This is a genomic window from Chryseobacterium culicis (genome assembly GCF_002979755.1).
In the GTDB taxonomy this organism is placed as follows: Bacteria; Bacteroidota; Bacteroidia; order Flavobacteriales; family Weeksellaceae; genus Chryseobacterium; species Chryseobacterium culicis_A.
In genome coordinates this window covers 1,021,737-1,137,079 of sequence record NZ_PCPP01000001.1, presented here as the reverse complement: position 1 = coordinate 1,137,079, position 115,343 = coordinate 1,021,737, and the positions used below count along the sequence as shown (strand labels likewise).

At 36.2% G+C, this 115,343-nt stretch carries 113 protein-coding genes and 1 tRNA gene (2 of these 114 cut by a window edge); 50 read left to right on the top strand and 64 right to left on the bottom strand.

Annotated features, from left to right (window positions below):
- The 4 genes from typA to ychF all read left to right on the top strand — a co-directional run.
- Window positions 1–180 carry the 3' portion of a translational GTPase TypA gene (gene typA / locus CQ022_RS05340; protein ID WP_105682010.1) on the top strand. Its footprint begins 1,626 nt before the window's first position, so the window shows 180 of its 1,806 coding nt (coding positions 1,627–1,806); its start codon lies off the left edge, out of view; it ends in the stop codon at window positions 178–180.
- 129 nt (window positions 181–309) lie between these two features.
- Window positions 310–1,926, top strand: a complete 1,617-nt coding sequence (locus CQ022_RS05335) for a glycoside hydrolase family 10 protein (RefSeq protein ID WP_105682011.1) — start codon at window positions 310–312, stop codon at window positions 1,924–1,926.
- Window positions 1,927–2,162: 236 nt separating this feature from the next.
- Window positions 2,163–2,714, top strand: coding sequence for a ferritin (locus CQ022_RS05330; RefSeq protein WP_105682012.1), 552 nt, complete (start codon window positions 2,163–2,165; stop codon window positions 2,712–2,714).
- Between the two features lie 179 nt (window positions 2,715–2,893).
- Window positions 2,894–3,985, top strand: coding sequence for a redox-regulated ATPase YchF (gene ychF, locus CQ022_RS05325; RefSeq protein ID WP_105682013.1), 1,092 nt, complete (start codon window positions 2,894–2,896; stop codon window positions 3,983–3,985).
- Between the two features lie 161 nt (window positions 3,986–4,146).
- On the opposite strand, the gene CQ022_RS05320 is transcribed toward ychF, so the two are convergent.
- Genes CQ022_RS05320 through CQ022_RS05310 form a run of 4 tightly spaced genes read right to left on the bottom strand, consistent with a single transcriptional unit; the run spans window position 4,147 to window position 5,058 of the window.
- Window positions 4,147–4,392: a bacteriocin gene (locus CQ022_RS05320; RefSeq protein WP_105682014.1), complete on the bottom strand. Its 246-nt coding sequence runs from the start codon at window positions 4,390–4,392 to the stop codon at window positions 4,147–4,149.
- A gap of 37 nt (window positions 4,393–4,429) precedes the next feature.
- Window positions 4,430–4,588, bottom strand: coding sequence for a hypothetical protein (locus CQ022_RS22895; protein WP_165791640.1), 159 nt, complete (start codon window positions 4,586–4,588; stop codon window positions 4,430–4,432).
- 55 nt (window positions 4,589–4,643) lie between these two features.
- Complete coding sequence (locus tag CQ022_RS05315; protein ID WP_165791641.1) at window positions 4,644–4,826, bottom strand: bacteriocin; 183 nt, start codon at window positions 4,824–4,826, stop codon at window positions 4,644–4,646.
- Between the two features lie 40 nt (window positions 4,827–4,866).
- A complete protein-coding gene (locus CQ022_RS05310) occupies window positions 4,867–5,058 on the bottom strand; it encodes a hypothetical protein (RefSeq protein WP_105682016.1) in 192 nt (63 codons plus the stop codon).
- A gap of 282 nt (window positions 5,059–5,340) precedes the next feature.
- Here CQ022_RS05310 and CQ022_RS05305 point away from each other — a divergent pair, with 282 nt between their 5' ends.
- Window positions 5,341–6,279, top strand: coding sequence for a helix-turn-helix domain-containing protein (locus CQ022_RS05305; RefSeq protein WP_105682017.1), 939 nt, complete (start codon window positions 5,341–5,343; stop codon window positions 6,277–6,279).
- 89 nt (window positions 6,280–6,368) lie between these two features.
- Window positions 6,369–7,133: an SDR family NAD(P)-dependent oxidoreductase gene (locus CQ022_RS05300; protein ID WP_105682018.1), complete on the top strand. Its 765-nt coding sequence runs from the start codon at window positions 6,369–6,371 to the stop codon at window positions 7,131–7,133.
- Window positions 7,134–7,221: 88 nt separating this feature from the next.
- Here CQ022_RS05300 and CQ022_RS22890 read toward each other — a convergent pair whose 3' ends face one another.
- From CQ022_RS22890 to CQ022_RS05295, 3 genes are all read right to left on the bottom strand, one after another.
- Entirely contained in the window at window positions 7,222–7,398 is a 177-nt protein-coding gene (locus CQ022_RS22890; protein ID WP_165791642.1) for a hypothetical protein, read from the bottom strand.
- A gap of 25 nt (window positions 7,399–7,423) precedes the next feature.
- Window positions 7,424–7,582: a hypothetical protein gene (locus CQ022_RS22885; RefSeq protein WP_165791643.1), complete on the bottom strand. Its 159-nt coding sequence runs from the start codon at window positions 7,580–7,582 to the stop codon at window positions 7,424–7,426.
- Window positions 7,583–7,782: 200 nt separating this feature from the next.
- Window positions 7,783–8,931 (bottom strand): methionine aminotransferase, encoded by a 1,149-nt coding sequence (locus CQ022_RS05295; protein ID WP_105682019.1) that lies wholly within the window; start codon window positions 8,929–8,931, stop codon window positions 7,783–7,785.
- Window positions 8,932–9,158: 227 nt separating this feature from the next.
- Between CQ022_RS05295 and CQ022_RS05290 the strand changes: the two genes are divergently transcribed.
- Entirely contained in the window at window positions 9,159–9,719 is a 561-nt protein-coding gene (locus CQ022_RS05290) for a DUF2867 domain-containing protein (RefSeq protein ID WP_228421596.1), read from the top strand.
- A gap of 43 nt (window positions 9,720–9,762) precedes the next feature.
- On the opposite strand, the gene CQ022_RS05285 is transcribed toward CQ022_RS05290, so the two are convergent.
- The 4 genes from CQ022_RS05285 to CQ022_RS05270 all read right to left on the bottom strand — a co-directional run bounded on the left by CQ022_RS05285 (window position 9,763) and on the right by CQ022_RS05270 (window position 15,526).
- Window positions 9,763–11,478: a hypothetical protein gene (locus tag CQ022_RS05285; protein WP_123864384.1), complete on the bottom strand. Its 1,716-nt coding sequence runs from the start codon at window positions 11,476–11,478 to the stop codon at window positions 9,763–9,765.
- Window positions 11,479–11,592: 114 nt separating this feature from the next.
- Window positions 11,593–11,790 carry a hypothetical protein gene (locus CQ022_RS05280; RefSeq protein ID WP_105682021.1) on the bottom strand — a complete coding sequence of 66 codons (198 nt, stop codon included), beginning with the start codon at window positions 11,788–11,790 and terminating at the stop codon, window positions 11,593–11,595.
- 108 nt (window positions 11,791–11,898) lie between these two features.
- Complete coding sequence (locus tag CQ022_RS05275) at window positions 11,899–12,630, bottom strand: LytR/AlgR family response regulator transcription factor (RefSeq protein WP_105682022.1); 732 nt, start codon at window positions 12,628–12,630, stop codon at window positions 11,899–11,901.
- Complete coding sequence (locus CQ022_RS05270) at window positions 12,620–15,526, bottom strand: histidine kinase (RefSeq protein ID WP_123864383.1); 2,907 nt, start codon at window positions 15,524–15,526, stop codon at window positions 12,620–12,622. The genes CQ022_RS05275 and CQ022_RS05270 overlap by 11 nt, the downstream gene beginning before the upstream one ends.
- Window positions 15,527–15,667: 141 nt before the next feature.
- Here CQ022_RS05270 and CQ022_RS05265 point away from each other — a divergent pair, with 141 nt between their 5' ends.
- The 7 genes from CQ022_RS05265 to CQ022_RS05235 all read left to right on the top strand — a co-directional run bounded on the left by CQ022_RS05265 (window position 15,668) and on the right by CQ022_RS05235 (window position 24,472).
- A complete protein-coding gene (locus CQ022_RS05265; protein ID WP_105682024.1) occupies window positions 15,668–17,554 on the top strand; it encodes a DNA topoisomerase IV subunit B in 1,887 nt (628 codons plus the stop codon).
- Window positions 17,555–17,664: 110 nt separating this feature from the next.
- A complete protein-coding gene (locus tag CQ022_RS05260; RefSeq protein ID WP_228421598.1) occupies window positions 17,665–18,171 on the top strand; it encodes a hypothetical protein in 507 nt (168 codons plus the stop codon).
- A complete protein-coding gene (locus CQ022_RS05255) occupies window positions 18,146–20,737 on the top strand; it encodes a DNA gyrase/topoisomerase IV subunit A (RefSeq protein ID WP_105682026.1) in 2,592 nt (863 codons plus the stop codon). The genes CQ022_RS05260 and CQ022_RS05255 overlap by 26 nt, the downstream gene beginning before the upstream one ends.
- 40 nt (window positions 20,738–20,777) lie before the next feature.
- Complete coding sequence (locus CQ022_RS05250) at window positions 20,778–21,419, top strand: rhomboid family intramembrane serine protease (RefSeq protein WP_105682027.1); 642 nt, start codon at window positions 20,778–20,780, stop codon at window positions 21,417–21,419.
- 31 nt (window positions 21,420–21,450) lie between these two features.
- Entirely contained in the window at window positions 21,451–22,539 is a 1,089-nt protein-coding gene (locus tag CQ022_RS05245; protein WP_105682028.1) for a helix-turn-helix domain-containing protein, read from the top strand.
- A gap of 158 nt (window positions 22,540–22,697) precedes the next feature.
- Entirely contained in the window at window positions 22,698–23,483 is a 786-nt protein-coding gene (locus CQ022_RS05240) for an SDR family NAD(P)-dependent oxidoreductase (RefSeq protein ID WP_105682029.1), read from the top strand.
- On the top strand, window positions 23,480–24,472 hold the full coding sequence (locus CQ022_RS05235; protein WP_105682030.1) for an NAD-dependent epimerase/dehydratase family protein: 993 nt from the start codon (window positions 23,480–23,482) through the stop codon (window positions 24,470–24,472). Before CQ022_RS05240 ends, CQ022_RS05235 begins: the two co-directional genes overlap by 4 nt.
- A 14-nt stretch (window positions 24,473–24,486) precedes the next feature.
- Here CQ022_RS05235 and CQ022_RS05230 read toward each other — a convergent pair whose 3' ends face one another.
- The 8 genes from CQ022_RS05230 to CQ022_RS05195 form a co-directional block, all read right to left on the bottom strand.
- Window positions 24,487–26,028 carry a lectin-like domain-containing protein gene (locus CQ022_RS05230; protein WP_228421600.1) on the bottom strand — a complete coding sequence of 514 codons (1,542 nt, stop codon included), beginning with the start codon at window positions 26,026–26,028 and terminating at the stop codon, window positions 24,487–24,489.
- 7 nt (window positions 26,029–26,035) lie between these two features.
- Window positions 26,036–26,608, bottom strand: coding sequence for a hypothetical protein (locus CQ022_RS05225; RefSeq protein ID WP_105682031.1), 573 nt, complete (start codon window positions 26,606–26,608; stop codon window positions 26,036–26,038).
- A 541-nt stretch (window positions 26,609–27,149) separates the two neighbouring features.
- Window positions 27,150–27,509, bottom strand: a complete 360-nt coding sequence (locus CQ022_RS05220) for a DUF4180 domain-containing protein (RefSeq protein WP_105682032.1) — start codon at window positions 27,507–27,509, stop codon at window positions 27,150–27,152.
- 2 nt (window positions 27,510–27,511) lie between these two features.
- Window positions 27,512–28,534, bottom strand: coding sequence for a serine hydrolase domain-containing protein (locus CQ022_RS05215; RefSeq protein WP_105682033.1), 1,023 nt, complete (start codon window positions 28,532–28,534; stop codon window positions 27,512–27,514).
- 27 nt (window positions 28,535–28,561) lie between these two features.
- Window positions 28,562–29,410 (bottom strand): peptide chain release factor N(5)-glutamine methyltransferase, encoded by an 849-nt coding sequence (prmC, locus tag CQ022_RS05210; RefSeq protein ID WP_105682034.1) that lies wholly within the window; start codon window positions 29,408–29,410, stop codon window positions 28,562–28,564.
- Complete coding sequence (gene yaaA / locus CQ022_RS05205; protein ID WP_105682035.1) at window positions 29,411–30,169, bottom strand: peroxide stress protein YaaA; 759 nt, start codon at window positions 30,167–30,169, stop codon at window positions 29,411–29,413.
- 4 nt (window positions 30,170–30,173) lie between these two features.
- Window positions 30,174–30,890, bottom strand: coding sequence for a CPBP family intramembrane glutamic endopeptidase (locus CQ022_RS05200; protein WP_123864382.1), 717 nt, complete (start codon window positions 30,888–30,890; stop codon window positions 30,174–30,176).
- A gap of 26 nt (window positions 30,891–30,916) precedes the next feature.
- On the bottom strand, window positions 30,917–31,528 hold the full coding sequence (locus CQ022_RS05195) for an L-threonylcarbamoyladenylate synthase (protein WP_047385367.1): 612 nt from the start codon (window positions 31,526–31,528) through the stop codon (window positions 30,917–30,919).
- Between the two features lie 101 nt (window positions 31,529–31,629).
- Between CQ022_RS05195 and CQ022_RS05190 the strand changes: the two genes are divergently transcribed.
- Window positions 31,630–31,702 (top strand) — tRNA-Met (locus CQ022_RS05190).
- 135 nt (window positions 31,703–31,837) lie between these two features.
- On the opposite strand, the gene CQ022_RS05185 is transcribed toward CQ022_RS05190, so the two are convergent.
- Both CQ022_RS05185 and CQ022_RS05180 read right to left on the bottom strand, forming a co-directional pair.
- Window positions 31,838–32,089: an Ada metal-binding domain-containing protein gene (locus tag CQ022_RS05185; RefSeq protein ID WP_105682037.1), complete on the bottom strand. Its 252-nt coding sequence runs from the start codon at window positions 32,087–32,089 to the stop codon at window positions 31,838–31,840.
- A gap of 29 nt (window positions 32,090–32,118) precedes the next feature.
- Complete coding sequence (locus CQ022_RS05180; RefSeq protein WP_105682038.1) at window positions 32,119–32,832, bottom strand: 2OG-Fe(II) oxygenase; 714 nt, start codon at window positions 32,830–32,832, stop codon at window positions 32,119–32,121.
- A gap of 193 nt (window positions 32,833–33,025) precedes the next feature.
- Between CQ022_RS05180 and CQ022_RS05175 the strand changes: the two genes are divergently transcribed.
- Window positions 33,026–33,472 carry a GNAT family N-acetyltransferase gene (locus CQ022_RS05175; RefSeq protein ID WP_105682039.1) on the top strand — a complete coding sequence of 149 codons (447 nt, stop codon included), beginning with the start codon at window positions 33,026–33,028 and terminating at the stop codon, window positions 33,470–33,472.
- Window positions 33,473–33,763: 291 nt separating this feature from the next.
- Here CQ022_RS05175 and CQ022_RS05170 read toward each other — a convergent pair whose 3' ends face one another.
- From CQ022_RS05170 to CQ022_RS05140, 7 genes are all read right to left on the bottom strand, one after another.
- Window positions 33,764–34,345, bottom strand: a complete 582-nt coding sequence (locus tag CQ022_RS05170) for a hypothetical protein (RefSeq protein WP_105682040.1) — start codon at window positions 34,343–34,345, stop codon at window positions 33,764–33,766.
- A 297-nt stretch (window positions 34,346–34,642) separates the two neighbouring features.
- A complete protein-coding gene (locus CQ022_RS05165) occupies window positions 34,643–35,209 on the bottom strand; it encodes a glutathione peroxidase (RefSeq protein WP_105682041.1) in 567 nt (188 codons plus the stop codon).
- 79 nt (window positions 35,210–35,288) lie between these two features.
- Complete coding sequence (locus tag CQ022_RS05160; RefSeq protein WP_105682042.1) at window positions 35,289–36,056, bottom strand: LytR/AlgR family response regulator transcription factor; 768 nt, start codon at window positions 36,054–36,056, stop codon at window positions 35,289–35,291.
- On the bottom strand, window positions 36,031–37,083 hold the full coding sequence (locus tag CQ022_RS05155) for a sensor histidine kinase (RefSeq protein ID WP_105682043.1): 1,053 nt from the start codon (window positions 37,081–37,083) through the stop codon (window positions 36,031–36,033). Before CQ022_RS05155 ends, CQ022_RS05160 begins: the two co-directional genes overlap by 26 nt.
- Before the next feature lie 104 nt (window positions 37,084–37,187).
- Window positions 37,188–38,081 (bottom strand): hypothetical protein, encoded by an 894-nt coding sequence (locus CQ022_RS05150; protein ID WP_105682044.1) that lies wholly within the window; start codon window positions 38,079–38,081, stop codon window positions 37,188–37,190.
- A gap of 56 nt (window positions 38,082–38,137) precedes the next feature.
- Window positions 38,138–38,611, bottom strand: a complete 474-nt coding sequence (locus CQ022_RS05145) for a hypothetical protein (protein WP_105682045.1) — start codon at window positions 38,609–38,611, stop codon at window positions 38,138–38,140.
- 3 nt (window positions 38,612–38,614) lie between these two features.
- Window positions 38,615–39,592 (bottom strand): heme-binding domain-containing protein, encoded by a 978-nt coding sequence (locus CQ022_RS05140; protein ID WP_228421602.1) that lies wholly within the window; start codon window positions 39,590–39,592, stop codon window positions 38,615–38,617.
- Window positions 39,593–40,076: 484 nt separating this feature from the next.
- On the opposite strand from CQ022_RS05140, the gene CQ022_RS05135 reads away from it, so the two are divergent.
- From CQ022_RS05135 to CQ022_RS05115, 5 genes are all read left to right on the top strand, one after another.
- Window positions 40,077–40,442 carry a BlaI/MecI/CopY family transcriptional regulator gene (locus CQ022_RS05135; protein ID WP_041461463.1) on the top strand — a complete coding sequence of 122 codons (366 nt, stop codon included), beginning with the start codon at window positions 40,077–40,079 and terminating at the stop codon, window positions 40,440–40,442.
- Between the two features lie 5 nt (window positions 40,443–40,447).
- Window positions 40,448–42,334, top strand: coding sequence for a M56 family metallopeptidase (locus tag CQ022_RS05130; RefSeq protein ID WP_105682047.1), 1,887 nt, complete (start codon window positions 40,448–40,450; stop codon window positions 42,332–42,334).
- Between the two features lie 56 nt (window positions 42,335–42,390).
- A complete protein-coding gene (locus CQ022_RS05125) occupies window positions 42,391–43,290 on the top strand; it encodes a GLPGLI family protein (protein ID WP_105682048.1) in 900 nt (299 codons plus the stop codon).
- Window positions 43,291–43,454: 164 nt separating this feature from the next.
- A complete protein-coding gene (locus tag CQ022_RS05120) occupies window positions 43,455–44,021 on the top strand; it encodes a sugar O-acetyltransferase (protein WP_105682049.1) in 567 nt (188 codons plus the stop codon).
- Between the two features lie 19 nt (window positions 44,022–44,040).
- Window positions 44,041–44,901, top strand: coding sequence for a GLPGLI family protein (locus CQ022_RS05115; protein WP_105682050.1), 861 nt, complete (start codon window positions 44,041–44,043; stop codon window positions 44,899–44,901).
- Window positions 44,902–44,973: 72 nt separating this feature from the next.
- Here the strand turns inward: CQ022_RS05115 and fsa are convergent, their stop codons facing one another.
- A complete protein-coding gene (gene fsa / locus CQ022_RS05110) occupies window positions 44,974–45,627 on the bottom strand; it encodes a fructose-6-phosphate aldolase (RefSeq protein WP_076597548.1) in 654 nt (217 codons plus the stop codon).
- Window positions 45,628–45,866: 239 nt separating this feature from the next.
- On the opposite strand from fsa, the gene CQ022_RS05105 reads away from it, so the two are divergent.
- A complete protein-coding gene (locus tag CQ022_RS05105; RefSeq protein WP_105682051.1) occupies window positions 45,867–46,355 on the top strand; it encodes a YdeI/OmpD-associated family protein in 489 nt (162 codons plus the stop codon).
- A gap of 169 nt (window positions 46,356–46,524) precedes the next feature.
- Here CQ022_RS05105 and CQ022_RS05100 read toward each other — a convergent pair whose 3' ends face one another.
- Window positions 46,525–47,061 carry a tetratricopeptide repeat protein gene (locus CQ022_RS05100; RefSeq protein WP_228421604.1) on the bottom strand — a complete coding sequence of 179 codons (537 nt, stop codon included), beginning with the start codon at window positions 47,059–47,061 and terminating at the stop codon, window positions 46,525–46,527.
- Between the two features lie 195 nt (window positions 47,062–47,256).
- On the opposite strand from CQ022_RS05100, the gene pepE reads away from it, so the two are divergent.
- The 4 genes from pepE to CQ022_RS05080 all read left to right on the top strand — a co-directional run bounded on the left by pepE (window position 47,257) and on the right by CQ022_RS05080 (window position 51,477).
- Complete coding sequence (gene pepE, locus CQ022_RS05095) at window positions 47,257–47,949, top strand: dipeptidase PepE (RefSeq protein WP_105682053.1); 693 nt, start codon at window positions 47,257–47,259, stop codon at window positions 47,947–47,949.
- Window positions 47,949–48,812 carry a hypothetical protein gene (locus CQ022_RS05090; protein WP_105682054.1) on the top strand — a complete coding sequence of 288 codons (864 nt, stop codon included), beginning with the start codon at window positions 47,949–47,951 and terminating at the stop codon, window positions 48,810–48,812. The genes pepE and CQ022_RS05090 overlap by 1 nt, the downstream gene beginning before the upstream one ends.
- Before the next feature lie 109 nt (window positions 48,813–48,921).
- Complete coding sequence (gene dacB / locus CQ022_RS05085) at window positions 48,922–50,295, top strand: D-alanyl-D-alanine carboxypeptidase/D-alanyl-D-alanine-endopeptidase (RefSeq protein ID WP_105682055.1); 1,374 nt, start codon at window positions 48,922–48,924, stop codon at window positions 50,293–50,295.
- A 6-nt stretch (window positions 50,296–50,301) separates the two neighbouring features.
- A complete protein-coding gene (locus CQ022_RS05080; protein WP_105682056.1) occupies window positions 50,302–51,477 on the top strand; it encodes a sensor histidine kinase in 1,176 nt (391 codons plus the stop codon).
- A 124-nt stretch (window positions 51,478–51,601) separates the two neighbouring features.
- Here the strand turns inward: CQ022_RS05080 and CQ022_RS05075 are convergent, their stop codons facing one another.
- The 5 genes from CQ022_RS05075 to CQ022_RS05055 form a co-directional block, all read right to left on the bottom strand.
- Entirely contained in the window at window positions 51,602–53,458 is a 1,857-nt protein-coding gene (locus CQ022_RS05075; RefSeq protein WP_105682057.1) for a PDZ domain-containing protein, read from the bottom strand.
- Window positions 53,459–53,591: 133 nt separating this feature from the next.
- The gene (locus CQ022_RS05070) at window positions 53,592–55,223 is read right to left on the bottom strand and encodes a M1 family metallopeptidase (RefSeq protein WP_105682058.1); all 1,632 of its coding nucleotides are present in this window, start codon (window positions 55,221–55,223) and stop codon (window positions 53,592–53,594) included.
- Between the two features lie 139 nt (window positions 55,224–55,362).
- The gene (locus CQ022_RS05065) at window positions 55,363–58,323 is read right to left on the bottom strand and encodes a reprolysin-like metallopeptidase (protein ID WP_105682059.1); all 2,961 of its coding nucleotides are present in this window, start codon (window positions 58,321–58,323) and stop codon (window positions 55,363–55,365) included.
- 228 nt (window positions 58,324–58,551) lie between these two features.
- Window positions 58,552–59,379 carry a twin-arginine translocase subunit TatC gene (gene tatC, locus CQ022_RS05060; protein WP_185126812.1) on the bottom strand — a complete coding sequence of 276 codons (828 nt, stop codon included), beginning with the start codon at window positions 59,377–59,379 and terminating at the stop codon, window positions 58,552–58,554.
- A 135-nt stretch (window positions 59,380–59,514) separates the two neighbouring features.
- Window positions 59,515–60,474 carry an SIS domain-containing protein gene (locus CQ022_RS05055; protein WP_105682061.1) on the bottom strand — a complete coding sequence of 320 codons (960 nt, stop codon included), beginning with the start codon at window positions 60,472–60,474 and terminating at the stop codon, window positions 59,515–59,517.
- A 158-nt stretch (window positions 60,475–60,632) separates the two neighbouring features.
- Between CQ022_RS05055 and recQ the strand changes: the two genes are divergently transcribed.
- The 7 genes from recQ to CQ022_RS05020 all read left to right on the top strand — a co-directional run bounded on the left by recQ (window position 60,633) and on the right by CQ022_RS05020 (window position 67,816).
- Window positions 60,633–62,837, top strand: a complete 2,205-nt coding sequence (recQ, locus tag CQ022_RS05050) for a DNA helicase RecQ (protein ID WP_105682062.1) — start codon at window positions 60,633–60,635, stop codon at window positions 62,835–62,837.
- A 1-nt stretch (window position 62,838) separates the two neighbouring features.
- Window positions 62,839–63,393 (top strand): hypothetical protein, encoded by a 555-nt coding sequence (locus CQ022_RS05045; protein ID WP_105682063.1) that lies wholly within the window; start codon window positions 62,839–62,841, stop codon window positions 63,391–63,393.
- 10 nt (window positions 63,394–63,403) lie between these two features.
- The gene (locus CQ022_RS05040) at window positions 63,404–64,483 is read left to right on the top strand and encodes a glycosyltransferase (protein ID WP_105682759.1); all 1,080 of its coding nucleotides are present in this window, start codon (window positions 63,404–63,406) and stop codon (window positions 64,481–64,483) included.
- 68 nt (window positions 64,484–64,551) lie between these two features.
- A complete protein-coding gene (locus CQ022_RS05035; RefSeq protein ID WP_079241930.1) occupies window positions 64,552–64,896 on the top strand; it encodes a hypothetical protein in 345 nt (114 codons plus the stop codon).
- 24 nt (window positions 64,897–64,920) lie between these two features.
- Window positions 64,921–65,307, top strand: a complete 387-nt coding sequence (locus CQ022_RS05030) for a cupin domain-containing protein (RefSeq protein WP_105682064.1) — start codon at window positions 64,921–64,923, stop codon at window positions 65,305–65,307.
- 130 nt (window positions 65,308–65,437) lie between these two features.
- A complete protein-coding gene (gene lpdA, locus CQ022_RS05025; RefSeq protein ID WP_105682065.1) occupies window positions 65,438–66,841 on the top strand; it encodes a dihydrolipoyl dehydrogenase in 1,404 nt (467 codons plus the stop codon).
- Between the two features lie 120 nt (window positions 66,842–66,961).
- The gene (locus CQ022_RS05020; RefSeq protein WP_105682066.1) at window positions 66,962–67,816 is read left to right on the top strand and encodes a DUF4476 domain-containing protein; all 855 of its coding nucleotides are present in this window, start codon (window positions 66,962–66,964) and stop codon (window positions 67,814–67,816) included.
- 66 nt (window positions 67,817–67,882) lie between these two features.
- Here the strand turns inward: CQ022_RS05020 and CQ022_RS05015 are convergent, their stop codons facing one another.
- The gene (locus tag CQ022_RS05015) at window positions 67,883–68,329 is read right to left on the bottom strand and encodes a hypothetical protein (RefSeq protein WP_105682067.1); all 447 of its coding nucleotides are present in this window, start codon (window positions 68,327–68,329) and stop codon (window positions 67,883–67,885) included.
- 136 nt (window positions 68,330–68,465) lie between these two features.
- Between CQ022_RS05015 and CQ022_RS05010 the strand changes: the two genes are divergently transcribed.
- A complete protein-coding gene (locus CQ022_RS05010; RefSeq protein WP_105682068.1) occupies window positions 68,466–69,290 on the top strand; it encodes a S1 RNA-binding domain-containing protein in 825 nt (274 codons plus the stop codon).
- A 37-nt stretch (window positions 69,291–69,327) separates the two neighbouring features.
- Here CQ022_RS05010 and CQ022_RS05005 read toward each other — a convergent pair whose 3' ends face one another.
- A complete protein-coding gene (locus tag CQ022_RS05005; RefSeq protein ID WP_105682069.1) occupies window positions 69,328–73,236 on the bottom strand; it encodes a gliding motility-associated C-terminal domain-containing protein in 3,909 nt (1,302 codons plus the stop codon).
- A 178-nt stretch (window positions 73,237–73,414) separates the two neighbouring features.
- Between CQ022_RS05005 and CQ022_RS05000 the strand changes: the two genes are divergently transcribed.
- The 4 genes from CQ022_RS05000 to CQ022_RS04985 all read left to right on the top strand — a co-directional run bounded on the left by CQ022_RS05000 (window position 73,415) and on the right by CQ022_RS04985 (window position 79,717).
- The gene (locus tag CQ022_RS05000; protein WP_034695556.1) at window positions 73,415–74,008 is read left to right on the top strand and encodes a TetR/AcrR family transcriptional regulator; all 594 of its coding nucleotides are present in this window, start codon (window positions 73,415–73,417) and stop codon (window positions 74,006–74,008) included.
- Window positions 74,009–74,097: 89 nt separating this feature from the next.
- Complete coding sequence (locus CQ022_RS04995; RefSeq protein WP_105682070.1) at window positions 74,098–75,450, top strand: TolC family protein; 1,353 nt, start codon at window positions 74,098–74,100, stop codon at window positions 75,448–75,450.
- A 9-nt stretch (window positions 75,451–75,459) separates the two neighbouring features.
- The gene (locus CQ022_RS04990; RefSeq protein WP_105682071.1) at window positions 75,460–76,521 is read left to right on the top strand and encodes an efflux RND transporter periplasmic adaptor subunit; all 1,062 of its coding nucleotides are present in this window, start codon (window positions 75,460–75,462) and stop codon (window positions 76,519–76,521) included.
- Window positions 76,522–76,528: 7 nt separating this feature from the next.
- Window positions 76,529–79,717, top strand: a complete 3,189-nt coding sequence (locus CQ022_RS04985) for an efflux RND transporter permease subunit (RefSeq protein WP_105682072.1) — start codon at window positions 76,529–76,531, stop codon at window positions 79,715–79,717.
- 315 nt (window positions 79,718–80,032) lie between these two features.
- On the opposite strand, the gene CQ022_RS04980 is transcribed toward CQ022_RS04985, so the two are convergent.
- From CQ022_RS04980 to CQ022_RS04930, 11 genes are all read right to left on the bottom strand, one after another.
- Complete coding sequence (locus CQ022_RS04980) at window positions 80,033–80,479, bottom strand: KTSC domain-containing protein (RefSeq protein WP_076597776.1); 447 nt, start codon at window positions 80,477–80,479, stop codon at window positions 80,033–80,035.
- Window positions 80,480–80,739: 260 nt separating this feature from the next.
- On the bottom strand, window positions 80,740–81,504 hold the full coding sequence (locus tag CQ022_RS04975) for a hypothetical protein (protein ID WP_105682074.1): 765 nt from the start codon (window positions 81,502–81,504) through the stop codon (window positions 80,740–80,742).
- Between the two features lie 209 nt (window positions 81,505–81,713).
- The gene (locus tag CQ022_RS04970; protein ID WP_105682075.1) at window positions 81,714–82,094 is read right to left on the bottom strand and encodes a VOC family protein; all 381 of its coding nucleotides are present in this window, start codon (window positions 82,092–82,094) and stop codon (window positions 81,714–81,716) included.
- A 253-nt stretch (window positions 82,095–82,347) separates the two neighbouring features.
- Window positions 82,348–83,031: a DUF2306 domain-containing protein gene (locus CQ022_RS04965; protein ID WP_165791644.1), complete on the bottom strand. Its 684-nt coding sequence runs from the start codon at window positions 83,029–83,031 to the stop codon at window positions 82,348–82,350.
- Window positions 83,032–83,053: 22 nt separating this feature from the next.
- On the bottom strand, window positions 83,054–83,512 hold the full coding sequence (locus CQ022_RS04960) for a DUF2750 domain-containing protein (RefSeq protein WP_105682077.1): 459 nt from the start codon (window positions 83,510–83,512) through the stop codon (window positions 83,054–83,056).
- A gap of 47 nt (window positions 83,513–83,559) precedes the next feature.
- Window positions 83,560–83,934 (bottom strand): hypothetical protein, encoded by a 375-nt coding sequence (locus tag CQ022_RS04955; RefSeq protein WP_228421606.1) that lies wholly within the window; start codon window positions 83,932–83,934, stop codon window positions 83,560–83,562.
- An 81-nt stretch (window positions 83,935–84,015) separates the two neighbouring features.
- Window positions 84,016–84,597, bottom strand: a complete 582-nt coding sequence (nudK, locus tag CQ022_RS04950; RefSeq protein ID WP_105682078.1) for a GDP-mannose pyrophosphatase NudK — start codon at window positions 84,595–84,597, stop codon at window positions 84,016–84,018.
- Between the two features lie 59 nt (window positions 84,598–84,656).
- On the bottom strand, window positions 84,657–85,577 hold the full coding sequence (locus CQ022_RS04945) for a TIGR01777 family oxidoreductase (protein WP_105682079.1): 921 nt from the start codon (window positions 85,575–85,577) through the stop codon (window positions 84,657–84,659).
- A gap of 24 nt (window positions 85,578–85,601) precedes the next feature.
- Window positions 85,602–85,946, bottom strand: coding sequence for a DUF2116 family Zn-ribbon domain-containing protein (locus CQ022_RS04940; RefSeq protein WP_105682080.1), 345 nt, complete (start codon window positions 85,944–85,946; stop codon window positions 85,602–85,604).
- A gap of 5 nt (window positions 85,947–85,951) precedes the next feature.
- On the bottom strand, window positions 85,952–86,545 hold the full coding sequence (locus CQ022_RS04935; protein ID WP_105682081.1) for an HPP family protein: 594 nt from the start codon (window positions 86,543–86,545) through the stop codon (window positions 85,952–85,954).
- Entirely contained in the window at window positions 86,546–87,451 is a 906-nt protein-coding gene (locus CQ022_RS04930) for an arginase family protein (protein ID WP_105682082.1), read from the bottom strand.
- Between the two features lie 423 nt (window positions 87,452–87,874).
- On the opposite strand from CQ022_RS04930, the gene CQ022_RS04925 reads away from it, so the two are divergent.
- From CQ022_RS04925 to CQ022_RS04885, 9 genes are all read left to right on the top strand, one after another.
- On the top strand, window positions 87,875–88,666 hold the full coding sequence (locus tag CQ022_RS04925) for a hypothetical protein (protein ID WP_105682083.1): 792 nt from the start codon (window positions 87,875–87,877) through the stop codon (window positions 88,664–88,666).
- Between the two features lie 142 nt (window positions 88,667–88,808).
- On the top strand, window positions 88,809–89,834 hold the full coding sequence (locus CQ022_RS04920) for a methyltransferase (RefSeq protein WP_165791645.1): 1,026 nt from the start codon (window positions 88,809–88,811) through the stop codon (window positions 89,832–89,834).
- Window positions 89,835–90,119: 285 nt separating this feature from the next.
- Window positions 90,120–90,452: a single-stranded DNA-binding protein gene (locus tag CQ022_RS04915; protein WP_105682085.1), complete on the top strand. Its 333-nt coding sequence runs from the start codon at window positions 90,120–90,122 to the stop codon at window positions 90,450–90,452.
- A gap of 14 nt (window positions 90,453–90,466) precedes the next feature.
- Window positions 90,467–90,922 (top strand): HRDC domain-containing protein, encoded by a 456-nt coding sequence (locus CQ022_RS04910; RefSeq protein WP_228421608.1) that lies wholly within the window; start codon window positions 90,467–90,469, stop codon window positions 90,920–90,922.
- A gap of 120 nt (window positions 90,923–91,042) precedes the next feature.
- Window positions 91,043–92,413 carry a histidine--tRNA ligase gene (hisS, locus tag CQ022_RS04905; RefSeq protein ID WP_105682087.1) on the top strand — a complete coding sequence of 457 codons (1,371 nt, stop codon included), beginning with the start codon at window positions 91,043–91,045 and terminating at the stop codon, window positions 92,411–92,413.
- Window positions 92,414–92,528: 115 nt separating this feature from the next.
- On the top strand, window positions 92,529–93,377 hold the full coding sequence (locus tag CQ022_RS23095) for a PH domain-containing protein (protein WP_105682088.1): 849 nt from the start codon (window positions 92,529–92,531) through the stop codon (window positions 93,375–93,377).
- A gap of 18 nt (window positions 93,378–93,395) precedes the next feature.
- Complete coding sequence (locus tag CQ022_RS04895) at window positions 93,396–94,043, top strand: GNAT family N-acetyltransferase (protein ID WP_105682089.1); 648 nt, start codon at window positions 93,396–93,398, stop codon at window positions 94,041–94,043.
- A gap of 53 nt (window positions 94,044–94,096) precedes the next feature.
- A complete protein-coding gene (locus CQ022_RS04890) occupies window positions 94,097–94,633 on the top strand; it encodes a PH domain-containing protein (RefSeq protein WP_105682090.1) in 537 nt (178 codons plus the stop codon).
- A 62-nt stretch (window positions 94,634–94,695) separates the two neighbouring features.
- On the top strand, window positions 94,696–95,487 hold the full coding sequence (locus CQ022_RS04885; protein ID WP_105682091.1) for a class I SAM-dependent methyltransferase: 792 nt from the start codon (window positions 94,696–94,698) through the stop codon (window positions 95,485–95,487).
- A 97-nt stretch (window positions 95,488–95,584) separates the two neighbouring features.
- Here the strand turns inward: CQ022_RS04885 and CQ022_RS04880 are convergent, their stop codons facing one another.
- From CQ022_RS04880 to CQ022_RS04870, 3 genes are all read right to left on the bottom strand, one after another.
- The gene (locus CQ022_RS04880; RefSeq protein ID WP_105682092.1) at window positions 95,585–95,821 is read right to left on the bottom strand and encodes a YtxH domain-containing protein; all 237 of its coding nucleotides are present in this window, start codon (window positions 95,819–95,821) and stop codon (window positions 95,585–95,587) included.
- 99 nt (window positions 95,822–95,920) lie between these two features.
- On the bottom strand, window positions 95,921–96,763 hold the full coding sequence (locus CQ022_RS04875; protein WP_105682093.1) for an isoaspartyl peptidase/L-asparaginase: 843 nt from the start codon (window positions 96,761–96,763) through the stop codon (window positions 95,921–95,923).
- 152 nt (window positions 96,764–96,915) lie between these two features.
- On the bottom strand, window positions 96,916–97,803 hold the full coding sequence (locus CQ022_RS04870) for a cyanophycinase (RefSeq protein ID WP_105682760.1): 888 nt from the start codon (window positions 97,801–97,803) through the stop codon (window positions 96,916–96,918).
- Between the two features lie 201 nt (window positions 97,804–98,004).
- Here CQ022_RS04870 and cphA point away from each other — a divergent pair, with 201 nt between their 5' ends.
- Window positions 98,005–100,635: a cyanophycin synthetase gene (cphA, locus tag CQ022_RS04865; RefSeq protein ID WP_105682094.1), complete on the top strand. Its 2,631-nt coding sequence runs from the start codon at window positions 98,005–98,007 to the stop codon at window positions 100,633–100,635.
- A gap of 67 nt (window positions 100,636–100,702) precedes the next feature.
- Here the strand turns inward: cphA and CQ022_RS04860 are convergent, their stop codons facing one another.
- The 13 genes from CQ022_RS04860 to CQ022_RS04795 form a co-directional block, all read right to left on the bottom strand.
- Window positions 100,703–101,155 carry a hypothetical protein gene (locus CQ022_RS04860; RefSeq protein WP_123864381.1) on the bottom strand — a complete coding sequence of 151 codons (453 nt, stop codon included), beginning with the start codon at window positions 101,153–101,155 and terminating at the stop codon, window positions 100,703–100,705.
- 3 nt (window positions 101,156–101,158) lie between these two features.
- On the bottom strand, window positions 101,159–102,097 hold the full coding sequence (locus CQ022_RS04855; RefSeq protein WP_105682096.1) for a 4Fe-4S dicluster domain-containing protein: 939 nt from the start codon (window positions 102,095–102,097) through the stop codon (window positions 101,159–101,161).
- Window positions 102,098–102,424: 327 nt separating this feature from the next.
- Window positions 102,425–102,880, bottom strand: coding sequence for a hypothetical protein (locus tag CQ022_RS04845; protein WP_105682098.1), 456 nt, complete (start codon window positions 102,878–102,880; stop codon window positions 102,425–102,427).
- 376 nt (window positions 102,881–103,256) lie between these two features.
- The gene (locus tag CQ022_RS04840) at window positions 103,257–103,715 is read right to left on the bottom strand and encodes a hypothetical protein (RefSeq protein ID WP_105682099.1); all 459 of its coding nucleotides are present in this window, start codon (window positions 103,713–103,715) and stop codon (window positions 103,257–103,259) included.
- Window positions 103,716–103,737: 22 nt separating this feature from the next.
- The gene (locus tag CQ022_RS04835; RefSeq protein WP_105682100.1) at window positions 103,738–104,916 is read right to left on the bottom strand and encodes a hypothetical protein; all 1,179 of its coding nucleotides are present in this window, start codon (window positions 104,914–104,916) and stop codon (window positions 103,738–103,740) included.
- A 179-nt stretch (window positions 104,917–105,095) separates the two neighbouring features.
- Window positions 105,096–105,929 (bottom strand): type 1 glutamine amidotransferase, encoded by an 834-nt coding sequence (locus tag CQ022_RS04830; RefSeq protein WP_105682101.1) that lies wholly within the window; start codon window positions 105,927–105,929, stop codon window positions 105,096–105,098.
- 32 nt (window positions 105,930–105,961) lie between these two features.
- The gene (locus CQ022_RS04825) at window positions 105,962–107,080 is read right to left on the bottom strand and encodes a carboxylate-amine ligase (protein ID WP_047374342.1); all 1,119 of its coding nucleotides are present in this window, start codon (window positions 107,078–107,080) and stop codon (window positions 105,962–105,964) included.
- Window positions 107,081–107,110: 30 nt separating this feature from the next.
- Window positions 107,111–108,064 (bottom strand): RimK family alpha-L-glutamate ligase, encoded by a 954-nt coding sequence (locus CQ022_RS04820; RefSeq protein ID WP_105682102.1) that lies wholly within the window; start codon window positions 108,062–108,064, stop codon window positions 107,111–107,113.
- A 54-nt stretch (window positions 108,065–108,118) separates the two neighbouring features.
- Window positions 108,119–108,832: an alpha/beta hydrolase-fold protein gene (locus tag CQ022_RS04815; protein ID WP_105682103.1), complete on the bottom strand. Its 714-nt coding sequence runs from the start codon at window positions 108,830–108,832 to the stop codon at window positions 108,119–108,121.
- Window positions 108,833–108,861: 29 nt separating this feature from the next.
- Window positions 108,862–109,140, bottom strand: a complete 279-nt coding sequence (locus tag CQ022_RS04810) for a hypothetical protein (protein WP_105682104.1) — start codon at window positions 109,138–109,140, stop codon at window positions 108,862–108,864.
- A 3-nt stretch (window positions 109,141–109,143) separates the two neighbouring features.
- Complete coding sequence (locus tag CQ022_RS04805) at window positions 109,144–110,358, bottom strand: acetyl-CoA carboxylase biotin carboxylase subunit family protein (RefSeq protein ID WP_105682105.1); 1,215 nt, start codon at window positions 110,356–110,358, stop codon at window positions 109,144–109,146.
- 141 nt (window positions 110,359–110,499) lie between these two features.
- Window positions 110,500–111,915: a leucyl aminopeptidase family protein gene (locus CQ022_RS04800; protein WP_105682106.1), complete on the bottom strand. Its 1,416-nt coding sequence runs from the start codon at window positions 111,913–111,915 to the stop codon at window positions 110,500–110,502.
- A 92-nt stretch (window positions 111,916–112,007) separates the two neighbouring features.
- Complete coding sequence (locus CQ022_RS04795) at window positions 112,008–113,129, bottom strand: alpha/beta hydrolase (RefSeq protein WP_105682107.1); 1,122 nt, start codon at window positions 113,127–113,129, stop codon at window positions 112,008–112,010.
- Window positions 113,130–113,328: 199 nt separating this feature from the next.
- On the opposite strand from CQ022_RS04795, the gene glgB reads away from it, so the two are divergent.
- Entirely contained in the window at window positions 113,329–115,275 is a 1,947-nt protein-coding gene (gene glgB, locus CQ022_RS04790) for a 1,4-alpha-glucan branching protein GlgB (RefSeq protein WP_185126804.1), read from the top strand.
- A 3-nt stretch (window positions 115,276–115,278) separates the two neighbouring features.
- On the top strand, window positions 115,279–115,343 hold the 5' portion of the coding sequence (locus CQ022_RS04785; RefSeq protein ID WP_105682109.1) for a glycogen synthase. The gene runs 1,342 nt beyond the window's last position; the window shows 65 of its 1,407 coding nt (coding positions 1–65); its start codon is at window positions 115,279–115,281; its stop codon lies beyond the right edge, outside the window.

Sequence of the window (115,343 nt, the reverse complement as noted above, 5' to 3'; positions counted from 1 at the left end):
GCTTCAGGAAAAGATAAAGATACTGGTGTTGCTCCGAAAATCTTATTCTCTCTGGAAGAATGTATGGAATACATCCAAGGTGATGAAGCGATTGAGGTAACTCCAAACTTCATCAGAATGAGAAAGAAAATCCTTTCTGAAGAAGAAAGAAAAAGATTAGAAAGATCTGCAAAAGCATAATAAAAATCTTATACATAAAATCAAAGCCTCGATTTTCGAGGCTTTTTTTCTATGCCAACCCATTAAAATGCTTATTTTGGCATAATAATCTCTGAAAATAAAAATAAAATTTAATGTAGTTTTGTGACTATGAGAATGAATAAATTAAAACTTATCGTTTTATTGGGCGTTTTTGCATCTTACACTACCTCATGTTCTGTTCAGAACAATGTTGTAAAAACACCTTCCACAAAGAATCCGACAAAACCAACCAACAATACAAACCCTCCAAAAGTAAATCCGGTAGCTACAAAACCTACAACAGGAACGGCAGCTTCAACGGAAGAAAATTTCAGAACCAACCTTCCGGAAATTAAAAGAGAATTCCGCGGAGCATGGATAGCCAGTGTAGCCAATATCAACTGGCCTTCAAGAACTGATCTTACGGTGGAACAACAGAAAGCAGAAGCGATCAGTATGCTTGATATGCTGAAAGATAATAATTTTAACGCTGCTATTTTCCAGATCAGACCTTCTGCTGACGCACTTTATACAAGTAATATCGAGCCATGGTCTTACTTTCTTACCGGAGAAACAGGAACGGCTCCTTCACCCAACTATGATCCGCTTCAGTTCTGGATTGAAGAAGCTCATAAAAGAGGATTGGAGTTGCATGTCTGGCTAAATCCTTATCGTGCCCATCATACCAATGGTGGTGCCGTGAATAAGCTGTCAATGGTCAATAAACTTTCCGATATTGTTGTAAGACTAAAGAATGGAATGTACTGGTTTGATCCTGCCAATCCCAAAACACAAGGGCACGTATCAAATGTTGTAAAAGATATTGTAAAAAGATATGATATTGATGCTGTTCATTTTGACGATTATTTCTATCCTTATGCAACTTATAATAAAGGTGCGGATTTCCCCGATAATGCAACCTGGAATACCTATGTAAGCAATGGTGGTACATTATCCAGAGCAGATTGGAGAAGAGATAACGTTAATAAATTTGTAGAACGTATCTATAAAGAAATTCACGCAGAAAAAAATAATGTAAGATTTGGGATCAGCCCGTTCGGAATATGGAAGCCTGGATATCCTGCGGGAATTGTAGGATCTTCACAGTATGACGAGCTGTATGCAGATGCTAAATTATGGCTAAATAAAGGTTGGGTAGATTACTTTTCACCACAGCTTTACTGGCCTATTGATTCCAAAGGACAAAGCTTTGAAGCCCTGTTGAGCTGGTGGCAGTCTGAAAATACAATGAATCGTCACTTATGGCCGGGATTGAATACTGTTGAGATTAAAGTGTCTGACCGCCCTACGGAAATCAAAAATCAAATTGCAATTTCGAGAAATATTTTGAAAAATGATGCCGGAGAAATTCACTGGAGTATTGCCGGACTTACCAAAAATCCAAATATGCTTCCAACGCTGAAAAACGGACCCTACAATGAAAAAGCATTAGTTCCGAAGTCTCCATGGATAAAAACTGCTCCGCTTCAGACGCCTACATTATTTATTGCTGATAACGGAAGCTTTGTGCAGACAAGCTGGAGTACAAAAAATGTAGCAGACGTTTTTCTATGGGTACTTTTCACGCAATATAACGGGGTCTGGCAGACAGAAATTTTGACATTGGATACCCTTTCAAAAGATATTCCTAAATCTAAAGACGGTAAAAAACTGAATGCTGTTGCTATTAAAGCGATTGACAGATTAGGAAATGAAAGTGATTATACCGCCAGAAAAATTAAATAATACTGATCTATTATTAATCTTTGCGAACCGTAAGGTGAAGCAATCTCAATGATAACTTTTAAAACCAGTTCTTGAAAAAGAGCTGGTTTTGTATTTTAGAATAGCTATAAATTAATAATTTAAAATACTGAAAATCAGATATTTATTTTCGTGTGTTGTCTTGTTGTATATAATGTAATCACCTTATCGGAACTGTTTTTGCATGATTTATTCCATAATCACCAAAATATAACATTATGAATACTAAAAGACTTTCCACCAACATGGAAAAAGCACTTAGTGACCAGATGAACAAGGAAATTCATGCATCACACGTTTTTTTATCTTATGGAATCTGGGCTGATGACAAAGGCTATCAGGGGATTGCTAACTTTCTTTACCGCCACGCCCAGGAAGAGAGAAATCATTCAATCAAATTCATGGAATATATCTTAAACAGGGGTGGGAAACCAAAGGTAACAGCGATTCCGGCTCCTCCAGCTGATCCTAAAACGCTTACAGCTTGTTTTGACGGGGTTTTCAAACATGAAGTCGATAATACCACCGCCATTTACAAAATTGTAGATCTTTCTATGGAAGAAAAAGACTGGGCAACCTGGAATTTTATGCAATGGTTTGTACAGGAGCAGATTGAAGAGGAAACATTAGCTCAGAATTTAATTGACAAATTGAAAATTGCAGGCGGAGACAGAGCTACTGATGAATCTTTATTTACTTTAGATAAAACTTTACAGGAAGCACCGAATGATGTTCCACTGGCTCAGAATGCTACGGGAGCTAACCCATAAAATATCCGGTGAATCCAAACCTTTTGAAAATCTGTCAGAACACTGGCAGATTTTTTTATTATGAAACTCCCTCAAAAATCACTATCTTTGCACACTCGTAATTCAAGGTTCTGAGTTCAATGTTTAAAGTTGAAGCGTCTTTGAATTACCCCTAAACCTTAAACTTTGAATTTTACAATATGAAATGTGGAATCGTAGGCCTGCCGAATGTAGGTAAATCAACTCTTTTTAACTGCTTGAGTAACGCAAAAGCTCAATCAGCAAACTATCCTTTCTGTACAATTGAACCTAACTTAGGAACGGTTTCTGTACCGGATCAAAGATTGTTTGAGCTAGAGAAAATCGTAAAACCTGAGAGAGTTTTACCTGCTGTAGTGGAGATTGTTGATATTGCGGGTCTTGTAAAAGGAGCCAGCAAAGGAGAAGGATTGGGGAACCAGTTCTTAGCAAATATCCGCGAGTGTGAGGCAATCATTCACGTTTTAAGATGTTTTGATAACGGAAATATTGTTCACGTAGAAGGTTCAGTAGATCCATTAAGAGATAAAGAAATTATTGATATCGAACTTCAGTTGAAAGACCTTGAAACAGTAGGGAAAGCAGTTGAGAAAGCTAAGAAATTCATCAAGTCAGGGAAGAAAGAAGATATTCTTACCTACGAAACCCTTCAGAATTTACAAAAATTCCTTGAAGATGGTAAAAATGCAAGAGAATTTGCAACTGATGATTTCACAAAATCAGTTATTGCAGAGGTTCAGTTGCTAACCAACAAACCGGTACTTTACGTTTGTAATGTAGATGAAAATTCTATTAAAAACGGAAATGACTGGATCGGTAAGATTGAAGAAATGGCTAAGAATGAGGGAGCTGAAGTAGTAGTACTAGCTGCACAGATCGAAGCTGACATCAATGAGCTTGAAACTTTTGAAGAAAGAGAAATATTCCTAGATGAACTAGGTCTTACAGAGCCAGGTGTGAATCGTCTGATCAGAAAGGCGTATGACCTTCTGAAACTTCAGACCTATTTTACTGCGGGTGTGAAAGAAGTAAGAGCCTGGACTATCGGACAGGGATGGACAGCTCCACAGGCTGCAGGTGTAATCCACACAGACTTCGAGAAAGGATTTATCCGTGCGGAAGTAATCAAATATAACGATTACATCACTTACGGTTCTGAAGTAAAGATAAAAGAAGCAGGAAAGCTTTCTGTAGAAGGTAAAGAATATATTGTACAGGATGGTGACATCATGCACTTTAGATTCAACGTATAAAGAAAAGTATTAAAGTTAGTTATAATAAAAAGCGCTTCCATGTATTTGGGAGCGCTTTTTGCTGCAAGTGGATTTATATTTCTTAGCTGAAGTTCAAAACGAAGGCTTCTGTTAAAAAAAACGGCTCCCTGAAATCAGAGAGCAGTTCTGTTATTTTATCCTTAAAGTGGAATACCTGTTTCGAATCGACATTTTGGCTCCATACAACTTAGGGAGATCATAACGCAGTTGCCAACTATATCTGTACATCTTAATTCTGCCTCACCTGTTCGACACTTGGGCTCATAACATGATGGATGAATTTGTGCACAAACACCTTGATGGCTACATATCATTACACCTCCTTGAATAGTTTTCAACTCTTTTTTATTGAGTTTTTTACCATTGTTTAAATGTTGTTTTTTCATTCGTTAAAGTTTTTATGGTTTAGTTTTTTTAGGTTTATTACAATTCAATACCAGGCTGGCACTGTAATTCTGCACAGGCAAGCGAATATTTCTTACAAGTAAGGTCTGGTAGCAGACACATTTCCTTTCCGCCAGTAATGACTCTTAATTGTTTTTTGTTTAGTTTTTTTCCGTGATTTAAATCTTGATTTTTCATAATGTTTGGTTTTAGTGATTATTGATATAATTATAATTCAATAGATAGGAGATCTTTAAGGTCTGCAAATTTTTTGAGCGCAGCTTGGAGATATTGTGGTACAGTTTCTAATATCCCCAGGAGGATAGGCTTCGCAAGGAAACTCTGTACATGGGATGGCTTCCATACAGTTAAGCATTCCTCCTTGAATAGATTTTAGTTCTTTTTTGTTGAGTTTTTTACCTTTATTAAGTTCCATTTTTTTCATAGTCTTTTTTCGTTTATGAAATTATTGGGTCTTATAATTGAGGTCTGCACTCTTTTTGTGCACACTTTGGAGAAATAATCGTGCATCCATTCGGATCAGAAGAAGGCTCACAAGGAAGACTAGGGCATAGAACTGGTTCCATACAGTTGATAAGACCTCCCTTAATTGTTCTTAATTGTTTTTTGTCTAATTTTTTTCCAATTTGATTGATTTGATTTTTCATTGGTTTGATTTTTAAAGGGTTAGTTTTGACGAAAGTAAGTAAAATAAATGAGTTATATCACTGTGTTTAGAAAAAAAAATAAGAATTTTTTAAATGATATGTCTTGATGTTGGTTATTGATTTCATGTTATATAAAAAATCTATGGAATTTTTTAATATACTAATAAGGTGTTTTATACTGAAAATGCCTATAGGAATTTGGAGTTCAGAGAATAATTTTTTATCCGTTTGAAATAGACTGTTTTATAAGTTCGTATATTTGAATTTTACAAATCATCTGCGATGGAAAAAGTAGCACATACTTCACTGGAAGATTTTTATAAAGAGATGGCTGCCAAACTAGGGAAAGATCTTGAAAGTATTTTTCCAAAGGGTCTTCATAAAGACATTGGTCATTTTAATGTTTTTGATATCGCCCAGACCATAGAAAGGGCAAAAACTACTTCTGAAATGCCTTATAACAGAAGGAAGTACTATAAAATAAGCTTTATTAAGGGACGGAACAGAGCAGAATATGCAGATAAAGTAATTTCAATACAACAGAATGCTCTGCTATTTGCAACGCCTAAGGTTCCGTATCATTGGGTACCCGAAGATCCTGATCAGTCGGGAAGTTTCTGTGTTTTTACTGAAGACTTTTTCATTAAAGATAAATCTTACTACAATCTCGAGGATCTCCCTATTTTTCAGCCGGGAGGAGTGCCTGTCTTTGAAATTGATAATGAACTTGCAGAAGAGATTGAAAGTCTTTTTAAAAAGATTAAAAAGGAAATCGACTCAGATTATGTATTTAAATATGATCTGATCAGAAACTATGTTCTGGAGCTGATCCATTACGGACAGAAATTACAGCCGGCATCCAAAATATCGGCTTCAAACGATGCTTCCATGAGAGTGGTTTCTTTGTTTATAGAGCTGTTGGAAAGACAGTTTCCTATTGAATCCTGGGAACAGAGACTGCAATTGAAGACTGCGAAAGATTATGCAGACAGGCTGGCAGTTCATGTTAACTATTTAAATAAAAGATTAAAAGAAAGTACCGGAAAGACCACTACAGAATTTATTTCTGACCGTATTACTCAGGAAGCCAAAATACTCTTAAAACAGACGAAATGGAATGTTTCAGAAATATCATATGCGCTGGGATTTGAGGAGATTGCCCATTTTTCTAATTTCTTTAAAAGGAAAACAACCTTTACTCCATTAGAATTTCGTTCCTGATTTGAATTTTGCAAATTTCAGATTGATTCAAGCAACTCCTTCTGTCTGAAAATATCCCAACTTTGTACCATCAAAATAATCAAAATACAATGAACACAAAAACAAATATCGCACTGGTAACCGGAGGAAGCCGTGGATTGGGGAAAAACTCAGCACTTAAAATTGCTCAAAAAGGATTAGACGTTATTATTACTTACAGAAGCAACAAAGAAGAAGCAGAAGCTGTTGTGAATGAGATAAAATCAATGGGAAGGAATGCTGTGGCATTTCAACTGGATACAAAAGACCTGAAAAGTTTTGATGCCTTTGTAAAAAATGTAACAGATCATTTGCAGGAAAGCACAGGAAGTCCTCATATTGATTTTCTTATCAATAATGCAGGAACGGCCCTATATTCACCAATTACGGAAGTAACGGAAGAACAGCTGGACGATGTGGTGGATATTCACTTTAAAGGAGTATTTTTCCTGACTCAAAAATTATTACCATTTATGAATGATGGAGGAGGGATTATCAATGTCTCTTCAGGACTGGCCAGATTTGCAACACCAGGTTCTTCCATTTATGGGTCAATTAAAGCTGGAGTAGAAATGTTGACAAAATACATGGCTAAAGAGTTAGGTTCAAGGAAAATCAAAGCCAATGTGGTAGCTCCGGGAGCTATTGAAACAGATTTCGGAGGAGGAAGAGTGAGAGATAATGAAGAGATTAATGCTATGGTAGCTGGAGCTACAGCCCTTGGAAGAGTAGGTCTTCCCGATGATATTGGCGGAGTGGTAGCCTTCCTGTGTACAGAAGATGCAAGATGGATCAATGGACAAAGAATTGAAGTTTCAGGAGGAATGTTTTTATAACGTTTTTATTACCCAAACGAAACAGTATCGTTTCAGAATCGGCCGGCTCATTTTGAGCCGGCCGATTCTGAATATGGAATAATGTATTTTATTCTACAGCTTCAAGAGGTTCCGGAAGCTGGCATTTCTGCTCCATACATCCAGGCCCGATGTATACACAATATCCTGAAGAATTGGTACATCTTATGTTGCCCAGACCTCCATTGACTGCATGCAGCTCTTTTCGGGTTAATTTTTTTCCTTTGTTTACATTCTTGATTTTCATGGGATCGTTTTAATGGTTATTGTTTTTAGTTAATAGGCACCTGGCATTGAGGTTCTCCGCAATATCTTGCATACTCAGAACATTCTGTAGTTCCGGGAAGAATACAGATCTTCAGACCTCCTTTGATCATATTTAATTCTTTTTTGTTTAATTTTTTTCCTTGCAGCAAAACTACTTTTTTCATGATTCCGATATTTAAATGGTTGATTAGTATAAAAATAAGAAAACAAATTAAATAAATCACTTATGAATGATAAAAATAAGTAATCCTACCAGATAATAATCATATCATAATAAAAATTCTCACTGATTAAAAGGTAGAACAGATACTTTTGGTCTGCGATATCTGCAGAGATATAGATTTCTTGAAAGTACAGATTCCTATTACAACTTTGATAAATTTTCAAGAGCTTTTTCCAGGGTTTCCTGTTTCTTGGCAAAGCATAACCTGATCACATTCTCATTCAGTTTATTTTTATAAAATGAGGAGAAAGGAACACTGGCTACCTTATGACGGATGGTAAGCTCAGAAGCGAAATCAAAGTCATTTTTATCAGAAATCTTATCATACTTTACCGCCTGGAAATAAGTTCCTTCACAATCCAATAGTTCAAATGAAGTGCCTGCTAGACCTTTTCTCAAAAAGTCCCGTTTTTCCTGGAAAAATTGATTAAGGTAAGTATAATGTTCATCGTTTTTCATGTATTCTGCCAGTGCAAGCTGAATAGGTGTATTTACACAAAATACATTGAACTGATGAACCTTTCTGAATTCGTCTGTCAAACTTTTAGGTGCAGCACAATAACCCACTTTCCAACCTGTAACATGGAAAAGCTTTCCAAATGAGGCAACAAGAAGGCTTCTTTCTTTCAACTCAGGATATTTACAAATGCTTAAGTGTTCTTTTCCGTCGAAAATAATATTCTCGTACACTTCATCGCTCAGAATCAGAATGGAAGTTCCCTTTACGAGTTCAATAAGTTCTTGTATATCATTCTCTTTCAGTATTTTCCCTGAAGGATTGTTAGGATTATTAAGAATAATCATTCTGGTTTTTTCGCTGACAAGATTTTTTACTACAGCCCAGTCGATTTCATAATCCGGAGCTTTCATTTCAAAACGTTTTACAATCCCTCCGAAAAGCTCTACGGTAGGCTCATAACAGTCATAAGCAGGTTCGAAAATAATCACTTCATCCTCTTTTTTAATAAAAGAAGCAATTGCCGTGAAAATAGCCTGAGTTCCGCCTGCTGTAACTGTTATTTCAGAATCCGGATGATAAATGGCCTGATGGCTGTTTTCTATTTTTCGTGCAATTTCTTCCTTTAGGCCAATCATTCCGCCAAGAGGAGCATATTGGTTGAAGCCTTTTTTAATAAAGTGATCCACATGATCTAATAATTCTGAATCGGGCATAAAATCCGGGAATCCCTGAGACAGATTGATCGCTTCATTTTCATTGGCAAGTTGAGTCATTTGACTGAAAATAGTAGTTCCTACATTGGAAAGTTTTGACAAAGGAAGTTGTATCATAAAAACAGTTTTGTTGATCGAAATTACTGAAATATTTACAACGGTTTGAAATTGACAGGATAAAAATTATATAAAGTGCAAGTTTACCTCTCATGTTGAGTATTTCTAAGAATAAGCAGCCTTTTTTTCAGATAGAATATGATTTTAAACATGTGTTTGATTTTTTCTTTTGAATCCACAGAAAGATAGCTACATTTGCTAGAGAAACAACCATTAAAACAATGACAATGAAGATTAAAAAGACTGAGTTTCCTGAAAAATCCATTTTATCTCCGGGAAAAAAAGATTTCGATTATATGGATAGCTTTGAAGGTGAACTGATGAATAAAGAACTTGATATCACGACAGTTGGAAAAGCTTTCTTTACGAGCAGCCCGAAATGGGGAAAGAAAATGTTTGCTTTCAGAAATAAGTTAGTGGGATTGTTCGGGTTGAAGACCGGAACTGAAACAGAAAATAATCTGACGGAAAAAGGTTTTACATGTGAAGTGGGAGAGCGCCTTGGACTTTTTCAGGTGCTGGATAAAACGCATAATGAAATTGTCCTGGGTGAAGATGACAGACATTTGAATTTCAGAATTTCTCTTTTAATTGACAAAACTAGTAAAGAGGGCAATCAAAACTCGTTTACGATATCCACTACAGTAAAATTTCATAACTGGTGGGGTGTTTTGTACTTTTTACCCGTTCGTCCCTTTCATAAGCTGATGGTACCGGCTATGCTGAAAAATATGATCGGGCAGCTGGAAAAGAAGAAATTGTATACAGTAAAAATTGATATAAAATGACCATCCTCATAAAAAGATGGTCATTATTTTAAAAGGAATAAATTTAATAGGAACTTAATAGTAAATCAATCTGTGCATTGCTTACTCCAGCGGGCCTGTTTGCTTTAAGCTGAACACTTAAACTGCTTAATCCATAACAATATTTTAGGAAATTATTTTCAATATTTGCTAAGGTATAGCCGGTAACCTGATCATTTACCGTTCCCATAGGTTGAGGGCTGAATGACTGTCCCAATTCGTTAAAGTTATCAACTAAATTAATGAATAAACTTGTATAGTCAGAACTTGTATTCAAACTCCAGAACTGATACCCGAAACGGTTAGGAAATACAGGAGGATTAGATGGATTATAATTAGGAGTTCCATAATTAGTAATTCCTCTTTCTCTGTATTCTATTCCTGTTACAAACCATTCTACAGCACATGGCCAGCTTTCCTGCAGCATAGAGCTAACCTGTGAATACTGAACTACTCCGGTGTTCATTTTGATAACATGAGACGTATGGGCGAGTTCATGTACAGTGGTTGAGAAATAGTCATCAGAGTTATATTCTGTAGTTGAACCAGGTCGGAATCTTGCTATTTTCAGGTATGGAAAAGCAACATAATTGATTCCCTGCCAATCTTTAGCTGTATTCTTAGCTATAATGTGTGAACGGTTTCCACTTGGTCTGACGGGTCTTTGTAAACCTCCAATGTCTTTATAAAAATAGCGATAGGCTGCTCTGAACATATGACCTTGCATATTTTCATATCCAGGCATGATGTCATGGCTCCAATGGTTGCTTTTAATATTATTTCGTACAACATTGGAAGGACTCACCATATTATCCTTTATGACAAAGTGCTTTCTATCCATATGCAGTTTAAAATCTACATTTCTGTTGTTGGGAAAAGGAGTGCCGCTCAGTCCGTACTGACCGTTTGCATTGGTGATGCCTTCTCTTGTTCTCAAGCTCCTTTTGGCAGTAACTTTGGCGCCTTCAAAAGGGATGAGTGTATTTAATCTTGTATCGAAGATTCGGATAGTACCATATATTGGGGCACCACCTCCGCCTCCTCCGGGATTCGGGTTTGGATTGGGATACCATTGCCCTGGTTCTCCCAGGTTATCCCATGGTTTATAGTCACTTGGTTCCCAAGGTGTGAACCCGGATAGATTTTCTGCTCTGTGGACCAGGCTATAGACAAATTTATAATTCATATTACCCGTGCCTAAAAGTTCGATATCTTCCTCGGGAAGATACACTTCCTGAAGAACTTCATAGCTAACTCCTGCAGGTAAGGGGGTTTCGTTTCTTACAGTTGCATATTGAGGTGTAGGCTGATCAGCGGGAACATCAGGATCATGATAGAATTTACCGACTACCAATATTTCTCTGTCAAGCGGATAATCATAAAGAATAAGATCGGATTGCTGAAGTGCTTCCAGTTCATCTTCTGTTGTGGGATTAAATTTAATGTACTTGTGTGTAGGACGAATGTTCACAGCAGTCAGTGATCTGTTGCCTTCTGCTTTTGGTTCAGCCAGTAATGATTTGTAAGCAGCCATCATGCTTTCAATCGTGTAAGGAACAGGAAGCTGTTCTCCTAATACTGTAGGTTCTCCTTCTTCAGCATATTTTGTTTCATCTTCTGAAGTGAGATTCCTGTTCATGAGTTCAGAATGGGAAGCTTCAGTGTTGTATTGTTCCATCGTATCGGAGCAGGATGCCGTTAAAAGACAAGCCATGGCAATATAGAGGGTTATTTTTCTCATGTTTTTGATTTTTCAGTTTTTTGTATTGTTTTCCGATCCGGTAATTGAACTACCGGATGTTTTTGTTTAAAAAATAACATTCCAATCTGCAGATTGGAATGTATCTTTAACCGGTTATTTAGGTTCAATCCATGGCAATCCATTCCATGGCATTGTGTAGATAAAAGGAATTCCTCCAATGGGCTGTGGATTCGGAGCAACGGGAGGCTGGGGCTGAGGAATCGCTCCAGGACCGCTTGGTGTAATAAACGCTGTTCCTCCAATAATGGAGTTCATTTGATTTCTCTTGAGTACTTTTCTAGTGATTTTCATGATGATTTTTTTTGTTTAACATGACGAAAATAGAAAAGAGGCTTAATACAGAACAGGAACAATTAATAAGTGTGGAGGATGAGCAAGCAAGTGCGCAGGAAAATGCTTTTATTCCGTTTTTCCTATTGTAGAGAGAAAATCATTTTTTTTCCGGTAAGATACATCCAGAACAGATTCATCACTCATTACTACCTGTCCGCCTCTCCCTTTAATGTATTCCTGCAGATGATCAATATTAATAAGATGCTTATGATGTATCCTGAAAAAGTTCTGCTCAAGAAGTATAGGTTCAAATTCATGAAGGGTTTTGGATACCATGATTTTAGTTTTATTGGTAAGATAAAAAGTGGTGTAGCTCGAATCTGCTTCGCATCGGATAATAGAGGCTATATCTACGATCTTGAATCCCTGAAGAGTAGAAAGAATGATTCTGTTATCTTTTAAAAGAGTAGATTGTGAAGGCTGCATTTTTTTGATATGATCCAACGCTTTATTGACGGCAATAATGAAATCCATTTTTTTTATAGGCTTTAAAAGATAATCTGTAGCCCCATTTTTAATCGCCTGAATAGCAAAATTTTCGTAAGCAGTGATGAAAATAATCTGAGAATGAACGTCATTCAACTTTGATAGTAAATCGAAAGTGGTTCCATCACCTAACTGAACATCCAGAAACAGAATGTCAGGAGAACTTTTGATAAGGTAAATATACGCTTCTTCAACGGAGGAAGCCTGGAATTCTATGTTGATCTCAGGAAATTCATTTTCCATAAGTAATGCAATATAATCTCTTCCATCTTTTTCATCATCAACAATGCATGCCTGTATTTTATTTCTCATAAGGTTGTATATAAAGTTTGATTTGTGTTCCCTGCCCACTATTTTCAGTAAGTGTATTGATTTCTAAAAATATATTGGTATCAAAAAGCTGTTTAAAAGTCTCAATCCTCTTATGTGAAAGTTTTACCCCAAAAGAGTTGTCTTTTTTCAAAGATTCCTTATTGGAGATTCCTATACCATTATCTTCAATGGTAATACATAAAGAGACATTCGTATAATCAAAGCTGATGATAATTTGTCCTTTTCTGTCTTTTAATCCTGAAATACCATGCTTTATCGCATTTTCTACAAAAGGCTGTATCAGTAAAGAAGGAATCGTCCAGTTTTGATTTACCTGTTCAGAAATGATGATTTTGTAATCAAAAAGATCTTTTACACGAAGTTTTTCCATATCAAGATACAATGTGAGGTATTCCACTTCATCTTTAATAGACATAAAGGTCTTTTCTGAATAGTAAAGTGTTTTTCGTATCATTTTGGCGAAAATATCCAGGTAGTTTTCTGTTTCGCGGTAATCTTTTTTATACAGGAGAAATTGAATGGAATTCAGGCAGTTATAAATGAAATGAGGATTAATCTGAGCTTTAATAGCCTGGAGTTCAAGTTCAGCAATTTTCTTTTCATACTCCATTTTTTCTAGCTTCTTATTCCGTTTTTTATGAAGATAAGAAAAGGTAATCATCAACAGCGCTCCGATGATGACGATAGCTAATATCAGCCTGAACCACCAGGTCTGCCAGAACAGAGGTTTTATATCAAAGGTGATGTCGGAAGAGGTGTAGGATTGTTTTCCGTTATATCCTAAACCGTAAACCCGGAAGGTATATTTACCTGGGGGAATAGAGCTGAAGATGATTTTAGAAGAATTATTGATCTGCCAAGAATTATTAAGACCTTCCAGCTTATATTTATAGCTTATTTTTCCCAATGAGGGATAATCAAGAAAGCTCAGATTGAAAATAACCGTATTATGGGTGTAGGCAGCCAGGCTTTTCTGTAGGTCATAATGCTCATTATTTTCAATGGATACTGAGTTAATGACTACCTTTTTATGAATGAATTTTTCCTGAGTCAGTAGTTTTTTGATGGAAAATATTCCAAGTCCTTTAGAGGTTCCAATGAAGATGGTGTCATTTTTTATCACACAACCGGCTACTGCATCAGAGGGAAGTCCGTCTGTCTGGGTGAAATTATTGATGTGTTGATCTTTTGCTGCCAGTTCGATTCTGGATATCCCTGAATTGGTGCTTGCCCAGAACGTATTTTTATTTTCTACCTCTATTTTTTTTACCTGGTCATTGATTAATCCATCATTCTTTCCGATCTTCCTGATAATTCCTTTAGTATTAAAAATAATGATCCCATAGAGGTTAGTAGATCCCAAATACGTATGATCGTCTAATTTTTTAATATCCGTAAAATAGTATCCCTTTAAAAATAAAGTCTTCTGCCGGGTTCTGATATTATATTTGTACAGATCACTGAAGCTGCCGATAAACAGATTCTCCCTGTCATAAGGGAAAACCGTGTATACGCGTTCCTGAAAAAGAGTGTTTATTTTTTTACTTTTTAAACTGTAGGTCAGTAAACCGCCTGAAGTACAGAAAAACAGGGAATCCGGTGTGTAAGAGACAATATTTTTGAGGGAACAGTATATTTTTTCAGAAGTATTATTAGCCATATCATGAACAATAACCTTACCTGATAAACCGAAAATAGCAATGTTACCTTTTAAATAAACAGCAATATTTTCATCTTTATCTCCTTTATCAAGAATTATATTTTGTATTTTATTGTATTTGCTGATAAGTGCGCCGGCAGAATGATTGTAGCCGACAAGAATATTCCCGTTATCTTTTGCAATGGCTTTTATATATTCAGAATTACTTTTTAAAGGCAAATTGATATGATTGGCGAAAAGAGACTTTGAAATGAAAAATACCCCATTGTTCCGCGAATTGAACCATACATTGTCATCCTTGTCTACCAGAACATTATTGATCACATACCGATCCAGTATTTTGATAGGAGCAGCAAGGGTTTTCTTCTTTTCAGTCAGGGATTGATTGAAATATAAAACCCCTCCATTGCTTAAATTCAGCCACAGTTTGTTGTTTCTATCAATAAGTCCGTAGAAAACATTTTCTTGTGTACCACAATTATAAGACAGGATCTTTTTTATGCCTGAGAAAGCAGAGAGTTGATAAATTTCAATCGTATTTTTATATAAGAACACAAATAGATCATCCTTTTCACAGATCATATTTCCAATACTCCCTCTCAAATATTGTTTTTTTCCGGTAATGATATTGTAGACAAGTATTTTTCCCTGATGGGGATCATGTAAGTAGAGATTGGAAGTGTGGGGTTCAAACCTGAGTGTTTCAAAAGATCTTTTCTCATAATCTAAAGGGACGGGGATCTTTTTAACTTTTCCATTTTCATAGATGAAAATATTCTGAGGATTGAAATTTCCATAAAAATAAAGTCGGTTTCCGTTACGGGTAACTTTCGGAATTGAGCTTGAAAACTGATTTTTTACATAGTCATTAATATTCAGATTGATAACGCGGCCGTTTTTTAAGTAAGCAAAATCATTCAGAAAGGGAAGGATGAACACTTCACCGTTGGGCAAAGGTTCACAGGATATAATATCAATATTCTTTAAACCTTCTTGCTTACCATATTGTTTAAACTCTTTTCCATCAAATCTGAATAAGCCATTATCACTGCCTATCCAGATAAAGCCATTTTTATCTTGTCTCAGGTGATACGTATAGGAGCAGTTTAATCCTTCCTCATCACTATAGTTCACCATCCCGGGGATCTGTGAAGAAAATAATGTGGAAAAGAATAAAACTACAGATAATATGAGGAAAGTAAATATATTTTTCACATGATATTGATAATTTCGTAAATATATAATTTGATTAATAATAATACAACGATTACAGCGGAATATTGAAAAAAAACAAGTTGAAAAAATTCGGATAATTTTAGACAATTTCGTACTTTTGTATGTTTGCTGAAATCATATATGTCACAAGAAATAAACCCAACCTACTCCGAAGATAATATCAGAACCCTCGATTGGCAGGAACACATCCGTTTGCGCCCCGGTATGTACATCGGGAAGCTCGGTGATGGTTCTTCTGCTGATGACGGTATTTATATCCTGTTAAAAGAAATCCTGGACAACTCTATTGATGAGTTCAGAATGCGTTCAGGGAAAAGAATTGAAATAAAGCTGGATGACGGCAAAGTTACTATCCGTGACTTTGGCCGTGGAATTCCGCTTGGGAAAGTGGTAGATGCTGTTTCAAAAATGAATACCGGTGGTAAATACGACAGTAAAGCGTTTAAAAAATCTGTAGGATTGAACGGGGTCGGTACCAAAGCGGTCAATGCCCTTTCAGATTACTTCAGAGTTCGCTCTTTCCGAGACGGAAAAATGAAAGTAGCTGAATTCTCCCGTGGTATGATCCAGGAAAACTTTGATGAGAAGGAAACTTCGGATAGAAACGGTACTGAAATTTCCTTTATTCCTGATGGAGAAATCTTCCTGCATTTCAAATACAGAAAAGAGTATATCGAAAGAATGCTCCGCAATTATGCCTATCTGAATCCGGGACTTAAAATACTTTTCAACGGAGAAACGTTTTATTCTGAAAATGGTCTTAAAGATTTATTGGAAGAAGAATTGGAAAGCGATATCCTTTACCCGATTGTTCATTTGAAGGATAATGATATTGAGTTAGCCATTACCCATTCTGACAAATCACAGACAGAAACCTATTTCTCATTTGTTAACGGGCAGAATACAACGCAGGGTGGAACTCACCTTAATGCATTCCGTGAAGCGTATGTAAAAACGATTCGTGAGTTTTTCAATAAAAGTTTTGATGCTTCTGATATCAGAAAGTCTATCATTGCAGCCATCTCAATCAATGTAGAAGAACCTGTTTTTGAATCCCAGACCAAAACAAAATTAGGGTCTAATGATATGGGACCGAACGGACCTACTGTAAGAACATTCATCATTGATTTCCTTAAGAGTAAACTGGACAATTTCCTACATAAAAATCCGGAAATAGCAGAAGCAATCCAGAGAAAAATACTAATTTCCGAAAGAGAAAGAAAAGAACTTTCCGGAATCCAGAAACTGGCCAGAGAAAGAGCAAAAAAAGTATCTCTTCATAATAAAAAACTTCGTGACTGCAGGCAGCACTATAACGACCAGAAAGCTGAGAGAAAAGGTGATACTCAGATCTTCATTACCGAAGGGGATTCTGCATCAGGATCGATCACAAAATCCAGAGATGTAGAAACGCAGGCTGTATTTTCACTGAAGGGTAAACCCCTGAATTGCTACGGCCTTACGAAGAAGGTGGTATATGAAAATGAAGAGTTTAACCTTCTTCAGGCAGCTTTAAATATTGAGGAAAGTCTGGAAGACCTGAGATACAATCAGGTGATCATTGCTACCGATGCCGATGTGGATGGAATGCACATCCGTCTGCTGATGATTACTTTCTTCCTGCAGTTCTTTCCGGATCTGATTAAAAACGGACACCTTTATATCCTTCAGACTCCTTTATTCAGAGTGAGAAATAAAAAGGAAACAAGATATTGCTATTCAGAAGCCGAAAGAGTGAAAGCATTAAATGAACTGGGAAAAAATCCGGAAATCACCCGATTTAAAGGATTGGGAGAAATTTCTCCAGATGAATTTAAGCATTTCATTGGCAAAGATATTCGCTTAGAACCCGTAGTAGTGGGAAAAGACCAGACGATTGATCAGCTTCTGGAATTCTACATGGGGAAAAATACTCCGGACAGACAGACCTTCATCCTTGAAAACCTTGTGGTGGAAGATGATACGGATATTGATAAAAAACAAATTCTGGATGAAGTAGAAAATTAATAAAGCTTAAAACTTAAAAAACTGGTTGCAAAAAACCATTGCAAATACTGAAAAAAACACAATTTTGGATGAAGTAAGAATTATAGTACTTACCCAGCCAAAAAATTAAAATGAGACTAAGTAACCGTAATAAAGCATCAATTTATAACTCTTTGAGTACATTGCTTTTGATGACAACTGTGTTTTGTATAATTGCATTTGTCGCTAATGAATACAGGTTTAATGCAATGGGCAATGAAAGTTATTTATTGATTATTGTTCCCCTTCTACTGCTGATTATCTTTTATATCAGCGGCAGACAGATTTTTGAATATGACAGCGATGGAGAAGCTTTGAATTTTAAAAACAGGAATATTATTCCCTTTTTAAACAAGCCTCTTCACGATGAATTTCCAAAATATAAACTGATAAAATATGATGTAGTCAGTATTCTCTTTTTCAAAAGATTATACATTACGGTTTCCAGTAAGAATAATGGTTCTACAATACTTAAGTACCAGATTTCTTATTTGAACAGAAAACAAGTAAACGATTTAAAACTCTCTCTAAACAAAGTAGTGAAAGCTAATAAAGAGAAAAAAGATAAAACAGATGACGACAGAAGAATATTCGCATGAGGGTGAAAGCTTGAAAAAAGTTTCCGGTCTATACAAAGACTGGTTTCTTGATTATGCTTCCTATGTAATTCTGGATAGAGCTATCCCTTCAATATATGACGGTTTAAAACCCGTTCAACGAAGAATTATGCACTCCATGCGTGAACTGGAAGATGGCCGTTACAATAAAGTGGCCAATATTGTGGGAAATACCATGAAATATCACCCACACGGAGATGCTTCCATTACAGATGCCATGGTGCAGATTGGGCAGAAAGAGCTGTTAATTGATACTCAGGGAAACTGGGGTAATATCTATACAGGAGACTCTGCGGCGGCGGCAAGATATATTGAAGCAAGACTGACTCCTTTTGCCCTGGAAGTAGTATTTAATCCTAAAACTACAGACTGGACAAAGTCTTACGACGGAAGAAACAATGAACCGATTGATTTACCGGTGAAATTTCCCCTGCTTCTTGCACAGGGAGTAGAAGGTATTGGGGTAGGGCTTTCCACAAAAATACTTCCTCATAACTTTAATGAGCTTATCAATGCCTCAGTAGCCTATTTAAAAGGTAAGAAATTTGAACTGTATCCGGACTTTTTAACAGCCGGTTATCTTGACGTCTCCGAATATAATGACGGTCACAGAGGAGGAAAGGTAAGAGCAAGAGCCAAAATTACCCAGACGGATAAGCATACATTGGTGATTTCGGAACTTCCTTATTCTAAAACGACAACTGATCTTATTGACTCTATTTTAAAAGCCAATGAGAAAGGAAAGATCAAAATCAAAAAGATTGAAGACAATACTTCAGATAAGGTAGAAATTCTGATTCATATTCATAATGATGTGTCTCCGGACAAAACCATTGATGCCCTGTATGCATTTACAGACTGTCAGGTAACCATTTCTCCAAATGCCTGTGTGATTGTAGGAGATAAACCTATGTTTTTGACGGTATCCGATATTCTGAAAACAAATACAGATCATACGGTATCCTTACTGAAGAAAGAACTGGAAATTGAGCTTCACGAACTTCAGGAAAGCTGGCATTTCTCTTCATTGGAAAGAATTTTCATTGAGAACAGGATTTACCACGATATTGAAGAGGTGAAAACCTGGGAAGAGGTAATAAAAACCATTGATGCAGGATTAAAACCTCATACCAAACATCTGTTAAGAGCTGTTACAGAAGAGGATATTTTAAAACTTACAGAAATCAGAATCAAGAGAATTTCAAGATTCGATTTAGATAAATTTAAAGAAAATATAGCCTCACTTGAAGGTAAAATAGAACAGGTAAAATACCATCTTGCCAACCTGATTGCTTATGCTATTGATTATTATTTAAACATTCAGAAAAAATACGGTAAAGACAAGCAGAGAAAAACAGAACTTAGAATCTTTGATACCATTGATGCTACAAAAGTAGCTGTTGCCAATGAAAAGTTCTATGCTAATTTCGAAGAAGGTTTCATCGGAACATCTCTGAAAAAAGACCAATATCTTTTCGATTGTTCAGACATTGATGATATCATCATTTTCAGAAAAGACGGAAGTATGAAAGTGGTAAAAGTAGAGGCCAAAACATTCGTTGGTAAAGATATTCTGCATGTCGCTATTTGGAAGAAAAATGATAAGAGAACGGTATATAATATGATCTATCGCGAAGGAAGAGAAGGACCCTATTATATGAAACGATTCTCTGTAACCGGAGTTACTAGAAATACAGATTATCCGCTAGCTTCAGATAAAAAAGGATCGGAAACCCTATATTTCTCGGCAAATCCTAATGGGGAAGCAGAAACGGTAACCGTACTTTTAAAGCCTAATCCTAGAATCAGAAAGAATAAAATGGAGATCAACTTCTCCGATCTTGCGATTAAAGGACGTGATTCCAAAGGGAATCTTGTGACTAAATATGCCGTGAAGAAAGTAGATATGAAGGAAGAAGGAGTTTCTACTCTGGCACCGAGAAAGATCTGGTTTGATGATACGGTTAGAAGACTGAATGCTGATGTAAGAGGAACATTACTGGGAAGTTTCAAAGGAGATGACAAAATCCTGACGATCAATACAAACGGTGAAGTGAAACTGGTCTCTTTTGATCTGGGTAACCGTTTTGATGATGAATATCTGGTGTTGGAAAAATGGAGACCTGCACAGCCAATTACCTGTATCTATTACGATGGTGAAAAAGATATTTATTTCATTAAAAGATTCTTACTGGAAAACACGGTGAATGTACAGACTTTTATGCCTTCTGAACATCCGAAATCATTCATTGAAAATGTAATTGTTGCCAACGATGTTACTGCAGAAATTATTTTTGCAAAAGATAAAGGAAAAGAACGTGATCCGGAAACGATTAATATCGATGAATTCATAACGGTAAAAGGAATAAAAGCCATTGGTAACCAGTTTACCAAGTTCAAAGTAAAAGCGATCAATATTACTATTCCTGAACCTGTAGAAGAAGAGCCTGAAGTATATGAAGATCCGGAACCTACAGGAGATGGGGATGAAGACGGAGGAGTTATCGGTGATTTGTTCCAGGGTGATGGAAATAATGAAAATGAATAAACTGAGCACATCTGTTCAGGTATAACATAAAAAGAATACAATGGATATAGTTGTTATCATTATCATTGGAGCCACATGTATTTTTAGTTACATGGGGTTCAATAATACAGCATTATTTGAAAAATATAAATTCAATGTTGGAGCTATTGCAAACCGTAAAGAATATGTAAGGCTTATCAGTTCTGCGTTTTTACATGCAGACTTTATGCACTTATTTTTTAATATGCTTTCCCTGTATTTTTTCCAGGGAGTAGTCATTAGCTTCTTTGGGGAAATAGGATTTTTAATTCTTTATTTCGGATCAATGATTCTTGGGAATTTATTCAGTTTACAGATTTATAAAAATCAGCCTTGGTATTCTGCGATAGGAGCATCAGGTGCGGTTTCGGGAATCATTTTTGCTTCCATTGCTATGGCACCCAATGAGATCAGCGTTAATTTCCTGCCTGGATGGTTATTTGGAACATTATATTTCGGATATTCAGTGTATATGATGCTGAACCCTAAGCAGTGGGATAACCTGGGCCATGCTGCTCACCTGGGAGGTGCTTTTTTTGGATTGGTTTACTCTATTGTCATGCATCCACAGCTGGCCATGAGTAATATTCTTTTCTTAGGAATCATGTCACTTCCGTTAATTTATTTAGGATATGAAATTTTTGTAAGGAAACGAATAGGATAAAAGACTATTTTTAATTAAAATATCAAAACCAATGAACACATCAGAGTTAAACAGTTTCATCGTGATACTTATCTATGGTTCATTGGTTTTGCTTTCTCTGCTGAAGCTGGCCAATCCTTTAAAAGTAAACCGAAAAGCTAATTTCTGGTTCGGAATATTTCTGTTTCTGTGGTCTACCTTTTGGCTGGATGAAGTTCTGTTTCTTATTACGGGCGCAACTATAGAGTTTCATTCTCTGTTTTTCGTGAGATGTATTCAGTTTTTTACCCCTATCGTTTTTTACCTCAGTGTGCTGTTTTACACCAATCCGTCTTTTAGCTTTACAACCAGAGATTTTAGATTTTTGTTACTTCCTGCAGCTTTTGTGCTGTGTCTTATCCTCGTAAAATCGGGTTATGAAAAGCCATTTGAATATCTGAGTGTTATTTTGATCCTGATTCAGGCTTTGTTTTATACGGCACTTTCTTATATTACCATCCGAAAACATCAGAAGAAGATTCAGCAGTTTTCATCCAATACAGAAGGAATCAACCTGAACTGGCTGGAATATATTATTCTGGTGCTTCTCATTGTGAATATTATCTATGTAATTTACAATCTTTTCTACGACCCCAAATCATTGAATTTCTTTATCAATGCAGTCTTTTTATCCGTTATTTACTGTGTGGGCTACTATTCTCTGAAGCAGAAGGAAATTTATCCTTTGGAAGAAAAACAGAGACAGGAGCTGATCTCTATTGATGAAGATTCTGATCCGGAAGAGACCAGAAGAAAACTTATTTCCGATGAAGAATTAATAAAGATTAAAACCTCATTGGAAGGTATTATGGAAACACAAAAACCTTACCTTGACAGCGAACTTAATCTGATCAGGCTGGCTGAAATGTTATCTGTTTCTACCCATCATCTGTCGTATGTGATCAATACAGGTTTTGGAAAAAATTTCTTCCAATATGTAAATGAATATAGAGTAGACTATGCTAAAAAGCTTCTGAAAGAACCGGACGGCAAATTATCCATTTTAGGAATTGCTTACGAATCCGGATTCAATTCCAAAACCTCTTTCAATACAACCTTTAAAAAAGTAACCGGACAAACCCCTTCTGAATTCAAAAAATAAGTTCCGGTTTATAAAGTTTTACTTTATTTTGTATTTAATTTTCTGATTTTTAAATAGTTAAAAATTTATTTTTAAAATTTTAAAATGGGTTCGCTCAGATAATTCTGAACATTAAAGCCTGCCTTTCATGATAGCTTTGTACCATAAAATTTAAATGTATGGATACCAAAGAATCATACGCTGTAGTCACAGGAGCAAGCCAGGGATTAGGCAAATCATTCGCAGAACAGCTGGCCAAAAAAAAGATCAATGTTATTCTTATAAGTCTTCCGGATCAGAACCTCAAAGAATTTTCAAGAGAGCTGGAAGAATACTATGAAATAAAAGTCCATTATTATGAAACGGATCTTTCTGTCAATGAAAATGTGATGAAACTTACGGAATGGCTTAATTGCTCTTTTGATATTCATATCCTGATTAATAATGCAGGGCTGGGCGGAACTAAAAAGTTCACAGAGGCTTCTTCGGATTATATCAACACTATATTGCAGGTGAATGTAGCAGCAACATCATTAATTACCCATCAGCTGCTTCCAAACCTTTTAAAACAACCCAAAGCCTATATTCTGAATGTTTCAAGTATGGCTGCATTTTCACCTATTGGTTTTAAGACTGTATATCCCGCATCCAAAAGCTTTATCCATTCATTTTCAAGAGGACTTCATGAAGAACTGAAAGATACCAACGTTTTTGTAAGTGTTGTAAATCCAGGCGCGATGAAAACGAATCAGGATGTATGTGAAAGAATAGAAAAGCAAGGTTTTATGGGGAGATTAACGCTTTTAAATCCTGATAAAGTAGCCTCATACTGTATCCGTCAATTGTTTAAGAAAGATTCCGTAATTATGGTGAATCCAATCAGCTGGCTGGTAATGAAAATATTACCCATATGGATTAAACTTCCCTTGATGACCCAGGCTATAAAAAGAGAGATTGAAGCATGAAAAAAATTGGTGTAACCGGAGCAACAGGTCTTCTGGGAACTAATGTTATCTTAAAATTATTACAAAATGGTTATTCTGTTACTGCTCTGGTGCGCAAGAAAAGCAGCTGGCTGGGCGAAGAAAATGAAAATCTGAAACTGGTGGAAGCTGATCTTTCGTCTGATATATCAGCACTTTTCACTGATGTCGACTGTATCATTCATATTGCGGCAGAAACACGCCAAAATCTCTTCAATTATGATGAATACAGGAAAGTGAACTATGAAATCGTTGTGAATCTCTTTACGCATGCAGAACTGATGAGAGTAAAAACGTTTTTGTTTGTAAGTACAGCGAATACTATAGGATTTGGAAATACTGCTTTCCTGGGAAGTGAAAATGCACCGCAGCTATATCCTTTTACCCATTCATTCTATGCTCAGAGTAAGCTGGAAGCAGAAGATTATCTTTTAAACAACCGCAAAAATACAGAGGTTGTCATTGTTAACCCAACCTTTATGATCGGAGCGTATGACAGCAAACCCAGTTCCGGAAAAATTATTTTCTGGGCATGGAAAAAGAAAGTAATATTTTATCCGAAAGGAGGCAAAAACTTTGTACACGCGGAAGATGCTGCCAACGGAATAGTAACGGCTATTGAAAAAGGGAGGAATGGTGAAAAATACCTTCTAGCCAATGAAAATTTAAGCTACCAAGAATTTTTTAAGAAAATAAACCGGATTACAAATCAAAATCCGGTGATGATAGCCATCCCCAACAGATTTTTAAGCTTTCTTGGATTCATTGGCGATGGCTTAAGAAATTTAAAAATAAAAACAAACCTCAGTACCTCCAATATGAAAGCCCTGCAGATCAGTAATTATTATTCTAATCGGAAATCAGTACAAGATCTGAATCTTCAATACCAGTCTACTGATAAAGCGATAGAAGATACTGTTCGGTATTTTATTGAAAATCCCGTTAATAATAAAAAAACCAGCTTTCAATAGCTGGTTTTATCAAATTATCTTGTTATTTTCTGAGTTACATTTTTGTTAGAAATAACACAGGCTTTGCTGCAGTTATTGGTACCTGAAATATTCACCTGTACCAATGCCGGCAATGATCTGTATTCTTCCTTATTGTAAGGAGCTTCAGTACCGTTGCTTCCACCTCCTTTAATATCATATTGTACCTGGGCAACTCCGGTGAATCCAGCCGCAGGTTTGAAAGAAAGCGCTCCGGTAGTTGGAAAATAGGTCCATGTTCCTTGGCTGCTGGTATAGACACCTCCTGTTATATTCGGGATTACGGCTCCGTTGTTATCCAAAAAGCGGAATGAATTAAAATCAAGGTTATTATAGGAAAGTGTTGGCGGATTTTGTCCGGCTGCTGAAGAATAAGCTGCATCATTAAGCAAAGGATAATAGATTGATTTTATCCCCGGGCAGCCAGCAAACAGATCATCTGTTACTTCGGCAGCATAAGGTCTTGTAACCCCTAAGTTTTTCAGTAAATGTATATTTTTTGCGGCACCGGTAGAAGCTGCAAACCCAATTCTGAAAGTAGAAGGGGCTGAAGTATCCAGCGTTCTCACCGTACTGTTGGATATCGTAGTCTCAGTATATTTCAGAGAAGTAGGGTAGTAATAATTATCAATCACTTTTTCTTTCACTGTTCCGTGCTGTATTTCCAGAGATATATTGTAACCTCCGGCAGGATTGGGAACCAGAGTGATATATGCTTTACGGAATCTTACATCATTTTCATTTAGAGGAATTGTAGTTCCTCCGCTTTCTATACTGAATTGTTGAAGAGCTGTATTTTTAACACCAATATATTTCCCAGTTGTAGTATCCAGATAAGCTGATCTGTTATTACTGGAAGGTAATGCATTGGTCGCTATGCTGTAAAGCAGTGGGTAACCATTGTATCCCGCAGGCTCAGCTGAAGACAGATATTGGTTTCCACGTTTACCTCTTAAAGAAACATTACTGCGCCCATCAGCTAATCCCACTCCAAATATTCCATTTCTAACTCTTTCCCCTTGGTTAAAGCTTGTTTTGAAATTTCCGAATTCATCCAGACCGATTCCCAGATATGCTCCTCTCAGTCCTTCCGTAGACTCGCCTCCACGTACAAAACTATATCCTAATCCTCCTCCAAAATATCCCAGATTAAGCTGGCTCTTAGGAATAGATCCATCCACTAAGAATATAGAAATACCGTCTCCTCCGTTGGTATTTCCTCCATAAATAGCAAATTCAAATTCGAATTTAATTCCCTGATCACTCTTGAATATTTTATCAGCAAGTATCACACCTCCTGAAATATTATTCACACTTCGGGTAAGCCTTAGCCCGTCCGTAGTAAAAGTTGCGTCATTCTGAACACCGCTGGTAGCCACTTTATAAGCTTCCTGAGGCTGTAATCCCTGGGTAAAATTGACAAAATACGGATAGCCCGTCCCTTGCTCATTCTGTGCCTGCATATTTTGTGAGAAAACAAATAAGGAAAGAATAAACAAAAACTTTTTGTACTGTACAATTGAAGTACTTTTTATCATAGCTCAATTATTTAACAACAAAAACAATATTGATAAATGAACAGTCTGTGGCTGCAGCTTTTACATCATAAGTCATCACACCGTCATCAGAAATTGAAATATTACTGAACACATTAGGATCAGCATCAGTTACATAATAGTAAAGATCTTTACTAGATGGGAAAAACGGGATTGAAGTTGGAGCACTGGTGCTTTTTGCTTTTGGAGATCCGAACTGGGTTTTATAAAGGGTATATAAATCTTTTGTTCGGCCAGTGGCATTGCTTGATGTATCAAAAGAAACACTGGGCATGTAAAACATTTTTACAGCATTGTTACTAATGCAAAGCCAATCAGGTTTTGTAGGGGTACCAATATTCTGGCTTAAGCATTTTTTATCCGTATCATAGATAAGAAGTGAGTTGGCTGGATTGGTAATGGCATCTCTTTTTGCTGTAGTAAGTCTTGGGATCAGCATTCCTTTATTTTGACTGTAAACATCCAGGATTGCACTTTCGTCAGGCATGGCTGTGTTAATCCCTACTTGGGCGAATGATAACGAACTTACTAAAACGATTGGTAGAAATAATTTTTTAATCATGATGTTCTTAATAATTTTTATCTGTGTATTTTATGTTTTTTTTGATGGTTATGTTTTTAGAAAAGTCCTTTCTGATGGCTTAATTCCGTAAGGAAAATAAGTGCCTCTAACAATTCATTTGATTCATGAAATGTCGAATGTCATAGCATGGCATGAGGAGACTTATACTCCAAAAGCCAATGTTACAAGTATGCCCATCCATGAGCATTCTATGTCAATCTGAAATAGTCGGAAAAATAAATTGAATTATGTAGCTGTAATAGCCATTAAATAAGTAAGATTCATATTCCCTCGTGTTTTATGCAAATGTACAAAGAAATATTGATAATATTATGTTTATAGAATTAATTCTAGTTTTTTCTTAATAATTAATAAGTTTTAATTTAAATTTTTACATAATTGATAAATCAATAATATTGTTTTTATTGTGTAAATTTTTATGTTTTATTAAGGAATTCTAAAAATTAAATTTATAAAAGTATTATTATTTTTGAAAACATTATAAACATCAAATTTCTTAGATAAAGAATTGAAAAAGAGCTTATTTTGAAAAATTTTCCAGTGCGTTTTCTAATTGATCAACGAAATTGATGTGTTTGGTCTTATTGCTTTCAAAAATGAAATCTTTCATGCTTTTACTTTCATATTTGCTAAAGTCACCTACAATAGCCAAACCTATACGATAGTTTGAGAATTTTTGGAGAATTTCTCCCGCTATTTTAGTCTTTAAATCGAAGAATTCAGGGGTAATGTTTTTTTCATAAAGAATAATTTTATCAAAACCCTGGTAATAGATATTTCCCATAAGATCCAGCCCATCCTGTGCGGATTGGATAATCATATCATCAGAAATTATTTCTGCGATTTTTATATTGTTGATTTCGTGTGATTGAATAGTCATGTTTACTGTATTGCTTTTTTTATATCATGTAAAAAGTTACCTAGTGGAAATGCTTCTCCCTGATTGGTAAGAGCAATAATACAGGTGTTATGCTGCAAGTCTCTCCAGAATAAAGCTTTAAAACCATTTAAACCACCGGTATGCATCGCTGAAATTTTCCCATTGTTATTCTCTATGAACCATGCGAATCCATAATCAGATATCTTGCCGTCAGATAATGGGAAAGTAGAATACATCGCCTGGGTATTTTCTTTATTAATCAAAGTATAATTTCGTAAAGCCTGATCAAATTTATAAAGATCTTCAGGAGTAGAGTAGATCCCACCGTCACCCGTTGTTAAAATCGAGTAGTCATCAGGTTTCTTCTCTTTATTATATCCTGAGGCTCTATTCTGAATAACCGTACCAGCTTCATATACATAGGTATGATGCATTTTTAAAGGAGTAATAATATGCTCATTGATAAACATACTGTAAGATTTCCCGGAAACCTTTTCAATAATACAGGAGAGAATTATATACCCGCTATTGCTGTACTTAAACTTGCTGTCGGGAGCAAAATCAAGATTTTTACTACTGAACAGCCAGTTAATCACCTCCTGATTGGTTAATTGCTTTTTAGAAAATAGGTTTTCATAATCCCTAATTCCTGAAGTATGATGCAAAAGCTGTCTGATGGTAATGTTTTTAGCATATTCAGGAAGTATAATAAACCGGGAAGCTTTGTCATCCAGTTTCAATAGGCCTTTTTGCTCCAGCATGAGAATAGCAGCAGCCGTGAAAGGTTTACTGAGAGATGCAATATAGAACGAAGTATTTTTATCTGCTTTCAGTCCTTTTTCAATATTGCGGAATCCCAGAGCCGTATCACAAACAATCTGGCCGTTTTTCATAATCAGAACAGAACCGTTGAATTCTCCTTTGCGGTAATATTCACTCACAATATCCTGAGGATGCTGTTTGCAGGATATCAGCTGTATAATCAGTGAAATAGTGATGAAGAAGTTCCATATCAAAGTTTTCATAGGTTAGGTTTATGGAAGCAAAATTACTTATTTCCTTCCATAAATAAACCTGTCATTTTCGGATAAATCCTTCAATAATTGAGCGTTAGAGAAATATTGATACAGTTCCAGGGTTTCAGGCCCCAGTTTCTGATTGATTTCTAAAAACAACAATCCTTCGTCTTTCAGATATTTTTTAGCATCTTCTGCAATCTTCCTGTAAAAGATCAAAGCATCAGCAGTAGGGGAGAAAAGAGCCATTTTAGGTTCAAATTCTTTCACGGAATCGGCAATTTCAATCTCCTCTTCAATCCCAATATAGGGAGGATTCGAAATAATAATATCATAACTTTCAGCCAGTTCAAAATTGAGATAATCGGCGTGAATGAAATTGATATCCAATTGGTGATATTCGGCATTCCTTTGAGCTGTTTCCAGTGCTTTTTCAGAAAAATCAATAGATGAAACATGAGCCCCGGGAAAATACTTCTTTAACACCAAAGGAATGATTCCGCTTCCGGTTCCTATGTCTAAAATCTTAAAATTTTGAACCTCAAACTTTAAAGATTGAATTTCTCTGATCGCCATCTCCAGCAATTCTTCCGTTTCAGGGCGGGGAATCAGTACATTTTCATTCACAAGGATTTTCATCCCATAGAATTCTGTTTCCCCCAATATTTGCTGATAAGGTCTTCCCGTTTTAAGTTCTGCAACGAGATCACAAAGTTTTTTTGCATCATCCATCAAAAGTTCCTGTTCGGAGGATCTTCTTTGCTGGAAATTATCGAAACCTACAATTTGATGAATGAATAAAGACGATAAAAACACACTTTCCGACTCAGTATAAAGGCCGGAAAGTTCTGTTTTGAAATATTTTTTAAATGCTGAAATTGTCATTTATCTTGTAAAAACCAGTTTTGTATCCGTTGACTTCTCTTCATCAATTCTGTACCCTTCATAATTAAAGGCTTTTACATCCTCCAATGTCTTGGCATTGGTTTCAGCACAGAATCTTACTACAAGACCTCTGGCATGCTTGGTATACACCACAATGGTTTTCAGTTTTCCTTCTTTTAATTCGTAAAAATCAAAATCTATTACAGTATGGTTCAGCTTCCTTCTGTCGATTACTTTTCCATACTCATTGCTGGCAAGGTGAAGGAGGATTTCTCCTTTTTTCATCTCAGAATTTAATTGTTCTGTGATTTTTTCTCTCCAGAATTCATACAGATTTTTGTATTGCTCAAATTCAAATGGACGTCCCATTTCCAGTCTGTAAAGCATAACTTTATCAGAAGGTTTCAGCAAACCATAAAGTCCGGAAAGCATTCTGTAGTTCTTCTGCAGGTAATCCACAGCATTTTTATCCAGCGTTTTGGCATCCAGCCCTCTATAAACCTCTCCTGTAAAAGCAAACATTGCAGGAGCAGATTCTTTTGCAGTAGGTTTAGATTTCCATTTTTGGTTTCTTTCCCAGTTTTCATCAGCCAGCTTGGATGATATTTCCATCAGTTCGGAAAGATATTTTGGTGATTTTTCTTTTAAATAAGATTGAATGAATGCTGCATCTTCAATGAATTTCGGAGTAGTGGTTCTCAACAGGTCTGTTGAATTTTCTACATTCATGAGTTTTGCAGGAGATGTTATAATTTTCATAATGTTAAAATACAGATAAGTGTTTAATATCCATAAAATTCATGATCATCATTGCTATAAAATCAATCATAAAATGACAGATCATCAGAATTTTAATATTTGAATAGCGTTTATAAAATATAGCAAACACAATTCCAATAAAGAAAGGCCCGAGAACCTGGCTTATGGTACCGTAAGTGCTGTGCAATATTCCAAATAAAACAGCTGAAATAATAATTCCTATTGCCGGATTGTTATACATTTTTTCAATCCTGGGCTGTAGGTAACCCCGCATCAGCAATTCTTCTACAATAGCCGCTGTAAGACAGGTAAAAATAATTAAAAAATAATTGTTTCTAAAAATGGGTATGAGATTAAGAAGCTTGGTACTTATTTTTTCTTCTATAACGAACATCATGAAGGTATTCAGAATGGCTCCCCCAAGAATGCAGATGAAATATAAGATGAGCGCTGCTTTACTATAAAATGCTGCCGAATATTTTTTTTCTTCTTTAAGTAAAAAAGTACCTTTCTCTACAAAAATGCTGTACAGAAACACTATAATGAGAATGACCCATAACAGAATCCTGCTGAGAAAAAAATGATCTGCAGTAATTTTACCCATTCCTGTTATCAAAGTGATCAGTGGATTGGAATAAAGCATTGCTGCAGCTAAAAGAATAAAAGTGAGTAAAATTCCTATAGAATACTTCCCATTAAAACCCATAATCCAACCTGTCAACTGTAAACTTTGAATCTGAAACTCTACTAAATAATTCCTTTTCCCTGACGGATAATCTCCGGTTCTCCTGAAGTAAGGTCTACAATAGTGGAAGCCACATTATCCCCGTACCCTGAATCAATGACAATGTCTACCAAATGATCATATTTTTCGGCAATAAGTTCAGGATCGGTAGAATATTCAATGATTTCATCATCATCTTTAATGGAAGTAGAAGCAATAGGGTGTCCCAGTTTTTCAACAATTAGCTGTGGAATGGGATGGTCAGGAACACGAATACCGATGGTCTTATGACCTTTGTAAGCTAAAGGTAAACTTTTATTCGCTTCAAGAATGAAAGTGAACGGTCCCGGAAGATGACTTTTCAGAAATCTGAAAACCGAAGTATCAATAGGTCTTGTAAAGTCGGAAAGATGGCTTAGATCATTACAGATAATTGAGAATTTTGACTTCTCAAGCTTCATTTTTTTGAGCTGAGCCAGTTTTTCCATGGCTTTTATATCAAAAATATTACAGCCTAAAGCATAAATCGTATCAGAAGGATAGATAATCAGCCCGCCATTTTTTAAAGTTTTAATAACCTCATTCACAAGATTTTCCTGTGGGTTGTCCGGATAAATTTTTAATATTTTTGCCATAAAACAAAGATACAAATAATAAAATAGTTTTCATAAAAGTCCTTTATTTAAAAGAAAAATTAGGATTTGTGAAAAATATTCGTACCTTTGCAATCCAATATCGCGGGATGGAGCAGTAGGTAGCTCGTCGGGCTCATAACCCGAAGGTCATCGGTTCGAGTCCGGTTCCCGCTACTAAACGAGAGAAGCAATATTATATTGCTTCTCTTTTTATTTATTATCCAGTCATTGCGAACAAAGTGAAGCAATCTCAGGTCAGAGTAATGCTAAGGTACTGGTTTTATATGAGGTGGAGTGCACCAGATTTTATTATTTAATCAATGAGGAGTACTTCCATTTTTGATATGCTTCTCTCATACAATGTCCGCAGGGACGATAGTTATTTTGTAAAGCTTCTTTTTCCTCTGTGAAGAAAATCCTGTTTTCTTTCTTCATTCTTTTTCCTGACCGGCAACTGAGTAATCCGTAGATTTTCAGTTTCATATTTCCCCCAAAACAAATTTCTCTGCAGTGTATTTTGCTTCTCAGGCTTTCAGGAGATATTTGAGAATGTTGAATCATAGCTTATGTATTGACGTAATATTTAATAATTAACTGATTGCATCATGGAAGATAATCCCCAAAGCATAGCGGCTTCCTTCTCTGATTTCACTTACTCCATGTTTCATAGTAACCCTGTAATATCCTTTGGTTCCTTTTTCTGGTTTAAATTGCGTTGTGAACATAAGGACATCTCCTTTTTTAGGCTTTAAAACAATAGCTTTTGACTGTGCTCTCGGAATCTGTTGGGTAAGCACAAACTCACCTCCTGTAAAATCTTTATCCGGTTCACTGAGCATTAACACGATTTGAATAGGAAAATATAAGTCTCCATATAAATCCTGATGCAGCGTATTAAATCCACCATTTCCATATTTTAAAATTAAGACGGTAGCTTTCTGCTGACCATTAGCATGACATTGATGTAAAAATTCCTGATGATTTAAGGGAAACTGAGTATCGATATGCAACGCTTTAAACCATGAATTGGCAATAGAGGCCAGATGGGGATAGATCGTTGAGCGTATGGTTTGAATAACTTCAGGTAATGGATAGTTAAAATATTTATATTCTCCCAGGCCGAAACGATGTCTGGCCATAACAACTGTTTTACGATAAAAAGAAGAGTGATCGTAGTTGGACTTTAATATTTCGCATTCATCTTCAGACAGTAGATCAGGAATAATGGCATACCCGTTTTGATGCATTGTTTCTGTAAGGTGCTGCCAGTCTGTGTTTTCGATTTTATGTATGATCTCTTTCATTGGTTTGATTTTATTCTGTAAAAATCTGGACTTGTTCAGGATGATACAATCCGAAACGTGCGGTATTTATGGAATATGAATGTGAGAAACCCTTATTAAATTTATCTGGACTATGGTTTTAATAATATTCTGGATGATATCACTGGTCCTGTTTAAGGCTACTTTTGCCGTGTTAATAAAAATATATATAACGATGAATTACATTATTAAAAAGGCAAGTCTTGAGGATCTTGATGAAACGGCTGAATTGTTCAATCTCTATCGTGTTTTTTACAGACAGGAATCGGATGTGGAAAAAGGAAAGGCTTTTCTCAAAGAACGGTTTTTAAACAGTGAGTCTGATATTTTTCTTGCAGTAGCCGATGGAAAAGCAGTAGGTTTTGTACAGCTTTACAAATTATTCCATTATACTCAATTACAAAAGCAATGGCTGTTAAGCGATCTGTTTGTTCATCCTGATTACAGAGGAAAAGGACTTTCTGTAGCATTAATTGATCGTAGTAAGCAGTGGTGCGAAGAAACAGATGCATGCGGGTTGATGCTTGAAACAGAAAAAACGAATGATATCGGAAACACTTTGTATCCGCGTTGTGGGTTTGAGTATGACGGACTGCATAACTACTACCAATGGTGGAAGTAAAGATAAAAGTAGTATTAGTTCTACAATTCTGAATATTTAATTCTACAGGTATTTTCAGCCAGCAGATGGCTATAATCCTATTTTTGTAAAGCTCTTACAGATCATGGGTAGGACAGTTGATCTGTAGAGTGTATGCAAAAAAATCTCTGCCAAATTTTCTACTTTTTCCCCAAGGGTTTTATGATTAGTACCACAAAACTGCTTTTTCCGGCGGAGATTTTTTGCTTTTGAATAAAAAAGAGAACTGCAAACTGCAGTTCTCTTTTTTTATTTTTAAATATGATTTAGATATTATTGTGCCAGTTGAGCGTAAGGAGTAAGCTTGTTGTCATCGGACATCGTCTGTCCTAAAAAGTCTCTTTTCTGATCCGCTTTCATTCTTCCTGCTGCATCATTTGCATTGAAATAAGCTTCATTTAATTTTGTAGCAATATCGGCAGGCTTAAATTCAAACTTTGTATCACCTTCAACCCCCAGATATCCATTCTTTCTTGTAAGGTTGGTGATATAATTGTTGTAATTGATCATGGTACCTCTCATCATATTGTTATGATATTCCATACATTTTTTAGCTTTCTTGGAAGAATTGTTCAGGATACAGTTTTTCATATTGTTTCTGTATAAAAACCATTCAGATTCTAAAATACCATATTCTTTACCTAACGCTATTTTTCCGTTGTTGACAATATTATTATCTCCTTCTTTAGTTGCAATAGTTTGAAGATGTTGAATTACCAATGGAACGGTAGCTTCGATTTTTGATTTCGTATCTTTTAGAATGCTGAGATCAGCAGCCGGAGAACCCTTCTTTTGTGCTGTAGTAACATTGAAAATAAGCAGTAATAGTACAATCAATAAATTATATCTTTTCATGAGAAATTTTTAAAGCACTAAAATAAATATAATTTCCCGGTTAAAACAAATACATTTTAATATTTATTTAATAAAATTTAACAAATCTCTAATGTATAGTATCCATTATTGTAAAAATGATGCGTTCGGGGTCTTTATCGAAGTGATTTTTGTAATTTAAATTGTTAATGTATAGTATTTCAGTTGCTTTTCGTTTAGTTATATGATGATGATCTAAGTATAATAAGAAAAGCAATGAAGCAAAAGAATAAAAAAACACTACTATAGTCATGATAGTAGTGTTTTTTTAAGAGTTATTTACTTGAAATAATGGGTGATTTTATCACTTTCAGGAACTACTTTAGAATCAAAGTACTCCAATAATTTTCCTTCCGGGCTGATCAGAAACTTATTGAAATTCCAGCTTATTTTCGCATCCATTACTCCGTTTTGAGATTTGTGGGTAAGATAATCAAATACAGGAGTGATTTTAGCACCTTTTACATCCACAGAAGTGGTAAGCGGAAAAGTTACTCCATAGTTCTTTTCACAGAAAGATTTGATTTCAACATTGTCGTGGAATTCCTGATCTGCAAAATTATCAGAAGGAAAGCCTACCACAACCAGTTTGTCACCATAATCTTTATACAGCTGTTCCAATCCTTTGTATTGAGGAGTGTAGCCACATTTGGATGCTGTATTTACAATAAGAATGTATTTCCCTTTGTACTCAGAAAAATCAATTTTTCCGCCGTCTATGGATTCAATTTTAAAATCATAAATGGACTTTGCAGGCTTTGGACCTGTAGTATCATCTGATGTAATAAATGATGAAAGGCTTATGATTCCTATAAGCACCATTCCGATAAAAAGTATTTTTTTCATTTAAAAAGATTTTAATATTAATTTATAAAACTTAGATTATTTACTGAATGTCATATTTCCTGTTTTTTACTTGATTATTTTACCGTTCTTCAAGCCATTGAAGAAAACGGGAAGCTTTGTCTTTGGTGACAAGAGGTTTTTCGGGAGTGGTAATTTTTAAACTAACCAGAAGTTTTCGTGAGAAATAATGTTCCACTTCAACAATGGCTGCAAAGTTAATCAGATATTGCCTGTTAATCCTAAAGAACTGAGTTCCTGAAACCAGTTGTCCTATCTCATCCAACGACTGAGAAATAGAATATTCTTTCTGATCAAGGGTCACCAGTACAGTATTTCCAAATTGGCTGTAAAAGCAGGCAATTCTGTCGACATGGATATTACTGTATTTATTGTTGGAAAAGACCAGGAAATTGGTTTTTCCTCTTCCCGTTGTCAGGTTATTCAGAATATCTTCCAGTTTCCGGTCGGGAGAAGGAGAATGCTGAAAGAAATTTTTAAGATTGTTGATCTTTTCAAAAGCCGACTGGATATCTTTTTTCTCAAAAGGTTTTAAAATATAATCGACTCCGTTACTTTTGAAGGCCTCTATAGCATATTCATCAAAAGCGGTACAGAAAATGACAGGAACTTTTATCCTGATCTGACTGAATATTTCAAAACAATTACCGTCTGCCAGCTGAATATCCATAAATATAACATCCGGAAGTTCAGAGCCAGAAAGATATTCAACGGCCATAGCAACGCTTTCAATATACTGTACTATGGTAGCCTCCGGCTGTACAGAAACGATCATTCGCCCCAGTGCCTTTGCGGTTTTTATCTCATCTTCTATTACTAAAACTTTCATCTACTATGGGTAATTTGACGGTGAAATTAGAATCATTCTGAAGTATAGTCAGCTCCTTTTCTGCAAAGTGCTTATAACGTTCTCTGATATTTTCAATTCCTATTCCTGCAGATTCCTGTGGAATATTCTTAGGCTGAAAATTGTTTTCAATGACAATATATTCGGAGTCACTGTATAATTTTATGATTAACGGATTTGCCAGTGATACAATATTATGCTTGATACAGTTTTCACACAGCAGCTGCAGCGTAAAAGGAGGAATATAGGAGTTTAATATCTCTTCCTGAATATCTATTTTAAATTCTATGCCATCTTCAAATCTTGAGGTCAGAAGAAAAACATAGGCATCCAATATGGCGAGTTCCTTTTTTAAGGGAATAAGATCCATTTTTCTGTTATCTAAAGTAAAACGGTAGAAATCCGCCAGTCTGACCACAAAATCACCCGAACTTTCATCTTTTATATCAATCATAGATTTCAAGGTATTGAGACTGTTGAATAAAAAATGAGGATTAATCTGCTGTTTCAGCAGTTCATATTGAGCATTCAGATTATCTGTCCGGATCTGTTCAAGCTCAAATTTAATCTGCTGAGAATTATAAGTCTGATACAAGAGATACAAAAACATATAAATGGTCAGATTGATCAGTACTCCCCGGAATTCATACATCAATACCATGGTGTTAAATCCATATTTCGGAAATATGATATGATGGATGAGTACTATTGCTGCCATCACCAGCACTCCGATGGATAGGCTGATCACCAGTTTTTTATTGAAAAATCGTGTTGATATATTCTGAATAGAAAATTTAGGCAGACTATAGATATTAAAATACCATACAAACAACGAGAATAAAAAAGAGATGGAAAAATCTATTGTAAGCTCTCCCAATGTAATATGCATACGGAGTATTTTGGGTACCGAAGCCAGAATCCCCATAAAAAGAGCACTAAATAGAATGATTCTCGGATCAATCCTGAATACCTTTCTTCCGTTGGTGTTTATATATTTTGCATAGATCATAAATAAAAATCAGGCAGTTAAGCTGTCACAAAGATACAAAAGCTAAATAACGGCACAGCAGCACATCCGTTATTTAGCACAGAGATTTTTATAAAAACACAAGATTAAGGCATAGCTGCTGCCATATTCTTTACAGGCACTGGCCAGACACCGCCGGGAACAGGAAATGAAACCCCTTTATTAGATCCCATAATCATATTATCCTGACCAAAACGGTAAAGAGGCCATCCTTTATAAGTAAGCTGTTTTCTTCCGAATACGGTAATAGATCCGAAAAGTGTTTTATCAAGTCCGGAAGGAACAACAATTTTATCTGTTTCATAAATTGGCCAGACTCCGTTATTTGAGAAATCAGAAGCTGTAAAATTGTTCTTATTTTGTTTGTCATTTTTAAAGGTGTACAATGTTACTCCTTTAGTATCTGTAAAATACAATGTTTTTCCTGTGCCTTCCGTATAAGTGGAAGTGTAGTTTTTCCCGTCATGTCCTACAAGTTGGGCATTGGTAAGCATAATGGTATAATCAGGTTTGGCAACGAACCAAACGCCTCCGATATTTTCGCCTCCGGTTTTCCCTGCATCTTCTTTTACATTGGTTCCGTTCACCAAAGGAGCATAATAGTAAAGAGGTCTTCCTTTGTAGGTTATCTGTTTTTTCCCTGAACCTGTTGTTATCGTAGTAAAATCAGAAAGCTCTAATCCGGCTCCCAGTTTTTCGGAAGAAAGGTTATCTATATTGAAGATGGGCCATACCGGTTCACATCCTCCGGTGCAATTGTTGGTGGCAGTAGCATCATTTGCAAAATAATAAAGGGTATGTCCTTCTTTATCGGTAAGAACACTGCCAAGACTTACATCATTCCTCAATTGAACCTCTTTAACAGCTGGATCGGAGGATTCATCCTGATTATCCTTCGAACAGGCAACAGAGGTGAAGAGCAGTAATGCTGCTGAAATGCATCCTGTTACCAGGCTTGAACTGAATGTGAATTTTTCCATTTTTTAATAGTTTTAATGAATATTATTTTTTTATATGTGATTTTAAAAATCCTGTGTTAAGGCATTATTGAAGGTTTCATACTCAGTATTGTACGGATTCTGTCTCTTCCGTCTGCGTTGACTTTCCTAAGTTCTTTCCCTTCGTATTTTTGATACAAAATCTCTGAGTTTTCTGAAAAAGGCTCCTTACTTTTAACAATTTCTACAGACAGCAAATGATTGGGAATTTTTGCTCCGTACCAATAGGGATCTTCTTTCTGCGACCAGGTAATAAGGGCCAGTATTCTTTCTTTATGATTATCATTTTCCGGATGATCTTTCAACTCATCAATAGCGGAATCATTGCCGTAAAGAGTCATCATGGTCTGTTTTTTATGATTGATTGAAGAGGTTACCACCTTTAAGTTCATCGCATTAAAATCAAAACTTTCAGGAAGGGATGCATTTTCATTCACGGCTTCGTATTCTTTTTTGGAACCACAGCTCACAATAAATAGGCATAGTAGTAAATAAACGATCAGATTTTTCATAGCTTAATGGTTAATAGGAGAGGTGAATACAAAATCATTGTCTTTCATGGGACGGTGGCAGCTGATACATTCGTTGGCAAAATCGGCTGTTTTTCCATAAGGTTCAAGTTTGGGAGATAAAAACCTTGCCCATCCCCATCCTTTTGTTGATGCAAATTTTTTAGAATCCTTTATCATATATTCCACCTGTTTAAAAGCTCCGGTTGTGACATTGCCATCACTGTCTATGATCTGTTCCCACGCTACTTTCGCGAATATGGTTCCGTCAGGCCATGGATTGGTCTTATGTTCTTTGGTGGCCTTCACAGCAATATCATTTCCGAATATGATACGCATTGTCCCGTTATCCAGCCTTTCTGTAGAACTTATGGGTTTCCAGTTTTTATAATCAGGAATATAGCTGATCCCGTTCAATGCAGTGGGTAATTGCGGTTTGGGTGCGACAGTATGGATTGTATTAATTTGCTGCAGCTGTTTGTTGTAAGCGGAAACTTTTGCGGTATCAGGCTTTTGCTTTGGAGCAAGAGAAGTCACATAGTTTTTCAGGATACGGATATCATTTTCAGAAAGCTTGGCTTCCGGATGAAGCAATTCGTAGCTTTTAAGAGGCATCGCTTTCAGGTTAATCTGATTAAAAGCTTCCCAAAGTTTTGCATTTTGTGCCGGAGAAGCCAGTTGATCCCATTCAGAAAAGTTCAGACCTTCTTTTCCTTTTTTGATATGATCTGTTACAAGCCAGTATGCCGGAGCAACCTGGTCAAACCATTTCAAATCTGTCTGATTGGAATGGCAGTCGAAACATGAACGCTGCAGTATCGCTCTTACATCACTGGGAACATGAATCTCGCCTGTTATTGGCTTTTGCTTAATTTCAGGTCTGTAAAACTGAATTCCAATAAAAACAGCCAGTACAATAACCAGAATATTTTTTGTTTTTACTTTTTCCCAAAAACGGTTCATATCTCTTTGTTTTTTGTTCAAATTTCAGGACTTTTTGGGGGATGTTTTTCTGAAAATTTGATCAATCGGACAAATTTTACTTTGAATCTGACAATTGTGATTATGAATTTTTTTGAGGCTTTGTAATCTTATTTTAAATCATAAAGTCTTTTAGGTTTACTAGGCTTATCATCCATATCAAGTTTCTAAAAATCGGGATAGCTTCACTTATGTATTCCTTAGGTCAATTAACCTTTTGATATTAATTGTGTTTTTTCAGTGTAAAATAGCAATGTTATTACATGATTTTCTATAGAGTAGCCAGTGAATATTCCTATTCAGTTAAAATTTAATAAATTTTAACTATTTTTATTTGTTTGATTTTCAATGTATTATGTTTTTAATAGGTTTATCACTAAAAAAATAGTTGTTTGAGTCGATTTTATTTCTACATTTGTATAACTAATTTATTAGTGATATAGAATTGACAGGTTTTATATCATTATAATTGATAAATGAACAGGATATGAAAATTCAGACTCTAACAAAAGCAGAAGAACAGGTAATGCAGTATTTATGGAAAATAGAAAAAGGCTTCCTAAAGGATGTTCTTGATCTTTTTCCGGAACCGAAACCGCATACCAATACCGTTTCTACCATTTTAAAAGTATTGAAGGACAAAGAATTTGTAGATTATCGTGTACATGGAAGACAGCATGAGTATTTTCCGCTTGTTTCAAAAGAACAGTATTCCGGGAAAACGATGAAAAGTCTTGTAAAGAATTATTTTAAAGGTTCTTACAAAAGTGCCGTTTCGTTTCTGGTAGAAAAAAATGAAATGACAGTAGAAGATTTGGAAATGTTATTAGATGAACTCAAAAAGAAAGATTAATACCTATGGAAGCAATACTTTTATACTTTGGGAAAATTATTTTATGTTCAGGTGTAACGTTTTTGTACTATCAATTGTCTTTAAAAGACAAGACATTCCATCATTATAACAGGTTTTATCTGTTGGCAGCAATTGTGATGTCACTCTTACTGCCACTCATCAGAGTAGACGATTTTACGATAGAGGTTAATAATGATGTTTACATGCTTCTTAGTAAGATTCAGAATTTTAATACAGAAAAAAACATAGACAATGGTAACCTTTATTTTAACATTATTTTTTCAACTCTGGGACTGGTTTCTCTCTATTTTTTAGGAAAACTGTTGTATGGGATTTTCAAAATCCAGCAGTTTAAAAACCAATTTCAGAAAGAAAGTTTTGACGGGATCAACTTTTACCGTACAGACCTTACCGAAGCTCCATTTTCCTACTTTAAAAACCTGTTCTGGAAGAATACAATCACCTTGAATTCTGATGTCGGAAAGCAGATTTTAAAGCACGAGATGGTACATATTGAACAGAAGCATTCTTTTGATAAGATCTTTATCGAGATTATTACCTCTGTTTTCTGGTTCAACCCGTTTTTTCATATCATCAAAAAAGAAATTAATCTAATCCACGAATACCTGGCTGATAAAAAAGCCGTAAAACAATCGGACACCAAAGCATTTGCGCAGATGCTTTTAACAAGCCACTTTTCCGGAACACAGTTGCCTGTTGCCAGTCCGTTTCTAAGTTCAAACCTTAAAAAAAGACTTAAGATGTTACAAAAACCTAAAACCAAGTTCGGATATGCGCGAAGAATTCTTGCATTGCCAGTTGTATTTACAATAGCTTTTGCTTATCTGGTAAATGCAAAGAACAGAGAAATTGAGGAAACCAATCTTTCTATGAAAAAAGTAGTTTCAGAAATCAAGAAAGATACTCTAAGACCTGAAAAATCTGGTCAGGAAAAAATTGCAGAATTGAAACCTATATCACCAGAAGATCATACAAAATTATCCGGGCTGGAAAAAAAGCTGAAAGAAAAAGAGAAAGAGCTGGAAGGTCTGGAACCTGAAAGTGATGCTTTCAGTGATAAAATTGAAGAAATAAGTACTCTGGCATCAGAGATAGGAGAGATCACAGCCAATGTTGAAGTTGATAAATATTTCAACTCTGTTGAGTGGAAGAATCAAATGAAGGCGCTTGAAAATATGGATCCTCTTGATAAAAAAGAGCTTCGAAAAATAAAAAGAGCGGCAAAAAAAGCGGGAAGAGAGGCTGCAAAAATAGGAAAAATAGTAGTTCCTCCTACGCCTCCTACAGAGCCAAGAGAACCCAAAGTAGTTTATTTTAAAAATAACAATACCGTTTACTATAAGGATCTGAGCTCTAAAGAAAAAGAGGAAGTACGCAAAGCAATGGCAGAAGCCAGAAATGCAATGAAAGAAGCAACTAAGGCCAGAGTAGAAGGAGAAAAAGCACGTGTAGAAAGTGACAGAGCAAGAGCTGAAGGAGATAGAATAAGAGTACAGACCGAAAGAATCAGGATTGATGCAGACCGAATCAGAAAAGATGTTGAAAAAGCCCGCGCAGAAGCAGAGAAAAGATCATTCAGTTTCAGAGATGGTGCTTTTATCAAAGTTACGAATGGTTCACCAGATGTTCTTGTAATGAATGCAGATTTTATTAAAAAAGACGGCAATGGAAATATTGCGATGAACGGAGTCAAAAAGTTTAAGATAAACAGCAATGACGACGTAAAATACAAATATTATATTGATGGGAGAGAAGTCTCTAAGGATGATGTAAATTCATTAGATACAAGTAATATATCGAAAGTCAATGTCAACACCCAGAAAAAAGGAGACTTTAAGGAGGGAGAAGTAAGAATCGAAACAAAGAAATAAAAGTTCCATCAGGCTTTGTCAATTTTAGATAGGCAAAGCCTTTTTAATCATACACTATGAAAAGTAAAATCCTATTTTTTATGCTTTTGGGAGTACTTGCCAGTGCCCAGGTCAACAGGTTCTTCTATGAATATAAGTTTATTCCGGATTCCAATAACAAGCAGGAAGTAAAGACGGAAATGATGCTGCTGGATATTGATAAAAATGGATCAAGCTATTACAGCCGCGATAAATTTGTTGCAGATTCTATCGGAAAAGCTGAGCTTGAAAAACAATTAAAAGCCGGAGGCGGAAATATCAGTGTGAACAGAAGAGAAAGACCCGGACAGGTTTCTTATAAAGTAACCAAACAATACCCGGATTTTAAAACCTATCTTTTCAAAAACGTTTCTACAGATAAGTATAAAATAAAAGAAGATCAAAAACCGGAATGGAAAATATTACCTGAAAAACAAAAAATCGGAACTTACCAGACTCAAAAAGCTGTTACCAGTTTTGGAGGTAGAGAATGGACTGCATGGTTTACAACAGATCTTCCTTTCCAGGATGGACCTTACGTATTCTACGGACTTCCAGGATTAATCGTAAAGCTTGAAGACGCTACTGGTTCTCATATTATGACGATGATAGGAAACAAAACAATCGGTGCTCAGGCTGATGAAACCGAAATGCAGCTTCCTGATAATGTAAGAGTTTTGGGAATAGGCGGAAAAGAACTTGAAGTCACAAAAGATCAGTTCAGAAAAGTATGGAAAGCTTATGTAAATGATCCTGCCAAGAATATGAGAGAAATGATGATGAAAAGCGGAGATGGCACGAAGGTAAGCTTTAAGGTGAGAACAGGAGATGGAAAAGAAATTTCAGACCCTAACCAGGTATTCAGAGAGATAGAAAAAAATACCAAAGAGGCTCTAAAAAAAGATAACAATCCGATAGAACCGGATCTGGTGAATTAAAAATTATATATTTTCTAATATCTGCAGGATGGCATTTTTTGTCATCCTGTTTTTTATTTGGGGAAAAGAAATCAAGGGAAAAGTGACAAATATCAATTCATTATGTTATGATATATTTATTATCTTCAAGGAACAATAAGTAATAACAATCAACGTTATATCTCATGACAGAAAAGGAAAAATGTGCAGCCGGGCTTTTATACAATGCCAACTATGATCAGGAATTAATTCAGGAACGGATAAGATGTAAAGATTTGTGTCAGGAATATAACGGATTGAAAAATTCTGATGCAGAAAACAGATACCAATTACTCAAAAAAATAATCGGCAGTATTAAAGAAAATATCTGCATAGAACCCAACTTCTGGTGTGATTACGGATACAACATAACCGTTGGAGAGAATTTCTATGCCAATCATAATCTTGTTATTTTAGATTGTGCTAAAGTAGAGTTTGGTGATAACGTGTTCATCGGTCCAAACTGTAGTTTTTATACAGCAGGTCACCCACTTGATGTAAAACAAAGGAATGAAGGACTGGAGTATGCGCATCCCATCAAAGTGTGGGATAATGTATGGTTGGGAGGTAATGTTGTTGTTCTCCCGGGAGTTTCTATTGGAAGTAACTCGGTGATTGGGGCAGGAAGTGTTGTCACAAAAGATATTCCGGATCATGTAGTAGCAGTAGGAAATCCTTGTAGGATTGTAAAAAATATTTCTGCAGAAAATTAAAAACTATATCAAACTAACCATGAAAAAAATGTTCATTCTATTCAGCCTTATGTTGGCTGCATTCACCAGTGCCCAGAATCAAAGATTTATTTACGAGTATAAATTTATTATCGACTCTACTGCGAAGGATAAGCAGGAAAGCGAAACAATGTATCTTGAAGTGAATTCAAAAGGATCTAAATTTTACAGTAAAGATTATTTTGTATCAGACTCCACGATGCAGGCTATTGTTGCGAAAGATACTCAAAGTTTGAATATCAATCTTGGTAATTTTAAGTTTAAAGGGAAAATACGTTATAACATTGAAAAAATGTATCCTGAATATTCTACCAATTTCTTTACCACTCTAGGTTCTGATGAATACCAGATACAGGAAAAGAGAATGCAGAATTGGAAGATGCTTCCGGAAAAAGAAAAAGTAGGAGAATTTAATACACAGAAGGCCATTTGTGATTTTGCTGGCAGAAAATGGACAGCATGGTTTACTACTGATCTTCCTATTCAGGACGGGCCATACAAATTTTATGGACTTCCGGGATTGATTGTAAAGGTTGAAGACAATACCCATTCTCATTCCTTCGAATTAAAAGGCAGTCAAAAACTTCCAGCCGGATACGAATGGAAAAGCACCAAAGATAAAGAACGTTATCGTACTCTTATTGTGATCAATGAAGCAAAATTTAAAAAAGCTTTTAATGATTATCGTATGGACCCGATGAAAAACCAAAAACAAATGCTGGCACAAGGGACGATCATTGAAATGAGAGACAGTACAGGAAAAATACTGGATCCTATACAGGCGAGCAGAGATCAGGAAGCTAGAGCGAAAGCCAATATTAAAAAACAAAATAATATTCTTGAACTGGATCTGCTGAAATAAGTTTATGCATTAAAAAATAAAAACCCGGAAATATTGTTCCGGGTTTTATTATATCTGAATAAGGGTCAGTGATTATGCTAATTTCTGAGAATCTGCAATAAACTGAGCCAATCCGCTGTCTGTTAATGGGTGCTTCAATAAGCTCAAGATCGGAGGAAGTGGAGAGGTAATAACATCAGCTCCGATTTTAGCACAGTCAATAATGTGCATTGAGTGACGGATAGAAGCCGCTAAAATTTCAGTTTCGAACATGTAGTTATCAAAAATTAATCTGATTTCCTGAATAAGGTTCAGACCGTCTGTAGAAATATCATCTAATCTTCCTAGGAATGGAGATACATAAGTTGCTCCTGCTTTTGCTGCCAAAAGAGCCTGCCCCGGAGAGAAGATCAAAGTACAGTTTGTTCTGATTCCTTTGTCAGAAAAATATTTTAAAGCTTTGATTCCGTCTTTGATCATCGGAATTTTTACAACGATATTAGGGTGAATAGCAGCCAATTCGTCTCCTTCCTTAATCATTTCTTCATACGTTGTAGAAAGAACTTCCGCAGAAATATCTCCGTCTACAAGCTCGCAGATCGTTTTATAATGGTTTCTGATCGCTTCAGCTCCCTGAATACCTTCCTTAGCCATTAATGATGGGTTAGTGGTTACCCCATCTAAAATTCCAAGATCTCTGGCTTCTTTGATTTGCTCTAAATTAGCTGTGTCAATAAAAAATTTCATTTTGATAAATAGATTTATTGATACAAAGATAGGGAATTAATTGGGTTCTGAGATATGAATTTTGAGTTACGAGGTTCGGGTTTTCGGGTGGGAGAGTGAGAGGGTTTGAGGGTAAGCGGGTTTGGATGTGGGAGTGTATGAAAGTAATTGTTTTTGAAATAATAAAAAAGAAACTCTATACCTATTCATCAAACTGTTATTTTTGTTTCTAGTTTCTAGTTTAATTTAAATTTGCATCCATGAAAAACAACAGTTTCACAGCTCCATTAGAAATCATAGGAATTAATCCTTTTGTTTTTATTCCGGAAGAGATTTTGGAAGAGATTTTTACTGCGTCGAAAAGAAGTAAAAGCCCTATAGCTGTAAAAGGAACGGTAAATGGGAAGGAATTTAAGCAAAACCTGATGAAATATCTGGGTGAGTGGAGGCTGTATATCAATCTGACAATGCTGAAGAATTCCCCAAAAAGAATTGGAGAAGTTATTGAGGTTGCTCTTGAATATGATGATTCAGACAGAAGTATTTCCATTCATCCGCAATTAGAAAAAGCAATCAAAGAAAGTGCTCTGGCCACAGAAAATTTTGATAATCTGATTCCTTCAAGAAGAAATGAGCTGATCCGTTATATCAACAATTTAAAAACGGAAGCCAGCATCCAGCGGAATATTGAGAAGATCATCCGGCACTTGCACGGTGAAACAGATTTTTATGGAAAGATGATTGAATAGAGGTAAGAGAATCAAGAATCAAGAATCAAGATGCAAGAGTCAGGAACCAAGATGTCGTATGATGAAATTTTACTATAAAGAATGAACAAAGAAATTTTGAAGAGAAAAAAATTCATCATTAAAGAGTAAATAATAAAAATGCCGGAAAAACTTTCCGGCATTTTCTTTACTAAGAATTTAATGTTTTGCTAAGCTTTACAGCATCCTCGTTGGTTGGGTCATACTGTATAGACTTTGCGATGTGTTCCTTTGCTTTATTAGGATCAGTTTGCTGTTCTGTAAAGGCAAGATAAAAATAGGCGTATGCCAGATTCTTCTTATTTTGCTCTACTTCTTCAGGTTTTACTGTTGCAATATACTTTTCATAAGCAATTTTTGCATTGGCATCATCTTTTGCAGACTGATAGGCATAAGCCTGGCTGTAATAAGACGGAGCCCAGTCCGGTAATAAAACAGATATTTTTTTCCAGGTATCAATGGCATTTGGCCAGTCTGAAGCTTCCTGATAAGCACCAGCCAGTTTTGCTAATGACTCTGCATCCTTGGGATTGGCTGCAATCTGTTTTTTAAGACCTTCAATTGTTGGATTCGTAGTTTGACTCGTTGCTGCTGATGTTTCAGGCTGAGTCGTTTGTGCGTTTACAAGACTTACACTTCCTGCCAGTATTAACCCTAAAAAAAGGTTTCTACTATTAATTTTACTCATTTTCATAATCTTATATTTTAAATTCGAAATCTAAAATTCAATAATAATTCCACAAAATCTAAAATTTTAGAGGCTTTAAGTTTTTTTAGAAAATATTAACGGGATTAAGGTTTTTTTTAATTTAATTTTTGATTCGTTCATGTTTGAGGCTATCTTTGTCATTCATTTTTTTATTAATATCTATAATTACATCAGATGAACATTATATTAGCTTCTACATCCACCCTTTTTGGGGGAGACTATCTGGAATATTTAAGAGAAGAATTAATCCAATTATATAAAGGAATTGACGAAATTGTGTTTATTCCTTTCGCAAGACCAGGCGGAATTTCTCATGACGACTATACCGCAAAAGCACGTTCTTTCTTTGAAACAATCAATGTAAAAGTGAAAGGCCTTCATGAGTTTGAAAATAAAACAGAAGCCCTGAACCAGGCAAAAGGGTATTTTACCGGAGGAGGAAATACTTTCTTATTGGTAAAAACATTACACGAGGAAGGTTTGATGTCTGTCCTGAAAGAAAATGTATCAGGGGGAAAAGCTTATCTTGGATGTAGCGCAGGAAGTAATATTGGTGGACAGAACATGAAAACTACCAATGATATGCCGATTGTGTATCCGCCAAGTTTTGACTGTATGGGATTGGTTCCTTTCAATCTAAACCCGCATTATCTGGATCCTAACCCGGATTTAAAACATAACGGAGAAACCAGAGAAACCCGTATCAAAGAGTTTCTTACCCAAAACGATATCAAAGTGGTGGGCCTTAGAGAAGGAAACTGGATCAGAAGAAAAGCTGATTTAATAACCGTAGAAGGAAGTGAAGTGACAAGGATTTTTGAAAAAGATAAAGAACCTTACGAAATTGAGGCTGGCAGTAAACTTTAATGAATACAGAAGAAATTACTCTTTTCATAGAACGTAACCTCACTAATTTTTCAGTGAACAGTACCGGATGGAATGATCTGATCCGGAGCTTGCTGTATGAATTTGCCATGGCAGGCTGGAATAGGGAACACCGTGTCTTTGGTAAGGAAAAGTTCGGTGAATTGAGATGCTATACGTATTCTGAAGACGAAACACTCAATAATAAACTTAAAAAAATCAAAGATAAATATTCAGAATTATCTGTTAAAACCTGTGAGATCTGTGGCGGGGAAGGAAAAATGAGAACCATCGATTCATGGCAGACCACCTTATGCCTGAATCATTTTCTGGAACAGCAGCCGATTATTGAAATTGATGACAAACAGAATGTCAGAAGAAATAATAAGACCGTTCTGAATATTAAAAATATTGTGAAAGCTGAAGTAGAATATGATCTTCAGAAATTATGGCTTTACACAAAAGAATATGATGATTTTGAAGAGAGAAAATATTTCTCATGGCAGGAACCCAATTATTATCTGCTTTTAAAAATGATTCCACGCTCACTTTTTCCGAAAGACAGACAAGATGAAATTTCCTTGCTGTTCCAAAGCTTAAATGATTGTGAAATATGTGGATATAAAGCTGTACACCAACGAAATTGCCTGCGTTGTCATCATGAATCCTGGAATCCTTGCGGATATTTTATTCAAGATTACGGCGAAAAATCAAACTATATAAAAGAATGTCAGATGGATATTTTCATAGATGAAGATGATTATGAGAAATATTTTAAATATGACCAGTCGTTTGAAAAATCTCCTGACCATCAGATTCTTTTCACCTCCGATGATCTCAGGGAGTATGAAAAGCTTTTATTTTAACTATATTTGATTAGAATTTAGAGATACGAAAAAGGTTCAGTACACCGAACATCATTACTGGTAGTGAGCTGTTTTGAGCCCTATTTGTTTAGACCCAAACAACAATGCAATGAAAAAAACACTTGCTGTTCTCACACTTTCCGTACAGGTAGTGGCCGCACAGAATATTGCCCAGAAATTAGATAAAGTAACGAAGGACTTGATGGATTCTTCGGGAGCCGTTTCTTCCAGTTTATCATTTTATGTTTCAGATGAAAACGGTAATTTTATCTACGAATACCAGGGCAGCAAGGGACTTTCTACTGCTTCTACACAAAAGATTTTTACTGCAGGTGCAGCATTGGAAACTTTAGGGAAAAATTATACTTTTACAACCACCTCAAGCTATTCCGGAAACATATCCGGAGGAACACTGAACGGAAATCTTTTCATCAGTTCCAACGGTGATCCTACATTAGGAAGCTGGAGATACGATGCCTATAAACCTAAAAATTTTAAAAAGAAACTGATAGATGCCATTAAAACTTCAGGAATAACGAAAATATCAGGCGATCTTGTCATTGATGATTCTTATTTTGACCATCAGACGATTCCGGGCGGATGGCCGTGGGATGATCTTGGCAATTACTATGGAGCAGGAGTGTGGGGAATAAACTGGAAAGAAAACCAGTTTGATATTAATATTAACGGAACTGATTTTAAAAGCTTTTCTTATCCGTTGGAAGGCGTGAAATGGCTGAATGACTTGAAAACAGGAGGAAGCTCAGATCAAAGTCTGATCTTTACAGCACCTCATTCTGATGTAGCACTGATTAACGGAATGCTTCCGTCAGGAAAAACAGTAACGGTTTCCGGTTCTACACCTAATCCACCTTTACAACTAGCAGCAGAAGTACAACGATGGCTGAAAGAATCAGGAATTGAACTTTCAGGAAAAGCGGTAACGAATTCACAGCTTGAAATAGAGGGAAAAACAGTTTTAACAGCTCCGAAAAATACTATTCTCCTGACTTATCAATCGCCGACTCTTGATAAAATCGTTTACTGGTTTCTAAGAAAAAGCATCAATCTGTACGGAGAAACATTGATTAAAACTTTAGGAAAAGAGAAAAAAGGAAATCCAAGCTTCAAAAGTGGAATTTCTTACCTGAAGGAGTTCTGGAAATCAAAAGGAATCAATCCTAATATGATCAATTTTGCTGACGGAAGCGGGCTTTCACCACAGAATTATGTGGCGGCGAAAGCAGAAGTACAGGCTCTTTTATATGCGAAGAAACAAAATTGGTTTGAAGCCTATTACGATGGATTTCCGGTTCAGGATAATGGAATGAAGATGAAGAGCGGAACCATGAGAGATACCAAATCTTTTGCTGGATATCACACGGCAAAAGATGGAAAAAAATATGTATTTTCGATTATTATCAACAACTATCAGGGAAGTGGGAATGCAGAGCTGCAGAAAATTCTGAATGTTTTAAAATAAATAACTTTGAGAAAATCCATACTTACAAGGCTGAATAACTGGATCATTTTTGTAGTGATGACTACTTTGGTGATTGCCATTGTAGTGGCTTCAACATCGCTTATTAATTTTCTCAGAAAAGAGGAGATTAAAAGAATCAGCCTGCTTTCCAAAGCCATAAGAATACAGCAGGAAGTAAAAACACCTGATACGGATGTTCTGGATCTGCTTCCGGATATCCTTAATATCAACAATACCATTCCGTTTATTGTAACAGATAAATATAAAAACCCTATTCTTGATCTTGGATATTACAGGAATATCCCTGAAACTACCATTAAGAATCCTGAAGAACTTCAGGATCTGATCCGGAATATGGAGAAGAATTATGCTCCTATTGAGATCAAAGTACCGGATGGAAACAATCAGTTTGTATACTACGACAACTCGCGTTTGCTTAATAATCTTCGGTATTCACCTTATATTTTAGGACTGTTTATTCTGTTGTATTTCGGTTTTTCTTTCTGGTTTTTCAGGACGATCAAAAAAACGGATGAAGGTTATCTTTGGGCAGGTCTGGCTAAGGAAACGGCTCATCAGATCGGGACACCTTTGTCTTCTATGATTGGCTGGATTGAAATTATGAAGCTGGATAATCCTGAATCAGAAGGCGTACATGAGATAGAAAAAGATATTGAAAGACTTAGAACAATTTCAGAACGATTCTCAAAAATAGGTTCTATTCCCGAACTGAATGACAGAAATTTCAATGAAACCATTCAGGAGAATTATGATTATTTAAAGACCAGGATTTCCAGAAAAATTAATTTTACGTTGAATCTTCCTACTTACACGGTTTTGGTACCTCATAATAAAATTCTGATGAGCTGGGTGATTGAGAATCTGGTGAAGAATGCTGTGGATGCCATGAAAGGGGAGGGAGCTATTACCATGTCAGTTTTTGAAAGAAACAAAAATATTCTGGTTGAGGTAAAAGACAATGGAAGTGGTATGACAAAGCAACAGGCAAGAAATGCCTTTAATCCAGGTTATTCTACCAAAAAAAGAGGTTGGGGACTAGGGTTATCTTTAGCAAGAAGAGTCATTCATGAATACCACAACGGAGATATTAAAATTTCCCAGACTGAAGTAGGAAAGGGAAGTACTTTCAGGATAACAATCAGAAAGGAGGAAACTCTTTAACTGCAAATTTCTTTTACAAATAAGAAACCTAACAGGTTTTCAAAACCTGTTAGGTTTGAATATTCAAGAATAAAGCTATCAGAGTAAGAAAATAAAAAGCGGGGAAATTTCCCCGCTTTTCTCTTTATTTTTTACCAGTGAGCCACTGTGTTTGTAATTTTAGTTCTTCCGGAGTTGGATTCGCCTTGAATGTAAGCGTTTCCATAGTCATTTTATCCAGAATAGCTTTTCCTTTCAATGTCATTTTCTCTTTCTTACCGGCATTATCTCTTAGAATAGTTACCGTAACTTCCTGCCCGTCTTTGATGGTTCGGGTATATCCAATAAAATCCTGTACTTTTTTGATATCTACCGTTCTTCCATCCAGAGCAAGTACCTGGTCCGTGATTTTAAATCCGATACTTTTTGCAAATGGAGACAATGCAGAATGATCATCAAAAGCAAAAGCATTGGTCTTTTCATCAAAACCTGTCTGATTCGGATCTTTGATAAACCAGAACATAGGCTGGCTTTCCTGTTTTTTAATATCTACGCCTACCATGCTCAGGTATTGTGCGTAAGGGGTCGGCTGGTTTCCTGCAATATATTTGTTGTAGAATTCTTTTACCTGTGGATATCCGGTTACTGTTACCAGTTCGTCAATCAGTTTATCATCTTTGAAAGGTTTGTTTTCACCAAATCTCTGAGACAATTTTCTGATCATATCACGATATCCCATTTCTCCGTTGGAAAGTTTTCTAAGCTCAATATCCAGACACATTGCCAGAAGAGCTCCTTTTTCATACACATTTCGGTATTGATCTTTGTAAGGCTCTACCAATACATTTTTACTCATTACTGTAAATGGCATGGTATCATCATAGCTCTTGGAGTTGGCAATTTTCTCTCCCATTCTTTCAAGAAACTGATCTTTATTGATCAGACCTTCCTGAATCTGGAAAAGATTGGCAAAATATTCCGTTCCGCCTTCGTACATCCATAAGTGCTGAGACATTTTCGGATCTGCATAATCGAAATAATGAATTTCTTCAGAATGCGTCTTCAGAGGATTTACGGTATGGAAAAATTCGTGGGAAACCACATCTGTAATGGTGTTGTCAATAGCATCTTTGGGCATTGCCTCAGGAAGCACTACACTTGTAGATTCGTGGTGTTCCAATGCTCCGAATCCCTTCACTTTAGGTCCGTCACCACCGGAAAGATAAAGCATAATCGCATACTTCTTATTGGTATTCATGTCCCCAAGGAATTTCTTCTGGGCAACAACCATCTTTTCGAGATTCTCTTTAAAATCTGCTGCTTTATATTTTCCTGTTGGAGAATATACGCCTAATACAAGGTCCATTCCTCCGGCATTGAAGGTAATATAATCAGGCTTTGTGTACATCAGCGGAGAATCTGTCACCTTAGCATAGTTGGCAAGAGTATAAGTATCTGTAGATTCAGATTTGTCCTGATCTACCAAAGCTGTTGTTCCGTAGAAATCAGTGGGTTTCTGAACGACAAGCTGATAAGGAACATCCTGCATATTCTCAATATATCCGATAAATCCGTGGGTATTGATCATATATACTTTTCCTGCTTCAATATCCGTTCCTGAAGGTGAAAATACGGCTTTATGCTTTGAAGTATCCAATTCATCATCAAAGCTGTCATTCACAAGATAAGAGATTTTGGAAAGTGCCTGAGCATTTTTCAGTGAATACGTATTGTCATTTACTTTGGTATAAGTAAGCTCTTTTCCTTTATTATCGTAAAATTTGATGCCTTCGATGAATCTTCCATAGTCGTCTACAGAATAAGTACCCGGAACTGTTTTTGGGAAGTGAAATTTAATATCCCCGGATTTCATTTTCGGGAATTCCATGGTAACGGCTACTTTATCATCTTTTACATTGACAAGGTCAATAGTTGTTTTTATAGACTGAGCATTTGCTAAAAAAGCAGCAAAAATACCAAGGCTAAGTACTGTTTTTCTCATTAGGTTTACATTAATAGTTAAATAGTTGCTTTTTTTGTCGTTTTGTTACGGAGAAAGTATTAAACTTTTCTTAAAATTTTACGGTGAAAAAGCGAAAAGGCAAATCTGCGGGTGTGCAAATTTGCCTTTTTCTTTATTTAGTTTCCTTATAATTGATATAATAGTTCGGGTCTAGCTCAACCGGAGTACTTTTCTTAAGCTTTACAGTCTGCCATTCTTCCGTTGGATTTATCGTCTGATCCCCATTGATGATTATAGGTAATTTCAGATTTTTTACGACATCCGTATAACGGAACTTTAAAGTATCCCCATTTTGAGCATACTCAAGAGTTGGGATTTTTATCGTTCTCAGATACTGATCAAAAACAGTTGAGAAATCAATTCCCGATTTTGAGGAGATATAATTTTCAATCTGCTGGGTAGTAACGGTCTGATGATAAAAGTCTTTATTTAAACCTCTTAAAATCTGTCTGAATTTATCATCATTATTGATGACCTGTCTCATCGTATGAAGCATGTTGGCTCCTTTCGGATACATATCTCCGCTGCCTTCATTTCTTACACCATATTGACCAATAATAGGAATGTCATTGTCTATTCCTTTCCTGATCCCCTGAACATAGATTTCAGCAGATTTTTTGTCCATATATTTTTCCGTGAAAAGAGTCTCGGAATAGTTGGTGAAACTTTCATGGATCCACATATCAGCCTGGTCTTTTGCGGTAATATTATTGGCGAACCATTCATGTCCGCTTTCATGAATAATAATGAAATCCCAATTTAAGCCCACTCCTGTTCCTGAAAGATCTCTGCCAAGATAGCCGTTCTGATATTTGTTTCCATAGGCTACATTACTTTGATGCTCCATCCCAAGGTGAGGAGACTCTACAAGTTTGTATGAATCTTCATAAAACGGGTACGGACCAAACCAGTATTCAAATGCTGAGAGCATAGGTTTTACCTGTTGAAATTGTTTTTTTGCCTTGTCCAGATTATAGTCAATTACCCAATAATCCAGGTCCAGTTTTCCTTTTTCACCCTCAAATATATCTTTAAAATTCACATATTTTCCGATACTCGGGATAATGGAGTAGGCATTGATAGGATTTTTAACTTCCCAGGTATAAGTAGTTTTACTGCCCGTTGTTTTTTTATCAGTGAGTCTGCCATTACCCACACCTACCAGATCATTAGGTGTTACAATTTTCATAATGATCCCGTTATCAGGTTCATCGCTCCAGATATCTTTGGTAGGAAGCCATATGGAAGCTCCTATTCCCTCGTCAGCAGCAGTCATCCATGGATTTCCTTTTTCATCTTTAGTGAAAACCCATCCGCCATCCCAGGGTGCTTTTTTAGCAATGGTAGGATTCCCTGAATAGGTAAAATTAATGGTGTATTTTTCGCCTTTTTTGAATTTTTTATTGGTAGTAATGAAAATAAAGTCTCCATCCTGCTTATAATTTGCAATAGGAAAGTTTCCTTCTACTTTATCAGCTTTCATCGGTTGCTGAAGGTCAATCTGGAAAACAGGATTAGTAACATCTTTGATGATCTCAAAGCTGATTTTATTATTTCCTTTAATGCTTTTCTGTTCAAAATCAGGCTCTACGGAAAGATCATATTTTTTGACATCCCAAAAATTTCTGAATTCGGTATTGGAACCCTTTAATGTATCCTGTTTGGTGAAAACCTTACCCTTCTCAAAGAACTGTCCGAAAACCAGCCCTGATGCAAATAAGAGTGTATATGACAATTTTTTCATTTAAACTTTTATTATTAAATCTTTTCAAAAGTATAAAATTAAATTAATAGCCCGATGCCGGAAATCAAATTAAATACAAGATTTTAAAAAGGCATAAAAAAGCCCGGTCATTGCCGGGCTGTAAAAAATGGGTTAGGTTTTATTTTTTGATAAATTTCAGATTTGTAGTCGTTCCTTTATCTTCAATTGAAATAATATAAGCTCCTGTATTTAATTTTGAAACAGAGATTTTATTATCATTAATCTGGCCATTCATTACTTTCTGACCTGCCATATTGGTAATGATAAACTGAGCTTTTGATGAAATCTGAGTTACATTTAATACATCACTTACCGGGTTAGGGTAGATCTGGATGGCGCTCTTGTCTTTCACGGTTTCACTCGTGGAAAGCTGCTGCTGGATCAATACCGGATAATCCTCAACTTCGCCATACTGTTGATTGCTGCAGCCACTGTTGGGCTGGCTTTCATAGCCTAGTACAACTCTCATAATTACGTTTCCTCCGGTATAAGCATCTGCAGGTACGGAGAATGTTCCGGAAACAGGTGATATGGTACTAGCTGCGCTGGTGTAGATGACCTCAGAAGAAGAGAATACTCCGTCTTTGTTAAAGTCTATCCATGCTGTTACTCCGTCATTATACTGAGCACCTGTCCATCCTTTGGTTATGCTTACATTATTTCCTGTAGATCCGGACATAAGCGTAATTAGTTTAGAAGGATCTGCAGTATAATCTGTATAAGGCGTATTGCTGCTGCTATTCGAGACAGGGCCCACTCCTGCAGCGGTTACTGTAACATTGGAGATATATTCGTCAGCTGCATTTGTTCCGGTTACAGAACATTTAGCAAATGAAGATGTTGTAAAGTTTGTAGATGCTGAATATGTTCCAACGGATGCACCGCAAACATTGGCTATCTGTACTTCGTATTGAGTGGATTCAGTAAGTCCTGAAATGTTATAAGCATTTGTTGAAACAGGAACGGTAGTCCATGTTGCTGTTCCTACTTTTCTATACATTACAGAATACGTTGCTCCTACTAACGCTGTCCAGTTTACGGATGCTGAAGTTCTTGTAATACCCGTTACCGTAATACCTGCCGGAGCAGATGTTGTACAGGCACTTGCTGATGCAGAAACAGTAGCATTTCCAACAGCGTAGAATACATTATCAATGGCGCTTACTCTTATTTTTACGCTGGCACCTGTTGCCAAAGAAGAGAACGAAAACGGCTCAGATCCGTCATTAGCTGTAGATGGAGTAATAACCGTCCATGTACTTCCATTGTCTGTAGTATAATCTATTTTAACGTTTTGTACATTATATGGAGCATTATTTGTGTTTACCACATCCCAGGTAACAGCTCCCGGTGTATTATTGTAAACTGTAGTTGAAGTTACTTTGAAAGGGCCTTCATTTCCTATATCCACTTTCATCAGGCCGCTCTGTGTCTGTTGTTGTGCAGCATCTGGATTATTGTCTCTTACCGTTACCTTGAAATTCATTGTTCTTGGAATATTGGATACCGTTTCCCAGTCTACAGCGCTGGTAAGGGTTCCATTAAGAACATTTGACAATTTAGGGAAATAACGTGTAGGAGAATTTGTTGGCATTATAGATCTGAAGTTTGCCCCATTATTTCTGGTTGCACTTACCGGGCCAAAAGCCGAAGTAGTCAGGTCATATTGCTCCCAGGTATAAGTCATCGGGTCATTTTGTGTATCTGCTGCTGAAGCTGTTAACACAAAAGCTGTTCCTTTAGGGATCATTTTACTAGCCATTGGCTGTATTGAAGGAGGGGTATTGGCTACTGCTGTAATCGTTCCACAGTCTTGAGAATTGACATAGGCTCCTACTTCTTCAATATTTTTGGTATGAAAATAGGCATCAGAATGCATTTGAACATTATAGTTGGTAATCCCGGCATATCCCATAATCGTAGATCCGGATCCCGGCTCCATATGAGCGCCATGCAAAGCAATAGACATGGTATGGGCAGCACCGAACTGGTGACCAATTTCGTGAGCTACGAAATCGATGTCATAATTGTCTCCAAACGGCTGATCCGGAGTAGAAGGTGAAGTAATTCCTGCCCCTTTAGAAGTTGCATCATTGTTGCTTGCAGGATTTCTGCAGACATTTCCTACATCTCCTGCACTTCCGCCACCGCCTCTGTGACCAAAGAAATGTCCAATATCATAGGCAGCGTTACCTACACCGGCAGTGTTGGTAAGAGTTTGCTGAAGCTGAAGGTTCCATGCACCGGGAGCACTATATGTACCATTTGGATTTGCTACTACATTTGAATAAGGGTCCGTTGTTGGATCTGTGAATATAAGTTGTGGAAGATCCTGTACAATCATATGGATTCCAAAATCCTTTTCAAAAACACCATTTACACGGTTCATTGTGGCATTAATACGGGCTGCAGCTTGAGGAACACCTCCGGCAAGTTGGGTATACTCACCGTTTACGGAGATGGCAATTCTGTAGGTTCTGTATTTTTGCTCATTGCTTTTATTAGAGTTGCCCAGCCCTTTCAAAACATTTTTTGTTTTAAGCAGCTTATTCATCTCCTTTTTTACCTTCTCAGGTTCAGAAGTTCGGCATTCGAAAGGATCTTCGTGAGATTTGTTAGATTTGAAAAAGACTCCATATACATCCTTTTCTTTGTTTATGGGTTCTATAAATTCGTATTTTCCTGTATCAGCATTGAATACCATAGATTGGAAGTCGTTCGGAGCAGTACTGAATCTGATTTGTTTATGAGGATTATCCAGCCCTATACCTGAATAGGCACCTAATTCATACCTTTCCGCCATAGCTTTTTCTACTACCGGAGAGCTGTACACGGAGAACCTTTCAACTCTTCCGTCTGCTGTAGGGAGAGAAACAATTACCGGGTTTCCTCCTTTTCCTGCTTCAGGAGCATTCTTAAGTTGATTTCTCAATGCAGAAAGATCAAATTTGTAGGCGTATTCTACTTTTACTTCTTTTCTTACTGGCGTAATCTTCTCCGAGACCGGTTCCCAGCGTTGTGCCTGTAAACCACTCAGACTTAAAGCCAATGCACAGACGAAAATAATTTTCTTTTTCATATTTTTTTATTGATTGTTATTGAGATTTTAAATATAGTGTATTTTTTTAAAACTTTTGTTGATAATACAGCGTTAATTGTTCATAACTTGATATTATTAGTTAAATATTATCGTTGTTTTAGATTTAATTAAGAATAAATATAATTAAAGTTGATATTTTTAAATAAAATAAGCGCTATCATTCAATTGAATAATAGCGCTTAGGTTTTTATTAGTAAAAAATACTATTTATTTCTGTACTGCCGGAAGATTTCCATTGCTTTTCTGTACTTTTTTATAGGTGAATGTACACATCATAATACTGAATTCATATAAGATAAGCAGCGGGAATGCAGCCATCAGCATACTTAAAACGTCTGCAGGAGTAATAATTGCAGCGACTACCATGATCAAAACAATAGCGTGGCGACGGTACGTTTTCATAAACATAGGCGTAAGAATTCCGATACTGGTAAGGAAATAGATAAGAATAGGAAATAAGAAAATAACACCCATACCCAAAACTACCTGTAAAAATAAAGTGGTATAATCACTTAAGTCATAAAGCGGAACAATAATGTCTGAAATTTTAAAGATAACCCCAAAATTAACCGCAAACGGAAGGATTAAGAAGTATCCGCATAATACTCCGGTCATGAAAAGTATCCATACCGCATTAATAATGTAGATAGAATTCTTTCTCTCTCTTGGATGCAAAGCAGGACCGATAAAACGCCATAATTCCCATACAATATATGGAAATGCAGCTACCATTCCTCCAAAAACAGAAACAGCCATCATCACATTGAACTGCTGATACAATCTCTGTACACGAACAGGGAAGTCTTTTGGAAGATGAATACTGTCTTCTCCCAAAATCATTCTAGAAAAATGATTAACCACTCTGAAGGTTGGGAAATCATTTCTGGTAGGCCCAAAAAAGATATGGTCCATAATCCAGTTGATATTAAAACCAACCACAAAAGCCGCAATTATGATAGCAATAATCGAACGGATCAGATGCCCTCTTAATTCTCCTATATGTCCAAGGAAGGACATGTCTTTACCATCACTCACAGAATTCAATTTTTAAAGCGCAAATTTATAAAAAAAATGACAGAAGTAAGAGTCTGCGGATTATTAGTTAAATTTTACTTTTAATCTGCAAATTATTTATCATTTATTAATCTTTAACCTCTGGATTTTTAGTTTCTAATTAATTCCCTCGTCCAGCAGTTTATGCAGGTCTATAATCCCGAAATATTTTCCGTTTTCCGTTACAACAAGCTGGCCGATATTATTTCCTTTCAGAATTTTCATAGCTTCTTTGGCCAAAGCATCTTTTTCAATGGTTCTTGGATGGGCAGACATAATATCTTTAGCTGATACTTTACTGATATCTTCTCCTTTCATCAGCATCCTTCTCAAATCTCCATCTGTGATGACCCCAATAATCTGATCTGCATTGGTTACCACTGTGATTCCGTGGCTTGAACCGCTGATTGAGATAATTACATCTCTTATCGATGCTTCTTCAGAAACCTGAGGCTTTTGTGAAGAAAGGAACTGTTCTACTTTGGAAGTCAGGTTTTTCCCTAAGCTTCCTCCCGGATGGAATTTTGCAAAATCATTAGCCTTGAAATCATTCAATTCCATTAATGCCACAGCCAAAGCATCTCCCAATGCCATCTGAATGGTGGTAGAACTGGTAGGGGCTAATTTATTAGGGCAGGCTTCAACGTCCACATGAGTATCTAAAATAACTTCAGAAAACTCAGCAAGTTTACTCGCCTTATTTCCTGTCATTCCGATAAGAGCAGAAGAATAATCCTTTAAATAAGGAACCAGATTGGCAATTTCTGGAGAATTTCCGGAATTGGAGATGCATAAAACAACATCCTGCTTCTGAATAACCCCAAGGTCACCATGAATAGCTTCCGAAGCATGTAAAAACTGAGAAGGAGTACCAGTAGAATTTAATGTAGCCACAATCTTATTACCAACATGGGCAGATTTCCCTATTCCTACCACAATGAGCTTCCCTTTTGCTGAGTGAATGATCTCTACGGCATGGGCAAATTGGTCATCAATTCTGTTTTTTAATTTTTCGAGTTCAGAAATTTCTATTTCTAAAGTGCTTTTTGCAATTGATATAATGTTGGTTCTATCCATTTTATAATGATAAGGTATACAAAAAAGTTCCTAAAAAACGTTATATTTTAAAAAGAATATTTAATATAAATTTTATTTTTTATAAATTCGTTCGCTTTTATTTTAAGCAGAATTTTTATAACTTTGGGTGAGATGCAAATTTAGCAATAGAAAATTAGATGAGCGCAAAAAAAGCCAATTTATCAGGCGAATTGAAAAAGTATTTTGGGTTTTCTACATTTAAGGGCCAGCAGGAACAAATTATAGATAACCTATTGAATGGGAAGGATATATTTGTTTTAATGCCCACAGGTGGCGGAAAATCATTATGTTATCAGCTTCCGGCTCTTATTTCGGAAGGAACAGCAATAGTAGTTTCGCCCTTAATAGCGTTGATGAAAAATCAGGTAGATGCCGTGAATGGCCTTTCTTCTGAAGATGGGGTAGCCCACGTACTGAATTCATCATTAAACAAAACGCAGACCAAGCAGGTTTTTGACGATATCAAAAGCGGCAAAACCAAACTTCTGTATGTAGCTCCTGAATCATTAATTAAAGATGATTACCTGGATTTTTTGAAAGAAGTGAAAATTTCTTTCTTTGCTATTGACGAGGCTCACTGTATTTCAGAGTGGGGACATGATTTCAGACCGGAATACAGGAATCTGAAACAGATTATAGACAAAATCGCCAATGTACCGGTGATTGCTTTGACGGCTACTGCTACTCCTAAGGTTCAGGATGATATCCAGAAAACTTTAGGAATGACGAATGCATTGGTGTTCAAAGAAAGTTTCAACCGTCCTAATCTATACTATGAAGTATGTCCTAAAATTAATGTAGATAAGGAAATCGTTAAATTTATCAATCAGCGTAAAGGAAAATCAGGAATTGTATATTGCCTGAGCCGAAGAAAAGTTGAAGAATTTGCCCAGCTTCTGCAGGTAAACGGAATCAACGCACTTCCTTACCACGCAGGTCTTGATCAGAAAGTGAGAGTAGCAAATCAGGATAAATTCCTGATGGAAGAAGTGGATGTGATCGTGGCAACGATCGCCTTCGGGATGGGAATTGATAAACCGGATGTCCGTTTTGTCATCCATTACGACTTTCCGAAATCATTGGAAAGCTATTATCAGGAAACCGGCAGAGCAGGAAGAGATGGAGGTGAAGGTCACTGTCTGGCATTCTATGATCCAAAAGATATTGAAAAACTGGAGAAATTCCTGGCACAGAAACCTGTTTCTGAAAGAGAAATCGGGTTGCAGCTCTTAAATGAAGTGGTAGGCTATGCTGAAACTTCAATGAGTAGAAGGCAGTACATACTCTATTATTTTGGAGAAAATTTCGATCCGGTAAACGGAGATGGAGCAAAGATGTGTGATAATTCATCCGATCCGCCAAAATTAAAGGATGCTACTGCAGATTTGGAAAAATCGCTGGAACTGATCAGTAACACTGGAGAAAAATTCAAGTCTAAAGATTTGATTTCTGTCATCGTAGGCAAAGAAAATGCCGTGACGAAATCTTATAAACTGGAACAAAGTTCTCATTTTGGTTTTGGAAAAGAAGAAAAAGATAACTACTGGAAAACGATTCTAAGACAGGCTACTGTTCAGAATTTTTTACAGAAGGATATTGAAACCTATGGGGTTTTAAAAATTACAGAAAAAGGGAAAAATGTCCTGAATGGTAAATCTAAAGACCTCTTTTTGATTGCTGAAGACAGGGAATTTGATCTTAATCAGGCAAAAGCAGAAAGCGACCAGGTACAGCAGCAGGCAGGCGGAGGTCTGGATCAGAATCTTTTCAACCTGTTGAAAGAACTGAGAAAGAAAGTGGCCAAAAAACACGGAATTCCACCTTATACCGTATTTATGGATCCGAGTTTGGAGGATATGACGGTTCAGTATCCTATCACAGTTGATGAAATTACCAAAATCTATGGAGTAGGGGAAGGAAAAGCCAAAAAGTACGGTAAAGAATTCGCAGACTATATTAAAACTTACGTTGAGGAGAATAATATAGAACGTACTCAGGATATGGTATTGAAACAGGTAGCCAATAAATCCAGCCACAAAGTTTTCATTATCCAGAGTACGGATAAAAAGATTGATCTTGAAGATATAGCAAGAGCTAAGAACCTTTCTATGGATGAACTTCTAAAAGAAATGGAAAGGATTGTATATCAGGGAACAAAGCTGAATATCGACTATTATATTGAAGATAATTTTGATGAAGACATTGTAGACGGTTTCATGGAATTCATGAACGAATCTGAAAGTGACAGTATGAAGGTACTACTGGATGAATTCGGGGATGAACTGTCTGATGAAGAAGTGAGAATGCTGAGGATTAAATTTATCAGTGACGTTGCCAACTAATATGACTTTAAACGATAACGAAATCATTTTAAAAGAAATTCTTCCTAAGAAGAGTTTCTTTTTTAATATGACCGAAAAGTTGAGAACAGCTTTTTCTGTATTTTATTTAGCAATTGGAGTATTTCTTATTACGAGTATTCTAAATTCCGGTTTTTGGTTTTTTTCAATAATAGGAATTGGTATTTTTTGTAATGCTTTGTATGTTACCTTTTTTAGATGGATTGTAAAATATTGGAGGCTGAAAAACAACTATTATATCATTACAAACCAGAGGATTGCTGTTGTGGAAAAAGCAAGTGGGAAGATTGTAAAATACAGAAATTTACATGAAATAGATCAGGTGAATGCTGAAATGAACACGAAGCATTTTGGCAATATTATTTTTGGTGAGCCTGAAACTATTTTTGGCAGAGATGATGAAAAATTTTCTTTTTTTAGAAGAAGAGGAATCAATTTTTCGGAAGATAAATATGCCTTTATAAGTGTTGAAAATATTAACGAAATCATCCCTTTATTTAACGATTTGGGCTTGAATGTTAATAAAACTTTTTACTAACTTTACACTGATGAAAAAAATATCTGTCATATTTATTCTGCCGGACTTAGAAACCGGGGGTGCAGAAAGGATTGTTACTACCATAGCGAATCATCTTTCCAGGGATCGGTTTGAGCCCAAGATTTTGCTGTTGCGGAAACAAGGCGGATATTTGAATTTTCTGAAAAAAGATGTCGAAATTATCGATATCAATACCGAAAGAATAAGACACTCATTAAGACCTATTTTAGGGGAAATCTACAGAAGAAAACCAGATATTGTTTTCTCAGGTTTTGGTGAGGTAAATGCCTATTTGTCTCTATTTATAAAACTCTTTCCAAGAACGAAATTCATTGCCAGAGAAACCAATGTGGTTACCCAACATGTAACCCGCAAAGAGATTAAATTCTTCTATAATTTTTACAATAATTATCAAAGAATCATTGCTCAAAGTGATGATATGATGAAAGATCTGGTGGATAATTTTAATATTAAAAAGAAAAAAATTGTCAAGATCAATAATCCTGTAGACTTTGATTTCATTGAAGATAAAATGGCGATATCTTTAAAACCAGAATGCTTCAAATACAATTATAAAAATGTAGTTGCCATTGGTAATTTATCTTCCAGAAAAGGATTTGACAACTTATTGAAGGTTTTTTCAAGACTGAAAAATCAGAATATTATGCTTCATATTTTGGGAGATGGAAAAGATAAAGATATTCTGCTTCAGACAAAAGAACTTTTAGGACTGAAAAAAGTGATCTTCCATGGCAGACAGGAGAATCCCTATCAGTACTTGAAATATGCTGACCTATTCGTTCTTTCTTCAAGATATGAAGGTTTTCCCAATGTTCTTCTGGAAGCAGGAGCCTGCGGAACCTATGCTTTAGCCAACAACTGCCCTGGGGGAATCAATGAAATTATCCAGCACAATATAAATGGTGAAATTGCCAATATTGAAAATTATGATGGCTTTGCCCAGCAGATTGTAACCGTATTGCAGAACAATTACAACAGAGATGCTATAAAAAACTCGATTAAATCACGGTTTTCCAAGAATATTATTTTGGATAAATATGAGAAGGTTTTGCTGGATTTAATGAAGTAGTGTCATCATATTATTTGCCTTATGGAGGTTTATTTTCTTAGATTTGGGGCTTTATTAAATCAATATCAATGAATAAAATCCAAAAATTAGGATGTGCCTGTGAAAAACCTGACTTCAATTATACTGAATTCAGAAGTTCGGAATTAGGTATAGATCATACAGACGGAAGATATGGAGAAGTAACGATTCAACAGTGCAAACTGTGCCAAAGAATATGGATTCATTATTTTGTTGAATATGAAAGTTTTTCCAAATCAGGAAGATGGTACAAAGGAATTGTTTCGAAAAAAGACCGTGCCCAGATCACTCCGGAAAATGCCGTGGAATATCTGGAAAGCCTTGACTGGTATGTGTATGGTGGTTCTTTTTTTGAAAGCACAGGTACATTTGGACAAGGAAAGCTGAACATCTAATTTAATACATTAAATATCTAATCAATGAAGCCATTTATAATTGTTATTTTGATGCTGAACTCTGTTGTTTTAGCAGCTCAGCAGAAGACCATCTCCAGAAAAGAATTATTAAAAACTGCTCTTGATCAGAATGTTAAATTTACAGAAATTCAGGAAATAACAATGGCTGCAGGACAAGGTGCTCCCGAACATTTGCATCCCTGTCCCGTTTTAGGAATTATAAATTCTGGCGAAGCTGTTTTTCAGATTGAAGGACAACAAAAAGTGGTGCTTCATACAGGAGATGCTTTTTACGAACCTAAAAATGTGAAAATTCTTCATTTTGATAATGCATCAGCTGAAAAACCCCTGGTCTTCACCGCAATTTACCTGAAGGAAGGGAATGAAGAAAATATAAAGTTCATAAAATAACACTTTTCATAAAACTAAAGCATATAATTATCATTTTTAAAATTGATAAAACTCACTTTGGTGCTTGGTAATTTATATGTAAATTTGTGAGAATTAAGATAGATAATAATAAACAAATTCATACAATAACATGAGTCAATTCGATGTTACCGTAATAGGTTCTGGTCCCGGTGGTTATGTGGCTGCTATTCGTGCAGCACAATTAGGTTTCAAAACAGCAATTATTGAAAAATATTCAACTTTAGGCGGAACTTGTCTTAACGTTGGATGTATTCCGTCAAAAGCGCTTCTTGACAGCTCTGAACATTTCGAAAATGCAAAACACAATTTTGCAGGTCACGGAATTATCATCAACGAGCCTCAGGCAGATATCGCAAGAATGATCGAGCGTAAGAACGAAGTGATCAAACAAAACACTGACGGAATCAGCTACCTGATGAACAAAAACCAGATTACTGTTTTTGAAGGAGTAGGAAGCTTCGAATCTGCTACTCAGATTAAAGTGACGAAAAACGACGGTTCTTCTGAAACCATCGAATCTAAATATACAATCATTGCAACGGGTTCTAAACCATCTGCACTGCCTTTCATCTCTTTAGACAAAGAAAGAGTGATTACTTCTACGGAAGCTTTAAATCTTAAAGAAATTCCTAAGCATTTGGTAGTAATCGGAGGTGGAGTTATCGGTCTTGAACTAGGTTCTGTATACCTAAGATTGGGAGCTCAGGTAACAGTTGTTGAATTTATGGATAAAATCATCCCTGGAATGGATGGAGCTTTAAGCAAAGAATTGACTAAAGTTCTTAAAAAACAAGGAATGAAGTTTATGCTTTCTACTGCGGTTTCTGCGGTTGAAAGAAACGGAGATACTGTAAAGATCACGGCTAAAGATAAAAAAGGAGAAGAAGTAGTAGTAGAAGGAGATTACTGTTTAGTTTCTGTGGGAAGAAAACCTTACACAGATGGTCTTGGACTTGAGAAAGCAGGAGTAGAACTTGACGAAAGAGGAAGAGTAAAAGTAAACGACCACCTACAAACGAATGTTGCGAATATCTACGCAATCGGTGACGTTATCAAAGGAGCGATGCTGGCTCACAAAGCTGAAGAAGAAGGTGTTTTTGTAGCTGAAACATTAGCTGGACAAAAACCTCACATCAACTATAACCTTATTCCAGGTGTTGTTTATACATGGCCGGAAGTTGCAGGAGTGGGTAAAACTGAAGAGCAGCTGAAAGAGGAAGGAATAGCTTACAAAGTTGGATCTTTCCCAATGAGAGCATTAGGTAGAAGCCGTGCAAGTGGTGATATAGATGGTCTTGTTAAGATTATTGCAGACGAAAAAACTGACGAGGTTTTAGGAATGCACATCATAGGAGCAAGAGCTGCTGACCTTATTGCAGAAGGAGTAATTGCTATGGAATTCCGTGCAAGCGCTGAAGATATTGCAAGAAGTTCTCACGCTCACCCAACTTATGCAGAAGCGATTAAAGAAGCTGCGTTGGATGCTACAGCAAAAAGACCAATTCATATGTAATATTTGATTAAAAGATTTAATCATTTAAATATTTAAAAATTAAAGGCTGTTTCTTTTTGAGACAGCCTTTTTTATATGGGTTTGGCATAAAAATGGAGATGGTTTTTGAAAATTTCATGTATGAAAAAGATTTTTATCAGTTGGATGCTTTTGGCAGGAATGAGTTCATTTGCTCAGGAAGCAGGGAAGGCAGGAGAATTATTAAAAAATGAAGCTTCTGCTACAGAAATGAGATCTCCCAAAATCTTAAATGAAAGAAACAAAACCCCTGATGGGATGAGACCTGGAAATAATACTATTCCTCAGAGAAATAGAAATAATAATCCAAATTATCAGTGGAACAGAAACTACGGATATGCAGAAGTTTTTCTCAGAATTCCTGAGCAGGGCTTTTTTACCGTTGAGGTAGGAGATCAGATGATGGCCAACAGTTCCGGAAAATACAGATTCTTTGATTTGTCATCAGGGAGAATGCCTATTTCAATTTATGAAAATGGTTTCCTGGTGTACAGAACAACGTTGATGCTTCGTAATAATAATAGAGTGGTACTTGATTTTTTCACCAATGAAGGTCTCTTTTTATTGGATTCTTATCCTGTTCAGAATCAATATGGATTTAATGATTGGAATGACATCTGGAATAATCCTTACGGAAATCAATCTGGTGACTGGTATAACCAAGGAAATGTAATGGATAACAATTCTTTCCGCCAGTTTTTTGATATGATGATGAGAAATGAAAAGTTTGATGATGGGAAAGTAGCCATGATCAATCAGCAGATGCGTACCTCTATGTTTACTTCTGCACAAATAAGAGATCTGGTAAAAGCCCTTAGTTTTGATAATAAAAAATTGGCATTGGCGAAGTCTATGTACCGAAATTGTGCCGATAAAGACAGATATTTCATGGTGTATGATGCCTTTGATTTTGAAAGCAGCAAACGGGAACTGATGGATTATATTTCTAATTTATAATTTTCAATAGAAAGCGGGCTTTAGTCCGTTTTTACTTTTTATAGCAAATCCATTGGCTTTAGCTGATTACATTATTTTCAGGTTATCATAAAACTTAGAATGTTTCGGAGCGATATTAAGCTGTATTCCAAAGGTTATTCCTTTAAAATATTTATCTCTGTGAATAGGAAAAGCATATCCGGTATTGAGAAATACAGCATTAAATAATGACACCCCTATTCTTGGTTCTACTGAATAGGGGTTGGCGGAAACACCAATCAGTAATCCGGCACGGAGAAAATTGATATTCATCTCGGGAATCAATTTATCTGTTTCATTAACACGGGTATACAGCAAAGAGGGTCCCGCAATAATAGAACCTTCGTAGCGCTCTCCAAATCTGTATTCTAATCCGGCCTGCAGAACATTTCTTCCGGTATATCGATATGAAATATTCACCGCTGTTTTTTCCAGCAGTTGAGCATTTGAAAAGATAACGGAAAGGAAAAGAGGTAAGATGAAATACTTTTTCATGATTGTTTTTTATTCAAATGTAAGCGTTTTACAGTCTTAATGAAAGGCTAAAATAAGTCTTCAAAAGAATTATAACGGTATTGACTAGGTTGGCATCTTCAAATTTCCGTACCTTTGTCAGCTAATTTTATCATCAATGCAACTCGGAAAAACTCAAACTTTAACAATTTCAGAAAAAATTAATTCAGGATGGATCCTCGTAGATGAATCCGGTGAAAAGGCTTTTCTGCCTAAAATCTTTATTCAGGATGAAAAAGAAATAGGTGAGGAGGTTGAAGTTTTTGTCTATCAGGATGATGATAAATTGAAAGCTACGACTGAAATTCCATTGGCTGAAGTAGGTGAATTTGCGGTGATGAGCTGTGTACAAAGTCTTCCAAGTGGAGCTTTTATGGATTGGGGAATTATTAAAGATTTATTTATCCCTTACAAACAGCAGAAAACCAAAATCATTGAAGGAAAAAGATATCTGGTTTATTTGTATGTAGATGAAGATATGGAACTGATTACAGGGACTACAAAGTTTAAGAGAAATCCGCAGTATGATGAGCTTCCGTTCAAAAAAGGAGACAAAGTAGATCTGATCATGATGAATGAAAGTGAGCTGGGTTGGAACGTAATCATCAACAAACAATATATTGGATTGATCTATGTTTCCGATGTTTTCAAAAAGCTATATCCGCTGTCAGAAGAAAGTGGATATATCAAAACAATACGTGAAGACGGGAAGATAGATATTTCTTTACAACCGGAAGGTTTTGAAAATATTGATGAGTTCAAGCAGAAGATTCTGGACAAGCTGGAGGAAAATTACGGACTTCTGTATGTATCAGATAAGTCTTCACCTGAAGAAATCAAAAATGAACTTCAGATGAGTAAGAAGAACTTTAAAAAAGCCATCGGAGGACTTTATAAAGATAAAATCATCGATATCTCAGACGACAAAATCAAATTATTATAACATAAAAAAACGAGCAGAAATTTCTGCTCGTTTTTTGTTACTCTCTGTTCTTGATCAGAAGCCATCCGTTATAGATTCTTCCGTCAGAAACTTTTATGGTATACCAGTAATTTCCTGTAGAGACAGCATGTGATTCATATCTTCCATCCCATTGGAAAGGTCGGTTTTTAATAATTTCTTTATACACCATAGCACCTCTTCTGTCATATAAGCTGACCTCAGTACCCGGATAGTTTTCCAAGCCTGCAATTCTCCAGGTATCATTGATTCCATCACCGTTAGGGCTAATGGCATTAGGAATATTGAATATAGAGAAGTTTTTCTTTCCGATAGTACATCCGGATTTTGTTCTCACATATACGGTATATTCTCCCATTTGTAAGTGGGTAAATATATTGGAATCCTGCCAAGTGAAATTGTCTAAAGAAAACTCATAATTCCCGCTCTGAGAAAGAATAACTGTAGCTGTATTGTTGGTAATATTCACGGAAACAATATGAGCTAAAACAGAATAACTCACCTGAGTAGAACTTGTACTTTCGCATCCGAAAATGTTGGTTACTTTCACTGTATAAGTTCCCGGAGTAGCTACTGTAATGGTTTGCGTGGTTGCTCCGGTATTCCATTCGTAAGATTTAAATCCAGGTCCTGCATCCAGTACAACGGATTTTCCTTCACAGAAATCAAGGGTGTCAGGAAGCAGAACAATAGGTTTAGGATTCAGTGTAAGGTTTAATCTTACCACTTTAAAACATCCATCTGGAGTTGCAACTCTTACATGGATAAGCGTTGTTCCCACATTTAAAACATAACCTGAGGGATTGGAAATAGGGTTTCCTGCAGTATCAGTATACGTGAAAATATAATTTCCTGGATTATTAATAATGCTGGCTTCATAAGAGTGAAGATTCACAACCATTGAGTTTGAAGTAGTTGTATTACATTGTACCTGTGTAATATCCTTTGCAGGCACGTTATCTGTGGACAACGTTACGGTAATTGCCAATTTTTCAGATTCACAGTTGTTTAATGTCTGGGTTACAAAATATGTTTGTCCGTTTACAAGCGGAGTTGCCATTGGGATTACATTTCCTGCAGCATTATAAAACGTAAGGGATGTACCTGTTACAACAATTTTTTCTAACGTAGGATTGGCAGACGCACAGAAATCCTGATTGGCATTGGCTGTTGGTTTAGGGGTTGTATTTACGGTCACCTGAATCGCTATTTTATTACTCTCACACCCATTAATGGTTTGAGAAGCATAATAGGTTTGCCCATTGGCAAGAGTAGTTGTTGCAGGTAAAATATTTCCTGCTGTATCATACCATTTTATATTCTGTCCTGTAACCTGAATATCAGAAATCTTGGGGTTGCTGGTAGCGCAGAAGGTTTGTTGGGTGTTTGTAGCTGTTGGAAGGGCAGGAGATGATATAATTACATTTTGATTTTGAGTAACTGTATTTCCATTTCCGTCATTATAAGTCCAATGAATAACGTAAGTTCCAGGGATCGAATAAGATAAAGGGTCTGTAGTGGTTGCAGTAATTGTACCGGCACAGTTATCTGTAGCGGTAGGCATGTTTGTTATTGTTGTATGACAGTCTCCTGTAATGTCTGCCAGAGAAGTAACGTTCGGAACCGGAGCCATATTGTCACCCACAACAACGTTTACGGTAAAAGTTCCATCACAGGCTCCCGACCCCGAAACCTGACATGTATATACACCGGCATTAGCATTTGTTGCATTAGGGATAACGGGATTTTGTTCATTAGAAGTGAAACCATTAGGCCCGGTCCAGCTGTATACTGATCCGCCGGTTGCATTCAGTTGAAGTGTACCATTAGGACAAATAGGAGAATTGGAAGTAACGACAGCAGTTGAGGTACAATCCTGGAATTTAGCGATAAAAATATCGTTTCCACCTCCATGAGATTGCTGAAAAGTTCCTGGTGTAGCGATGCCCGAAGTGTTTCCACTAGACATTCCTGTTAAATAAATAGCACCATCTCCGTCTTTTGTAGCTTCACCTTGTTGTGTTGCTCCATTTCCTGTATAATAAGTACCCCATTCTTTTACATCGTTTTGATTGTATTTAATTAAAAATGTAGAAATATACATTGCTGGCATTCCCATATAAGCTCCGGGGGTGGATATGTCAGGCTGCCCGCTTGAATGAAGTCCTGTAAAGAAAACATTTCCTGAAATGTCAGGGTATGCTAATAATTGGTAATCATCTATAAAATTGAAGTAATTTTTTGTAATGGCATTAGTGGTTAGGTTTACGCGCCAGATTCCAGGTTGCCCCGATGGAAATGCTGTTGTAGAATATTTCCCAGGAAGAATTAAAGTGTTATTTACAATTCTTGCTTTCCATATCTGTTCACTACCAGCATTACCATAGTAGCTTGATCTGAGAATGGTGTTTCCTGTTTTTGACATTTTCAGATATATGCCATCTGATTCACCTCCTTTTAAAGGCTGAAAAGCATTTATCATAGGAATGTTTGAAGATTGTGTGGCTCCTATAATTTCAAGATTATCATTAGAAGAAAGGATTTGAAAAATAGAAGTAGAACCATCACTTCGTCCAAAATATGTTGCCCAATCAATATTCCCAGTTGTTGAATGCAGAGATGCCAGAATTCCATCTGTATATCCTACAGGGGTAGATTTTGTTGGCTGCATGGCATTGATCGTAGGGAAGTCAGAACTAAAAGAATCACCTCCAAAATAGATATGATTTTGATTGTAAGAAATAGTATAAAGTTTGCTTTGCCTGCTTGAAACAAATTCTTTTTCAAAAGCAAAACTCCCATTGTTATTAAATTTTACGACAACAATATTTTCATTATATGCTCCTCTTTGTACAGTTCCGCCAGCATAAATATTAAAGCTTTCATCAAAATCAACATCTGCAAATACATCTCTCATTCCAAAACCATAATAGGTTCCCCAAAGTCTCTGCCCGTATTTTGTAAGTTTCACCAGAAATGCATCAAACCCACCGGTTACATTTTGTTGATAAGTTCCGGAAGTCGCAAAGTTTGTAGTACTATTTGTGGTTCCAAATAAATAACCTGTACTCTGAGGATCTGTTTTTATTTTACCATAATCATCACCAAACCCTCCGGCATAACTTCCCCATATTCTTGTTGGTACAGGATCTATAATAATTGTTTTATCAGAAGAATTAAAAGGAGCATAAAATCCAAAAGTCTGCTCACCGAGATCTTTAAAAGAAACATCAATATTTTTTTGAGTGTTTCCAATGATCCAGCTGTTAGGAATATTTTCGTGTACTTCCCCAAAACGGACATTCATGGTTAGTTTTCCGTCTTTAATCAAAGCAGGAGCTCCAGTAAATTTCATTTTAATATCTGAAATTTTTCCACCTGGGTTAATAATGAAATTATATTCAATGGGTTTTAAAGTATCATTGGGTTTAAAGAATACTAAATCTATGTTTGGATATATATTCTTGTACCTGATTTTTTGATACCTATGAACATTACTAATACCTTTTGGTGTATTAGGCAGATTGTAATAATTATCATAATCTGCAGATTTTCCTTCTGCGGTAATGGTTGTTTTTTTTGAATTGATAAATTCGATATCTATTCTATGAATCAGTTTTTCATAAATATACTCCTCACTATCATGCTGCTTTGGTGATGGAACTGTGTTTTCTGCCTTTTTTGAAAAAACAGGATTTACAGTTTTCCTGGTTTCGTAAATATCATAAGAAAATCCATTAGAACGCAGCTGTACATTAAGACCATTAGAGTGGAAAAGATATTTTACCTCTTTGTTTTCTTTTCCGTCTTGATCAATAATTTGACCTTTGTTTTCATAAAAATGATAAGAGTTTTCCTCAGAAATCTTTTTCTGTGAAAATAGAAGTACCGCGTTCAAAACCACGAACAGCGAAAGGATTTTCTTCATCGGTTATTAATTTTTGCGGCAAAGATATAAAAATAGGCTTCTTATTAAATGATAAATAATTGCAAACTGGAATTAATAAACATGATGGATGTCATGACATTTTTGTTTAATTTTTTTGTTTAACAATTTTGTCAAAAATAAATTTTACTATAAATTTGCACAAATTTGTTTAACAAAAATGTCAAATCAAGCAAAAAAAGACCAAACACAGGAATTGATCAAGGAGACAGCGAAGAATTTGTTCTTTGTGAAAGGAAAATTTGATGCTACTACGCAGGAGATTGCAGATGAAGCTGGAGTGAACAGAACCCTTATTAATTACTATTTCCGTTCAAGGGATAAGCTGATCCAGATCATCTTTGATGAAGCGCAAAGAGTAGAACAGGAAAAATCGAAGATCATTCAGAATTCTGATCTGCCTTTTAAAGAAAAGATCAGCCAATTCATAGAAAGCAGCCTTTCTACAAGTCTTCAGTATCCGTATCTGGAAACGTATATCGTTTCACAGATTAATAAAGGAACCTGCCATCAAAGAGAAATTGAAGAAGATATCCTGAATGATATGTACAAGGATATCGAAAAAGAAATGGAATTGGGAAATATTGAGAAAATGGCGCCTGTTCAGTTTATTCTTAATATGGTGGCTCTATTAGTATTTCCAAGTGCCATAAGACCATTATTTATGGAGAATTTATTAATTAATGATGAAGAATATGATAAGATTATTTCTGAACGAAAAGAGATTATTATCAATATGTTGTTCAAAAACTAAAAAAAACTAAAGTATTTCTGAAAATGATTCGTCAATTAGAAATAAATAATGACTGAAAATTAAATAAAAAATAAACGAAGTATAAAATTATGAATAGAAAACGTATAACTGCTACAAAGCTAAAAATTGGGATAGCTTCAGCATTTATGATTTTCGGCTCAACACTGATGTCTGCCCAGCAGCAGGTTTCCCTGCAGGAAGCTATAAAACAGGCACTTCAAAATAAGGCAGAAGCTAAAAAAGCTGCTTTACAGGTCAAAAAAGCCGAATATAAGATTGATGAAGCCAGAGCCGGTGCTTTGCCACAGGTCACTGCTACAGCGGGTTTAACCTATAACCCGATTATTCAGGAATCTTTGCTGGAATTTGGAGGAGAGAAAATCAGAGCTCAGTTTGGCCAGCCTTGGGGTTCAACAGCTTCTGTACAACTTCAGCAGGCGATTTTTGACCAAAGAGTATTTACAGGACTTAAAGCGGCAAAATCCACAAGAGAGTTTTATGTACTGAATGCTCAGTTAACCAATGAACAGATTATTGAAAATGTAGCTACAGCTTATTATCAGGTGTTTGTGCAGGAGGAGAATCTTAAAACGGTAACGGCCAGCTATGCCAATACTGAAAAAGTAAGAAATGTTATTAAAAGCCTTGTTGATAACGGTTTGGCAAAGTCCATCGATTTAGACAGGACCAATGTTCAGCTTACGAATATAGGTTCCAATAAGCAGACTTTAATCAACTCTGTTGAACTTTCAAAAAATGCACTGAAGTTTTATATGGGAATCCCGATTTCTACAGATATCGAGCTTGAAGAAAAAGAGATTCAACCAAAACCTGAGCTGATTGCGAGCAATGTCAATCTTAATGACCGTACAGAGATCAAAGTTTTAAATAAAAACAGGGAACTTTTGGTTTTCAATAAAAAAGCAACCGAAGCTTATCTTTATCCATCAGTAAATCTTACTGCGAACTACGGATGGGGAGCAAACGGAGCAAAATTCCCGTTAACAAATGGTCTTAGTAAAGGGGTGCTTTGGAGTGATTATTCAGCAATTGGTTTGAATGTCAATATTCCTATTTTCACGGGAGGAGCTACAAAAGCAAAGATCAATCAGGCAGAAATTGATATTCAGGATCTTGATGTTGATATTGAAAACACTCAGTTGAGCTTAAGTTTAGATTATAAAAATGCAGTCACCAACATGGAAAATGCATTGATTAATATCGAAAGCATGAAAGATAATGTAGGATTGGCAGAAAGAGTTCAGAAAAATACCCAGTCAAATTATCAATACGGGTTAGCAACCCTTACAGAGGTGCTGGATTCTGAAAATGCTTTGACACAGGCAAAACAGAACTATTCTAATGCATTGCTGGATTACAAACAGGCCGAGATCAAGCTGATAAAAGCTAAGGGTGAACTAAACACACTACAAAACTTATAATAAACTAAAATGAAAAAAACTTTAATATATATCATCGTAGCAGCAGTACTGGTAGGTTTAGCTGCTTACAAGATTGCCGGGAACAAAGAAAAGCAGACACAGGAAGTAAAAGAAGTTGCCAAGCAGGTAGATAAAATCAATGTTAATATCATCACTGTTACAAGAGAAAATATTGATACAGATTACTCTGCCAACGGAACTTTCATTCCTAAGCAGGAGATGAATCAGTCTTCTGAAATTGCCGGACGTATTGTAAGCGTTTTGGTAAAAGAAGGTTCAAGAGTAAGTGCAGGTCAGGTGTTGGCAACGATCAAGAGAGATGCTATCGAAGTGGATGTTACACAGGCTCAGAATAATCTTCAGAATGCTATTATGGATAACCAACGTTATGAAAATGCTTACAAAACAGGAGGTGTTACAAAGCAACAGCTTGATAACTCAAGATTACAGCTGAAAAATGCACAGGCAGCTGTGAAAGCTCAGGGAGTAAGAGTGAATGACACCAGCATCCGTGCGGGTATCAGCGGAACAATCAATAAAAAGCTGGTAGAGCCCGGAACCGTTGTTTCAGTAGGAACTTCTATGTTTGAAATCGTTAATATCAACAGCTTAAAACTTTCTGTTTTAGTGGACGAAAGCCAGATCGGGAAAATCCAGTTAGGTCAGGAAGTTCCGATTAAAGTAAATGTTTTACCCGAAGATTCTTTCGTAGGGAGAATTACATTTATCGCTCCTAAAAGTGATGCTTCTTTGAATTTCCCTGTGGAAATTGAAGTTCAGAACAGAGGAAACCTGAAAGCGGGTATGTATGCAACTGCTAAATTCAGTACAAACAACGGTGCCGAAACTCAGAATATGCTGACAGTTCCTGCTGAAGCGTTTGTAAACGGAGTAAGCTCTGGGCAATTGTTTGTTGTTCAGAATGGTGTTGCTAAGCTGATTAAAGTAACCATCGGAAAAGTTTACGGAGATAAAGTTCAGGTTCTAAGTGGATTGAATGGAGGAGAGCAGGTAGTAACCAGCGGACAGATCAACCTGGACAGCGGATCTAAAGTGAACATTATAAAGTAGTAGATCTATGAAGTTAGCAGAAATATCGATTAAAAGACCCTCGCTGGTAATTGTATTATTTACAATTCTGACGCTGGGAGGTATCCTGAGTTATACGCTCATGGGATACGAATTGATTCCGAAGTTTGAAACCAATATGGTTACCATTTCTACGGTATATCCGGGAGCTTCACCTGCCGAGGTGGAAACATCCGTGACCCGTAAGATTGAAGATGCCGTAGGTTCTTTGGAAAACGTTAAAAAAGTAGAATCTTCTTCATACGAGAGTTTATCCGTTATCATGGTTCAGCTGAACGATGGTGCCGATGTAGACTACGCTTTGAATGATGCTCAGAGAAAGGTAAATGCAATCCTTGCAGACCTTCCGGATGATGTGAAAGCTCCCTCTCTGAACAAGTTCTCTTTAGATGATCTCCCGATTATCACGATGAGTATTTCATCGGATAAATTAAACAGTAAAGATCTATATGACTTGCTGGATAAAAAAATTGAACCTATTTTCTCCCGTGTAAACGGTGTTGCTCAGGTTGACCTTGTGGGTGGACAGGAGAGAGAAATTCAGGTGAACCTTGATGAGAAAAAACTGCAGGGGTACGGACTTTCCATTGGAGATGTACAACAGGCAATTCTTTCCTCAAACCTTGATTTCCCTACAGGGAGTTTGAAAACAAGAACTACAAAATCTACCATCAGACTATCAGGAAAATACAAGTCTACTGAAGAAATGAACAATCTTGTTGTTTCCCACAAAAATGGAGCTCAGGTGCGTTTATCTGATATTGCAACAGTTTTCGACTCTCAGAAAGATGTGGAAAAGGTAGCAAGGTTCAATCAGTTCCCGACTATTTTGATGCAGGTTAAAAAACAATCTGATGCGAATGCGGTAGCTGTATCTGAAAGCGTTCAGAAAACAATTGAAACCGTAGAAGCGGCTTATAAAGTTCAGGGTGTAAAAGTAAAAATCGTAAACGATACTACAGAATTTACCCTTGAATCTGCAAACCACGTTATTTTCGACTTATTCTTAGCGATTATCCTTGTGGCAATTGTGATGTTATTATTCCTTCACAGTATCAGAAACGCATTTATCGTAATGGTTTCTATCCCGGCTTCATTGGTGGCAGCGTTCATCGGAATGAATCTAATGGGATATACGTTGAACCTTATGAGTTTACTGGGACTATCGCTTGTGGTAGGTATCCTGGTGGATGACGCGATTGTAGTACTGGAAAACATTTACCGTCACATGGAGATGGGTAAAAGTAAGATCAGAGCTGCTTATGATGGAGCTTCAGAGATCGGATTTACCGTAGCTGCGATTACATTGGTAATTGTGGTGGTATTCTTACCGATTGCGATGAGTTCAGGTCTTGTGGCAAACATCCTGGCACAGTTCTGCGTCACGGTAGTTATTGCTACCTTGTTATCATTGTTGGCTTCATTTACCATCATTCCTTGGTTATCATCAAGATTCGGTAAACTGGAACATTTAACAGGTAAAAACTGGTTTGAGAAATTCATTCTTTGGTTTGAAGGGCTAATTGACAAGTTTACCCACTGGATCACAGGTATCCTTGAATGGTGTCTGAAAACTACGCTAAGAAGAATTTCAACAGTAGTGATCACGTTTATTGTTTTAATCAGTTCATTCATGCTGGTAGCATTTGGTTTCATTGGAGGTGAATTCTTCCCGCCAATCGACCGTGGTCAGTTCCTGGTACAAATGGAATTGTCAAAAGATGCAACGGTTGAGAAAACAAACCAGTTAACATTAGACGTTGAGAAGTTTTTAAGAAATGATAAAGATGTTGTAGACCTTATTACCACAGTTGGACAGCAGTCTACAGGTTTTGGTGGAGCTCAGGCAACCACTTACCAGTCTGAGGTTCAGGTAAACTTAACAGATAAGTCTGAACGTTCTGAAAGTACCAACATCAAAGCTGCGAAAATAAAAAGACAGCTGGAAGAGAAATTCACAGGGGTTGAGTTTAAAACTGCTCCAATCGGTATCATGGGTGCTGAAAATGCTCCTATTGAAATGGTAGTAACAGCTCCGGATAACGCTACAGCGGTAAAAGAAGCAACAAGAATCTTAGAACTATTGAAAAAAGTTCCTGGAGCTGTAGATGCTGAATTGTCAACCGATACAGGTAGCCCGGAAGTTCAGGTAAGTATAGACAGAGATAAAATGTCTGCTTTAGGTTTAAATCTTTCAAGTGTAGGACAAACGATGCAGACTGCATTTAACGGAAATACAGACGGAAAATTCAGAGCCGGAGAATATGAGTACGACATCAACATCCGTTTCGGAGATGTGAACAGACAATCTATTGATGATGTTAAAAACCTTATGTTTACAAACCCTCAGGGACAGCAGGTTCGTTTAAGCCAGTTTGCTGATGTAAAAATGGGTTCAGGGCCAAGCTTACTTGAACGTAGAGATAAATCTCCTTCTGTAAAAGTAAGAGCTAAAGCAGTAGGTAGACCAGTAGGGGACGTAGCTAATGAGTGGGCTAACCAGTTCATGAACAGCACCAAAAAACCTGTAGGGGTAGATTACATCTGGAGTGGAGATATGGAGAACCAGCAGGAAGGTTTCGGTACGTTAGGAATTGCATTATTAGCGGCTATCGTATTGGTATACCTGGTAATGGTTTCACTATATGACAGTTTCGTGTATCCGTTTGTGGTATTATTCTCTATCCCGTTAGCAATGATCGGGGTAATGGTAATCCTTGCCTTAACTGCTAACTCATTGAACATCTTCACCATGTTAGGGATGATCATGTTGATTGGTCTGGTAGCGAAGAATGCGATCCTTATCGTTGACTTTACGAATGCCAGAAAAGCAGCAGGTGCCAATACGCATGATGCTTTGGTACAAGCCAACCACGCACGTCTTCGTCCGATCCTGATGACCACCATTGCGATGATCTTCGGTATGTTACCGATCGCATTGGCAACAGGTGCTGGAGCTGAGATGAACAAAGGTCTTGCATGGGTAGTAATTGGTGGTTTGACATCATCACTATTCCTTACATTGATCATTGTACCGGTAGTATACTCTCTATTTGACTCTGTTCTAAGAAGAATGGGTAAAGATACTAAAGTAGACTATGAAGCTGAAATGAAAGCAGATTACGTACACAGAGAACTGAATGAAGACGGATTTACTCCAAAACATTTAGATAAATAAATTAAGCCTTTAATTAACCGAAAGCGCCTCAGATTTTCTGAGGCGCTTTTTTGTTGATATTTGATGATTTAAAATTGGGTTATATAGGTTTTGGCTAAAGCCATTGGATGATTTTTATTATTGTAAATGGGCTAAAGCCCATTTCTATTGATGATGATTATTGCCCATTAAGAAAATATTCAATAGGAGCGGGCTTTAGCCCGCTTAAATTTATAACAGCCAATATTGGCTTTAGCCAAAACATAACATCCGGTTTTGGCAACAAAAAAGCTTCCAGCAAAAACTGAAAGCTCTTATATATTGTAATGTGAAAAATTAATCTGCCATCGCTTCTCCGGACTTTCTGTACACGAAGTTTCCGTAGATGTGTCTTCTTGCAAAACGGCTTGGTGAATCAGCGTTGATCATTTTGATGTACGTGTTTTTAGGAACTCCCATATACTCATACATATTTCCGTTCAAATGCTGAACCGTTAAAATTGATTTTTCAAGATAAAAATCCTGAATATTAGATTTTGTGATGGTTTCAGTATATTCTTCTTTGTACTTTTCCTGTGTTTCAGAATTAATACTTACCAAAAAGTGATAGGCTTCAATCACAGATTTACTTTTTTCTTCAGCTTCCAGTTTTCCGGCTTCATCATTAATAAATTTATCAGGATGCGTATCTTTCATCACATTTCTGTAAATCGTCTTTAATTCTTTTAAAGTAACATTTTTATCTACTCCAAGAAGCGTTCTGTGCTCACCAATTTTTTTCATATCTCTAATCCTTATTTTCGGGGTGCAAAATTAAGAAATTAAATCCATAAAATCATAACTTATTCATTTTTAATTTATTTGGGTTTATGAAGGAGAGAAATTAGTAAAGATGAAAATCATGGAATATGTAAAATTAACTTTTACAGCTCATTAAGCCCTGTGTGCAATTTTTTATTGAATCTAAAATAAAAAAACAGCACCCAATCTGAGTGCTGCTATGGTATTTTTCAATAATTAAATCTTTCAATTTTTTAATCATTCTAGGGTTCATCACAAGTTCTCTTCAGCTTTGTAAAGATCTTATCAAAATCTTTGTAAGAGGTGCCTTCATCATCCCGTTTCTGTCTGAAACTGCTGTTGGCACAGTTGTGAAAACCAAGACCAATCATATCTATTAATGCATAATCTTCTTTTTGAGGATCATTCATTTTGGCATCAAATCTTGCCATTACTCCTTTCGGATCTGCATTATTTTTGCTTTTAAGTTCAGTGTATGCTCTCCAGGCTTCAAACATTTTTTCTCTGTCGGGAGAAGATATGGCATCAATCTGTTGTCTGCAGGTATCGTAATATTTGCTGTTTCTCAGCGTAGAAGGATCAGAATAAGCAAGGATTTCTTCTTTATTAAGCTGGTATTCATTCTCAAAAGAATCAATGGTTTCTTCCATTAATTTTTTCCATTTGGGAAGATCAATTACTTTAAGGTTGTATAATTCCTTTTTCTTTTCTTCGTACTGTTTTTCAAGCTCCTGTAGATAAGTTTCTCTGTTTTTACGGATTTCTTCAAGCTGGGCAATTTTAAAAACAGGTTGGGTGTCAAATACAACACCATTGAACTGATACAAAAGTTTATTAATTCCGTCTATTTCTTCTTTTTTATATTTAGCCGGGTCAAAATACCCCTTATTGTCACAATTAAAAGTCTGATAGCTGTAAGGAGTCAGGTTATTTGCTTTTGCAGGAGTTTTTTGCCCCCAAATTGTAATGGATAAGGCCAAAGCAAGCCCGATCATCATTTTTTTCATGCACATAAATTGTTGAAAGAATCCGAATTTTCTGAATTTCTATGCAAAATTAAGGCTTTAAATTCAAAATATAAAGGATTAAATAGATTTTCTCAATGGTTTTTGCAAATTTTATATGGATTTTATACTGCTGTCTTTATATTTTAAAAATCCCAGGCCGTTAAATCCTGAAAATTGAATAGTAAAAAGCTGATATAGAGACGTTTTTATTAATAATAATTGCTTACTTCAATAAGATTCTGATCCGGATCACGGAAATAAACGGATTTGATTTTACCTGCCACTCCGGTTCTCTCTACAATCCCTTCAATGATGTTTACATTTTTCTGTTTTAGCTCTTCCATCACCTCATGAATATCGGTCTCTGCAATAAAGCAAAGATCAGCAGAACCACACGTTGGCAGCTCTGCTTTAGGCTCAAATTCATGACCTTTCTGATGCAAATTAATTTTTTGGTTTCCAAAGATGAGTGCTTTTCTGTTATTCCCAAAAACAACCACTTCAAATCCCATAACATCCGTATAAAATTCTATAGTTTTATCAATATCTGCCACTGTTAAGACAAGATGGTCAAGGTTATTTATTTTCATAAATTAATGATTAGCAACAATTTTCATCAGAATTAAGGCTGTTTATCAAGCTGTGATCCTGTTATGGATTGTTTTTTTAGATTTAAAATGATAGATTTACATGAATTAACACGAAATCATGATATATTATTTTTTCCTTCTTTCTATTATCGCTCTTTTTGGAGGTATTTCTTATCTGATTATGCGCTTTTTTGGTAAATGGACCAGAAATAATAAATACGCAGTACTTTTTAATACCTTAATATTTATCGCCTCATTTTTTCTGATTTCTTTTCTTAGCCTGTATATTTTCTTTTCCACTGTTGAATTTTCCAGGTAGTAGTAAATCTTTTCTGAGAATTAAGTAAGCCGTCAAAAGATTGATAAAAAGGGCTGCCCAGACATTCAATCCATAAAAAAGCTCGTAATCATGACGGGCTTCATTATAAAACAGATTCTTAACGATTCTGAAAGTAATGGCTGTGGTGGTTACGGCATAGCTTAAAATCATATACGTTCTATGCTTACTGATATTCCCTTTTTTGATAAAAAGTACGGCAGCAATGGTGAAATATGCCCAGAGCACATCCTGTATCAGAAATCCTGTAATTCCGATCATTCCTCCATTGGAAAAAAGCCCAAGTACAAAACATGCCGGAACATTAATGATCAGAATATTGTAAACATATATTTTCCCAATAATCTTATGAAGATCTCTGTTTTCATCCAAAAACCGACTTGAAAACTGGGTAAGACCAGCCAGAAGACAAAGCGTTATGGAAAAGATATGAATATAGAAAAAAGCCATCCAGTACGGATTATTTACAACCTGTTGCTTAAAGGCAAGAAACCCGATGTTTTTTTCAAGAGAAGTGTACTGGGAAATAGTTTTCAGCATTAAAATACTGAAAAGAAGAACTAAAAATAAAGCGGTTATTTTAATGATCTTTTTTCCCAAAACCTTCATTTTATATCAACGATTACTCTTCCCATACTTCTCTGATCTGTTTTTCCAGATCTTCCATGTCTTTAAATTTTCTCAGTTCCAATGATTTTTCTGAAGCTTTAAGTTCTTCAATAATGTCAAGGATAAGTTCCAAAGGTTCAGCTTCATAGCCAAACAGATTGCTGTCAAAATTAGTTCCCACTAATAATCCGTCACTATTCATACCCAGGCACCAGTTTTCTACAAATTCATTAAGAGGAACAGGAGAAGGTTCGTATTGATTCCATTCGTTTTCTATGCATGATTTTGCTCTTGCAGCATCAGACCAGAAACAGATAATCTGTACTTCTTCACCATCTTCGTATTCTGCCTCGTTAGAGTAGGAGGTTGCATATCCTTTATCATCTTTTAATGCAAACACTACTTCCGTTTCGCTGATTTTCTTAATAAAGTCTTTATAACGGTTCTGAACTGTAATATGATCTTGAAGCATTTTTATTTAATTATAAATTATAAGTTATGAGTGATGAATGGTAGGTCTTATGAAATTTCACTCTTGTTGATATGAATAATTTCGGGATTTTGACCATCTGAATCTCTTTTAGATCTACCATAAAGTCCTATTTCAAGATCATTTGGAGAATCACTGTCCAGTTCGGAAGGATGTACATACGTATACATACCATATCCATGCCCGGAAACCAACCATCCTTCAGTAAGGTTTAAATGAATTACACTGAAATCTCCGGCAGGACCTCCGGCAGAAACCGGACCGAATTCTTTCATTAATTGTAATGCTTCCTCTTTTACATCTTCGATAATACCGATGTCATCAAAAATAATATAAGTGCCATTTTCAAAAAGAACCCAATCCTGAAATTTGGGATTAATGGCAAGCTTCACATGTTCAATCATCTGTTAATAGTTTAAATATGAGTTATAAGTTAATATTTTTATTTAAATATAAAGTTTTTAAGCATCAATCATCATTGATTTCTACATAATTCCTTTGATTCGCAAGTGCTGCAAAAGCATGATTGTTTTTGCATCTTTGATTTCTCCTGCATCGATCATTTTCATACTTTCTTCAAAAGATAACTCAAGGACTTCTATATTTTCACCTTCTTCTTCCAATCCGCCTCCGTCATTGATTTTCATTTCATGGGAATATTCTGCAATGAAGAAATAAAGAATTTCCGTTACAGATCCGGGTGACATATAGGCTTCAAATATTTTTTCAACCTTTGAAATTTTATATCCGGTTTCTTCTTCAGTTTCCCGTTTTATACAGTCTTCCGGATTATCATTATCCAGCAGTCCGGCGCAGGCTTCAATGAGCATGCCTGTAGAATTTCCATTGATATAAGTGGGTAATCTGAATTGTCTGGTGAGAATAACTGTGTTTAAGGCTGTATTATAAAGAAGAATAACGGCTCCATTTCCACGGTCGTAAGCTTCTCTGCTTTGAGTTTCTGTAGTTCCGTCCTTTTTCAATACTGAATAAGTGACTTTGTTTAAAATATACCAGTTGTCTGAAAGGATTTCTGTATTTAATAGGGTAATATTGGGGTTTTTCATTAGAATATTTTCTGTGTTATAATCAATGGGTGTTGTAAATATTTTTTAATTAAAAGATTCTATCTTTTGTACGGCTGCTTCTTTAATAAATCCTTTAAAGCGTTCTCCAGATCCGGAAATTTAAAATGGAAACCAGTGTCCTGAAGTTTCTTTGAAGAAGCTCTGGAACCTTCCAGAATAGCAGTAGCAAGCTCTCCGAATAATAATTTCAGAACAAATCCCGGAACATTAGGCATGAACAAAGGTTTTTCAAGCACCTGGGCAATCTTTTTTGTCAGTTCTCTATTGGTGGCATGTTGTGGAGATACAGCATTATACGCTCCGTCCATTTCAGTATTTTTTAAAGCAAATTCATAAATAGAACAAATGTCTTCAATATGAACCCATGGCATATATTGGTGGCCACTTCCCAGCGGAGATCCGATACCATATTGAATAGGAGGAACCATTTTCTTTAAAGCGCCATCTTTTTCAGAAAGAACAACGGCAGTTCGTATTTTGATCACTCTTTCTGCCAGATCCTGTTCTTTAAAGTCATCCGCTGCTCTTTCCCATAAAACGACCACTTCACTGAGAAAGTCATTACCTGGAGGATCATTTTCTGAATAAATCTTTTCTGAAGTTTCTGTACCGTAAAAATTGATTCCTGAAGCTGAAATAAAAGACTTAAGCTTTATCTTATTCTTTCTTAAAGTCGTTCGGAGTAATTCTGCGGAATCAATTCGGCTGGAGATCAATTCTTTTTTTCTTTCGGGAGTCCAGCGTTTTTCTGAAATATTGGCACCTGCAAGATGAATGATGTGAGAAACATTTTCCAAAGCGGTTTCATCCATTATTCCTTTTGTGAGGTCCCATTCATACTCATAGTCATGTACTTTTTTTCGGGTCAGAAATCTAATCTCGTATTCCTTACCTATTTTTTTTGCCAGCTCTTTAGCGATCATTCCACTGGCTCCGGTGATGAGAACAACTTCTTTCATAATACTATACTTGTGGGGTGTGGGTTATGCCTGATTTTTTACAATCAGTACAAAATCATCTTCCAGAAGTTTATATCCGTAATCATAAATAAACTTGTATTCAGAGCCGTTTTTATAAACTTTCAGATTGGTAAAATAATCGAAATCAAAACCTAAGCCATCCAGTTTGGATTTTAAGACTTTTGTTTTACCATCGGTATTGATTTCCATCAGGATGCGGTAATTCTTACGGAGTTTGTTATTAACATTCCGCATTAAATTGTTAGAGTCCTTATTCTGCTTATTGTTGTAGGCGTTCCGGCAGGCATCGTTGCAGAATTTTTTATCTGATCTTCCGATGATTTTCTCGCCACATTCCAGGCAATTCATGATTTTTATTTTAAGTGATGGGTGTGTCTTTTTTTCAATAGTTTTTTGAACATGCTGTGGTTAGGATAGCTTCTGTTAGGGGTAATGTTATTAAAGAACAGAGCTACAAGAAGCAGGATGATGCATCCTGAAAGAACAGGGGAGAGAACGTACCAATACCCCAATTCCGGAATTTTTCCTGTAGAACTTACCGCAATCAGGGCTGTAGCTCCGCCTGGTGGATGCAAAGTCTTTGTATACTGCATCAGGACAATGGAAAATGCTACTGCCAAAGGAGCGGAAAGCCAGATGATATCCGGTACAAATTGATAAACGGTGACCCCTACCAATGCCGACAGAACATGTCCGCCTATAAGATTTCTGGGTTGAGCCAAAGGACTTTGGATGGCCCCATAAATAAGAACACTTGATGCTCCAAAAGAACCGATCAGGAAGATATTTTCAGTTTCTGTCAAAGTGTGGGATTGGATAAATGCAATGATTCCAATTCCAAAAAATGCTCCTAAAAATGACCAGAAATGCTCCTTGTAATCAACAAGCGTTTCTTTGTAGATTACATATTTTGAAACTCTGAATGTTCTTTTGATAGTCTTCTTCATTTATTCTTCTTTATTTTTTATAATTTGAATTAAATTTTCTACAAATGGACGGGTATATGTTCCGTTTTCATCATAATCAGGATCCAAAATGGTAATCTCTATTCCAAAGCACAATGGATCTTCCAATAAAGGATTCAACATTTCCCTGAGATCATCATAACTGATTCCGTCTTCCATTCTGCTGTCTACGGCAGGCATAATCTCATCTTTCAGGATATCAACATCAAAATGAATGAAAAATCCATCCAACCCTTTATCATTCACCATTTTCAGAAAGTCTTCAGCGGTTTTCCTGAAACCATTTTCTCTGAGTTGATAAAGATCAAAATAATGAATACCTGAATTGATAATTTGGTCCACATATTCTTCATCATCTGTTTCCGCATTGCCACAACAGAAAATATTTTCTTCAGATAGATAGGGTTTTAAACCATTAATATGGGTTAGCTTTTCGTGTCCGGTGCCGGTAATGATTGCGAGATCCATTCCTGCTGCGCCTCCTGTTTCAGACAGTTCGGGTGGGATAAAATCGGTATGTCCGTCAAGATAAAATAGTCCGAAGTTTCCCAGCTTTTTCAGAGCTACAGCATTTCCTATAAGAATACTGCAGTCACCTCCAAGAATAATATTAAATGTATTCTTTTCATAATTGCGGAGAATACAGTCGGCCTGTTGTTTAGCATACTCAATAATCTGGTCTGCATTTCTGACTTTTGATTCTTTATCAAAGTCCATAGAATATGCCGGAGCTTCCAGTCTAAAAACGGCACTAGGATTAATTCTGCTATGAAAATCAAATTTTCTGAGCCAATCCGGAAGTTTTCGAACTCCGGGTTCTGTCTCATGTTCTTTCTTTGTAAGTCCCAAATTGAGAGGAAACTCAAAAATATTGATGTTCCTTTTCATAGATGAATTTTCACAAAGATACGGAATTATCCGTTTGTAAATGGATAGCTGCGAGATAGGATATTCATTTTATTGGAATAAATCTATTCTTAGAATGAAACAATTATTTAGCCCTGAAACATAATAAATTATTCATGTATTATCTGAAAAATAAACTCATTCTGGAAAGTTTTGTTTAAATATTGTGTTTTTTCAATCGAAGAAGATTCATTGATTAAAAAAAATTAATATCATAAAAAGAAATTCTGTTTAATTCTCTTTGTTTTGAAAAATTTAGTATTTGTCGGTATTTTGAATTACTTTTTTATTCATAAAGTTTTATTGTTTATATAACTGTCTTATTTTCAGTAAATAAATATGAATTTTATTTCACTGTATTGTGTTTTTTTGTAATTTTGAGATGAACATTCAAAAAAACAAACCATGAAAAAATCCAATTTATTGATCAGTATTCTGTGTTCCCCATTTATATTTGGACAGGTAGGGATTAATACAACTTCTCCACAAGGAGTGCTAGATGTTACCTCAGCTAATTCAGCCGTTGTACTCTCCAGAAATGCCAACCCACCAGCCAATGTACCAGCACCCACGGCAGGAATGATTATCTATGATTCCACGAACAAGACCTTAAGGTATTATAACGGAACCTTTTGGAGTACCGTCATTTCTTCGCAGACATTAACAACAGCCAATGAAGGAGTTGTTAAGCTGAATAGCGGAGCAGGAGTGAAACCCTCATTTGCATTTAAATCTTCCGGAGGTGTCCCTTTAATGACTTATCAAAATATTGTTTACCAAACACCGATGAATATTGTGACAGACTTTGCGGCTCCTCCTACAACCACATGGCCGGAAAATATTATCACTCCTGTGCCCGGAGACATATTTGATCCCGCAACAAGCCGATTTTTGGAAAACCCTATTGCCGGACAGGTTCATATGTGGCGGGTTATTGTCAGTTATTCTAATAAGAATAATGGTTCTGTAGCCTTTGTGACGGTAAACCTTTCAAATCCTGTTCCTCCTTCAACATTTTCCATCGATCAGACTGCAGTTGCTCCCAATGGGGTAACATCCGGAAACCTGGTCTTTTACCTGGTAAGTGTTGCCGATCCTTTATCTATAGGTAGCGGATATCTTATTAAAATAAAGTCTGATACCACATTGGATGCTACAATTGATAGTGTAACAAGGATTTCCCAAGCCAAAGATTAATCTCATTACTAGAGCTTATTTTCAACTTGACACATGTCACACAAGAACAGACTTATCGGGTTTGTTCTTGTTTTCATGATGTGCATATAACGTATATGTCTACTAAAGTTAATCAAATACTATTCTATATAAAATGCTTACCATGGAAAAACAACCCATTAAACCAGAATTTACATTTAAAATGTTTGAAATACTAGGTGGTTTATGGCTAACCGGATGCGTAAAAACGGCTGCTGAACTCAATATTGCAGATTTGCTGGCTTCTGGTCCAAAGACAATATCCAAACTTGCTGAAGAAACACAATCCCATGAAACAAACTTATACCGGGTTATGAGAGCATTAAGCGGTGCCGGAATTTTTGAAGAATATGAAAATAAAACTTTTGCTTTGAATGATTTTGGAGCAGCCTTGCAAACCGATGTTCCCGGAACAGCAAAAAATTTTGTGCTTACAATTATGAACGAACATTTTCCAGGCTATGGAGACCTTACCTATGCAGTTCAAACAGGGAAAATTCCTTTTGAGCATATTCATGGTAAAGATCTTTGGGGATTTTATAAAGAATATCCTGAAATAGGAGAAAACTTTGGAAAAGGTATGACGGGAATGTCCGGAATGGAGCTGACAGGAATTATAGACAACTATGATTTTACACCTTATAAAAAAATTGTTGATATAGGCGGTGGCAATGGGGTCATGATACATACTATTTTGAATCATGCTCCGGAAAGCTCCGGGATTATTTTTGATGAGGCCAATGTGATTGAAAAAACGATCAAAATGATTCCTGAAAATCTGAAAGAAAGATGTTCCGTGGCTATTGGAAGTTTTTTTGAAAGAGTTCCGGAAGGAGCAGATTTATATACTATGAAATGGATTATTCATGATTGGAGTGATGATGAATGTGTGCAAATTCTGAAAAACTGTTATAATGCCATGTCTAAAGGGGCAAAGCTATTAATCATAGATGCAGTTATTCCTGACGATTCTTTAAATAAACCCCATATGGCCAAACTTCTGGATATTGTTATGCTTGCTTGTCTTACAGGAAAGGAAAGAACTTTAAGTGAGTTTAAAATGATCATTGAAAAAGCAGGATTACAGTTTACCAGGCTTATTCATATCGGAACAGAGGCAAAAAGCATTGTTGAATGTGAAAAAATATAAATTCCAATTTTAAGTTGCATGATTAAGTAGGAGGTACTCAATAATTTTGTTGAGTGCCTTTTTTTTATGGTTTTTCAAAAAAAAATAAAAAACACTGATAATTAGGATTTTAAACGGATTTTTGATGTTTTCAAAAAGATTTTATCCGACAACAAACGGTTACAAGTGAGTTTAAATAGTTTATAACCGACTGTGATTAGGTAACATTACAATCTTTGCAACAGAGATTTGAGAAAACAGTGAACGTCTCTTATCTGAATTATTAATCTTTAAAATCTAAAAATTATGTCACTAAGAAACAAAGTAACATTAATTGGTTACACAGGAAAAGAAGTTGAAATGGTAAACTTCGATAACGGAAATGTAAAAGCAAGTGTGTCCTTAGCTACCAGTGATCATTACACGAATGCCAAAGGAGAAAAGGTAGAGGAAACCCAATGGCATAACCTTATTGCATTCGGGAAAACAGCAGAGATTTTTGAAAAATATGTTCCCAAAGGAAAAGAAATTGCCATTGAGGGAAAGCTTACCTACAGATCATATGATGATAAAGACGGAGTGAAGCGGTATGTTACAGAAATTCGCGTAGACGAGATCCTGTTATTAGGTGGTAAATAATTCTAAAAACACAAATGATGAAAGTAAAAGTTTTTAAAATCAGGATTCCTGAAGAGTTTCTCTACAAAGACCAGAAAATGCTGGATGATTTTCTGGAAGCCAATGAGATTATGAAAGTGGAAACAGCTTTTGTAAGTGAAGAACGGTATTGGTCTGTAATATTGTATTTTGAAGAAGCAAAGCCTGCAAAAAATACAGTAAAAGAACCAAAGACAGTCAAATATTCTGTCGAGAGTGATACTTTGAACAGGGATGAAGAAAAGATATTAGATGCTTTGAAACTCTGGAGATCAGAGAAAGCCAGAGAACAGAATCTTCCCACTTATTTTATCGCCAGTAATAAAGAACTGATGTCTGTGGCCAAATATAAACCTGCAAGGAAAGAGGAATTACTCGAAATCAAAGGGTTTGGAAAACATAAGATTGAAAACTATGGTGAAGAAATTCTTGAAATCCTTGAAAGTGTATGATTTTTTTAATAATTGATAACACAACCAGAAAAGCTGAGGGTAGATTTTCTTCAGCTTTTTATACTGTGTAAAGTCCTTGTAATTCCGTACTTTTGCATTTATCAAAATGACATATAAGAAATGAAGCCAAGTTTAGCAAAAGGGACGAGAGATTTTACGGCACAGGAAGTTTCCAGAAGAAAATATATCATCAATATTTTACAGAATAATTTCGAATTATTCGGGTTTCAGCCACTGGAAACTCCAAGTTTTGAAAATCTGTCTACACTGACAGGAAAATACGGAGAAGAGGGTGACCGCTTGATTTTTAAAATTTTAAATTCAAGTATCAACGAAGCAAAAGAAGAGAAAAAGAACCAGATGCTTCATGATTTTCAAAGAGCATTAGAAAAACCTTTCAGTGCGGAAAGTCTTACAGATAAAGCTCTTCGCTATGATCTTACTGTACCTTTTGCAAGATTCGTGGCAATGAATCATGGGAAACTGACATTTCCATTCAAACGTTCTCAAATCCAACCGGTTTGGAGAGCGGACAGACCTCAGAAAGGAAGATTCAGAGAATTTTATCAGTGTGATGCCGATGTTGTAGGAAGTGAAAGTTTACTACAAGAGGTAGAATTGGTTCAGTTGTATTTGAAATCATTTGCAGATCTAAAAGTTCCTGTAACGATTCATATGAACAACAGAAAGATTCTTTCCGGATTGGCAGAATATGCAGGAATCACAGATAAACTGATTGACTTTACTGTAGCATTGGATAAACTGGATAAAATTGGTAAAGACGGGGTTGTTAAAGAATTACTGGAAAGGGAAATTTCTCAGGAATCTATTGAAAAATTAGACTTCTTGTTCAGTCAGTCTGACGATGCACTGGAAAACCTCCTTCAACTGAAAGAGAAATTTGCAGGAAACGAAATCGGGCTGAAAGGAGTGGAAGAACTTGAATATGTTCTTACCCAATCTCTGAATCTTGGTGTTGATATTCAAAACCTGGTGTTCAATATTACTCTGGCGAGAGGATTAGATTATTATACCGGAGCTATTTTCGAAGTGAAGGCAGATGAAGTTGCCATGGGTTCCATTGGAGGTGGTGGTAGATATGATAATCTGACTGAAGTTTTTGGGGTGAAAAACATTCCGGGAATAGGAATTTCATTCGGATTAGACAGAATTTATCTTGTGATGGAAGAATTGAACCTGTTCCCTGAAGAGGCTTCTGCTAAAATAGAATATCTTTTTGCAAACTTCGGTGGAGAAGGAGTAACAGAAGCTTTAAAGTTGATCATACAACTAAGAGCAAAAGGGAGTTCTGCAGAACTGTATCCTGAAAATTCAAAGATTAATAAGCAGTTTACCTATGCAGAGAAGAAAGGCATAAAGAATCTTGTCTTCTTGGGTGAAGAGGAAATTAAAAATAATACGGTTACCTATAAAGATCTTGAGGCAGGAGAACAGAAAACTGTTTCTTTAGAGGAATTCTTGGGAAAATAATAAAGCGGATTTATTGTAAAATATATCAATCAAAAAAAAACAACCACTTGAAATATTTTCAGTGGTTGTTTTTTTGATTGGTGAGAAGAATTAAATACTTTTGAGTAAAAAAGAAATGAACAATAATTGTGCATTGTGTAACACGGAATTAACATCTATGGATACACTTTTGGGAGCTAATACACTTTCAGACGGCAATGTTTTATGCAATAAATGTTTAAATAAATTAAGCGATATCAATGATGAATTGCTGTACAATCTTAATAAATTCAGTATTGATGATCTTAATAAAATGTTGAGTGCAGATAAAATTGAAGCGGTTCCGGCTGTGGCAATTGCAGAACAGAATCTTCCTGCAGCTATAGATTTTAGCTCCCATCAAATCTCAAAAGAGGTTTATAAACGAAGACATCAGAAAATAAAGAGTGAACTGGAAATGTTGAATGCTAACCTTTCCCTCTTTACCAAAGGAGAAATCAAAGAACTTCCTTATCTGATTTCCGAAGAAGAACAGATCATTGCGATCACGGATGCTCAATTCGTTAATACATTGGCCACAGGAGTATTGGTAGCAACACCCAAAAGAATGATATCTGTTTCAAAAGGAATGTTTGGGGCTGCAAAAATCAATGATTACCCTAACGAAAGTATTAAGGCTGTAAGTTTTGTAACAGATTCCAGATCGCCAATTATCAAATTACATCTTGATGAAAGAATGGTAGAGTTTGAATGTTTCATGGATAAAGAGGATGCTGAGAAATTCTACGACAGGATAAAAGCTATTTATAATAGTCCTCGGGAACATTCTTCAAAACAAATTGATTCTGTAAACAAAAATATTCCGGTTTCATCAGAAGACATTTTTAATCAACTTGAGAAATTAGGAAAACTGAGAGAAAACGGAATTTTGACCGATGCAGAATTTGCGGAGCAAAAAAAGAAATTGCTGAAACAATTACAATAAAACTTTTAACACCCAATCATGAAAGATAAAGTATTGGCAAAAATAGTAGAAAAATGGCTTAAAGGATGGTGTCTATCAAGAGAAGTCTCTTTTCCTGTTCCACATAAATCCGGCTTTAGAGTGTTCGTAGGAGATGAAAAACAAAAAGAACGTTTCGTGTTTCCTGAACTTAATGAAGATTTTTTCGAACTTGCAAACTCTATTGATGAGCCGTGGGTTTATCTGAAAATATCAACGTCTCCCGATGAGTTTACAGGAAAAATACCTGCAAGATGGAAATTACAGCCACAAGGATATCTGATGACCTGTTTTCAGCCAATGAATTTCCCGGAAATTAGTCTTGCAGAAGGCTATCATTTAGAATTTTCTGAATACAATACTACTTTTGTTGTCAGAGTTGTAGCAGAAAATGGGGAACAGGCCTCTATAGGTCGAGTTTCTCTTATAGACGATGTTGCTGTTTATGACAGGATTATCACTGAAAAAAATCATCAAAGGAAAGGACTCGCTAGTTTCTTGCTGAAAGAACTGGAGAAGATTGCTTTGTCAAAGGGTTTTTCCAATAACCTTTTAGTGGCTACAGAAGAGGGAAAACTATTGTATGAAACTTTAGGCTGGAAGATGTATTGCCTCCATACTTCGGTTGTGATTCCTTCAGAGGAATAATTTTTTATTGAATCAAATTAATAAATAGTAATTTAGATCCATAAACTAAAGCTATGAGCGAAAGATCAAGACTTGACGAAATAAGAGATGAACTTAAAAAACTGGATATCAGTCCTACTATATTTGCCCGAAAAGAAATTCATGAATTGCCGGATATCCTTTCACCAGACGAAAGAATTGTATACCTCGTAGAAGGCAGAAATAAACTGAACAATCATCATATTATTTTAGTCGCTACAGACAGAAGGCTGATTTTTGTAGATAAAGAATTCATGTATGGATTGAAAGTTGAGGATTTTTCTTACAGCAAGATAAGCTCTATACAATATGAAACGGCATTTTTATTGGCTTCCATAGATATTCAGGTTACAGATGATATTGTAGAGATTGATGGGGTAGGAAAGTACCATGCTGAGCTGTTTTGTGAAAAAGTAAGGGATTTCATGTCTCAACCTGAAAAATCCTTTCAAAGCAAGTCAGAGCCCAGTGTTTTAGACCAACTCGAGCAGCTTGGAAGATTAAAAGAAACAGGAGTTTTAAGTGAAGAAGAATTTCTGGAGCAAAAGAAAAAATTAATGGAGAAACTATAATCACGATATGCTGGATAATGAAAATTTGCCGGCAGAACCTATATTATTTTAAACTAAAAATCATGGAAAATTACTTAGAAATCAATAAAAAATCTTGGAATGCTAAAGTAGAACCCCACCTGAAATCGGATTTTTACTTTGTAGATGAGTTTTTAAAAGGAAGAACTTCTCTGAATTCAATAGAACTGGATCTTCTTGGAGACATAAAAGGGAAAAGTATTCTGCATCTTCAATGTCATTTCGGTCAAGACTCTATTTCTCTTTCAAGAATGGGAGCTAAGGTTACCGGAATAGACCTTTCTGACAAAGCAATTGATACAGCTAGAGATCTAGCACGGCAATGTGAAACAGATACAGAGTTTATCTGTTCGGATGTGTATAATCTGCCTGATATTCTGGAACAGAAATTTGATATCGTTTACACAAGTTATGGTACGATAGGATGGCTTCCTGATCTTGAAAAGTGGGCTGGTGTTATCGATCATTTTCTAAAGCCGGGAGGAAAGTTCATTATGGCAGAGTTTCATCCTGTGGTCTGGATGTTTGACGATGACTTTACAAAAGTTGTCTACCACTATTTCAATGAAAAACCTATTGTGGAAACGTATGAAGGAACGTATGCGGATCAGTCTGCACCTATTGTTCAGGAGTACATCATGTGGAACCATTCTTTATCTGAAGTTCTCAATAATTTGATTAAAAAAGATCTACAATTGAATACTTTCAGAGAATTTGACTGGTCTCCATATGCTTGTTTCAGACATGTAGAAGAATTTGAGAAGGGAAAATGGAGAATTCCACAGTTTGGAAACAAAATACCATTGGTATTTGCGCTGGCAGCAGAGAAAAAATAAAATCTTAGATTGTTAATTAAAATAAAAAGTCATCGTAATTAAAACTACGATGACTTTTTCCTATATATGAATGTTAAAAAAAACTGCTCTATGTTGGTTAGCTAAGGGAATCCTCAGCCTTTGTTTTCGCTTCGTCCACTTTATTCTGAACTTGGGAAGCAACATCATTGGCTTTGCTTTTAAGGTCATTTCCCCATTTATTAAGATTGTCTTTTGCAGTATTGATTTTATCTTTTACAGCTTGTTGATCTTCAGGGCTTGAATTCTTATATTTCCAATAAGCTAATGCTCCTAAACCTAATAAAGCTAATAAACCTTTTGCTTTGTTTCCCATGATTTCTATTTTTTTATGTATTAATATTAAAATTTGTTGTTATGAATAATGTAAAATACGTGCCAAAAAAATAAATAGACCTATAAAAAAATGTTAAATTTAAGAGAAGACTTCGAAATTTTCACCGTCAAAACTGGCGAAAACCATAGTAGGATAGGAATCCTGATGATAAACATTTCCCTCTTTATCAATAGCAATAGCACCTGCGAACCCATCAATAGTTTTAAGTTCATCAAATGTCTTGCTGAAGGCCTGTTGAAGATTCATCCCATCTGTAACTCTTGTTACAATTTTTGCTGCAGTAGCATTGCTGACAATATCTTCCCCTACGCCGGTACAGCTCACGGCACATACAGCATTGGCATAATTCCCGGCCACAGTGGCAGAGTCTGAAATCCTTCCGGGAATTTCAAAACCTTTCCCTCCCGTAGATGTTGCCACAGCAAGTTTTCCTTCCTGATCAATCGCTACACAACCTACAGTTCCTTTGCCGCCATTGGCAAGTTTAGCTTCGTATTCTTTTCTCCTTTGAGGAATTTCTGTAGAAAAATTTTCAAAACCATTTTCAGTAGCATAAATTTTAGCACCATTTCCTCCTAAAACCCTGTCGTCTTCATTGATAAGGTCTTTAGCTACAAAAATAGGGTTCTGTACATTTTGAATATTAATCACACCACTTAGTCTCTGAGTATTTCCGTTCATAATGGCAGCACTCATACGGATCACGCCATCACTCTGGATCTGAGAACCGATTCCTGCATTGTATAAAGGGTCGTCTTCAAGCAATGATACGGCATAGGCAACGGTATCAAAAGCTGAATGTGTTTTAAGATAGTCGAATGCCTTTTCAGTAATTACTTTTAAAGAATTCTGTTTTGCTGTTTTCACTTCGTGGCTTTGATCGCTTTCAGAGAAAAAACCTCCGTGGATAATTACTTTCATAAAATTATAGATGATGATTGATAAATGATATTCTTTTACGAAGTTAATTTATAAATTCTAATTAAACATTGAACCTTAAACTTTAAACAAAAAAAATGAAACCGAAGTTCCATTTTTATGATGATTAATAATATGTTTTTTGATTACATCAATTATTTATCCTGTGGTATTGGATTAAATTGAGAATTTTCAATAGTCAATTTCTTTGTAGTAAGATCATAGTGATCATTCATAGACATCACATGTACCGTTAAGTTATCAATAGAAATAGGTTCTCCAAGATTGATATTCGTAAGATTAGTGTCTTTGATAAATCTTCCGTCTACCAGTATTACAAGACCTGAACCTACAGCAGTCATCACGTCATTATGAATGAAAAGCCCCGTATCTTCACCCAATCCGATTCCTAGAGTTCTTGGATTGTTCACTACTGCCTGGAAAAGACGTCCGATTCTGCCTCGCTGTACAAAGTGAGTATCAATAATAACATTATCTATTAAACCTAAACCTTGAGTAGTTTTGATTTCTCCTTTTAGAAGGGCTTCAGAACTGCTTCCCTGGTAGATCATGTTTTCAGAAGCTGCTGCAGCACCTGCAGAAGTTCCGGAATAAATAAAATCCTGTTCCTGATATTTTAATAAAACGGTATCGTGAAATCTTGTTCCTCCAAGAATAGAAGTTAGTCTCAGCTGGTCTCCGCCGGTAAACATCATGACATCAGCAGCGTTGGCTCTTGCTACCATTGCATCAGAATTGGCTTCCTCACGGTTGTGGATGTCAAGAACATTTACATTTTTAGCCCCCAGAAACTCAAATGCTTTTTTGTATTCAGAGCCTACGATCTGAGGAATTTGAGAAGCGGTAGTGACGATTTCAATCACAGAGTTCTCTTTAAGTTTTGATTCGTTGATGATCTTTCTTAAGATCCCACGTTCAAAAAAATTAAGGTTTTTTTCAATATTCTGATCATAGTCGGTTTCAGCAAAACTTCCTTTGTTTACAGCTCCTCCGATAACGATTAATTTTCCAACAGGTTTCATCATAGTGCAAAATTAAAAAATAATTAACATTCTTTGACGAAATTCGTGCCATCTTTAGTTGATTTTTAATGTTTTAGAAATGTTAATTAAAATTAATTTTTTTTTAACGAATCTTTAAATGTGGTATAGTTTCGTTTAGGGTTTTACATTATCTTTGGTTTTGAAAGGAGTTATTGTTAACTGTTAAAATGCCAATAGACTATGAAAATCGAAAAGATTCAGGCACTAAGAGGTCCAAATATCTGGAGCATCAGAAGAAAGAAGCTGATACAGATGAGGTTGGACTTAGAAGAAATGGAGAATTATCCTACCAATAAAATTGAGGGATTCCGGGAAAGAATAGAAAAACTGATGCCCTCATTAATTACCCACCGATGCTCAGAAGGAGTGGAAGGAGGTTTTTTCCATAGAGTGGAAACGGGAACCTGGATGGGACACGTCATTGAGCATATTGCTTTGGAAATACAGACTCTGGCAGGAATGGATGTAGGGTTTGGAAGAACCCGTGAAACAAAAACTCCGGGAGTATATAATGTAGTATTTAATTATATTGAAGAAAATGCAGGAATTTTTGCTGCAGAAGAAGCCGTAAAGATTGCAGAAGCACTGATTGAAAGCAAAGATTATGATTTGACTGCATGTATCCATAAATTAAAAGAAATCAGGGAGCGTGTCCGTCTTGGTCCTTCTACCGGAAGTATTGTGGAGGAAGCGGCTTCCAGAAGAATTCCATGGATCAGATTGGGAACCAATTCATTGGTACAGCTGGGATATGGGGTGAACCAGCAAAGGTTCCAGGCTACCATTACGGGGAATACAAGTTCTATCGCTGTAGATATTGCCTGTAATAAAGAATTAACCAAGAGAATGCTTCATGATGCTGCCATTCCGGTTCCGACAGGTGATCTGGTAGTTGATGAAGAAGGTTTAAACGCTGTGATTAAAAAAATTGGGTATCCCATTGTTTTAAAACCTTTGGATGGAAACCACGGAAAAGGTTCTTCCATTAATGTCAACGACTGGGATGTTGCTATAATAGGTCTGGAACATGCCCAGAAATATTCAAGAAAAGTCATTGTTGAAAAGTATATCACGGGCTACGATTTTCGTATACTGGTGATCAATAATAAAATGGTGGCTGCTGCAAGAAGAGTTCCGGCTCATGTTGTAGGGGATGGAGAACTCAATCTTCAGCAACTGATTGAGAAAGAAAACAAAGATCCAAGAAGAGGCTATGGTCATGAAAATGTCCTTACTGAGATTGAGGTGGATAAAGATACCTTAGAACTTCTTGAAAAGCTTCAGTATACGCTGGAAACAATTCCTCAGAGAGGAGAAGTGGTTTATTTGAAATCTACTGCCAATCTTTCAACCGGAGGAACGTCCATTGATGTTACGGATATGGTACATCCGGAAAATATCACCATGGCGGAAAGAATTTCCAGAATTATCGGATTGGATGTCTGCGGTATTGATGTGATGGCGGAGAATCTTACGCAGCCTTTAAAGGAAAGTGGTGGAGCTATTATTGAAGTGAATGCAGCACCTGGATTCAGAATGCACCTTGCACCAAGTGAAGGATTGCCAAGAAACGTTGCTGCACCGGTGGTGGATATGCTGTATCCTCAGGGAAAACCTTTTACCATTCCGATTATTGCCGTAACGGGGACTAACGGAAAAACAACAACAACGAGACTTATTTCCCATATTGTAAAAAGCAATGGCTACAGGGTAGGATTTACCACTTCGGATGGAATTTATATTCAGAATACCATGTTGTCAAAAGGAGATACAACAGGGCCGCTTTCTGCAGAATTTATTCTAAAAGATCCTACAGTAGAATTTGCAGTTCTGGAGACTGCCAGAGGAGGAATCTTACGTTCCGGACTCGGGTTTTCGCAATGTGATATTGGAGTTCTTACCAATATTGAAGAAGATCATCTGGGGATGAATGATATTCACAGTTTAAAAGATCTTACCAAAGTAAAACGGGTCGTACTGGATAGCGTTAAAAAGAGCGGATGGAGTGTGTTGAATGCAGATAATGAATATTCGATGAAGATTGTGAATGATCTTGATTCCAGTGTCGCTATTTTCAGTATGGATGAAAACAATCCTCATATTGTAAAATTTGCAAAAGAAGGAAGAATTACCTGTGTGTATGAAGAAGGTTTTGTCACCATTAAAAAAGGAGATTGGAAAATCAGAATAGGAAAAGCCAAAGATTTCCCGATTACGATGGAAGGAAAAGCCCGATTTATGATTGAAAACGTATTGGCGGCTAGCTTGGCAAGTTATCTTTACGGATTCGGAATTGAGGATATTTCTAATTCTTTAAGAACCTTTATTCCAAGTGCACAGCTTACTCCGGGAAGACTGAATGTTTTTAAATTTAAAAATTTTAAAGTACTGATTGACTTTGCTCACAATCCTTCAGGATATGAAGCCATTGAAGATTATCTGAAAAATGTGGAATCTACAAAGAAGATAGGTATTATATCCGGTGTTGGAGACCGAAGAGATAATGATATCAGAGAGTGCGGGAAGATTGCCGGAAGAATGTTCGATTATATTATCATCCGAAATGAGAAACATCTTCGCGGAAGAACCGAAGAGGAAATCAACGGGTTGATTATTGATGGAATTAATGCTGCAGGCAGAGATGTCAGCTATGAAATCATTCCTAAAGAAATTGAAGCCTTGAAACATGCTATTGGAATGGCAGAAGAAGGAACATTTATCACAGCTTTAAGTGATGTTATTTCCAATGCTATTGATCTGGTTCAGGAATACCAGGCCAAGGAATTACTCGAAGATGATAAAAATATATAATTTAAAAATCGGGCTGAACCTTTGGTTCAGCCCGATTCTTTTATCTACAGATATTGAAAATACCAACTTAGTTTTTATCAGAATTAGCGTAAATTTCTACTATAGTAAGATTTTCATATCCTTTTAACATATCTTCATTGGTCTTATATCTTACAGAGTCTCTCTTAATTCTTTTTTTAAGACCTGAAGTGCTTTGAAATAGCTTGTTAGTAGCTCTGTCATGTTCCTTAATGAAAAGTGTTATTTTGGCTGATTTCGCATTTTTATCAGAATTTCTGATATCATCAATAAACCTTATTGTGATAAAGTTATTGGCTTCAGGCGCACCTCCTCCAAAACTAACCAGTTGAATATCCAATTTTAAATCTTTTAATAGATCCTTAACTTTTTTTCCAATATAATTATTTTTTTTAGCCTCAAATCTTCCGATGGTCTGCTTTGAGGATACTTTTTCTTGTGCATTCATTTTATAAAAGAAACTTAGAGTTATCAGTAAAATGAAAGTAAATGTATTTTTCATGATTTAAGGGCAGTTGGTTTGAGTGTTTGTACTAGTTCCGTCAGGATTTTTTTTGGTATCAATTTTTATTTTTCTAAAATTCCCCTGATTATCTCTTTTTAATAAAGCCATTCCTGCATCATATTTATCCAGAATATGAGATAATGACATTTCCCAGTTTCCATCAAAATCATTCCAATCGTCAAATAAAGGAGGTGGGAAATTAGGCGCAAATCCTGAAATTTGTGTAGAAGGATGGTTCTGTAAGAACTGGTTCATAGCAGCAGGGTCGGTTACTACCAGAGCATAAACTGTACCATCGGGATTCATTACATAATAGGTGCTGTAAGTATTATGCCCGTTGTAAGCATTGATAAGTGAATATACGTCTCCAACTGATGGTGGAGAATCGTTGGCCGGATGTATATGTATGCTCCCCACCGGATTTTCAAAATTGTGATTCAAAGTCATGTTGTTTGGACCTCCATGTTGTACGTCGGTAGAAATAATAGCTCCATTTTGGCTTCCGAGTACATAGCCGTGTTCTTTTCCATCATTAATTCCTCCAATTGTGCTGAATGCATTATTAAATGCATCAGTTTGAGAAAGCTGTGTTGCGTGAGCAGAGGGCTGGGCAGCTTGTAAACAAGGATCTTTATCCTCACCATCCTGTCCGGGTTGACCACCACCACCAATGGTACCGCCTCCATTATTACCTCCGGGATTAGGCTCATTTAAGTAAGAAAATACCGAAGTAGGGCATACTGGAATACAGTCACCACAACCAATACATTTTTCTACATTTATAGATATGGTTACCCCTTTAAGAGAGACATATCCGCCTACATCCAAATACATTTCAGTATCATCAATAGCCTGTTCCGGACATTCCGGAACACACATTGTACATTCTATACAATGTTCACCCTGTACCAGGATTTTTTCACCAATAATAAAAGACATCTTAAAATATTATTTCTTTTTTTGTAAAGTTTTCACTAAGCTCACTGTAATGGATATATTGAAACTTAAGTTTTGTAAAGGTATTGGGTAAGCTTATTTGGATGGGTTCCCTGAAAAGAACACATGAAAACTCATCATTCAACTTCATTATTTTTAAATTTTTATTGATTTTATTAGTTTCGCTGATAGATTCATTTAGAGTAATATATCCCAGACTTACAAATTCCATAAGGATGGATTTTCTTATGTCAAATTTTACTGATTTTGACTTTCTTCCTTTGATATCAGAGCCCTCATTAATGATGTATATAGGCTTAAATCTTTTTTTTAATTGATCATCATTGTTGAATCTACTGATCTCGTCATTAAAATTATCTTGTATTGAAACTTAAGTTTTGTAAAGGTATTGGGTAAGCTTATTTGGATGGGTTCCCTGAAAAGAACACATGAAAACTCATCATTCAACTTCATTATTTTTAAATTTTTATTGATTTTATTAGTTTCGCTGATAGATTCATTTAGAGTAATATATCCCAGACTTACAAATTCCATAAGGATGGATTTTCTTATGTCAAATTTTACTGATTTTGACTTTCTTCCTTTGATATCAGAGCCCTCATTAATGATGTATATAGGCTTAAATCTTTTTTTTAATTGATCATCATTGTTGAATCTACTGATCTCGTCATTAAAATTATCTTGTATGCAGGAGAGTAAAGAGGTGCCTAAGGCGGCATATAAGACTCCATGAAAAGATTTTTGAATAAATGTTTTTCTGTTCATTCTAATAGTTAAATTTTAGCTTTTGTAAAAAAAAACTTTAGAACTTCCCATTCTATTGAATCATCTTGTTAAAATCCACATTAACCCATCACAATTTTGGTATTTCTCTAAGAATTTCCCAACAGGACAGGACGCTCACCTCATTTTTTTTCGAAGCAAAGATACAATAAACATAAAATAAATCACAGCTTATAGAGCTTAAAAGCCTTTACTGGAAGGTGTTTTGTATTGGGTTCTGATTTTTATGATGGCTGTGTATGTAACCCATTGTAAAGAAAGTGAACTGATAAATAGATGATTGTATTAGACCAATGAATTCGTGAAAGAAGATAAGAAAATATAAAAAATAAACCCCCGAAATTTCGGAGGTTTGTATTTATAAGTTTTCCCAGGTTTTCTTTATTTTTTGCATTTTCACAAGATAGAAATACAAAGGGATGAGTTCTAATCTGAGGGTAAAGCTGATTGCTGGATTGACAAACGGAATAATCGCCATCATAATGAGACAGATAGCAATTCCTATGATGGCATCAATGATTGCTGCTTGTGCTGCCCAGTCTTGTTCAAACCAAAGTCCATAGGCCACAATACCTTTGAAAATGAATAGGGCGCAGATCAAAAACCCTGTCATTGAATAAGGATGATTAGCATCCATCCCATATAACGATAAAGAGATATGAGTCATCAGAGAGCCTGCCATCATAAAAATGGCAGCTAGTGCGCCTCCGATTAAAAAGATCCATAAGAAAATTTTAATCCAGGTGGGTAATAGGTTTCTTCTTCGTGTTAAACTGTGGTTTTCAAATTCTGCAAAAGCGGTTGGCTTTTCTTCCATGTAGTATTAGTTTTATAAGTTTTTATCCAAAAAAAGCATTTGAACTTCCAATCCAGATGGCATCTTTTTTATTGAAATCTACATTTACCATTGCGGCTTTAGTCATTCTTCCAAGATTTTCCAATAGGATAGGGCGTTCATCATTTTCCCGCCAAATATACAACAAACGGATCTCTGCTTTTGAAAAATCTCCGTTGATATCTTCAAAAATAGGCTCATAGTACACTTTTCTCTGCAAAATATAGTTTTCTTTATCCTGAATGGAGTCTGTAATTTCTTTTGTAGGATTTAAATTGACACCACTTCCAGCGAATGAAAACAAAGGTTTTAGTACAAAATCTTCAAGGTTTTCATTTTCCGGGAATTCATGCAGGAAATAACTCTTTGGAACAAACTCATGCTGAAGTAAAGGTAAAAGGAACTTTGATATTTTAAAGAACCAATTAGGGTGAGTAATCCACTTGACATCCACTTCCTCACGGAAATTAAATTCAGGGGTAAGATCAGGAATATTATCCAGTTCGTCAAATATAACACGGTTATAGATTCTTTTGATTTCGGTAAGCGTACCATTATTTTCGTAATACAGCTTTCGCCCTTCTTTCTTTACTTTCGTCAGACATATTGTTTTAATTCCTAATAATTTTTCTGTCAGAGCAAAATCAATCGCAGTTTTTTGTTTTTCCGGAAAGATTTCAAGCAGGATTACATTTTCAGGATCTTCATCTCCTACAATCAGTTCTTTCAAATAGTTCTTAAATGACTCATGAGACATAGGATTTTTGATTTCTGAAAGGAAAGGATAGACCTCGCAGTACGTCTCTTCATATACTTTTTGAAAAGCATACAAAGAAGGAAATGCCTGAAGCTCTATCAGCTGAGGTTCTATTGATCCGTTTTCGCTTTTACAGACTCCAAAATCTATTGTGAAAAAATGGGGCTGATCCGTATCATTGGGGACCCGGCAGTTATCAGGAATGGCTTTTTGAAGTAACTCTGCGGGCATTGCTTTAATCTGGCTGATGATACTTTCGCTGGCATCAATAAGTTTTGCTTCAAACTCTTTAGTAAGGAAAATAGGACTTTCTGAAACTCTGAACGTAGGTTCTATTCCGCCTTTTTCAGCCAATATACCTTTTAGTTGATTGTATTTTTCATCTGAAAACGCCTGATTGTACTGTTTTCTGTATTTTGGAATCATATTTTTTTTCTTTGTGATGTTAAAAAAATCGAGCATTTCTGCCCGATTGTTATAGGTAGCTGGAAGCTGGAAGCTTGAAGAAGGAAGTTTTCAAGGCGATAATCTTATAGTATGAGTTCTAAAATATGTAGCCTTAACCGATAATAACTTCCAGCATCCTTCCTCCAGCTTCCAGCCTTTTAAACCAAAGTTTCAGCTTCTTTCAAAATGTTTTTTTTTGCAAACTGGAGAAATCTCGGAAGAATTTGATGTCTGGTCAGAATGATTTTGTCTTCATCATCTATTCTGTCCATGGTTTCAAGATATTTTTCCATTCCGAAGTTTTCAATCATGGCTTCTCTGTTTTTTTCATCCTTCAGATTTTCAATCAAAGATTCAGGATTGGCTTCGGGGTGAAACTGTGTTCCGAATATCTCTTCCGAAAAACGAACAGCCATTACAGCTCTTTCAAGATTGATATGAGGTCTGAATTTTTCAATCGCCATGATGGTCATTCCAAGCTCTTCGAAACGCTGATGATCCGGTTCAATAAACTGATATGCTCTGGAATCTACGGCATAAAAAGGATCCTGAAGATTTTTGAATAAAAACTCATCTCTGCCTTCATCGGTTTTGTGAACAGGCATTACTCCGAAAGAATAAGACTTTCTTTTGCAGATATTGCCCAGATTCCAGTGAATACTTGCCAGCTGGAATGAATGGCAGATCAGGAAAAGATATTTTTTATCTTCATTGTATTTGTTATGCTCAAGAACAGCATCTAAAAAAGAAGCAAATCTGTCTTCCCAGGCAAGACCTTCCCGATGAGGATTTCCAGGTCCGCCTGAAGAAATGAAAATGTCAAAATCTCCGATCTCCGGCATTTCATCTTTAAATCTTACATCAAATGTTTTGATCACAACATTTTCTTCAGAGTTCTGCTGAAAAGATTCAGAAATTTCTTTAATGTTTCTAAAGCCTTGGTTCACATGATTATTGTTCATGTCCAGCAGAGCAATTCGAATATCTTTCATTACATCATATTTTTTGTAAAGTTACCAAAAAATTATGAAGCGGGTTCGCCGTGGGTAATGCCGTACTCCGTTTCAGAGATCATATAATCAACGACTTTTGTCAGGTCGCCTGTTTCTTTAAAGATCTGAAGCTGCCTGTCTGCGCCGGTTCCGTTTTCAAGAATTTTCCATGCATATTCCACTTCATGACGACATCCCAAATCGTCTACCACATCATCAATAAACTCTAAAAGTTCTTTCAATAAATGAGGATAAGGAACGGATTCTTCTTTTCCGAAATCGATCAGATGAGCTTCGATACCACTTTTGGAGGCCCGCCATTTATTTTCGTTCAGCAGCAATCTTCTATAGCTTCTGAAACTTAGGTTTTGCTGATGAAGTTTATAAATTTTAGCAACGAGACTCTGCATGATGGCAGCAAGACATACAGTTTCATCAATTCTTAAAGGCATATCGCAGATTCTGAATTCAATTGTTGGATAGAATGGATGTACACGTAAATCCCACCAGATTTTCTTGGCATTGTCGATGGTTCCTGTTTTTACCAGAAGATCTACATAACTGTCGAATTCTGCCAGAGAGTTAAAATAACTGGGAATACCGGTTCTTGGGAATTTTACAAAAATTTCCTGTCTGTAAGATTTAAAACCTGTATATCTTCCAATCCAGAAAGGTGAATTGGTAGAAAGTGCATATACGTGAGGAAGAAAATAACGCATGACATTCTGAATTCTTACCCCTTCTTCACGGTTGGGAATTCCAATGTGAACATGCAGTCCGAAAATAAGATTTTCACGGGCTACATCTCCCATATCATCCACGATTTTTATATATCTTTCTCCCTGAGTGATATTGTTATCAGACCAGTGTGAAAAAGGGTGTGTGCCTCCTCCGGAAACACGAAGTCCCTGCTCATGGGCGATATTGATGAGGTGACGTCTTAAATTTGTTAATTCTGCTCTGGCTTCCTGAATATTCTGACAGATTCCTGTTTCCATTTCAATCATGGATTCATGCATTTCATGCTTTAAATTTTCACTTAAAACCGCCTTGCCGCCCTCAATGATTTTTGAAACGTGAGAAACCAGATCTCTGCTTTCCACATCGATAATCTGATATTCTTCTTCAATTCCAATAGTAAACTGATGCATTTTTTTGTGTTTTTTAATTCTTTTTCAATGTTATTTTATGGAATTTTTCACAAAGGTTCCCCAAGTAATATTAGGTTTCCCCGGAACATATTCTTTAGCTTTTTCAATAGCCAGTTTTGCGGCGTGCTCTATGATCCATGCAAAATTTTCTTCTCCTACAGAATTTCGGTCTGCATCCGGAGCTGGGTTGCAGAAGTCAATGGCATAAGGAATACCATCTCTTACAGCAAACTCTACCGTATTAAAATCATATCCAAGAGCCTCATTCATAGTAATGGTGTAATCATGAATGGTTTTCAATAGCTTTTCAAGCTCTTCCCCTTGAGTCTGATGTGTAGTGGCATATCTCAAATGAGGGGCATTTCTGGGTTCATAAGGCATGATGTGAACATATTTCCTGCCCAGGCAGTACACTCTGTAATAATCATCGAAGATAATTTCCTCCTGTACCATCATCACCAGCTGTTCTGTTTCTCCTAGTTTACTCCAAAGATCATCCGGATTTTCTACTCTGTAAACGTTTTTCCAGCCACCTCCGTCATGAGGTTTCATATACGCAGGAAATCCTACATAATTGAAGATGTATTCCCAGTCATGAGGAAATTTCAGGTTTCTGAATGAAGTTTCAGAAGTATTATCCGGTCTTTCATGAGACGGAAGCAGAACTGTTTTAGGAAGCGGAATGCCAAGTTTGGACATCAGAGCATTGTTGAAGAATTTCTCGTCAGCACTCCACCAAAAAGGATTGTTAATTACATAAGTGCCGTTAAGAGCTGCATTTTTCAGGTAAGCTCTGTAAAAGGGAACGTCCTGCGAAATTCTGTCGATGATCACTGCATAGCCATAATCTGCTCCCTGCTCCAGTTTGTCAATGTTAACGGGTTCAGCTATGATGTCTCCACCTCCCAGTTCATTCACTTTGTCTATAAATGCCCAGGGAAAAGTGTCTTCCATACCGAAAAGAATTCCTACTTTTTTTGTCATAATTTTTGTTTTTAAGGTGGGTGTTATTTTTTTTCTATTTGTTTTTTATTGTTTTTAAGAGAAAAATGCTCCTATAAATGTAGGGAAGACCATTCTCCATAATGGCCAGTCGTGACCGATCCATTTTCTTTCATCATACCAGAATTCTATGCCTTTTACTCTCAGGATTTCAGCCATTTCAATATTTTTATCTTTGCATATATCCTGATCAGAAGTGCTCAGTACTATATGCATATGCTTGTATTTCCAGGCTTCGTCGTTTCTTATAAACTCTCTTGGACAGTTGAAGTAGACCAGATCATCAGAATAACCCTCCATAAAGTTTCTTATAGTGAATGCTCCTGAAAGGCAAAACAGATGGGAAACCACATCAGGAAACCTGAAAGCAAAATTGGCGGCATGATACCCTCCAAAACTAGCTCCTGCAACAGCTACACGATGAGTCTTGTGAAGCTTTTGTATATAAGGAACGAATTCCTTGATCAGAAACTGTACATATCGTTCATAGTTTCTGATCCTTTGCTGAGGAGATATCTTATCATCATAAAAACTCCAGCTGTCGATGGTCTGTACATTGTAAAGTTTTACTTTTCCCTGTTCTATAAACCAGTTGATACTTCCGTTAAGATGAAAATCATGATTCTGGGTATATTGTCCCTGGGAAGTAGGAAACATAATGACAGGATGGCCGTAATGCCCGGTCACTTCTACCTTGAGACTTGTTCCCAATATATTTGAATAATACTCTGTATGTTCTATGTGAGGCATTTTTCCTTATTTGGTTTTAATATTGTGCTTTATATGAGTGTAATAAATTCAATTCCTCCAAGCTGATCTTTTTCTAAAATATCCAGTACGATGGTTCCTAATGTAGGATGTTCGAGGATTATATTTTCTTTAAAGATCCATTTTGATCCAGGTTTGTTAGCATGAGTTGAATCTACGAACCGATAATATGCTTTGCTTTGCCATTTTCCAGAACTTATGCTCTCTAAATTACATTTTAGTATGGAATCTTCAGGCAGATTGTATATTATGAATTCAATAACATTTTGAATATCAATGTCACGCTTCATTTTTTAGGAACTCAATTTGTTGCTTTTGGGGGGAAGGATGTTCAGCATATCAGCATGAATTATTTCGGCAGCTGAATCTAATCTGTCCTGTACAACGGAGGCATCTCCGGATTTATAAACAATTCCTACATGATAGTCTATCGGAAGGAATTTTACCACCTCTTCACATTCAAAACTGCTGTAGTTGGGTTCTTTATCTTTGATCAGGGCAACAATCAGTCCGGAGTAGTATCCTGTAGGCGGAGAAACACTGTAATCATTTCCTCTCAAAAGGGCATCTTCAATTTTGGCCCATTCTCTCCAGATATTAATGCTGCTTGAAGCTTCTACCAAATCTGGAATATGAGCACCACCAACTCGTGATGAGGTTTCAAGGAAATACCATTTTCCATCTTCTTTCCCACGGATAAATTCTGTATGGGTGGCCCCGTTAATCAGTCCGAAATTGGAAAGAACTCTGGCATTTATTTCTTCCAGTGCTTTAAAATCTTCTGAGTATCTTCCTAAAGTTTTGGATCGGAATACTCCGCCTTCATGGGAAACCTGCATAGGAGGAGCAAGATATTTTGAAGCGGAAGTAAAAACAATTTTTTTATTAAAAGTAAGGCTGTCTACATGATAAACGTCTCCGGGTTTAAAGCTTTCCAGTAAGAAAAGATGACGTTCTTCTCCTAATGTTTCCAATGCCTCATACAGCTGCTCTTTGGAAGTTATTTTCTTGATTCCGGATGCAGAGGCTTCTGAACGGGGTTTCAAAACCCATGGTGCAGAAATACGGTCTGTAAATTCATCAACTTCGTTATCATTGAATACAGCTGTAAATTCAGGAACATTGATTCCGGAATCCTTCGCTTTTTGTCTCATGGCAAGCTTATCTCTGAAATAACGGTGTGTCGTCTGTCCCATTCCGGGAATACGGAAGGTTTCTCTGATCAATGCAGCTTTTTCTACATCATAATCATCTAAGGCTACCACAGCATCTACTTTTCTGGTTTTCATCAGGTGGGAAAATCCCTGGATCAGATGGTCCAGATTCCATACGGAAGGTTTCAGCTCAGGCATATAGAATACCTCATCAATAGCATGCCACGGCCAGTTTTTTTCTTTGAGGTTTTCGGAGGTTACAAGGATGATTTTATTACCGAGCTTCTTCATTTCGTCCATAAAATCGTAGCCTTTGTAATAGCACGAAATACACACAATGGTTTTCTTCTCCATATAATGTTTTTTAAGATTTAGTGAATTTTCAAAAATAAAAGCATTTATTTATTATTTTATTAATATAAAAAAATGAAATATTGTATGGTTTTGAAAATCCACTAATCAATTATACAGAGTTTTTTTGTAAAAAACTAATTTTTAGTGATAATTTTCAATTAAATCCACAAGGAGTTGAACTCCAAAACCTGTTGCTGCTTTTTCTTTAGCATATCCTACACTTCCAAAGGCTACTCCGGCAATATCCAGATGAGCCCATTTAGGGTGATCTTCAATGAATTGCTCTAAAAATTTTGCTGCGATAATACAGTCTCCTACAGGTTTTAGGGAGATGTTTTTCATGTCAGCTACATCAGACTGAATATCGTCTTTCCAGACATTCCATAAAGGAAGATTCCATACTCTCTGATTGGTTTGGTCTCCGGTTTTGATCAGGTTATTTTTTAACTCTTCATTATTGGAGAACATTGCGGCACAGGTATCTCCAAACATTCTTACAGAGCTTCCCGTTAAAGTAGCCAGGTCAATCAGGAAATCTGTTTTGTAGTTTTTGGAAAGGTAAGACAATCCGTCTGCAAGAATCAGTCTGCCTTCCGCATCGGTATCAAGCACTTCAATGGTTTTTCCGTTGTAGGCTGTGATGACATCACTTGGAAGCAGGGCTTTTTCAGAAACAGCATTATCGGTAATAGGAAGAACAGCGATGATGTTCACCGGAAGCTTCATTTCAGCAGCGTAAATTAATGTTCCCAAAACAGCTGTAGCACCTCCCATATCGGATTTCATATAATGCAGATTGGCAGAGCTTTTTATGGATATTCCTCCCGTATCAAACAGAATGCATTTTCCCACCAGACCGAAAGTCTTGGCATTTTTTACGGTAGTTTTATATTCTAAAATAGTGAAAGCTGCATCATAGGCACTTCCTTGATTGACAGAAAGATAAGCACCTAACCCAAGTTCTTCACATTTTTTTCTGTTGAATGCAGTGTATTTTAATTCATGCTTTTTGGCCAGATTTTTAAGGTACGCACTTAAGATATCCGGTTTTTTAAGATTGGCTGGTTTGTTGAGCCAGTCCTGGCAGGCAGTCTGTCCGTTAACCAATGCTTCTGCTTTCTGGCTGATATGATCTAATTTTTTCTGGCTTAAATTTTCAAAATGTAATTCAAATTTGGCATTCCAAAAAGCATGTTTTTTATCAAAAGGGTAGTTGTAAGTTCCTATTAATAGCCCTTTTACAAATTCTTCGAACTGCTTTTCATTCAAGAAATCAGCGAGTGTTAACGTAGGAACGGTCTGAAGTTTTTCTTTCTGAGTCTGTGAAAACTTGGCCGCTACCTGCTGAATTTCGAAATTTTGTAAGGTAGATTTTCCTAATCCGATGAAATACGTAATTCCTTCTTCATGAGCATTCACAAAGACTTCATACTTCTTTCCTGTGAAAAAAGTGGAAATATTTTTATTGAAATTTTTACTCGTTTTCGTCCACTCTTCTTCTGTAAATAAGTGAAAAATCTGAGTGTAACTTTTGTTTTTTTTATTGATTAGTTTCATAAATAGATGTTATATTTTCTAAATTCATATAGGCTGCTGTCTTCATTGTGTTCCTGTTCGGCAGAAAGGTTTCTACAGCGGTTTTTATATGTTTAGTTTTTAATGCTTTGTTGTTGTGGTTTTACTTCCACAGGATTTTCTGTATTATCATAAAACAGCCATTCGATAGCCCTTGGAAACTCCTGCGACCAGTAAAACTCATTATGGGTACCTTCAGGATTGATATTGGTTTTAAATTCAAAATCAAAAAGCTTTTTCTCTTCCCATTTTTTCAGGTACTCTTCAAAAATATGAATTCTTTTGACCATTTTGGATCCTTCCTGACCACCTCCATAAAGATAAATTTTTGTCTTAAAAGGAACCCTGAAATTCATCATAGGGAAGTTGTTATTCGGTTCTACCCAAAGAGAAGGAGAGAAGATTAATAGCTTAGAATAGACTTCAGGGTATAGAAAACCACTATAGATGCTGATCAGTGCGCCTAATGAACTGCCTCCGATTCCCGTATTGTCACGGTCTTTTTTAGTCCTGTAATTTTCATCCACGAATGGTTTTAAAGTATCTGCAATAAAGCGGATGTATTTTTTTCCTTCAGAACCGTTAGCTACATGGTCATTATCAAAAATATATTCTTTAATTCTTTCCTCGCTGCCATGCTCTATGGCGATAATAATAAGGTCACCACGCCCATATTCTGCAAGGATAGATAGTTTTTTGTCAATTTCCCAATTTCCGAAACCACTTCCTTCATTAAATAAATTCTGTGCATCCTGAAGGTATAAAACAGGATATCGTTTATCAGTCGTATGGTAATCGTAAGGAAGGAGAGCCCAGACTTTACGGTAACGGTCCAGCTGTGGAATATAAAAGTTTTCGGAAATTACTTCTGCAGTAGGGTAATATTCTTCTTTGAAGGGTCCCCAGTTTAATCTCCATTTTTCTACAGAATCAGAAGTTTTACCCACCGATTTTTTTGCTTTCCGGTTGGGAGTGATATTTCCGTATGAATCCAATTCTACATTCTCCCATCCGCCCTTTGTGAATTTGTACTCAATATCATCAGGAAGAGCCTGATCATCAATTTCTATAAAGTAATTGGCCTGATCAATTTTTTTAAGCTGAAAACCGTAGTCTTTAGGATTCCAGCTGTTGAAATTTCCGGTGATAAATACCGGTCTGTCGTCTTTTTCTTCTGTATGAATTTCAAACCTCATCGTGTGTGTTTAATAAAATATTGAGGTTAAATTTATAAAAAAGATTGTTTTGAAATCATAAAAATATGAGGTAAAAAATGATATATTTGATAGATAGACAAAACACGAAATGAAGTTGACAATTATTTGATGAATAATTCATCGCTATTGTCAGTATTTTTCGTAGTTTCAAGAAAAATATAAATACAAACCAATCTTGATGAATTCTGTTAAGACCTACACGCTTTTTACCGATCATGATGTATATCTTTTCAAAGAAGGTAGGCATTATAAGCTGTATGGTAAATTTGGGGCACATTCTGCAGAAAAAGATGGCGTAAAGGGAGTGTATTTTTCAGTTTGGGCACCCAATGCAAAAAAAGTTTCCGTGATCGGAAATTTTAATAACTGGAATCATAAAGATCATATTTTGTTTCCCCGATGGGACGAGTCAGGGATTTGGGAAGGGTTTATTGAAGGATTAACCTGGGGAACATTATACAAATATGCTATTGAAACAGAAGGAGGAGAAATTCTGGAAAAAAGTGATCCCTATGCATTGAGCTGGGAACAAAATATTCAGGCAGCTTCTCTGGTTTCCACTACTTGGTATGAATGGAAGGATCAGGAATGGATGAACTCCCGTTGGGAAAGAAACAGGGTGGATGCTCCTATATCCGTATATGAACTGCACCTTGGTTCATGGGTCAGAGACGGTGATTATCCTGACCGTTTTCTGAACTACCGGGACATTGCTAAAAAGCTGGTGCCTTATATAAAAGAAATGGGATTTACCCATGTAGAATTTATGCCCGTAATGGAGTATCCTTACGAGCCAAGCTGGGGATATCAGATTACAGGATTTTATGCAGCAACTTCGCGCTTTGGTTCTCCACAGGATCTCATGTTTCTCATTGATGAGCTTCATAACAATGAAATAGGTGTTATTCTGGATTGGGTTCCGTCCCATTTTCCGGGAGATGCTAATGGGCTTCACCGCTTTGACGGATCATACCTTTATGAACACGAAGATCCGAGAAAAGGGTTTCATCCCGATTGGAAGTCACATATTTTCAATTACGGAAGAAACGAAGTCAAATCTTTTCTGATTTCAAATGCTATGTTCTGGCTGGCTCGTTATCATGCAGACGGATTACGCGTGGATGCGGTAACCTCAATGCTTCATTTAGATTATTCAAGAAATGAAGGCGAATGGGAGCCTAATATATATGGGACTAATGTAAATCTGGAAGCAAAAGCCTTTCTGCAGGAGTTTAATACAGCAGTTTACAAAGAATTTGGAAATAATATCATGACTATCGCAGAAGAAAGTTCAGATTTTCCTATGCTTACAAAACCTGTTCATGATGGCGGTGTAGGATTTGGAATGAAATGGATGATGGGCTGGATGCATGATACACTGGATTATTTCAAGGAAGACTTTCCAAACCGTAAATTCCATCACCATAAACTGACATTTGCTTCTATGTATATGTATAATGAAAATTATATGATGCCTTTGTCACACGATGAAGTCGTACACGGAAAAGCAAGCCTGATCTATAAAATGAAAGGCGATGAATGGCAGAAATTTGCCAATCTGCGTGCCTTGTATGTATATATGTATACCCATCCCGGAGCCAAGCTGCTTTTTATGGGGGATGAATTCGGGCAGACCAGTGAGTGGAATTTTACCAGAAGCCTCGACTGGCATTTATTAAAATATCCTGTTCATAAAGGAATGCAGGAGATTGTTAAAGAACTTAATCACCTGTACAGGTCAGAAACGGCCTTTTATGAAAATCAGTTTGATAAGCATGGTTTTGAATGGGTGGAAGCAGACGATCTCGAAAACTCAGTATATGTATACTTAAGGAAAGGTAAAAAGAGAGATGATGTGATGATGGTTGCTTTAAACCTTGCCCCAAAAGTATTGGATTATAAAATCGGGATTCCTGCAGGCACACACTGGGAAGTTATTTTAAGTTCCGATGATGAAATATTTAGCGGAAGCGGAGTAGAACCTGAAATATTGGAAGAGAAATATGAAGAATGGAGAGGGCATCCGAAGACAATGACGGTGAAGTTACCTCCATTGGCAGGAATTATTTTACGGCAGAAGAAAGATAAAAAGTATAAATTACATAGAATTAAACACAAGAGATAAAGAATGGTTGTTTATCATTTAAGTACAGAATGTTATCCTGTAGCAAAAGTAGGTGGCCTGGCAGATGT

What these genes read in the sequence shown, in the direction of transcription:
- CQ022_RS05335 (WP_105682011.1), top strand. Translation starts at nt 310, where the DNA reads ATGAGAATGAATAAATTAAAACTTATCGTTTTATTGGGCGTTTTTGCA.
- CQ022_RS05330 (WP_105682012.1), top strand. Translation starts at nt 2,163, where the DNA reads ATGAATACTAAAAGACTTTCCACCAACATGGAAAAAGCACTTAGTGAC.
- ychF (WP_105682013.1), top strand. Translation starts at nt 2,894, where the DNA reads ATGAAATGTGGAATCGTAGGCCTGCCGAATGTAGGTAAATCAACTCTT.
- CQ022_RS05320 (WP_105682014.1), bottom strand. Translation starts at nt 4,392, where the DNA reads ATGAAAAAACAACATTTAAACAATGGTAAAAAACTCAATAAAAAAGAG.
- CQ022_RS22895 (WP_165791640.1), bottom strand. Translation starts at nt 4,588, where the DNA reads ATGAAAAATCAAGATTTAAATCACGGAAAAAAACTAAACAAAAAACAA.
- CQ022_RS05315 (WP_165791641.1), bottom strand. Translation starts at nt 4,826, where the DNA reads ATGGAACTTAATAAAGGTAAAAAACTCAACAAAAAAGAACTAAAATCT.
- CQ022_RS05310 (WP_105682016.1), bottom strand. Translation starts at nt 5,058, where the DNA reads ATGAAAAATCAAATCAATCAAATTGGAAAAAAATTAGACAAAAAACAA.
- CQ022_RS05305 (WP_105682017.1), top strand. Translation starts at nt 5,341, where the DNA reads ATGGAAAAAGTAGCACATACTTCACTGGAAGATTTTTATAAAGAGATG.
- CQ022_RS05300 (WP_105682018.1), top strand. Translation starts at nt 6,369, where the DNA reads ATGAACACAAAAACAAATATCGCACTGGTAACCGGAGGAAGCCGTGGA.
- CQ022_RS22890 (WP_165791642.1), bottom strand. Translation starts at nt 7,398, where the DNA reads ATGAAAATCAAGAATGTAAACAAAGGAAAAAAATTAACCCGAAAAGAG.
- CQ022_RS22885 (WP_165791643.1), bottom strand. Translation starts at nt 7,582, where the DNA reads ATGAAAAAAGTAGTTTTGCTGCAAGGAAAAAAATTAAACAAAAAAGAA.
- CQ022_RS05295 (WP_105682019.1), bottom strand. Translation starts at nt 8,931, where the DNA reads ATGATACAACTTCCTTTGTCAAAACTTTCCAATGTAGGAACTACTATT.
- CQ022_RS05290 (WP_228421596.1), top strand. Translation starts at nt 9,159, where the DNA reads ATGAAGATTAAAAAGACTGAGTTTCCTGAAAAATCCATTTTATCTCCG.
- CQ022_RS05285 (WP_123864384.1), bottom strand. Translation starts at nt 11,478, where the DNA reads ATGAGAAAAATAACCCTCTATATTGCCATGGCTTGTCTTTTAACGGCA.
- CQ022_RS05280 (WP_105682021.1), bottom strand. Translation starts at nt 11,790, where the DNA reads ATGAAAATCACTAGAAAAGTACTCAAGAGAAATCAAATGAACTCCATT.
- CQ022_RS05275 (WP_105682022.1), bottom strand. Translation starts at nt 12,630, where the DNA reads ATGAGAAATAAAATACAGGCATGCATTGTTGATGATGAAAAAGATGGA.
- CQ022_RS05265 (WP_105682024.1), top strand. Translation starts at nt 15,668, where the DNA reads ATGTCACAAGAAATAAACCCAACCTACTCCGAAGATAATATCAGAACC.
- CQ022_RS05260 (WP_228421598.1), top strand. Translation starts at nt 17,665, where the DNA reads ATGAGACTAAGTAACCGTAATAAAGCATCAATTTATAACTCTTTGAGT.
- CQ022_RS05255 (WP_105682026.1), top strand. Translation starts at nt 18,146, where the DNA reads ATGACGACAGAAGAATATTCGCATGAGGGTGAAAGCTTGAAAAAAGTT.
- CQ022_RS05250 (WP_105682027.1), top strand. Translation starts at nt 20,778, where the DNA reads ATGGATATAGTTGTTATCATTATCATTGGAGCCACATGTATTTTTAGT.
- CQ022_RS05245 (WP_105682028.1), top strand. Translation starts at nt 21,451, where the DNA reads ATGAACACATCAGAGTTAAACAGTTTCATCGTGATACTTATCTATGGT.
- CQ022_RS05240 (WP_105682029.1), top strand. Translation starts at nt 22,698, where the DNA reads ATGGATACCAAAGAATCATACGCTGTAGTCACAGGAGCAAGCCAGGGA.
- CQ022_RS05235 (WP_105682030.1), top strand. Translation starts at nt 23,480, where the DNA reads ATGAAAAAAATTGGTGTAACCGGAGCAACAGGTCTTCTGGGAACTAAT.
- CQ022_RS05230 (WP_228421600.1), bottom strand. Translation starts at nt 26,028, where the DNA reads ATGATAAAAAGTACTTCAATTGTACAGTACAAAAAGTTTTTGTTTATT.
- CQ022_RS05225 (WP_105682031.1), bottom strand. Translation starts at nt 26,608, where the DNA reads ATGATTAAAAAATTATTTCTACCAATCGTTTTAGTAAGTTCGTTATCA.
- CQ022_RS05220 (WP_105682032.1), bottom strand. Translation starts at nt 27,509, where the DNA reads ATGACTATTCAATCACACGAAATCAACAATATAAAAATCGCAGAAATA.
- CQ022_RS05215 (WP_105682033.1), bottom strand. Translation starts at nt 28,534, where the DNA reads ATGAAAACTTTGATATGGAACTTCTTCATCACTATTTCACTGATTATA.
- prmC (WP_105682034.1), bottom strand. Translation starts at nt 29,410, where the DNA reads ATGACAATTTCAGCATTTAAAAAATATTTCAAAACAGAACTTTCCGGC.
- yaaA (WP_105682035.1), bottom strand. Translation starts at nt 30,169, where the DNA reads ATGAAAATTATAACATCTCCTGCAAAACTCATGAATGTAGAAAATTCA.
- CQ022_RS05195 (WP_047385367.1), bottom strand. Translation starts at nt 31,528, where the DNA reads ATGGCAAAAATATTAAAAATTTATCCGGACAACCCACAGGAAAATCTT.
- CQ022_RS05185 (WP_105682037.1), bottom strand. Translation starts at nt 32,089, where the DNA reads ATGATTCAACATTCTCAAATATCTCCTGAAAGCCTGAGAAGCAAAATA.
- CQ022_RS05180 (WP_105682038.1), bottom strand. Translation starts at nt 32,832, where the DNA reads ATGAAAGAGATCATACATAAAATCGAAAACACAGACTGGCAGCACCTT.
- CQ022_RS05175 (WP_105682039.1), top strand. Translation starts at nt 33,026, where the DNA reads ATGAATTACATTATTAAAAAGGCAAGTCTTGAGGATCTTGATGAAACG.
- CQ022_RS05170 (WP_105682040.1), bottom strand. Translation starts at nt 34,345, where the DNA reads ATGAAAAGATATAATTTATTGATTGTACTATTACTGCTTATTTTCAAT.
- CQ022_RS05165 (WP_105682041.1), bottom strand. Translation starts at nt 35,209, where the DNA reads ATGAAAAAAATACTTTTTATCGGAATGGTGCTTATAGGAATCATAAGC.
- CQ022_RS05160 (WP_105682042.1), bottom strand. Translation starts at nt 36,056, where the DNA reads ATGAAAGTTTTAGTAATAGAAGATGAGATAAAAACCGCAAAGGCACTG.
- CQ022_RS05155 (WP_105682043.1), bottom strand. Translation starts at nt 37,083, where the DNA reads ATGATCTATGCAAAATATATAAACACCAACGGAAGAAAGGTATTCAGG.
- CQ022_RS05150 (WP_105682044.1), bottom strand. Translation starts at nt 38,081, where the DNA reads ATGGAAAAATTCACATTCAGTTCAAGCCTGGTAACAGGATGCATTTCA.
- CQ022_RS05145 (WP_105682045.1), bottom strand. Translation starts at nt 38,611, where the DNA reads ATGAAAAATCTGATCGTTTATTTACTACTATGCCTATTTATTGTGAGC.
- CQ022_RS05135 (WP_041461463.1), top strand. Translation starts at nt 40,077, where the DNA reads ATGAAAATTCAGACTCTAACAAAAGCAGAAGAACAGGTAATGCAGTAT.
- CQ022_RS05130 (WP_105682047.1), top strand. Translation starts at nt 40,448, where the DNA reads ATGGAAGCAATACTTTTATACTTTGGGAAAATTATTTTATGTTCAGGT.
- CQ022_RS05125 (WP_105682048.1), top strand. Translation starts at nt 42,391, where the DNA reads ATGAAAAGTAAAATCCTATTTTTTATGCTTTTGGGAGTACTTGCCAGT.
- CQ022_RS05120 (WP_105682049.1), top strand. Translation starts at nt 43,455, where the DNA reads ATGACAGAAAAGGAAAAATGTGCAGCCGGGCTTTTATACAATGCCAAC.
- CQ022_RS05115 (WP_105682050.1), top strand. Translation starts at nt 44,041, where the DNA reads ATGAAAAAAATGTTCATTCTATTCAGCCTTATGTTGGCTGCATTCACC.
- fsa (WP_076597548.1), bottom strand. Translation starts at nt 45,627, where the DNA reads ATGAAATTTTTTATTGACACAGCTAATTTAGAGCAAATCAAAGAAGCC.
- CQ022_RS05105 (WP_105682051.1), top strand. Translation starts at nt 45,867, where the DNA reads ATGAAAAACAACAGTTTCACAGCTCCATTAGAAATCATAGGAATTAAT.
- CQ022_RS05100 (WP_228421604.1), bottom strand. Translation starts at nt 47,061, where the DNA reads ATGAGTAAAATTAATAGTAGAAACCTTTTTTTAGGGTTAATACTGGCA.
- pepE (WP_105682053.1), top strand. Translation starts at nt 47,257, where the DNA reads ATGAACATTATATTAGCTTCTACATCCACCCTTTTTGGGGGAGACTAT.
- CQ022_RS05090 (WP_105682054.1), top strand. Translation starts at nt 47,949, where the DNA reads ATGAATACAGAAGAAATTACTCTTTTCATAGAACGTAACCTCACTAAT.
- dacB (WP_105682055.1), top strand. Translation starts at nt 48,922, where the DNA reads ATGAAAAAAACACTTGCTGTTCTCACACTTTCCGTACAGGTAGTGGCC.
- CQ022_RS05075 (WP_105682057.1), bottom strand. Translation starts at nt 53,458, where the DNA reads ATGAGAAAAACAGTACTTAGCCTTGGTATTTTTGCTGCTTTTTTAGCA.
- CQ022_RS05070 (WP_105682058.1), bottom strand. Translation starts at nt 55,223, where the DNA reads ATGAAAAAATTGTCATATACACTCTTATTTGCATCAGGGCTGGTTTTC.
- CQ022_RS05065 (WP_105682059.1), bottom strand. Translation starts at nt 58,323, where the DNA reads ATGAAAAAGAAAATTATTTTCGTCTGTGCATTGGCTTTAAGTCTGAGT.
- CQ022_RS05055 (WP_105682061.1), bottom strand. Translation starts at nt 60,474, where the DNA reads ATGGATAGAACCAACATTATATCAATTGCAAAAAGCACTTTAGAAATA.
- recQ (WP_105682062.1), top strand. Translation starts at nt 60,633, where the DNA reads ATGAGCGCAAAAAAAGCCAATTTATCAGGCGAATTGAAAAAGTATTTT.
- CQ022_RS05045 (WP_105682063.1), top strand. Translation starts at nt 62,839, where the DNA reads ATGACTTTAAACGATAACGAAATCATTTTAAAAGAAATTCTTCCTAAG.
- CQ022_RS05040 (WP_105682759.1), top strand. Translation starts at nt 63,404, where the DNA reads ATGAAAAAAATATCTGTCATATTTATTCTGCCGGACTTAGAAACCGGG.
- CQ022_RS05035 (WP_079241930.1), top strand. Translation starts at nt 64,552, where the DNA reads ATGAATAAAATCCAAAAATTAGGATGTGCCTGTGAAAAACCTGACTTC.
- CQ022_RS05030 (WP_105682064.1), top strand. Translation starts at nt 64,921, where the DNA reads ATGAAGCCATTTATAATTGTTATTTTGATGCTGAACTCTGTTGTTTTA.
- lpdA (WP_105682065.1), top strand. Translation starts at nt 65,438, where the DNA reads ATGAGTCAATTCGATGTTACCGTAATAGGTTCTGGTCCCGGTGGTTAT.
- CQ022_RS05020 (WP_105682066.1), top strand. Translation starts at nt 66,962, where the DNA reads ATGAAAAAGATTTTTATCAGTTGGATGCTTTTGGCAGGAATGAGTTCA.
- CQ022_RS05015 (WP_105682067.1), bottom strand. Translation starts at nt 68,329, where the DNA reads ATGAAAAAGTATTTCATCTTACCTCTTTTCCTTTCCGTTATCTTTTCA.
- CQ022_RS05010 (WP_105682068.1), top strand. Translation starts at nt 68,466, where the DNA reads ATGCAACTCGGAAAAACTCAAACTTTAACAATTTCAGAAAAAATTAAT.
- CQ022_RS05005 (WP_105682069.1), bottom strand. Translation starts at nt 73,236, where the DNA reads ATGAAGAAAATCCTTTCGCTGTTCGTGGTTTTGAACGCGGTACTTCTA.
- CQ022_RS05000 (WP_034695556.1), top strand. Translation starts at nt 73,415, where the DNA reads ATGTCAAATCAAGCAAAAAAAGACCAAACACAGGAATTGATCAAGGAG.
- CQ022_RS04995 (WP_105682070.1), top strand. Translation starts at nt 74,098, where the DNA reads ATGAATAGAAAACGTATAACTGCTACAAAGCTAAAAATTGGGATAGCT.
- CQ022_RS04990 (WP_105682071.1), top strand. Translation starts at nt 75,460, where the DNA reads ATGAAAAAAACTTTAATATATATCATCGTAGCAGCAGTACTGGTAGGT.
- CQ022_RS04985 (WP_105682072.1), top strand. Translation starts at nt 76,529, where the DNA reads ATGAAGTTAGCAGAAATATCGATTAAAAGACCCTCGCTGGTAATTGTA.
- CQ022_RS04980 (WP_076597776.1), bottom strand. Translation starts at nt 80,479, where the DNA reads ATGAAAAAAATTGGTGAGCACAGAACGCTTCTTGGAGTAGATAAAAAT.
- CQ022_RS04975 (WP_105682074.1), bottom strand. Translation starts at nt 81,504, where the DNA reads ATGAAAAAAATGATGATCGGGCTTGCTTTGGCCTTATCCATTACAATT.
- CQ022_RS04970 (WP_105682075.1), bottom strand. Translation starts at nt 82,094, where the DNA reads ATGAAAATAAATAACCTTGACCATCTTGTCTTAACAGTGGCAGATATT.
- CQ022_RS04960 (WP_105682077.1), bottom strand. Translation starts at nt 83,512, where the DNA reads ATGCTTCAAGATCATATTACAGTTCAGAACCGTTATAAAGACTTTATT.
- CQ022_RS04955 (WP_228421606.1), bottom strand. Translation starts at nt 83,934, where the DNA reads ATGATTGAACATGTGAAGCTTGCCATTAATCCCAAATTTCAGGATTGG.
- nudK (WP_105682078.1), bottom strand. Translation starts at nt 84,597, where the DNA reads ATGAAAAACCCCAATATTACCCTATTAAATACAGAAATCCTTTCAGAC.
- CQ022_RS04945 (WP_105682079.1), bottom strand. Translation starts at nt 85,577, where the DNA reads ATGAAAGAAGTTGTTCTCATCACCGGAGCCAGTGGAATGATCGCTAAA.
- CQ022_RS04940 (WP_105682080.1), bottom strand. Translation starts at nt 85,946, where the DNA reads ATGAATTGCCTGGAATGTGGCGAGAAAATCATCGGAAGATCAGATAAA.
- CQ022_RS04935 (WP_105682081.1), bottom strand. Translation starts at nt 86,545, where the DNA reads ATGAAGAAGACTATCAAAAGAACATTCAGAGTTTCAAAATATGTAATC.
- CQ022_RS04930 (WP_105682082.1), bottom strand. Translation starts at nt 87,451, where the DNA reads ATGAAAAGGAACATCAATATTTTTGAGTTTCCTCTCAATTTGGGACTT.
- CQ022_RS04925 (WP_105682083.1), top strand. Translation starts at nt 87,875, where the DNA reads ATGAAAAAATCCAATTTATTGATCAGTATTCTGTGTTCCCCATTTATA.
- CQ022_RS04920 (WP_165791645.1), top strand. Translation starts at nt 88,809, where the DNA reads ATGGAAAAACAACCCATTAAACCAGAATTTACATTTAAAATGTTTGAA.
- CQ022_RS04915 (WP_105682085.1), top strand. Translation starts at nt 90,120, where the DNA reads ATGTCACTAAGAAACAAAGTAACATTAATTGGTTACACAGGAAAAGAA.
- CQ022_RS04910 (WP_228421608.1), top strand. Translation starts at nt 90,467, where the DNA reads ATGATGAAAGTAAAAGTTTTTAAAATCAGGATTCCTGAAGAGTTTCTC.
- hisS (WP_105682087.1), top strand. Translation starts at nt 91,043, where the DNA reads ATGAAGCCAAGTTTAGCAAAAGGGACGAGAGATTTTACGGCACAGGAA.
- CQ022_RS23095 (WP_105682088.1), top strand. Translation starts at nt 92,529, where the DNA reads ATGAACAATAATTGTGCATTGTGTAACACGGAATTAACATCTATGGAT.
- CQ022_RS04895 (WP_105682089.1), top strand. Translation starts at nt 93,396, where the DNA reads ATGAAAGATAAAGTATTGGCAAAAATAGTAGAAAAATGGCTTAAAGGA.
- CQ022_RS04890 (WP_105682090.1), top strand. Translation starts at nt 94,097, where the DNA reads ATGAGCGAAAGATCAAGACTTGACGAAATAAGAGATGAACTTAAAAAA.
- CQ022_RS04885 (WP_105682091.1), top strand. Translation starts at nt 94,696, where the DNA reads ATGGAAAATTACTTAGAAATCAATAAAAAATCTTGGAATGCTAAAGTA.
- CQ022_RS04880 (WP_105682092.1), bottom strand. Translation starts at nt 95,821, where the DNA reads ATGGGAAACAAAGCAAAAGGTTTATTAGCTTTATTAGGTTTAGGAGCA.
- CQ022_RS04875 (WP_105682093.1), bottom strand. Translation starts at nt 96,763, where the DNA reads ATGAAAGTAATTATCCACGGAGGTTTTTTCTCTGAAAGCGATCAAAGC.
- CQ022_RS04870 (WP_105682760.1), bottom strand. Translation starts at nt 97,803, where the DNA reads ATGAAACCTGTTGGAAAATTAATCGTTATCGGAGGAGCTGTAAACAAA.
- cphA (WP_105682094.1), top strand. Translation starts at nt 98,005, where the DNA reads ATGAAAATCGAAAAGATTCAGGCACTAAGAGGTCCAAATATCTGGAGC.
- CQ022_RS04860 (WP_123864381.1), bottom strand. Translation starts at nt 101,155, where the DNA reads ATGAAAAATACATTTACTTTCATTTTACTGATAACTCTAAGTTTCTTT.
- CQ022_RS04855 (WP_105682096.1), bottom strand. Translation starts at nt 102,097, where the DNA reads ATGTCTTTTATTATTGGTGAAAAAATCCTGGTACAGGGTGAACATTGT.
- CQ022_RS04845 (WP_105682098.1), bottom strand. Translation starts at nt 102,880, where the DNA reads ATGAACAGAAAAACATTTATTCAAAAATCTTTTCATGGAGTCTTATAT.
- CQ022_RS04840 (WP_105682099.1), bottom strand. Translation starts at nt 103,715, where the DNA reads ATGGAAGAAAAGCCAACCGCTTTTGCAGAATTTGAAAACCACAGTTTA.
- CQ022_RS04835 (WP_105682100.1), bottom strand. Translation starts at nt 104,916, where the DNA reads ATGATTCCAAAATACAGAAAACAGTACAATCAGGCGTTTTCAGATGAA.
- CQ022_RS04830 (WP_105682101.1), bottom strand. Translation starts at nt 105,929, where the DNA reads ATGAAAGATATTCGAATTGCTCTGCTGGACATGAACAATAATCATGTG.
- CQ022_RS04825 (WP_047374342.1), bottom strand. Translation starts at nt 107,080, where the DNA reads ATGCATCAGTTTACTATTGGAATTGAAGAAGAATATCAGATTATCGAT.
- CQ022_RS04820 (WP_105682102.1), bottom strand. Translation starts at nt 108,064, where the DNA reads ATGACAAAAAAAGTAGGAATTCTTTTCGGTATGGAAGACACTTTTCCC.
- CQ022_RS04815 (WP_105682103.1), bottom strand. Translation starts at nt 108,832, where the DNA reads ATGCCTCACATAGAACATACAGAGTATTATTCAAATATATTGGGAACA.
- CQ022_RS04810 (WP_105682104.1), bottom strand. Translation starts at nt 109,140, where the DNA reads ATGAAGCGTGACATTGATATTCAAAATGTTATTGAATTCATAATATAC.
- CQ022_RS04805 (WP_105682105.1), bottom strand. Translation starts at nt 110,358, where the DNA reads ATGGAGAAGAAAACCATTGTGTGTATTTCGTGCTATTACAAAGGCTAC.
- CQ022_RS04800 (WP_105682106.1), bottom strand. Translation starts at nt 111,915, where the DNA reads ATGAAACTAATCAATAAAAAAAACAAAAGTTACACTCAGATTTTTCAC.
- CQ022_RS04795 (WP_105682107.1), bottom strand. Translation starts at nt 113,129, where the DNA reads ATGAGGTTTGAAATTCATACAGAAGAAAAAGACGACAGACCGGTATTT.
- glgB (WP_185126804.1), top strand. Translation starts at nt 113,329, where the DNA reads ATGAATTCTGTTAAGACCTACACGCTTTTTACCGATCATGATGTATAT.